The following is a 99,040-nucleotide window of genomic DNA, read 5'->3' as shown; positions in this document are numbered from 1 at the left end:
GGCTGAGACCATCTTTGGCGGCGACGTGCAGGCCGTCACTGTGATCCGCCGCGCCGCATCTGAGGCGGGCCTGACCGAATGACATTTGATGACCCTGCCGATTTCGCCGCTGCCCTGCCCGGCTACGCGCCGCTTGCGGGCCTTGATCTGGGCACCAAGACCATCGGCATCGCGGTGTCTGACGCAGGCCATATGATCGCCTCGCCGCTGGAGACGATCAAACGCACGAAGTTTCAGGCCGATGCCGCCCGCCTGTTGGAGATCATGACACATCGTCAGATCGGCGGGCTGGTTTTGGGCCTGCCGCGTAACATGGATGGCTCCGAAGGGCCGCGCGCCCAAGCGACCCGCGCTTTTGCCCGCAACCTGACCCGCCTGACTGAGGTGCCGATCACCTTCTGGGACGAACGGCTGTCGACAGTTGCCGCCGAGCGCACACTGTTGCAGGCGGATACGTCCCGAAAACGTCGCGCCGAGGTCATCGACCACGTGGCAGCTGGTGTAATCCTGCAAGGACTGCTGGACCGCTTGCGCAACCTGAAAGGCGCCTGACATGACCAAGCCTGAAAACACGGACGCCATCTGGACGCGGGCAGAAATCGAAAGCCCCTGCATCAAAATCTGCGTGATCCATCCCGAAACACGTCTGTGCACCGGCTGTCTGCGGTCCATCGACGAAATCGGCGCATGGTCCCGCCTGACACCAGAAGCCCGCAAAGCCGTGATGGACGACCTGCCCGCCCGTGCGCCCTTGCTGCAAAAAAGGCGCGGCGGCCGAGCGGCCCGATTGAAACGGTAGCACGTGGTGCACTGTCGGGTTTTGAGTTTTTCTAGCCAGATGAAACAGGGACTCTGCGCGCGCCACGTGCGATGGGTCTCAAACGTTGCCCAATCGCGGCGCGTTAACCTTAACGGGCCAGACAGCGACCGAAAGGGTCCACTCCGACCGCGTCAGACGGGGGCCGGAGCCAATCTCCATCGATTGACGCGACCCCACGACGGGCCGGAGCTTCACCTGGCACATGGAGTCGCGCTCCCGCTATCCATGCACCATCATCTTCGCCGATTAACCTTAACAGCGCGTTAAAGATGCAGCGCCCTTGCTTCATCTGGCCCAAAAAACTCCCCCCGGAGGGCCGGTCTGCCTCACACCCAGTCGTGTGACTGGGAACACTCAGGCCGGAAATAGGCGACCATGCGCCCGTCATCCGGCATCGTAACTTGGGGATCGTGGGGGGCAATGCCGTGCACCAGATGGCGATGCAGCACCATGACCTGACCCGGGGACGCGATCACAGGCACCGGCGTTATAGTGTCAAAGACCGCGCGTCGCGCGGCGACATAGGCGTCTGTCACGTCTATCCCGCACGGATCGCGGTCCCCGATCACGGTCCGCAAAGCCGCGCCGATGACATGATGACTGCCCGGCCAGACCATCAGCGGGCAGGCCTCAGTGTCATTCAGCGGCATGCCTAGGATAAAGGCGTGAAGTTCGCGGACAATGCGCCGCCCGTTTTCCGCATGCAGCCCGTCCACATGCCCCGAACAGCGCCGCAGCCGGAACCTGTGGGACGCCTCGGTATCGACCTCATCCTTGCGTGGATAACCGGCGTAGGTCACGGACAGTTGCGCCCGGTGCCACTGGGTCACCTGTGGTACCGCCCCGCGCCACGCCCCTGCCAGCGGGGCACCGTGGATTGATCCATCGCCTTTGGTCGGCAGCGCATCAACACCCACAAACCACGTACCACCATGCCGCAGCCATTTTGCCTGCAAATCCGGGTCGCCTATGGCCGTCAGTCCCGCCCGATAGGCCGCCTGAACCCACCGCGCAACATCAGGGTCCTCGGGGAACACGGCAAAGCCGTCGCGGTCCATATCACCGATCACGCAGCGGCCCTGTCCATTGCGGCCAGCGCATCCTCAACCACGGACCAACCTGCCCCGTCACGGTGCGCGTGTTCCGACAGATGCCTGCGCCATTGCCGTGCCCCCGGACGCCCCGCAAACAGCCCCAACATGTGTTTCGTCACATGGGCAAGCTTTCCGCCACCCCGGCTGTCATCGGCCAAATGCGTCTCAATATAGGGCCGCATCTGCAAGACCACGTCGACCGGATCGGGGCCCGCCGTTTCGCCGAAGATCACCTCATCGGCGCGCTGCAAAATATCGGTCGGGCTGTGATAGGCCGCGCGCCCGATCATGACGCCGTCGACGCCGGCCTCCAGCAGATCACGGGCGTGCTCCAACGACGCAATCCCACCATTGATGGAGATATGGAGGTTCGGAAACAGCTGTTTCATCTCGAACACCAGATCATAATCCAATGGCGGAATGTCGCGGTTTTCCTTGGGGCTGAGCCCCTGCAACCACGCCTTGCGCGCATGGATTATCACGCGGTTCACGCCTGCGGCCACAATCTGCGACAAAAATTCGGGCAGGACTTCGGCGGGGTCCTGATCATCCACGCCAATCCGGCATTTCACTGTGACTTCAGCAGGTTGGGCTGCAATCATCGCCCGACAACACAGGGCCACGAGTGCTGGATCCTTCATCAAAACCGCACCAAAAGCACCCGATTGCACGCGATCGGACGGACACCCGCAATTCAGGTTGATTTCGGGGTAGCCCTCTTCTGCACCCATGGCCGCAGCCTCGGCCAGTTCAATCGGATCGGACCCGCCAAGCTGCAACGCCACGGGCTGTTCTGCCGGATCAAACCGCAACAGATGCCGCGGCTGCCCGCGCACCAAGGCGGGGGCCGTGACCATTTCAGTATAGAGCAGCGTCCGCTTGCTCAGCAGGCGGTGCAAATACCGGCAATGGCGGTCCGTCCAATCCATCATAGGGGCGACGGACAGGCGGGCGGCCTGAGTAACACTTGATTTTATTATATTTTCTTCTCTTTTTGTCAATTTCAGCACCGCCTGATTTCAGCCTATTTGCCCTTATTTACGCCCATTTTGACATACAGTATGACTCAGAGTCATACATTTACCCACGGAGTCATACCAAGTTGGCCACCTATAGAGAGAGAACTTTGAAAAGCGGTAAGCCAAGCTTTACCGCGCAGATCAAACGAAAGAATCCCGACTTCTTTGATAGCAAGAGTGGCTTTACCACAATGAAAGCTGCGGAGAAATGGGCAGCAAAGCGCGAGCGTGAAATAGACGCTCAGGTCGATGCAGGAACGAAGCCAACCAAGCGCAGCACACAGCGACGAACTCTAGGAGACGCAATCGATAGATACATTGCCGAAGATCGAACTGGGATGGGTAAGACCAAAAAGCAAGTCCTCACCACGATCCGTAAGGAATACGACATTTCGGAAATGCGGTTCGAAGAAATAACGAGCGCTCACATTTCAGATTTTGCGAACCAATTGTGGGAGCGCCCCAACGTTACGTCGGCGGCAACCGTCAACAACTATCTACAACACCTGTCCGGCGTATTTTCAGTTGCCCGCCCCTTATGGGGCTTTTCGGTCGATGAGATGGCAATGAAAGACGCTATGAAAGCACTGGGTAAGCTTGGCGTCAGGGCAAAAGCCAAAGAAAGAGACAGACGTCCAACGCTCGCAGAAATGAACCGGATCATGGCTCATTTTCACAAGTCTAGCACACATGACCCAAGGGCTGTTCCAATGCACGTCATAACGGCCTTTGCTTTGTTCAGCACCCGCCGTCAGGCGGAAATTTGTCGGATTACGTGGTCAGATTACGAGCCCGAAGATAACGCCAACGAAACCCGCGTCATGGTTCGCGACATGAAACACCCCGGCGACAAGCAAGGGAACGATACGTGGTGCACCCTGCCCGACCCTTGCCGCGAAATGATAACGGCACTGCCAAAACCTGACAGGAAACAGAAATTCATATTCCCATATCATTCAGATACGATCAGTCGCCGCTTTACCGACGCCTGCAAGTTCTTGGAGATAGATGACTTGCACTTTCATGACTTACGCCATGAGGGAACTTCACGGCTGTTTGAAATGAATTGGAATGTTGATCGCGTTGCCGATGTTACTGGTCATAGGTCATGGGAGTCACTCAAGCGGTATCGACACTACAAGAAAAGCGGCGACAAATACAAAGGATGGAAGTGGATCAACGCCGTAACGTAGTCCCGTTGGGTCTAGCGGTCGTCCGTAGCCATTTCTGGACTGCTAACAGCAGTTTGATTTGCGTTCTGACGCGCGTGAGCGCGGATGATAGCTTTCTCGACCCGCGAGCGCATTGTCTGCTTGAAGTTCCGCGCTTGAGGCAGAATGCGATCACCTTTCACACCGAAGGTCTGTACGCTGCGCTTCAAGTAACTATAGAACGTCCAACTTTTGTAGTCGTCAGTTAGGTCGCCTTTTTTAACACGGCTGAAACGCTGGCTGAACAATGAATAGTTGAAATTGCCAATCAGCGACGCCGCTGATGCGCCCGGATTATCTAAGACGTGCCGCGTTCCATCGCGTTTGGCAGCATTGGTTACCTTGCGATACAGCCGCGACATGGTGCTGTCACGCACGTAGACCTTACGTCCGTCATAACGAAAGCCTAGATATTCGAGACCGTTTTTGCCCTGTGGCCCAGTAACATGTTCAAACTTTAACCGTTCACCGTCACGTTCGAAGCGTACAACGCAGGTCTTAGACTCTTTTATTACCAACGCATCCCCGTGGTTTTTGATCTCTTCCATGGCAAAGGCCGTGGCGGCGGTCGCTTCGTTCTTTCCGCCGGGAACAATCAACAGGATGTCGTCAGAATAGCGCATGTAGACACCACCACGCTGACGCGCGTAGGCGTTCATTTTTACATCGAAGTCCATCAAGTAGAAGTTGGCGATCAGGTCAGAAATTGGTGCACCTTGTGGTACCCCATGAGGCAATTCGTTACGCTGGACTAGGTTGGAGAATGCTGGATCATCACCACAAATCTTGTTCCTGAAGTCTTCATTTGAACAGATTTGCTTATCCATTTCGCGGTAAGGTCGTGTGTAGCCTTCAACAATGAAGTTTCCGCGTTGAACCGGGCCAAGATATCCAAGGCGTCGGTAAACTGCCTTCTGATCAACGAAGCGGTAATGCGTGATATTTTTGAAGACTGCGTAGTGGTCGGGCGGCAGTTCATCTACGCCCAAAAGGTCGCGCCAGATACGCTTGATACGTTGGTGACAGAGGCTTTCGAAGTAACCCTTGATATCCAACGCCACGGCTACGCAATCGCCTATCCGGTCTACCTGATCAAAGGCGTCTTTGGCGAAGTCGATATTACACTTACCGCCGTTTGATCCCGGCTTGGGAATTTGACGGTATGCAATCGGACAATCGGCGATGCCCATTTCGGATAGGCGTTGTTCATAAAGAACAGCAAGCTTGCGTCGATAGTGAGCAAAAATGTAGGCAAGGCGATTGAATGTGCGTTCAAGATGTCACGGATTGCGACCACGCGGCATTTTGCAAACTCGCAAGGCACAAGCTTGCCTTCGTCGTCTTTGTACCCATCGGAAATGGCGTCAACGCTCCAACTGCGGAACACCGTACCATCCCGGCCCTTGTGGTGTTCAATAATCAATGCGTCCAGCAATTCATGTTCTGGATTGTCGATTTCGACTGACGATTTAAGCTTTTCGCGGTTTTGCATGAAGCCATGAATTCCCGCTGCACCCAGAATGCCGCCGATGACCTTGGCATGGCTCTCAAATCCACCCAATGCTTGGCCCTTCCATGCTGGGCACTCTTTCGCAATCCAGTTTTGAACAAGAACCAAGAGAGCGTGCATATACATGCCAGCGTTAGCGGGCACATAGCTATCAAGATTGTATTCGAATGATGATGTCGGACGCTCGCCGGGGTTTTCCATCTTGGGATCAAGGTCAATCATAAGAGTCCGCTCGACAAGCTGGCGGCTCAGTTGCGTCCGGTTATCCGTTGTCAGCCAAACTTGATTGACTGTAACGGTCACCATCGCGGTTTGCCCCAAACGCCGTCCGGTAAACTTGGGATACCCGATTACGCCGATGCGATGCCACGTGTTCTTTCGTTTGAGCCCAAAGTGTGAATTGCCAGGCACATGCGACCTGAAACTTCAGGACATTCTGTGCTATCCCGTCCCCAAACGTTCGATCAAACCCAAGACTTTGACATCAGGGCTAACATAGGCTCAAAAGGTTGCCCATCTCGGTCGCCATATCCGTCGGGCTTTTCGTCGCAACGGCCTATTTGCACCTGCTGTCGCTACGCTTCTGCTCCGGCCGCATGTCATACATACCGATGCGGCCACATACGCGCGTGCTTTCCATTGTGAGCCTTCTGTTTGTCACGCATCTGTTGCAGATCGGGCTCTTCGTGGGCGGCTTCTGGATTGCGGAGGCTTTGTTGCAGATCGGTGGCTTCGAAGGGGCCGCTATGGCACGTCCGCTAGACTACCTTTACTTTTCCGCCGTCATCTACACTTCGCTCGGGATCGGGAACATCGTCCCGACCGGGCATCTGCGGTTTCTCGTCGGGGTCGAGGCGCTGAACGGGCTCTTGCTGATTGCCTGGTCGGCGTCGTTCCTGTTTGCGACAATGAACCGTCTGTGGGACTGGCAACCATGCGTGGAACCGGAAGACTAGCAGTGCAATTCAGGCATAGGTGGCCCGCCCGGCAAACGACCGGCGACAGGGGCCGCTGACGGGCGTTCCGGCAACCATCTGCCCGAGGCAGTTCACCTGAACCACGGGTGAAAGCACCCGCCGCACTATTCGGCTGCCGTTGCCCTCGCTCCGCCACCCAAGGACTTTCGCCACGTCACCGTGGACGCTGCAATCTGCAAGCCGAGAACAACGGCGACAAGCACAACGAAGGGCCATTGCGCCCAGTTCGGCTCGGGCGTTTGCCGGTGGTAATCCAGAAAGTGGATAAACAGGAAATAGGCGGTATGTGCGACGCTCAACCACCAAAGCACATACGTCCCCCGCTGCACGTATTTCCAGATACTATTCCCCATCAGGCGCAGGCTGAGGTCATTCGAGGTCAGCCCCAAAACGAGGCCGTAGATCAATCCCAGCAGACCCAGAACATTCGCCAGCGCAAAGCCATGATTGACCATGACATAGCGTTGCAGCCCGGGGTGGAACTCGAACCCGAACAAGCGCATCAGATCCAGTTCGACCCAGCCAAACAGGATGATCGTGGCATGGATGAATGCCAGAACAACCGCGTATATCCCGAGTTCCCGACGGTAGGGCAAGACGCGCGCCGCGCTGCGCCAGAGCCGCGACAGAGGCCCAAGCATCATCGCCATGGCAATCAGGACAAGTGACACGTCTCCGATGGCCCGGTTCCAGCGATGCATCGGGGACCATTCGGCGCGGCTGTACAGAAACAGCGCAGTTGCAAGCACCGCAAAGATCACAACAAGAACATGCCGGACCCACCAGGCGTTTCGCGCAATTGACATCATCAGTTCAGATCCTCTGTCATTCGTTCCCGGATGCGGGCATCACTCTGTGGCTGCTGCTGCGATCCACGCACGCAAATACAGTCTTTCAAAGCCGAAGACTATCAGGATTGAGGTTAAGGAAAAAATAACAATCGCGGGATCGCTTTGCAGCTTCAGGGCGGTGAATGCGACCAGAACAATTGCATCAAATCCGAGTGCTGCAAGAATGACGGCCCCCGAGGCACCGATCTCTGCCCTGCGATAACGCCAGACGCCCCAATGCACGGCCATATCCATCGTCAGATAGAAGAACGCACCCAGAGACGCGATACGGCTCAGATCGAAAAACACGGCAAGAAAGGATGCGATGACCACCGTATAGACCAGCGTATGCCGCTGGATCGAACCGGACATGCCGAAATGGCTGTGCGGGATCATCTTCATATCCGTCAGCATCGCCAGCATCCGCGAGACGGCAAACACACTTGCCAGCACGGCCGAAGCCGTCGCCACCACGGCCAAGAGGACCGTCAGCAGAAAACCCACCTGCCCCAATGCCGGTTCCGCCGCCTCGGCCAGCGAATAATCCTTGGCGGCGATGATCTGATCGATGGTCAGGCTGGAGCCCACACCGAAGGCCACAAGCAGATAGACAACGACACACAGCGCAATCGAAATGATGATTGCGCGGCCCACATTGCGATTGGGATCAGTGACCTCGGCCCCGCTGTTGGTGATCGTCGTGAACCCCTTGAACGCAAGAATGGCAAGCGCGACCGAGGCGACAAAACCCATCGCGCCAAAGTCGCCAGCATCTTGCGTCGCGGCGGCAAAGCCGAACCCGCTCGACCACAGGGCCGCAATCCCGAAAAGCGCGATACCCCCGATCTTGATCGCGGCCATGATCATCGAGAACAGCCCGATGGACCGGTTGCCCGCGATGTTTACGAGGAAGGCAAACAGGATCACCCCGACCGCCAGGATGGGCACCAGAGGCCCGCCCTCAATGTCGAAGGGACGCAAGAGATAGGTGGCAAATGTCCGCGCAACAAGGCTTTCGGCAATCACCATACTAAGCGCCATCAGCAGCGCCGCCCCCGCCGCAATGCCGCCGGGCCCGTAACATTTTTGCAGGATCATCCCGATGCCCCCTGCCGAGGGCCAGGCATTGGACATCTTGATGTAGCTGTAGGAACTGAACCCGGTGACGATCGCACCGATGATGAAGGCAATGGGAAAGAGCGGCCCGGCCAGTTCGGCAATCTGCCCTGTCAGGGCAAAGATCCCTGCCCCGATCATCACGCCCGTGCCCATGGCAACCGCGCCGCCCAACGTAATGGAGTTCTTCTTGTAGCTGTCGCCGCCGTGGGCGTGCGCGTGATTCATGATTTGCCCCGTCTTTCCCGTTTCTCGATTTGGCCTTTGCCAAGCGTTTGTGTGTATGGCCGCTCCGCCTGCCAAGTGGCGACTCAGACCGCTCAGCGCCTGCTCCAGATCGAGGCGAGGACATTGATCGGCGGCGACGATGGATGGAGAACCGGTTCACCTCTCACGAGGCGTTCAGCAACCGGTTCCCGTCGTGTCGCTTCGGTATGCTCATGGCCTGTCGACGCCACGCGCGAACACAATGACACCCAACGGCTTCACAAACCCGAGCAACTTTGGTGCTCAGGACTTGTCGTTGCCTGATCCACCGCCACCGTGACCACCGTGCCCGCCATGCATGAAGAAATGCATCCCGACGCAAAGCAGCAACGGAAGCCAGAGGAGCAAGTTCGATGCAAAAACAAGCTCTCTGTACTCATAGCCAAGGAGCAGAGTGCCCAGAGACAGCGCCGCAATAAGATAGATGCCGGCACGCGATTTCCAGAAGGGCACTGCAGGCGTCGGCTCCTGTTCAGGTTTGCCGTGATGTTCGTGTGTTTCCATTTCTAAATTTCTCCAGGGATTGATTGAGATTTCTCTAGTCCGATTTCCAAGCCCCCATTCCGGAATTGGTTTTTCCGGCACCGATTGGACCCGTGTCCGATTGGCAAGATGATTTCTGTATCTCAGAGCATGGCGGACAATCGACTTAGTGCTTCAGGCGCTGCCGCAACAGGCGCCACCGCTGTCTTTAGGTGTTTCAGACGGCTTGGCAGCGGCGGCGGATTGATGATCTGCCTGTTGCGCCGGACGGGCCGAACCGCTGCAACAACAACCTGATTTTGCACGTGTGGTCGCTTGCTGAGCCAAGGTACCTATTTCGTCTTTCATGAGTGCCTCCATTTCCAAGGTTCACAGGATAGACGCTCTGCGGCGTCGATCATTACACCGAAAGTCGCGGTTTTTCGGCCTCCACGCTTACCGTCGTAGGGAATAGAGACGACACCGATCAACTTGACGTGCTTCACCATCGCAGTTCTGCGTCATTTCCGCTTTATAGGTTGCAATCACGCGCCGATCGTCAGCATCAGGTCGTTGGCCAGCGTGTAGCGCGGTATGTCGAGGTTGCGCGGCGCGGGCCCCTTCCGGATCCGGCCGGACGTGTCATAGTGCGAGCCGTGGCACGGGCAGAACCAACCGCCGAATTCTCCAAGAGAGTCTCCCGATCCCTGACCAACGGGAACGCATCCAAGATGCGTGCAGATCCCAATGACAACAAGCCATTCACCCGCCTCATCCGCTGTCCGGTTTTGGTCGAGCGCCGGCAAGTCCCGGGTCTGGTTCGGATTTTCTTTGGCGCTATCCGTCTGATCGATCAACGCATCGAGAGGTGTCTCCCGAGCCATATTGATGGCTTCCTGAGCCCGACGCCAGACAAAAACCGGTTTGCCCTGCCAACTGACGGTTATCCGTTGACCTCGCTGCATGCCAGACAGATCCACGCGTATTGTTGATAGGCTGAGGACGTCGGCCGAGGGGTTCATCGAGTTGATCAGCGGCCAAACGGCAGCACCGGTGGCCACGACGCCCGCTCCGGCTGTTGCGAAGTACAGAAAATCGCGCCTGCTTTCGGGGTTGCTGGAAACTTGCTCGGTTGCGTGCTTGTCAGTGTTTGTCATTTCGATACTTTCGCGGTGTTTAAGTTAAGATGATCAACGTGCCCGCTTTAGCGGACGAGGATTAGGCGGAACTGGCGGTGGTGAAATCAGTTACCAATAGAGCCGCGTCTCTCCTTTCGACCCAAGCGGCCTTTGGTCTTTCAGCTTTCAGGTCGCCCAGATTGGCCAGGAATACGGTCTGCTCCGTTGGAGCCTCCCAAGGCCGCCGTACGAAAAATTCGGACGTGACCACTACGCGGTCCTTTCAGCAAAGAAGTTGAACAACGGGCCGAATATCAGCGCGACGAACCCGCCGTAAATCAGGGTTTCAGCGACGCCAAGAACGTAACCTCCAAGGCTGATGCCATCGACCCATGGCAGCAGCGGGTTCCAGAGGCGGGTCATGCTCTGACCCGGGAAAACCAAGTCGAAGACGACGCAGATCGTGTAGGTGATCGCGAAGAAAATACCCAGACTCCGTCCCAGGGCCTGGATTGGAATGCGCAGTGCGGGGTGTTTCGCTAGAGATGGTCATGGCAGAGCCTCCTTTTTTCACGCAGTGCGATGACTGGCGCTTACTGAGAAAGACGCTCAGTGGTCTGAGGCATTACACGTGGTCAGCTGGTTGGCCGCGGCAAATCAATGCGCAGAGGCATCAGTCGTTTGGGTGGATTCGGGGCGATCCATATTGGTCATGGCAACGCCGAGGAGCGTTACAAGAATGCCCAGACCCGTCAGAAGCCCGATGGATTCTCCGAAAAAGGCCACGCCCATGGCGAGCCCGAAGCCAGGTACGAGAAACGCAAAGGCGTTGGCGCGGCTGAGCTCGGTTGTTCGAAGAATCTCACTCCACAACCAATAGGCAAGCGAAGTCCCAAAGAGACTGATCGTAAACAGAATCAGAAGAAACTGAGGTGAGAACGTGATGGACATCGGATCTTCGTACAGAAACGCCCCCACCGTTAGGGGAACCGCCCCAGCCGGACCCGATGTCCAGCACTTTCTGCCCCGGCAGCACACGCAGCTTAGCCGCGATGTGGCGCATCTTGTGGACCTGCGCGTCGTCCAGACTGTCCTCCGGGGTCTCGAAATAGGCGCAGGAATACTGCCGTTTGGCATCGAGAAAGAGGTCATAGAGGTCGTCGCCCAGATCGTAGTGATGGGCGACATTCCGGCGCGAGCGTGGAACGGGATTGTGCATGGCAAAGCGCCTGAACATCATCCGCAGCCGGTCGCGCAAACGCCACAGCCTTGGGACCTCAGCGTTCTGGTAATTCTCAAGACACAGGGAGATCAGGCCGTAGAGATCACCCTTTTCGACCGTCAGACCAGCATCCATCCACGCTTCACCCAGAGCGAGGTCCGGCTTGAAGGCGATCCGGCGCAGGGTGGGCCAATCATGGATCGTGATCGCAATCGCGGGCTGCCCCGTACCGTAGTGCCTGACTTCGCCGTCTGGCCCCTGAACTGCGAGTGAGCCCGTCCGGATCAGTCTGCGCAGGGCAGCGTCCAGAAGCCACAGCGCGGCCGGTGCGCGCCGACCCGGCCCTGAGGCAGGAATGAGTGTGTCGTTCATCATGGCGTCCCCCGAATTTGGTTGGTCTGCCCATTGGGCCCTGATCGCCGTGTCTTGGACACCCGTTCTCCCGTTTCTCGGCGCGGTGCCAATGCGCGCATAGCGATGCAGGCCGTCTGAGTGGTCATTGGTGGTCTGGAGACCCGCACGGGCTTGGACTGTGCGGGCTGGTGAGGTCACCGCGTCGTTGCGCAGTCTTCAGGCGGCACACCGTGCCACGCCTTCACCGCCCGCGCCTGCCCTTCGAAGCGTCCACCGGGATGCGCACCAGAGCCGCCTCGACGGCCCGACGATCACTCTGTGCGTCGATCAATCTGCTTGCCAGCAGCGCCGACGCGAGGGCACCAACGAGAAAGAGAAGTCCGATCATGTCTCAATTCCTTCTTAATAAACGCAAATTCATTTGGTTCACAGGAAAAGACGCTCACGTCGTGCATTCATTACATGCCTGCGCCGCCTGCCCGAGCCGAAGCGTTCAAGGATGTTGGCCCTCGTCCCCTTCCCCGCGCCTCTGCCCCGCGTCTGGCAACCGTGTGGTCAGAACCGACCCCACGAGGGCACTGGCCATTTGGCGGCGGAACAGAAAAAGCACAGTTCTGGCGTCGCCCGTGCTGAGGCCGACCGCATCCGCTGCGGACCGCAGAGTCCGCCCTTCCACGTCAACCTTGAGAAACAGTTCCCCGGACAGTCTGCCGACATCGTCCTGAACCCTGCTGCGGCATTCGCAAAAGACGTCGAATATCAGGTCTGCGATCACCTGCGCGTCTGCCGGTTGCGTTGTCATGCGATCTTCCCAAAGCGGCTGTGTTGGGAAGACGCGGTTCAGAGCACACTATTACACATCCACGTCACGAGACGGTATCTTTGTCGCCGCAATCGGTGTCTTCAACCGGATGCGCGCAGCCGGCAGGTGGACAGGCGCAATCGTCAAAACCGTGACGGCAGCACGGCCCACAATGGGCCATCAATGCGTCACCCAGAGCGGCGCGGGCACGATGCAGACGAACATTCAGCGTGCCCGGCTTCAGTCCGAGGTCCGCCGCCACCGTCGCGCGATCATCGTCGTCGATGTCGATGCGGCGGATCAGTTCGGCATCACTCGGACGCAATTCGGTGACCAACCCTTTGACGCATTTGCAGATCACATCCATGTCTTCGACAGGGTCATCCGCGACAGCGGCAGACTGCGCCTCGAGCGCGACCGCATCCTTCAGTCGCCTGGACCGGCCCGACTTCCGGTAATGATCATTAAGGGTGGACCGCAACACCGCATAGAGCCAGGCATCCATGCGATCCGCGTCGCGCAGTTGATCCTTCCGCGCCAGAACGCGGATGCAAAACTCCTGCAGCACGTCTTCCGCATCGGCCCGGTTTCCCAGCCGTTTGACCAAGAAACCCAGAAAGGCATGTCTGTTCGTCGACAATGTTGCTTCCAGGCCGGGCTGGTCCGAATTGCTATCGTTTCGGATGTCTGCTTTTGTTTCCGACATGGTTGCACGCCGCCCTTGCATAGAAGTTCCGATCCAACCCGGCAGGCCAATTCATTAGACATGTCGCCATCGGTAAATGCTTCGAACCTATCCATTCCAAGACGAATTTCCAATGGCAGAGTTTTTGAAATCAGCCATCCATTGCGCCGTTGAATTTTATCCGCATGGTTGCTGAAGATAAAAGCGCAGTATTTTTCACAGTCTCGACGTCTCGCGTAACGTCCTCAGCTTAGAGAATAAATTCTTGTAATCGATTTTCTTTTTGGACGTCTTTGACTTAACGTAGTCAAAATAGGCGGCGCGCACCTGTTTGCGGCACCGCGACCGAACGCGAAAAATCGGCCAAGCGAGAAAGGAGCCAATGCGGAGATGAGTGAACTGACGCAATACGCCATTCTGCTCGGCCTGACGCTTGGCACGGTCGGGCTGGTCCTGAGCCTCTATGCCCTTGCCCGTGCGATCGGGCGGGCCCGTGCCGAACCCGCCAAGGACGTGCCCGCAACTGCCGGCACGCTGGCCCGCGATCCGGTCTGGGTCCGATACCACGCCAAGTATTACGGCTATGCGCTGTTGTTTCTGGCCTTCGATATGGAGATGGCGTTCATGTACCCCTGGGCGGTCGTTTACCGCGAAGAGGGGCTGGTCGCCTTGCTCGACATGGGCGTTTTCCTCGCGATCCTGTTTCTCGGCCTGCTCTATGGATGGAGCCAGGGCGCGCTGAGGCGGCAATGATGGATTTGTCCGGGGCACGTCAGGGTCTGTTGCGCGGTTTCCGCGGGTTGGTCGCCGGGGCCATGGCGCGGGACTTGCGCGCGTTCGTTGTTCCCGGTGAGGATATCGCAAATGCCCGTGGTCTCGATCTGGACGCCGCAGGGCTGATCCGCGCGGTGACGCCACGCCATGCGGGCGTGTTGCTGATCGCAGGGCCCTTGCCCACTCCGCTGGCCGATGCGGCAAGCGTCGTGTGGGCCCAGATGCCGCGGCCCCGGTGCATTCTGGCGCTTGGTGAGGTCGATCTTGGCCCTCTGCCCACTGCCGACGTGACGGCGGAGATGTCGCAGGCCGGCCTGATCTCCGGACTGGAGGATCTGCGCAAACTGCTCCGCAACGGGGCTTTTGCACCAGACATCGCGGAGTTTGATGCGCCTGCCCTGTCGGAGCGGATCGAATACACCTGCCCCATGCACCCCGAGGTCGTTTCGGACGCGCCGGGCAAATGCCCGAAATGCGGGATGTTCCTTGTGGAACGCCGCGTTTCCGGCGCGGCGTCGCACGACCATGAGGGCCATGAGGGCCATGAGGGCCATGAGGGCCATGAGGGCCATGAGGGCCATGAGGGCCATGAGGGCCATGAGGGCCATGAGGGCCATGAGGGCCATGAAAAATCGTCCGCGGGTTCCACGCAAGCAGAAAAGGCCCATCATCACGCGGATGCTGTGACAAGCGCCGAGGCGTCCACTTCCTATGTTTGCCCGATGCACCCAGAGGTCACCTCCGACGCGCCCGGTTCCTGCCCTAAATGCGGTATGGACCTGGTCCCTCAGACCGAGGCCGGAGAGCCCGCGCACCACGGCCATCACGACCACGGCCATCACGCCGAACCGGCGGCGCAACCGTCAGGCCCCTACACTTGCCCGATGCACCCGGAGGTGACCTCCGAGACACCGGGATCCTGCCCGAAATGCGGCATGGACCTCGTACCGCAAGCCGAGGCCGGGAAGCATGGGCATGGTGGACATGGCGGTCACAAGCACCACGAGGACACGCCAGCGCAAGCGAGCCAAGGAGAGCACGCCGCGCATGGCGCACACGGCCAGCAGGATGCGCATGGCGCGCATCATGGCCACGCAGGCCACGGCGCAGCGCCCGACATCCCGGGGATCGAGCCACATTTCATGTCCATGGTCGAGCTGACCGAAGGCAAACCGGTCAGCCCCGACGGGTTGGTGATGGAATGGATAGACGCGCCCTTTGGCCCATTCTTCCCAGGTTTGCCAGGCGGTCTGCATATGGTTCTGACCCTCGACGGAGACAGCGTTTCGGGCGCCGAGATCAGAGGGATGGAGGCGGCAGCGCTGCCATCAGGCGTTGCTCTCGAAGACTTTGCTGCAAGTCTTTCAGACGCGGTGCCCCTGTCACCTGTGGCGATGCGCGAACTGGCCTGCCGCGCTGCCGAAGCTGCAACAGGGCAGACCGCGCCGAAAGACGTGCTGACGGCGCGCGCCGCGGCGGTTGAACGTGAAAGGATCGCAAGCCACCTCAACTGGCTTGCCGGATTGGCTCGACAAGCGGGCCTTACACCGCTGGGGCGCCGGGCGGCGGCCATGGAACACCGCGTCCGGACGGCTAAAGCGGATGAGGTGGCAGAGCAAGCAACCTCAATAACGAGCCTTCTGCACGGTGCACTCAACCGATCACTTATGGGACCAAAACTGACCAGGATCGGGACGCTTCTGGGGGCATCGGAAGGTCCCGTCGCACGTTCGGCGGACCATGCGTCCGATGCCAGACACGGCGACGCGGTCTATTCCGGACTGGGGTTCGAGACAGTCATGCAAGCCGAAGGCGACGCCATGGCGCGGCTCCGCCAACGCTGTGCTGAGGTCGCGCAGAGCCTTGATCTGATTGCCAAGGCGGGCGCGATCTCGGTGCCGGAAATGCCGCGTGCAACGGGCGATGGTCACGGCATGGCGACGGTTGAAACACCGCGCGGACCTGCGACACTGCACCTGACCTTGAAGGGCGGCATGGTCTACTCGGCCCATCTGACCACACCGTTTGAGGCGCTCGCCGCGCATGTGCCTGACCTTGTCGCGCAACTGGAACTGGCCGATGCACTGACCGCAATCGCCTCGCTTGATCTCGATCCCTGGAGCGCGACCCAATGAGCGTCGCGGTGATTATCCTCGCCCTTGCGCTCGGCTGCTACGCCGTGGCCGTCCTTGAAGGCTGGGCCATCCATGGACGCCTCAGCTTGACACGCCCGGCGACCTCGGCGCTGGCGCTGCTGGGCCGCGAACAGATCCTGCCGCGCACGTCTGACAGGCTGTTTTTCGAGGCTGGCCCGGTCCTCCTGCTGGTCGCGGGTTTGCTGTCGGTCGCGGTGATTCCGCTGGCGCCGGGTCTGATCATCACCGATCTGGCCATCGGTGCGCTGTTCCTGAACGCCGCGCTGGCCTATGTGCTGGTTGCGCTCATCATGGCCGGCTGGGGGCCGAACGGGGCCTACGGGATGATCGGAGGCTGGCGCTTTCTGGGCCAGTTCGTCGCCTATGCCATGCTGATCGTGATGCCCATAACGGCAGTTGCAATGCGGGCCGAGTCGCTCTCCACCACGCAGATCGTCCTGTCGCAGGCGGCGCTGTGGAACGTCGCCTATCAACCCATCGGCTTTGTGCTCTTCGTGATTGCGGCGATGGGTGTCGCCTGGCTGCCGCCCATCGACCTGCCCACAGGCGGCGGTGATCTGGCAGGCGGGGTCGAAGCCGAATATACCGGCGCGCGACTGGCCGTCCTGCGGCTGGCGCGGCTTGTGATCATCGTTGCACTGGCCAGTGCGACCGTCACCTTCTATCTCGGCGGCTGGCTTGGACCGTGGCTGCCGGGCTGGGCCTGGACCGCGCTCAAGACACTTGGTGTCGCGGCCGCGATGCTGATGCTCGGACCGCGTCTGCCGCGCCTGCGCGAAGCGAAGTATCTTGAACTGAGCTGGAAGCTCGGCATCACGCTGGCGCTGGCCAATATCTTCCTTGTGGGCGTGATCGCCCTGGTGGTGCCGATATGAGCCTTGCCACCGCGCTGTTTCTCGCCTTTTTCGGCGTTGCCGCAATCTGGTTCGGGATCGTGGTCTTTCGCACCCATTCGATGGTGCGTTCGGCCATTGCGCTCCTCTTCAGTCAGACCGCCATCGGGGCGATGTTCCTTGTCATGCAGGCCGAATTTCTGGGCGTGCTCCAGATCATGATGATGGCCACCGAGATGAGCGTCATGGCGATCTTCATGGTCATGTTCATGATGGACCCCGGCGGCATGGGCAAGATGGACATGACGCATCAGAAGCGCCTGTCGCTCTGGGCGGGCGGGATTGGCTTGGTCGCAGCACTGGTGGTGATCTGGACCGCCGGATGGCAAGGCCCCGTGCCCGACGTGCCCGGGGCCGACGAACAGGCGCGCTTGTTGGGTCGCGAAATCCTCGGACGCTCGATGTTCATTTTTGAAAGCGCGGCGCTGATGATCCTGACCGCGATGATCGCCGCGACCATGGTCGCCATCGCCCCGCAAGAGGAGGACACCCCATGATCCCCGAGCTTATGATCGCGCTCAGCGTCGGTGCGGCGCTTTTCGGCGTTGGTCTCTATGGCGCGCTCAGCCAGACCAACCTTGTCATGATCATCATGGGGGTCGAGCTGATCCTTGCCGCGGCACTGCTCAATCTCGTGGCGTTCTGGCGCTATCTGCACCCCGATGTGACAGCGGCGAAGATGTTCGTGCTGATCGTCATGGCGGTGATGGCGGTCGAGATGGCTGTGGGTTTCGGCATCGCCATCGCACGGTTCCGCTCGCGCGGGTCGGTCGAGATGGAAGAAGCGCGGGAACTCAAGGGGTGATCTGGCTTGCACTGACACTCCTCGCACCTTTTGGCGCGGGCCTTGCGGCACTTGCCCTGCGGCGCGTGCCCGAGGCGATTGCGCTGACCGGTGCGGCCTTCGGTCTTGCCGGGGCGATCGCGCTGTTCGCCGGGGTGGCGGGCGGTGCGGATGTTACGGCCACCCTTCCCTTCCTGCCGGACCTGCCGATCCGGTTGGTGGGCAGCCCGCTGACGGCAACGCTGGCGCTGGTCGTCGCGACCGTCGCGGCGATGGTCCTGACCTATGCGGCGGGCTACATGTCCCATGACCCCGAGCGCCCCCGCTTTTTCGGCACCATGCTGATGTTCGTGGCCGCGATGCAGCTTCTGGTGCTGTCGGGGGACTGGATCACACTTCTGGCGGCGTGGGAGATGATTGGTTTTGCCTCCTACCTTCTGATCGGCTTCTGGCATAGGCGAAAGGGCGTTCCCGGAGCGGCCATGCGGGCCTTCCTCTATACCCGGACGGCCGATCTGGGCCTCTACCTCGCGGCCTTCCTGCTGATTGGTATCGCCGGAACCTCCGAGATTTCGGTCACGCTTTCCACCACCGGCGCCCCGGCACTGATCACAGGGCTGCTGCTCTTGTTCGCGGCGATGGGCAAGTCGGCGCAGGTGCCGATGCAGGACTGGCTGATGCGGGCCATGGCGGGGCCGACGCCGGTCTCCGCCCTCCTGCACTCGGCCACGCTGGTGGCGGCGGGGGCGATCCTGCTGATCCGGACCGCACCGATGCTGCCCGGCGGTGCGCTTCTGGCCATCGGGATTGTCGGCGGGGCGACGGCGGTGATTGCCGGGCTGATGGCACTGGCCGCAACAGACCTCAAGCGTCTGCTCGCCGCCTCGACCGCCAGCCAGTACGGGCTGATGCTTATTGCAGTGGGGGCCGGCGTGCCCGTTGCTGCGCTTTTGCATCTGATCGCCCATGCCGCGATCAAATCGGCGCTGTTCCTTGGCGCCGGCGTCTTCCAGCACGACCGCGAGAGCACCGATCTGGACACGCTTGCGGGCGCAGGTCGCACCCGGCCCGGCATCTTTGCAGGCTTTGCCGTGGCCGCGCTGGCGCTGGCCGGGCTGCCACCGCTCGCCGCCTACTATTCCAAGGACGCGATCCTCGCCGCGGCTCTCGATAGCCCCTCTGCCGCGTGGTTGCTGCCGCTGGCCCTTGCCGGGTCGGTGCTGACCGGGGCTTATATGGGCCGGGCATTGAACGTGCTGTGGTCCGGCACGCCGGAGAAGCCCCGCGATCCGGTGCCGCTTATGGCCGTCGGCATGGGCGTTCTCGTGACACTCGCCGCCACGCTCGGCTTTGCTTTCAAACCGCTGGAGGCGATGCTGGGCGCGCATCTGGCCGAGCCCGGCTGGATCATCCCGGCCATGGGGCTGGCGGTGGGTCTGGCCGGGCTGGCGCTTGGCTGGCTGCTGGCCCCCGCCCGCCTTCTGGGTCCGCTGCTTGCGCCAGCACGAAACGGCTTCCCGCTCGCAGGTGGCATGGACGCCCTCGTGGTCCGCCCGGCGCTGGCCCTGGCGCGGCTGTGCGACCGTCTGGATGCCTGGATCATCCGCCGTGTCGTGCTGGGCGGCATCGTCGCAGGTACACAAGCATTGTCACGCCGGATCCAACGCGCCGAAGACAGTCTTCTGGCGCTGGTCAACGCGGTGGGCAGGCTCAACCTGTCCCTCGGGCGGGCCAGCCTGCGTTTTGACCGCGACACCATCGATCGTGCGATCTTTGGCCTTGTCGATCGCACAATCGCCCTCGGCAGCCGTGCCCGCCGCCTGCAAAGCGGCCTTATTCACCGCGAAATGGCGCTGACCGTCGCCGGAATCGCTCTCGTCACCGGCGTACTCCTCGCCGCCCCGTTCTACTTCTGAGGATCGCGCCCATGCCCCTTCTGACCATTGCCACCTTCCTGCCCATCCTTGCCGGTCTCGCGCTCATGGCGCTGCCCGACCGGTCCACGCGAACGGCACATGCGGTGTCCATCGCCGCCACGGGGGCCGTGTTCCTGATCACACTGGCGATCTGGGCGCGCGGCATCGTGGCCGGAGACTTCGCCCAGGTCGAGGAAATCGCTTGGATCCCCGCCATCGGCGCGGCCTACCGGCTGGGCGTGGACGGATTGAGCCTGCCTCTGGTGCTGCTGACCTCGCTTCTGTTTCTTCTGTCGGCGTTGTATTCGGCGCGGATCGGAGAGCGGGCGGCCTCCTACGTGGTGCTGATGCTGATGTTGGAAACCGCCTCGCTCGGCACGTTCATGGCGCTTGACGGCCTGCTCTTCTACGTCTTCTTCGAGGTCTCGCTGGTCGGCATGTACTTCATGATCGCAGGCTGGGGCTATGAAGAGCGTCAGCGGGCCGCACTCATGTTCTTTCTCTACACGCTTCTGGGCTCGCTGCCGCTCCTGCTGGCAATCATCGGGCTTTACCTCGGATCGGGCACCTTCGACATGCGTGTCTGGGTCGAGGGCACCGCACTGGGCGGGCTTCCTGCCATGCTGGCGCTGATCGCGATGCTCGTGACCTTCGCCGTCAAGATCCCGGCCTTCCCGGTCCACACCTGGCTTCCGGCGGCGCACGTGCAAGCGCCCACGGCGGGCAGCGTGATCCTCGCCGGCGTGATGCTGAAATTCGGCACTTACGGGCTGGTGCGTTTTGCCTACCAGATGACGCCCGAGGCTTTCGCGCAGGCCGGACAGGTCATCCTCGCCTTCGGGGTGGTCAGCGCGCTTTACGGGGCCTTCGCGGCACTGGCGCAAAGCGACCTGAAGAAGATGATCGCCTACACGTCCGTTAATCACATGGGGTACGTGGTGATGGGGGTTGCCATCGCCGCACTGGCGACTGAGCCGCGCATCCGGACCATCGCTTTGGACGGCGCGACCCTGCAAATGGTCAGCCACGGGCTGGTCACGGGGGCGCTCTTCTTCCTTGTGGGCATGTTGCAGGACCGGGCGCATACCCGTGGGATCGGCGATTTCGGCGGGTTGCTGGGGCGGCTGCCGTGGCTTGGCTGGGCGTTCGTCCTGTCGGCCTTCGCCTCTCTCGGGCTGCCGGGGCTGGCGCACTTCCCGGCCGAATTCCAGATCTTCCTCGCCACGCTGAACGGCATGCCCTGGGGGTTGATCGCGATCCTCGCCATCGTGGTCACGGCGGCGCTGTATCTGCGGGCCATCGCGGGCGTCTTCCTGGGCGAGATGAACGCGAAATGGGCCGACATGCCGGATCTGGACAGGCGTGAAAAGCTGGTGATCGTCCCGCTTCTGATCCTGACCGTTCTGGTTGGTGTCGCGCCCGGCTGGCTGATCGACATGATCCACACCACCATGACGGGTCTGGCCAACTGATGGAGATGGGCCGCGATCTTGCCCTACTGGCGCCGGAGCTGACGCTGGCCGCCGCGGCGATGCTGATGATCGTCGCGGAGATGTTCCGCGCGGCGCGGCTGGTGCTGGCCATCGGTCTGGCCGGGCTTGCGGCGGCCACCCTGCTGACGCTGCCGATGCTGAGCGTCGACGCCACCGTCTTCGGCGGCACCTACCGGATCGACCTGATCTCGGGCTGGGCCAAGCTGATCCTGCTGCCCGGCACTGCGCTGTCCCTGCTGCTCGTCCGGGCCGAAATCGCCGGTCGCCCGCGCGAGGGCAGCGTTCAATCCCTCGTCGTGCTCGTGACCCTTGGTGCGCTGATGCTGTCGGGGGCTGGCGACATGATGGTGGTGGTAATCGGTGTCGTGCTGACCGGTCTGGGCTCTTTCGCGCTTGTGGCCTGGCCCCGCGACGATGCCGCCACCGAGGCGGCGATGAAATACCTCGTCTTCGGCGCGGTCACCGGATCGGTGATGATCTACGGGCTGACCTTCTGGTTCGGCGGCACCGGATCGACCCTGTTTTCGGAGCTGGGCCAGTTGCAGGGCCAGACACTTGTGACCATCGCCGGGTTGATCGCCATCATCGTCGGTCTGGGATACAAGGGATCGCTGGTGCCGTTCCATTTCTGGGCACCGGACGCTTATCAGGGGGCGCCCGTGTCGATCGCGGCCTACCTGTCCGTCATCACCAAGGCGGCCGCCTTTTTCGCCTTCGCGCAGGTCCTGCGCGACCTGCCCCGTGACGGTGGCTGGCCTCTGGCACTGGCAGTGATCGCGGCAGCGACAATGACCTATGGCTACCTCGCCGCACTGGTGCAGACCAACCTTGTGCGCCTGATCGCCTATTCCTCGGTGGCACAGTCGGGATATTTCCTGATGGGCGTCGTCTCCCTTGGGGCCAGCGGCTTTGCCGTTCCGGGAATACTGGTCTTCGCCGCCGCCTACGTGGCGATGAACCTCGGCGCCTTTGCGGTTGTCCTGCTGGCCGGGCGCGATCTGGGCGATCTCGAAGGCTTCGGGCGCACCCAACCGTGGCTCGGCGCGGCGATGGTGGTGTTCCTGCTGTCACTGACCGGCATCCCGCCGCTCTTCGGTTTCGTGGGCAAGTTCTACCTGCTCTCGGCGGCGGTCGAGGCGGGGTATCTGTGGCTTGCGATCATCGGCGTCCTGAACTCGGTGCTGGCGCTTGGGGTTTACCTGCGGCTCATCGTACCGATGTATCGAACCGCCCCAGAGGAGTGCCGATCCGGTTCAGGCGCCGGTCTGACACGCGCAACAGTCGTGGTCGCACTGCTTGCCACGCTGTTCCTCGGGCTGCTGGCCGGGATCCTGCCCGGGCCGTAGACCAGACATCGGTATGGATTTGAAGGTGACTGGGCCAGCCCGCCGGTTTGAGACGCGTTCAAGCGAAGAGCATCGGACATGCGCGCGCGCACTTTTTGCGCGCTATGATGTAGATGAGGTGCTGGGTCCCGAGACCGGCAAGCAGGCAAAAAAAATCATAAAACACGAACAGGGTATCGACCACTGCCACAATCGTCAGCGCGCATCATCGCATATGAAAACAGGTTGAAACCGCCGGAGGCGGAATGATCGGGGACAGATAGATCACCTAGATCATCCATCGCGGCATCAGGTAATCTAGGATCATCGTGCCTTCATAAGCGAGGCTTTCCTGATTGACGGTAATCTCGACCCAGTCCAGTTTGGCGGGATGCGGCACGTATAGCGCCAGACGGAACGCCAGACCCGCTGGAGCGCGAGAACGCAAGATCGCCCCCTGAACACAGATTGCACAGGGGATGCCGCAAGCGCCTGTATTCACTTATAAAATGCTACTATCCATCATGGGGGGCCACGGATAGGCGTGCGGAGGTGTGCAAAAGATGGGTTATGGGCGCCATATAGACCCGCCACCTGCCCCTGTCATCCCTTGACGGCGCGGCGCGGGGCGGCCACCACTTGGGGCATGACACATTCGTTGATTTCCCAAACCCATATCGACACCTTCCAGCGCGACGGTGTTGTCCTGATTAAGGGGCTGTTCGCGGGTCACGTGGACGCCCTGCGCGCAGGCGTTGACCGCAACATGGCCGATCCGGGACCCTATGCGGCAGAAAACCTGCATGATCACGAAAAGGGTCGCTTTTTCGACGACTACTGCAATTGGCAACGCATCCCTGAATTTCAAAAGGTCATCGCAGACAGCCCCGCGGCTGAGGTCGCAGCCGACCTCATGCGAAGCCAAACGGTGCAGCTTTTTCACGATCATGTGCTGGTCAAGGAACCGGGCACCTCAAAACCCACACCGTGGCACACTGATGGCCCCTATTACTTCGTCGAAGGGCGACAAACCGTCAGCTTTTGGTCGCCCCTTGATCCAGTGACCGACGCATCCTTGCGCTGTGTGGCGGGGTCACATCTGTGGCCAAAACCGGTGCTGCCGACGCGCTGGTTGGCGCAGACGTCATTCTATCCAGACGACGACACCTATATGCCCGTGCCGGACCCCGATGCCGAAGGCATGCGTGTGGAAGAATGGCAGATGGAGCCGGGCGATGCCGTGGCTTTTAACTACAACATCCTGCACGGCGCGCGCGGGAATGAGACAACGCAGCGCCGCCGAGCGTTTTCTTTGCGACTGATGGGCGATGATGCCCGCTACACCGAACGCCCCGGCCCTACGTCACCGCCCTTTCCGGGCCATGACATGCAGCAGGGCCAAAAACTGCGGACTGACTGGTTCCCGCAGATCTGGCCCCGCCCCTAAAATTCCGGAATTTTAGGTCCGCGCTGTCAGATCAACCGCCTGCCCCGTGGCCGCCGAGTGCTGGGCCGCAAGGCCCATGGCCACGGCCTTCGCCCCGTCCGACACCGTGACCTCAACCCCGCCCTGCCCGCGCACGACAGCGTTGAACCGCTGGTGTTGATAAAATGTCGATCCGTTGTGATCCCCAGCCTCAAGCAACGTGGGATCAACGGGGATATCCATGGTAATCGGACCTTTCGGCGCACGCGGGCTAATAATCAGCTGCGGCACGGGCGCTGGCCCCAGCTTGGCAGGCCAGAACCGGCCCGGACCGGGCACCAGACATTCGATTTTGCCTTTGGGGCCTACGGCTGAAATCTCTTCTTGGTACTGGCTGCCTTCCGCGAACATGCACAATTCCAACATGGCGCGTGCGCCTGAGGCGAAGTCGATGATCACATAGCCGTTGTCCCAAATGTCCGGACGGCGGCCGTCATAGTCTTCATCCACGTGATTGAAATTCTGCCCCGCGCTGGCCATCACCCGCACGGGTTCTGACTGCAGGATCACCCGCATCAGATCGAAGAAATGGCAGCATTTTTCGACCAATGTGCCGCCGGTATTCTCGTTAAATCGGTTCCAGTCGCCGATCTTGGGCAGAAACGGGAACCGGTGTTCGCGGATGGTTAGCATTGCGATCCCGCCGGTGGCCTGTTCGGCCTGTTCAATCAGCGCGGCCACGGGCGGCATATATCGGTACTCCATGGCGACCCAGACGGGATGCGGATAGCCCTTGAACAGCGTGTCCAGTTCGGCGGCATCGGCGGGGTCCGTATAAAGCGGCTTTTCGCACAGGATCGGCATGGGCCGCTTGGCCACGATCTGGCGCAACTGGTCCATATGGATGTTGTTGGGGCTGACGATGACCACCGCATCCAGGTCCTCAAACGACAACAGATCATCCAAGGTTGCGGCCACATGGGCCGGGGCCGCAGCCCCATCCTTGCCCGCCAAAATCGCCGCACTTTTCGCGAGGTCTTCGACTGGATCATAGACGACGGACACCCGTCCCTGTGGCAGCAGGTTTATGTTCTGGATATGCTCCCGTCCCATCATACCGCAGCCGATCAGCCCGTAATTCACCATGTCTTGCGTGCCAGTTGCCATTGTCAGCTTTTCCCCAATCTTGAGACGTAGTTGATGTGGTTCGGATCGAACCATGTTCTTGAAAATTCGACGGTTTCACCCGCCTGTGACCGGCCCGTGCGTTCGATATAGCCCGCCATCTGCCCCGCTGAGAGGCCAAACCGCACATCCACCCAAGCAGGCACCGCCGCGACATTCACACGGTCCTCGGCTGAGGTGATCGTCAGCCCGAGGCTCTCGGAATAATACAGGTAAAGGGAATCCGACACCGCCCGTTCATCCACCGTGTCGGTCACCGCCCCGTCCAGCCAGATTTCTTCCATCGCGGCGGGCACATCATCCATGAACCGCAACCGGCGGAACCGGAAACCGTTGGGGCTGCGAAACCCTGCGTCGCGCGGGGCGGCCATGTGGTCAATCGACAAAACCTCCGCCGTGGGCAGGCCGCCACCGTCGCGCCGTTCGATGCGCAAAAACGAATAGACGGACGACACATCTGCCCGCGCCCGCACGTAGTTGCCGGACCCTTGCACCCGTTCCAGCAGGTCCTTGTCCACAAGGACCTCCAAGGCATGGCGCAGGGTGCCGACGGAAATCGACAATTGCTCTGCCATCTCTCGTTCAGGCGGCAGGCGTGCGCCATCGGCCAAACGGCCCGCAGCGATGTCGCGGATCAACCCTTCGGCGATTTGGACGTATTTTGGAAGCGCTCCGGTCTGTTCAGGGCGGCGCTGGCGGTCTGACATATCGCCCTCCTCCCAAAGCGCGAATAAAATTGATACAGGATTGATGCAATGAAACCGCCGTGCTACGCAAGAGGCAATACACGAACCTTGGGAGGGGAATCATGACAATCGTTCCAGTGACAAGTGCGGACCTCGCAGCCTCCGAAGTGTCATGGTTTTCCGCTTTGTGTTCAGATGATTACCAATTCCTCGGCGTGCCCGATGGTGACCTGCGGTCCTCATGGGAACACTGTCGCGACATCGTTTTGACCGCTGAAAAACAGGGATTTCGCAATGTGCTGGCTCCGTCATCCTACCAAGTCGGCCAAGACACGCTGAGCTTTGTGGCCGGCATGGCGCCGCTGACCGACCGCATCAATATACTGGCCGCAATCCGCTGCGGGGAAATGCAGCCCATCATGCTGGCGCGCACGGTGGCGACGCTGGATCACATGATGAAAGGCCGCCTGACCCTCAACATCATTTCGTCGGATTTCCCAGGCGAAGTGGCCGAAAGCGGCTTTCGCTATCAGCGGTCCCGCGAGGTGGTTGAGATCCTCAAACAGGCCTGGACCCAAGACGAAATCAACTACGAGGGTGAGGTTTACCAGTTCAAAGGTGTGCCCACCGCCCCCGCCACGCCCTACCAGACCGGCGGACCGCTGCTTTACTTCGGTGGCTATTCTCCGGCGGCGTTGGACCTGTGCGGTCAGCACTGTGACGTCTATCTGATGTGGCCCGAACCCGAAGAAAACCTTGCCCAACGGATGCGCGATGTGAACGCCGTGGCCGAAAAATACGACCGCACGCTGGATTACGGCCTGCGCGTCCACATGATCGTGCGCGACACCGAAGCCGAGGCCCGCGAATACGCCGATTACATCGTCAGCAAACTTGACGATGACTACGGCAAACTGATCCGCGACCGCGCCCATGACAGCATCAGCCTTGGCGTGGCGCATCAGGCCAAAGCCCGCGAATTGGCCGATAAATTCGGCTACGTCGAACCGGGCTTGTGGACAGGCGTAGGCCGTGCGCGGTCTGGCTGTGGCGCGGCCCTTGTGGGCTCTGCCGATCAAATCCTCAGCAAGATCGAAACCTACCGCAAAATGGGCATCCGCGCCTTCATCTTTTCGGGCTACCCCCACATCGACGAGGCCGAATATTTCGGAAAACTCGTCATGCCAGAACTTGAGACCTGTTCACTGCCCCACGCCTACGGCAGAGTACCCGCAGACACCCCCGCAACCCCCCTCGGAAACGGACCACGGACCTAATGGCCAATACAATGACCCGCGTTAATATCACATCCGACCTCTCCTTCTCGCGCATCGTTTACGGCATGTGGCGTCTGGGCGATGTGGAGGACACCAGCCCCAAAGCCGTCCAAGCCAAGATTGAGGCCTGTCTGGAACAGGGCATCACAACCATGGATCAGGCCGACATTTACGGCGGCTACATGGCCGAGGAAATCATGGGTGCGGGCCTTACCCAATCTATCCGCGACCAGATTGAGGTTGTCACTAAATGCGACATCCTCATCCCCGCAGGCCGCTACGCCGACAGCCCTGGCAAGTATTACGATACCAGCCGTGACCATATCGTAAATTCGGTCGATCATTCCTTGCGCCTGATGGGGATCGACAAAATTGACTGTCTGCTGATCCACCGCCCCGATCCGCTGATGGACCATCACGAAACCGGTGCGGCACTGGATGAGGTCGTGGCCTCTGGCAAGGTGCGCAGCGTTGGCGTGTCCAACTTCAAACTGCACGACTGGACCCTGCTGCAATCGGCGATGAAAACCCCGCTGGTCACCAACCAGATCGAAATGTCACTGGGCCACATCGACCCCTTCACCAACGGCGATCTCGCCTATCTGCAAGAACGCGGCATCCCGCCAATGGCATGGTCGCCCTTGGGCGGCGGTGCGTTGATGACCGACGACAGCGCCGTGGCCAAAGCCATGGACGCCGTTGCCGCCGATTTCGGCGTGGACCGTGCCGCCATTGCCGTGGCTTTCCTGCTGGCGCACCCCGCAGGGATCATGCCGGTCATGGGAACCAATAACCTCAGCCGGATCAAAGGGTTCTCCGACGCTCTTAAAGTAGAACTTGACCGGCCCACGTGGTTCAAACTCTATGAGGCCGCCCTCGGCCATGAGGTTCCGTAAGTGGAGGTCTTCAACCCCACAGACGACCCGCGCGCCTTTCGCGACGCTTTGGGGGCCTATGCCACCGGCGTGACGATTGTGACCGTGCCAAGTGCGGACGGACCCGTTGGCATCACCGCCAACAGCTTTGCCTCAGTGTCGCTGGAGCCGCCTTTGGTTCTGTGGTCGCCTGCGAAATCTTCAAAACGTTTCAATGACTTCTCAGGCGCTCCTCACTTCGCGATCCATGTGCTGGACGCCCACCAACAAGACATCTGCGATGCCTTTACCCGTGACAAACACGCGTTTGACGGGTTGGATTGGCACAAAGGCGACAAGGACGTGCCGCTGATCAACGGCTGTCTGGCCCGGTTCGAATGCACGCAGGACGCCGAACATGATGCAGGCGACCATACGATCATCGTCGGTCGCGTGATTGGCGCATCTGTGCGCGACGGTCTGCCCCTGATGTTCCAAGGGGGCCGGTTCGTCGCGATAAAAGGATGAAGAATGGGGCATAAGCCCCTGAAATCAGGCCGAAAGGCCCAAATAGGGAGGGCAAGCCGTTGGGAGGACGTCTTGCAATCATCGCCGTCAGCACAGCCTACGTGGCGATCCTTGCTGTCGGTGCCTTTGAAGACCGGCGAGAGGCTTTGGCCGACGCCATAGGGTTGGGAGACATGGCTTTTGTCGCCGCCCTCGCCGGACTTCTTTGGCTGGCCTGCCTGATCCGCCCCATGGCGGGCGCCCGCGCCCATGCGGCCATCAACGCGACATTGCATCCCATCGGGAAATGGATTTCGATCGGTGCGCTTATCGCCATGGTCTGCTTCATCCTGTTGCAGGTCCTGATGCGCTATGTCTTCAACGATGCCCCCAACTGGACCGAAGAAGCCGCGCGGTTCGGGATGCTCTGGCTGGTGGGCCTGATGTCCCCCATCGCCTACCGCCACGGCGGCTTCGTGGCCATCGACATGCTGGAACGCGCGCTGAATGCACGACTGGCCGCGATCCTCTCCCTCATCCTGTTCGCCATGTCCTTTGCCGTGCTGCTGGTCATGTGGGACAAGGGATTGAACAATCACGTGGACAGCCTGTCCGGGCGTGGCTGTTCCTCCACCCTGCGGTGGCCCTTTGGGATTGAGATCGGCAAATGCGGCACGAAATTCAGCAACTACTACCAATACCTCGCCCTCTGGGTCGGGATTAACCTGTTGATCCTCGTCTGCGTGGAATTGATCCTGCGTCAGATCCTCACCCTCTTGGGCCGCGATGCCGGCCTCACCCCCTTGGGGGATAACGAAGAAATCGGGAGCGCGTCATAATGCTCATTTGGTTCCTCCCCCTCTTCCTTGCGATCCTGATGATCGGCACGCCGGTGGTCTTCGCCCTGCTCTTTGCGCCCGGCTTCATGACTTGGGTCACCGGCAACGAACGCGACCTCGCGATCCTCTACCGCAACGTCTACACCGGCATCGACAGTTTCCCGCTGATGGCGCTGCCGTTCTTCATGCTGGCCGGTGAGATCATGAACCGCGGCGGGATCACCACGCGGTTGGTCGAATTTTCCCAAGCCTTCATGGGCCACCTGCGCGGTGGCTTGGCGCAGGTGAACATTCTGTCGTCGATCCTGTTTGCGGGCCTGTCAGGGTCTGCCGTGGCCGACACATCCGCACTGGGGTCCACCCTGATCCCAGCCATGGAGAAAAACGGCTACACCCGCAAATTCGCCGCCGCCATCACCGCCGCGTCATCGGTCATCGGGCCGATCATCCCGCCTTCGGGCATCATGATTATCTACGCCTATGTCATGGGCGAAAGCGTGGCGGCGCTGTTTCTTGCGGGCATCGTTCCGGGGGTGTTGGTGGGCGTGGGCCTGATGGTCATGGTGCGGCTGTTGGCCGACCGCTACGACCTGCCCAAGGCTGAACGCATCGTCACCAAAAACCAGTCGATCACCCGCGTCGAATCTGTGCTCAGCTTCATCCTGCTGCGCATCAACCTGATGGGCATCTTCTGGGCGGTGTTCCGGCTTGGGTCCTCCATCGCAGGTGTCGCGCGGCCCGAGGGGACGATGCTCTGGCTGACGCTGGCGATCCTGCTGGTCCTGTCCCATGTCTTCCTGATCTGGATGCGCGGGCAAGTGTCATCTGATTTCCGCGTGGTCTGCAAAAAGGCCGTGGCCCCGCTGCAAACGCCCATCATCATTCTGGGCGGTATCTTGATTGGCGTGATGACGCCCACCGAAGCCTCCACCATCGCCGTGGCCTATGCCCTGCTGGTCAGTGTGTTTGTCCTCAAATCCCTCACATGGGCGGATTTCTTTGATGTACTGCAACGCTCTGCCCTCGCCTCGGCCGCTGTGCTGTTGCTGGTCGGCGCTGCCGTGGCGTTCAAAACCATCGTCGCCACCTCCGGTGCGGCCACCACCATGGCGGACGTGATCCTTGGCCTCAGTGAAAACCCGCTGATCCTGCTGTTCCTCATCAACATCCTGCTGTTCATCGTCGGCATGTTTCTGGACGCAGGCCCCGCGATCATCATCCTTGGGCCAATCCTCGGCCCGATCTTTACGGACATCGGCGTGCACCCTGTGCATTTCGCCATCATCATGTCCGTGAACCTGACCGTGGGTCTGGCCACGCCGCCCATGGGCCTTGTCCTCTTCGTCGCCTCAACAGTCAGTCGCGAAAAGGTCGAAACCATCGCCAAAGCGATCCTGCCGTTTCTGGCTGTGGAAATCGTCGTGATCTTCCTGATCACCTATTTCCCCCAGATCAGCATGACCGTCCCCTATCTCGCGGACTTCCTCGGATGCCCGCCTGACATCGGCTACATGGCTTGCATTAGCCCTCAGCCACCCGCAAACTGAACTTCATAAATGGGAGGAAACCAAAAATGATGAAGTATCTCGCAACCGCCGGCATGATCGCCGCCTACACGATGACAAGCACGCCGGTCTTTGCCGACGGCCACGTCATGACACTGCGCGCGACGGCCAACTCGAATGAGAACGACGAAGACTATGACGGTCTGGTCGTGTTCAAAAACTACGTCGAAGCCGCCTCAAATGGCGCGATCGAGGTGGAATTGTTCATCGGTACACAGCTGTGTTCCACCGGTGCGGAATGCCTTGAGGGCGTGTCTGAGGGTTCCATCGACATCTACATCTCCACCTCTGGCGGTGCCGCTGGCATCTTCCCTTACGTTCAGGTCCTCGACCTGCCGTATCTGATGGCCGATGACCGTGTGGCCGAATCCGTCCTTCAGGGTGATTTCGTCCGCACCATGCGCGACATGGCGCTTGAGACATCCGACGACACGATTCGCCTGATGACGATTGGTAATACAGGTGGCTGGCGCAACTTTGCCAACACCCAGCGCACGGTTCAGACCCCAGCCGACATGGAAGGCCTGAAAATCCGCACGGTTGTGGCCGACCTGCCGCAAGAACTGGTCCGCGCCCTTGGTGCCTCCCCCACGCCGATCCCATGGCCTGAGCTGTTCACATCCTTCCAGACAGGCGTCGTGGACGGATCCAAGAACGGCATCACCGACATCATGGGCATGAAGTTCCCCGATGCGGGTCTGCAGTATGTCACGCTGGACGGCCACGCCTACATGGGTGCCCTGTGGTGGATGAACAACGAGACGTTCCTCGGTATGGACGAAGCCAACCGCCGCGTGATCGTGGACGGTTTCTACGCCCTGCAGCAGGCGACATTTGCCTCGCCCAAGCGTAAATCCATCCAAGCCTACGAAGACTTCGTCGCCGGTGGTGGTGAACTTTACGTTCCAACACCCGAAGAAAAAGCCATGTTCGCCGAAGCCGCTGCCCCCGTGCAGGACTGGTTCCGCGCGAACGTGGACGGTGGTGACGAAATCCTCGACGCGCTGATCGCCGCCGTGGATGAGGTCGAGGCCGATATGGAAGCCGCTTACGCAGCCGACCTGAACTAAGGGTCGATTGATTCAACAAAGGGGCCGCTTCGGGAAACCGGAGCGGCCTTTTTTTGAGTTCTGACATTTGAAGTTGCGTCGCGCCCGCACGGGTGCGGGCGGTCCGGGCGCTGCTAAATCTGACATATGGCTGGATTGACAACTGAGCCACTTCGGACGGTGCTTAAAGCAACAAACACATCCACAAGTAGTGTTGCAAACACCGCAACCTCCAGTCATCCTCCTGACAAGGTTGAAAGAAAAGGCTGTGAAACATGAGGTACTGGTTCTGGAAGCTGATCGCCCTTGGATTGATAGGCTCATTCGCTTACACGGCTTTCGATCTTCAACGCGGAGGATATTTCTCCCTGCCAGACTTGGCTCAAAACGAATATGGAGTCAGCTTCAGAAACGGTTTTCGGGCAATTGTGGTTGAAGACAACCCATCGAATCAAAGTGCAGCCAATCAATCAGATATTTTCAGACGTTTAACCGCAGCGCATCCGGAACGCCGATATCGTGGAATTACCATGCAGGTTCCATCTTGGCTTGAGAGTCAATGGAGCCGATGTGAAAGAGCGCCCGATGGGGCAGACCCCAACAGAGAAGCACTAGAGCAGACAATGAACGAAAGTATGCGACGCGAGTACCAGCTGGCTCGTCTTGATTATTATTGCTTTGTGTTATCCGACAATGATCGCATACTTCGAGGTGTGATTTATTCGGTGCCCAGGTCCTGACTTGGATCACCGAAACGGATACATCCAAGGCCGGTAATCGTCGATCAGCACCTGCGCGCGGGCGCGTTGTTCTGAGGTCATGCGCGGCGTCAGCTCCTCCAGTGAATCCGGCGCATCCACGTCCCCGCCAATCGCAGACAGCGCGTACCACAGATAGGCGCGCACCAGATCGGGCGCGGGCATGCCCCGCCCGATTTCATAATACCAGCCCAGCCCCGACTGCGCCCCGGGATGACCTTTCAGGGACGCACGCAGATACCACTCAAACGCGCGTTCATCGTCGCGTTCAACGCCAAGGCCAAGGGCATACATCACCCCGATCAGTTCCTCCGCATCGGCATTGCCAGACCGTGCGAGGACCTCGAACATGGCGCGGGCCTCGACGAAATCGCCCGCCTCCATCAGATCGCGCGCCTCTTCTAGGTCCGCGGCAAAAATAGGGCTTGCCATGGCCAATCCACCGGCCAAAATAGCACCATGTACAAGCCGCCCGCCAAACCTTTTCCATCCGCTGTCCATACCGCGATATCCCTTTGTTTTCTGGGGGTCAGCACCGCTGTGGCCGACCCGATAACTCTGGATGATTTCGTGGATGCGGACCCCGCGCAAGCGCGAATTGGGCAGCTTTTGTTTTATGATAAAATTCTGTCAGGCAACCGCAATATTTCCTGCGGCACCTGTCATAACCACAACCTTGCAGGTGGCGACGGGCTAAGCCTAGGGATTGGTGAAGGCGGGGTTGGCGTGGGGCCGGACCGCACCATCGGCGACATCCGCAAACGGGTGCCGCGCAACGCGCCTGCCCTGTGGAATCTGGGGCATACTTCCGTCAACGTGCTGTTTCACGATGGCCGGTTAGAGGTCTCTGACCAGTTCGGGAATGGCTTCGATTCCCCCGCAGAAGAATGGCTGCCGGAAGGACTCGACAACATCGTCGCAGCGCAGGCCCTGTTCCCGATGACCGCCCAGTTCGAAATGGCCGGAAACCCCGGTGAAAATGACATTGCGGGTGCCACCCATGACAGGATCGACGCCGCTTGGCCTATCCTTGCTGCACGTGTGCGGGCCGAACCTGAATACGTGAGGATGTTCACCGAAGCCTTTGAAACGGTTGACGATCCTTTGGACATTACCATCGTTGAAATCGGCAATGCGCTGGGGGCGTTCATCACCTCCGAATGGCGCAGTTTCGACAGCCCCTATGACGCGTGGCTGACGGGCACAGCCCTGCCAGAAGACGCCGAACGGGGCCGCGCGCTGTTCTTTGACGAAGCGCGCTGCGCGTCGTGCCATTCCGGCCCGTTATTCACCGATCAGGGGTTTTACGCGCTTGGCCTTCCCGCCTTCGGGCCGGGCCGCACGCGGACTTTTGACAAGATGCCCCGCGATGTGGGGCGCATGGGGGAAACCGACCTGTTATCAGATGCTTACCGGTTCCGCACACCGTCCCTGCGGAATGTGGCCCTGACGGCACCTTACGGGCACAACGGGGCCTACCCCACGTTGCGCGACATGATCCGCCACCATTCAAACCCTGCCGCCGCCCGTGCGGCGTGGACACCGGCCATGGCCGCATTGCCCGCGACGGACCGTTTTTTGGGTGTTGATTTCGTGATCCAGCAAGATGTGCGTGAAATGGCCCGTCAGGCGGCCGTCCTCGATATCGATCCGGTGACCCTGTCCGAGGCGGAAATCGCTGATATCGAAGCGTTCTTGCACAGCCTCACCGGCGCCACAGCGGACAGCCGCCCCTTAGGACGCCCTGACGCGGTGCCCAGCGGATTGCCGGTGGATTAGCGCAAAATCTCGCCCAGTGGTCGCCGCGCACGGGGGGGCGCGTCGCCGGTGGGCCGTCCAAAACGGATCGCCTGCACCAGCCGTCGGTCGGGCGGCAAACCGAAATGCTGGTAGACGGCCGTCTGGGTCGGTCCGTGATCGGACAATGCCGCCATGGGCCAGCCAGCAAATCCCAGCGACGCGGCCTCAAGACACAGGCGCAGATAAGCGCGGCCTGACACAACTGGATTTTCTGAAATATCGCGGTGAAACAAGGCAATAACGGGCGATCTTGATGTCATCGAACCCTCCGCCGTTAGCCCCTTGGTGAGTCGAAGGGCAGACAACACAGGCCAGAGCTTCAGCAAGACCCAAGGCACCAATCGGGCCTGCCCCGCGGACATCTGCATGGCGTGGCGGTCCATCCCATCGACCCCCGCGCGCGGGTGCCGGTCTGACAAACGCATCCAAGCGACAAGCTCGTCCCTGAAAAGCGCATCGCCCATGATCGCAAGGCTGGCCGCATCGTTTTGGGCGGCGATCCAGTGGCGTTCCGCATCGGTCAGAACCAAACGCATGTCGGGGCGGGTCCACCCATAAAGCGCGGGCGGCGTGTCCTCAAACGCCCCGCGCCATGTGAACCTGTCTTCCAGTTGGCTGTGCAGCCTGTCTTCCTCAGCCCGCTGCAGGGTCAGATGGGCCACGGCCACAAGGCCATGACCAGGTTCTGTGGCGTGACCCGTATACGCCACCCGCGCGCCAACCCCGTGGGCCGACAGGGCGAGCATCATCGCCTCCAACACCGCGCCGCAGGACAGCGCCGCGTCACGGCCCGTTGGGTCGCCAACGGTCAGGCCCACGTCCGTGTCACAGAACAAGGACAGGATGTCCCCCTCACGCGTCCAGCGCGCGGGTTGGGTGTTGTGCACCGTGGGTGCCAAGGCGGCACGGGCCACGCAAGCCTCGAATATATCGTTTGAGATCATGAATTTGCCGCCATCAATCGCGCCATCCGCTGCACGGCTGCCAGCTCCAGTTCAGCCCGTGGCGACGTGGCCAGCGCAGGCATCGACAGCGCCACAAGGGTCAGTGGGTCGTCCGCCGCCAACAGGATGTGACTGGCGTCGAACAGATCGAACAGGTGGGCGATATGATCCCCTTCGGCCCCGTCCGTGAACGGCGGATCGGCACGTCTGAGAACCGGACGGACCGCAAAAATATGACGCAGGACGTCGCTGTCCAGATCGGCCAGCTGATCGCCCTGCACCAGCACCGCGCCCTCGACCAGCGGATGGGATTGCAGCCCCCGCAGAAACCCCAGCGCATCGCGGGACCGGTCATCGGCCAGATGCCGCAACAAGGTTTGGGAGCGTTCCTCGGCCCTCAGGCTTTGTGCTTCGATGAAAAGGACCGCAACCAACACCGCCGCCAAGATCACTGCCAAGGTCAGGATCGTGGCGTCCTTGTCCATCTGCGCCATCTGGGCCGTCACCAGCCCCGACAGACCCGCCCCAAAGACGATCGCCAAAAAGGACACCAAAGGCGCACGGTGCTGCGATTGTGACCGCCCCAAGGACACGGCAAGCCAGCACAAAAACAACACCCCCAAGGGTGAGGTTTGGGCCGGAAGCCCCAGAAATATCATCAGAAAATCCGCAGCTGCCAGTGGGATCAACACAACCAAAGACAGGGCAATCCTCTCGACCGATCGGTTTTCTGCCGCACTCAGGCTGGCACGATCCCGGCGCAGAACCAACCATCCCGCAATGCCAAACCCGCTGAGCTGGAACACCATAAGCCCCGCCAGCCGCGCAGGATCAATGCTGTCGCGCCACCACAAGGACAGCACCACAAAGACAGCCGTGCCCCCCGCGACCCATAGCTTCGCCATCGGCGGCGCATGACGGCGCAGCAAACCTTCGGTCAAAATCAACACGGATATTGGAATAAGAGAGGCGCCCAACAGAATGAAAAACCTGAAGAATTGCACATCCGTCAGAATAAACAGCGCCCGCCCCGCAAAGAGAACCATCATCACCCGAAGCCCAAAGATGAACCGTCGGTTCAAAGGCGCCCAAGCATCACGGGCCGAGATCACGTGACTGACGATCATCAGCCCCGCCAAAGCCGACGCAGATAGAAACAGATTGCCAATCTCAGACGGTCCCATCAGCCCATCAACCCCGCCAAGAACCGCCGCACCAGTGGCCGCAGCACGGCCGCGATCCACGCCGGTCTGGGCCGTTCGACCCGCGCGGCATAAGGGTTGAAAAAGTAACCACGATTGTCCGTGCCATGGGGGCGGCCAAGGGCTGCGTTGATGACTTCATAACACATCAACTGGCCGGTGGTGATGACCATGGGCGCAAAAGACATCCGCGATCTTTTGCCAGACACAACGTCGCCCACGATGTCCAGATCAATGTAGTGTCTGGATGAAGAATGGATCACAACCCATTCGGATTCCTTCAAAAATGCATCAGACCGCTGGTCGTCCGTGATCTGGTCCCACTCTGTCCCGACAGTTGGATAGCCCATCCGAACCTCATGGGGCACAGCATCCGGCGTGGTCACATAAACCGACGGCAAGGGCGAAGCATAGGCATCCACCACCGCCCGACCCAAGGCCCGCGCCCGCCGGTACAAAAGCAGCGACGCGCCCAGATCATCCGTCCCGTTTACCACAATCACGGATCGCGCAATCAGATCATCCACACGATCCGTCCAGTCGGCATGATAGACTTCAATCTCAACCTCGGGGTTGATGGTGCGCGCGATCTCGGCCGTGGCCTCCGCCTTGTGGCGATCCACAGTGTCCATGAAGCAAAAGACCTGCCGGTTGAGGTTGCTGACCTCAAACGCGTCCAGATCCGCGATGATCAGCCGCCCCACGCCTGCGCGCACCAGCCCCAGAATGCAGGCCCCGCCCATGCCACCGGTGCCACAGACAAAGCCGGTTGCATCCCGCAGCGCCTCTGGTTCCTGCGGGGTGACGAAACCGATGTTTCGGGTGGTGAATGTGGCATAATCAAACATTGCGGTCCTCGCGCGCGGGCCGCAGGATTGAAAACGCACGGCGCGTGTCCAACCAATAGAGCACCGGCAGGATCAGCCGCCCAAGGGCCACGTAGATCGCCGTGCTCAGCACGCCAAAAATGGCCGTGGCCGGAACCTCCCGCGTCAGATAGCGGCGGATCGCGGGCAAATCCATGCGCCCCAGTTGCAGCACGTCATCGCCGCGGTCGTAATCCAGCTGATCGGCGCAAAAGGTATTGTAAACCTCATCACGGTGCTTGGGCGCGGCTTCCCACGTCTTTTTCAGATCATCGGACCCGCCTGTGTAGGCATTGGTGATGATAAAACGGTCCTCGTCAAACCCCGCGTCGTCCCCCACGCCAAAGACATGGCGATGCTGCGCCATGATGCCCCGCGCGATCAACACATGGGTCAGGGTACGCCGCCCCGCATCCGGCGCAGGCCAAATGTCGGAAAACATCTGGCTGACCATGCCCACGACGGCAGGCACCTGAGTGACATTGGACATCCACAGGGGCCGAAATTGATTGCGCACAAACAGCAAAAAACAGGTGAGCCCGTAAAGAACCCAAGACAACCCGCCCGACCGTTGATCGGGGTCCACCATCACCAGCCCCAGATGCAATACATCCACAGGCGCAGGCTGGGTGTCGATCGTCATCACGGCCAGCGCATTAAAGGCCACAGGCGTGCCGTCCTTGGTGCTGACCAAGGTCACGATCGTGTCGCGCATCCGGTCGCGGTCGCCTGCAAAAACACCGTAGCTCAGCGTGCCTGTATCCAGCGTTTTGGCCGCCACGGCACGCAAATCTGCCGTCAACGCGGCCAGATCCGCGTCGGACATCCACCGCCCCGGCTTCTCCATAATCCGCACCACATGACCGCGTCCATGGCGCAGGGTCACGTCCATATGGTCGCGGCGCAGGGACGTAAGAAGTGATGCGATCATGGATGGAGAGCCTGTGTCATTACCCCTACCCTATGAAGGACAAGCAGGGCGAACAAGCGGGGAAACCCTGACCTTTATGGGGCAAAACCCCTTGACCAAGACCCCGCCCAAAACTAGAACATAACAGGAACATTAATCACGGAATCGTCCATGCGCAGCGCCCTGCCCCCGCCCAAATCTGCGACCGACCTGTTGATGGAACGGGCGGAAACGGCTGGCCGCAAGGGCGAGGCCGACAGCCAGCCCACGCTGCGCGAACTCTTTGCAGACAAGGCCACCGATGCGGCGGCCTTGGGCTTTATGCTGGCGCAAATCGACATCACCAAAGGCCCCGTCTTGTGGATTTCCGATCGCATCAGCCGCAAGGAGGCCGGTGTGATCTGCATGGCAGGCCTGCCCCATGGCATCGACGTGCTGCGCGTGGATGTCTCCAAACCCGTTGATGTGCTCTGGGCGATGGAACAGGGCTTGGGCTGCCCCACCTTGGGCGCTGTCGTGGGGGAGGTCTGGGGCGATCCACCCGCACTGGATTTCACCGCCTCCAAACGGCTGGCCCTGCGGTCTGAGGCCCATGCAGTGCCCGCTTGGCTGATCCGCCGCGCAGCCCACGCCAACCTCAGTGCGGCACGCGCGCGCTGGCGCGTGGCCTCATTGGCCTCCATGCACAACCCAGATGACATCCACGCGCTGGGTCAACCGCTGTGGCAGGCCAACCTGTTCCGCTCGCGCTGGGGTACACCGGGCGATTGGGTCGCACGGGCGCAAGACGGCACACTCCACCTCGACCATCGCGTCGAAGGCCAGACAGAGGCAGGGGCACGCTATGGCTGATCCCATGCCCCCCTTCATCTGGCCCCAAAAACTCAAAATCCCGCACCTTCGGCCCGCGCGACAATGAGGGGGGAGGACAAGCTGCCCGTCCTGCCCTTTCCAACGCCGACCCGCCCCCCTGAACCCAAGGGGGCCACCCCCCAAAGGTCACAGGACACGGCCCAAATGCTGGCCCATGCTATCGCCGCGTTGCAACAGGCGATGGTCACGCCGCCCGTGGATCTTAGCGTCACGGATCTGCCGCCCCCCGATGCCCAAGTGGAGGAGGCGTTCACCCCCGTGGGCATCCCGCCAAGCACACCTCGCTGGCGGGCCAGCACGACACCGACACCCCCTTCAAACTCGAAGGTCGCCAAAAACCACAAGGACAAACGGGTGGGTGTCGCCGCAGGCGCAGTTACACCGCCGGACCCCAAAGACCCTCTGGCCCGACGCATCACCGCGCTGCATTTCCCGCGTTTTTCCATGAACCGCTGGCAGTGGCACATGGACCGCGCAGGGCAGGCCCCACCGCCCGAGGTGCCTGTGGCCCTCGCCGTCGAAGGCCCCCACGGCCCCGTCATCCATGCCACCAACCGCGCCGCTGACCAGCACGGCATCCAGATCGGCGCGCGGGTGGTGGACATGCGCGCACTGGTGCCCGATCTGCGGGTGGAATTTGCCGATGTGGGCGGCGACCAAGCCGCCTTGGGGCGGTTGATGCTGTGGGTGCGCCGCTGGTGCCCGTGGTCCACAGTCGACGGGCCTGCGGGGCTGGCCATGGACACCACCGGGTCCGACGATCTGTGGGGCGGTGAGGCGGCGATGCTGCGCGAAATCGAAGGGCGGCTGTCCACCTTGGGGCTGGACACAAACCTTGCCACCGCCCCCACCCACGGGGCCGCTTGGGCGCTGTCGCGCTGCGGTGGCGTGCGTGAGGTCTGCACGGCGCAGGATCTGGCAGCCAAAACCGCCCCCCTGCCGGTGCGCGCCCTGCGGCTGCATCCGGACACGGTGCTTTTGCTCAAACGGCTCGGCCTGAAAACCGTGGGCGCGCTGGCCGATGTGCCGCGCCTGTCACTGGCGCGCCGGTTCCAAAAGGCGGAACTGGTGCAGAATCCCCTGCTGCGGCTGGACCAACTCATGGGGCGCATGGCCGAACCCCTGCAAAGCCCAGATGACCCGCCGCAATTCAGCGTCCAATCCAGCCTGCCGGAACCTGTGATGGACCCCGAACCACATCTGCCCGACATGGCACAAGAGCTTTGCGCAGGGCTGCACGCCGCAGGCCTTGGCGCGCGGCGTATCACCCTGACCGTCTACCGCACCGACGGGGAGGTCGACCGCATCGGGGCCGCCACCTCCCAAGCCAGCCGCGATGCGGGCCACATTCTGCGCCTGTTTGAGGACAAGCTGGAACGGCTCAACCCCGGCTTCGGGTTCGATCTGATCACCTTGGAGGCCAGCGTCGTCGAACATATCGAGGTCGTGCAAACCCGCATCGAAGGCGGCAGCGACGAGGGCACGGAACTGGCCCGTCTGGTGGACCGCCTGTCAGCCAAGTTCGGCGCGGACAACATCCGCCGCCCCGCGCCCCGCGACAGCCACATCCCAGAACGCCGCGAGGGCTGGCATTGCGCCATGGCGCCTGACGCAGCACCCCTGCCCCCCCATCCGCGCCCGCGCCCTTTGCGGCTGTTGCAGCCCCCCGAAGAGATCCGCGTCCTTTATGCCGTGCCCGAAGGCCCGCCCGCGCAATTCATGTGGCGGCGTCAGACCCATAAGGTGGTGCGGTTCGAAGGCCCCGAACGCATCGCGCCCGAATGGTGGGCCGACCGTCCTGGCACGCGGTTGCGCGATTATTACCGGATCGAGGATCAGCATGGGCAACGGTACTGGCTGTTTCGCGAAGGCGTTGTGGGCGATGGCCGTGGCGGCGCGCCCCGCTGGTGTGTGCAAGGATTGTTCGCATGAGGGGGACGACCTGCGGTCGGCGCCTGCGGCGGGCGGGGGGGCGCGCCTGCGGCGCGGTCTGGCGGTGGCTGTGTCGGCGGTGTCGGAGGGGGCTCTGCCCCCCGCGCGATGCGCGTCCCCCGAGGTATTTTAGAACCAGAGAATGGGAGAGCCACGCCGGCACGTTTGTGGCGAGGCGGCAGAGATGCGCGCGGCCAGAGTCTGCGCAGCTATTGCGACGTGCTTCTTATGGGCGAGTTTGGCTTGGAATCAAGGGCGGTGCAGCCCGTGCCTGAGAATGACCATCAGCACCCGCGTCGCACCCTCCCCGAGGACGGTGTTTTCACGCCCAACGCTAAGGCGGGTTATGTCGAGTTAGGGATGTTTTCATGTTTTTCGTTTCTGCGCGGTGCGTCGGATGCGGTGGATCTTGCATCAGAGGCTTGGTCGCTGGGCTATGATTGCCTCGCGGTGGCGGATCTGAACACTTTGGCGGGCGTCGTGCGCATCTGGGGGGAGGCGCGCAAGGCAAAGCTGCGTCCGCTTGTGGGCGCGCGGATTGAACTGATCACAGGTGAGGCCTTTCTGGCCTATCCCCGCGATCGTGCCGCCTATGGGCGGTTGTCACAGCTGATTTCCAAGGGCCGGATGACCGACCGAGATGGCAACTGGCAGGCCAAGGGCGCCTGTGATCTGACACTGGGCGATCTGGCCGCCCATCAAGAGGGGATGATCCTGATTGCAGTACCCTCTGAGGATGTGCAGCTGTACGGGCGCGGGTTGGCACGGTTGTGCAAGACCTTGCCCAGCCTGCAGTATCTGGCGGCGTCCTACCTTTACCGAGGCGATGATGTGCTGCGCATCAACCGGATCGATGCGCTGGCGCGGCGCCATAGGCTGCGCCTGTTGGCCACCAATGACGTGCTGTATCACGCGCCGGATCGTCGCCCCTTGCAAGATATCATGACCTGCATCCGCGACCATTGCACCCTTACCGAGGCTGGCAGCCGGTTGGAGCCCAACGCCGAACGCCACCTCAAATCCCCCACGGAAATGGCGCGCCTGTTCCGCCAGTGGCCCCATGCCATTCAAGCCACCCGCGCCGTGGCCGATGCGATCACGTTTGATCTGGGCGAGCTGGCCTATGAATACCCCCGTGAGGTCATCCCCACAGACATGACACCCCAGGCCTATCTGGAGAAACTGACGTGGGAAGGGGCCGCCTGGCGCTATCCGGACGGCGTGGCGGAGGCGACGAAGGCCGTTTTGGCCAAGGAACTGGCGATGATCGAAAAACTTGATATCGCGCGCTATTTTCTGACCATTCACGACATCATCCACTATGCCCGCCACGTCGCACAGCCCGAAATCCTGTGTCAGGGGCGCGGGTCGGCGGCCAATTCGGCCGTCTGCTATGTGCTGGGGATCACGGCCGTAGATCCCGCCCAACATTCCTTGCTGTTTGAGAGGTTCATCAGCGAAGAACGCAAAGAGCCGCCTGATATCGACGTCGATTTCGAACATGAACGCCGCGAAGAGGTGATCCAGCATATCTATCAGAAATACGGCCGCGACCGTGCGGGGCTTTGTGCCACAGTGATCCACTACCGCCCCAGGTCCGCCATCCGTGAGGTGGGTAAGGTCATGGGCCTGTCCGAGGATGTGACCGGCGCGCTGGCCAAGACGATCTGGGGCAGCTGGGGCAAGGATGTGGACGGGGACCACGCCAAGGAGGCCGGTCTTGATATGTCCGACCCGCTGCTCAGGCGGACGATCCTGCTGGCGGGGCAACTCATCGGGATGCCGCGCCATCTGGGCCAGCATGTGGGCGGGTTTATCCTGACCGAACGGCCCCTGACGGAAACCGTGCCCATCGGCAACGGGGCCATGGCGGACCGCACGTTCATTGAATGGGACAAGGACGATATTGATGCGCTCGGCATCCTGAAGGTCGACATTCTGGCGCTGGGGATGCTGACCTGTATCCGCAAATGTTTTGATATGATATCAAAGCAGTATGGCCGTGACTTGACGCTGGCCACCACCCCGCAAGAGGACCCGCGGGTCTATGACATGCTGTGCCGCGGCGACAGCATCGGGGTCTTTCAGGTGGAAAGCCGCGCCCAGATCAACATGCTGCCGCGTCTGCGCCCGCGCCAGTTTTATGATCTGGTGATCGAGGTCGCCATCGTCCGCCCGGGCCCCATTCAGGGCGACATGGTCCACCCCTATCTGCGCCGCCGCAACGGGGAGGAACAGGTGATCTACCCCGCACCAGGCCCCCCTCATGATCCGGCTGAGCTGAAGAACATCCTTGGTCGCACCTTGGGCGTGCCGATCTTTCAGGAACAGGCCATGAAAATCGCCATTGAGGCGGCAGAATTCTCCCCTGCGGAGGCAAATGAGCTGCGCAAGGCCATGGCGACCTTCCGGTCACGCGGTACGATTGAACTGTTGCAGGAAAAAATGGTGGGCCGGATGATGCGGCGCGGCTACGACGAGGATTTCGCGCGGCGCTGTTTTGACCAGATCAAAGGCTTTGGCGAATACGGCTTTCCCGAAAGCCATGCGGCCTCTTTTGCGCAATTGGTCTATGTGTCCAGCTGGCTGAAATGCCACTATCCCGATGCCTTTTGCGCAGCTTTGCTGAATTCGCAACCCATGGGGTTTTATGCCCCCGCCCAACTGGTCCGCGATGCGAAAGACCACGGGGTTGAGGTCCGCCCGCCGGATGTGAATTACTCCCAATGGAACAGCACGCTGGAGCCGTTGACCGGATACCACCTCCCCTCTTCATCTGGCCAAGAAAACTCAAATCCCACAGATGCCACCGGGCGCTACGCCCTCAGGCTGGGCCTGCGCCAGATCACAGGCTTCCGCGAAGACGCCGCCGTCCGCCTGATTGCTGCCCGTGACGCCCCCTTCCGCGACCTCAAAGAGCTGCAAGAGCGCGCAGGGCTGACCGCCCCCCACGTGCGCCGACTGGCCGAAGCCGATGCCCTGCGGTCCATGTTTCTCGACCGCCGTCAAGCGCTCTGGGATGCCAAAGCCCTGCGTGACGCACCTGATTTGCCGCTCTTTCAAGAGGCCCGTGATGAAGGGGTCGAGGCCCCCGTGGCCCTTCCGGAAATGCCTGTCAGCGAACAGGTGGTGGCTGACTATCAGACCCTGCGGCTGAGCCTGAAAAAACACCCCATGGCGTTTTTGCGCCGGTCTTTGGCGGGGCAAGGTTACACCGATTGCGGGCAGCTCAAACACATGCGCGGTTGGCAGAAGGTGTCGATGGCAGGTCTGGTGCTGATCCGCCAACGGCCCGGATCGGCCAAGGGGGTGTGTTTCATCACCATCGAGGACGAACACGGGGTGGCCAATCTGGTGATCTGGCCCAAGGTGATGGAGGCTTACCGCAAAATCATCATGCAATCGCGCCTCATTGTCATCCATGGCTATGTGCAGCGCGATGTGGATGTGATCCATGTGGTGGCAGAACGTCTGGAGGACCGCTCCGACGCGCTTCTGGCCTTGTCGGCAGATGCCATGCCCACCGCGATGGCCCATGCGGATGAGGTCAACCGCCCCCTGCCTGCGCCATCCTCACGTCATCCTCGCGACGTGCGGATCATCCCCAAAAGCCGTGACTTCCACTGAGGGCGCCCCAAAATCTCAAGGAGATTTTGAATACAAATTCTCTCACGAGAATTTGGCCTCCGGCGGAGGTATTTAAGAACCAGAGAGATCAGGCCGTGGCGTTCACGACCCTTTGGGCGCCATCCAACGCCAGCGGGCTAAGGCCGTCACCGCCTGCATCAAGATATGCGGCCAGCTGGTCCAGCATTCGAGGTTCCCAGAATTCTTTCAGGTGATCGGCCACACGCTGCGCCTTGTCGGCGTCAGGCTGGGTTTCGAAAAACGTGGCGATCTGGTTGGCCATGCGGACCATTTTGTCAGGCGACATCGGTGGCGTCCTCGGTGTGAATGCGGTGGGGATGGGCGAAGATTTCAAAGGTGTCGGCGCGCGCAAGGGCGACGAGGGTGATATTGGCGGCCTCGGCCGTCTCGACGGCCAAAGTTGTAGGAGCCGAAACAGCGAGGATCACGGGCGCACCAGCCATTGCCGCTTTTTGCACCATTTCGATGGAGACGCGCGAGGTTAGAACAATCGCCCCCACTGTTGTATCCGCAACAGCGCCGATCAGCTTGTCCAGCGCATTGTGGCGCCCGACGTCTTCGCGAACAGTCACAAGCCCCTGATCTGGTTCGAAAAAGCCCGCGCCATGCACCGCACGGGTCCGATCATGCAAGGCTTGCCCCGCCCGAAGATCCGCCATGGCCTTCGCGATTTGAGGCGCGGTCAGCGTCAACTCAGCTGTGACCTTTGGCACAGCGCGGTCCGCCTCCTCAAGGCTGTCGATCCCGCACAGGCCACACCCCACAGGGCCCGCCATAGCCCGCCTGCGGCTGGCCAGTGCCTCGGCCTGCGCGTCCGGCAGCCACATCTGCACCTCGATGCCCTTGGGATGGGTCACGACCTCAATACTTACAACCTCACGCAGCCCTTCGGTACGGGTAAACCCGCGTCCGAAATCCTCCAGATCACTGGGGGTGGCCATCATCACCGCCTGCGTTGTGCCGTTATAGACCAGTGCCACAGGCACCTCCTCCGGCAGCGCGCGGCTGGCCTCGCGCGCGCGACCGTTGCTCACGATGTGAGCGGTGGTTGCGCGCGCGCCGTTCACTCGGCTGCCGGAAGGATGCGGCGCGATTGCTCGGCCTGTTCGGCGTAGTCTTCCTGCCATTCGGACGGCCCGTTGGACAGGGCCACCTGCACCGCTGTCACCTTATACTCAGGGCAGTTTGTAGCCCAGTCGGAGTAGTCCGTGGTAATGACATTGGCCTGTGTGTCAGGGTGGTGGAAGGTCGTATAGACCACACCGGGCGAAACCCGGTCCGTGACAGTGGCCTTCAAAGACGTCTCACCTGCGCGGCTGGCCAAACGCACGTATTGGCCATCACGAATGCCGCGCACTTCCGCGTCGTGGGGGTGGATTTCCAACAGGTCTTCTTCATGCCAGACAGTATTGTCCGTCCGCCGGGTCTGCGCGCCCACGTTGTACTGGGACAGGATGCGACCGGTGGTCAGCAGCAACGGGAAACGCGGACCAGTACGTTCGTCCGTCGCCACATATTCGGTGATGATGAACTGCCCCTTACCGCGTGCGAACCCGTCGATGTGCATGATGGGCGATCCATCGGGTTTGTCGTCGTTGCAGGGCCATTGCACGGACCCGCGAACCTCCAACATCTCATAGTTCACATTGGCAAACCCAGGCGTGGTGGCTGCGATTTCGTCCATGATCTGGGACGGATGGGTGTAGGTCCAACCGGAGCCCATGGCATTGGCCAGCATCATCGTGATTTCCCAATCCGCATAGCCGTTCTTGGGGGCCATTACCTTACGCACGCGGTTGATGCGGCGTTCGGCGTTGGTGAACGTGCCGTCCTTTTCGAGGAAGGTAGACCCAGGCAGGAAGACATGGGCGTAATTCGCGGTCTCGTTCAGGAACAGATCGTGGACGATGACACACTCCATCGCTTCCAAACCGGCCTTCACATGCTTGGTGTCAGGATCGGACTGAAGGATGTCTTCGCCCTGAATGTAGATGCCTTTAAAGGTGCCATCGACGGCGGCGTCCAACATGTTGGGGATGCGCAGGCCCGGTTCGGGATCGACCTTAGTGCCCCAGATCGCCTCGAACACCTCGCGCGTGGCATCATCAGACACATGGCGGTAGCCGGGCAATTCGTGCGGGAAGGACCCCATATCGCAAGCGCCCTGCACGTTGTTCTGCCCACGCAGCGGGTTCACGCCCACGCCGTTGCGGCCCAGATTGCCGGTCATCATCGCAAGGTTCGCGATGGCCATCACTGTGGTGGACCCTTGGGAGTGTTCCGTCACGCCCAACCCGTAATAAATCGACCCGTTGCCACCTGTGGCGAACAATTTGGCCGCCGCGCGCAGCTCCCCTGCATCCACGCCAGTCAACATGGCCGTCGCTTCAGGCGCATGGCGCGGGTCTGAGATAAACTCCGCATAATGCGCAAACTCGTCCCAATCGCAACGTTCGCGGATGAACGCCTCATCCATCAGGCCTTCGGTCACGATCACATGGGCGATCGAGGACAAGACAGCCACGTTCGTGCCCGGCAACAGCGGCAGGTGATGTTGCGCCTCGATATGGGCGCTGCGCACGATGTCCGTGCGGCGCGGGTCGATCACGATCAGCTTCGCGCCCTGACGCAGACGTTTCTTCAGTCGGGATGCAAACACCGGATGGCCATCGGTGGGGTTCGCGCCGATGATGATGACCACATCGGTTTCTTCAACGGAATCAAAGTTTTGCGTACCAGCAGAGGTGCCGAACGTCGTCTTCAACCCGTAACCTGTGGGCGAATGACAGACCCGCGCGCAGGTGTCGGTGTTGTTGTTCCCAAAGGTGCTGCGGATCATCTTTTGCACCAAATAGGTCTCTTCGTTGGTGCAGCGCGACGATGTGATCCCGCCGATGGATTTCACGCCATGCTTGGCCTGCAGATCACGCAGTTTATTGGCGGTGTAGCTGATCGCCTCCTCCCATGACACTTCGCGCCACGGGTCAGTGACCTTCTCGCGGATCATCGGGTTCAGAATGCGGTCAGAATGGTTCGCATAACCCCAAGCAAAGCGGCCCTTGACGCAGGAATGGCCACGGTTCGCCTCGCCATGCTTATACGGCACCATGCGGACCAGTTCGTCCCCGTTCAGCTCCGCCTTGAACGAACAGCCCACCCCGCAATAGGCGCAGGTGGTCACGACAGACCGTTCCGGCGTGCCCATCTCAATCACGGATTTTTCCTGCAAGGTCGCCGTCGGGCAGGCCTGCACGCAGGCCCCGCAGGACACACAATCGGACGCCATGAAATCATCGCCCGCAGCCCCGGCAGACACGCGGCTGTTGAACCCGCTGCCTTCAATGGTCAGAGCAAATGTCCCCTGCACTTCCTCACAGGCGCGCACGCAGCGGCTACAGACAATGCACTTGGCTGGATCATAGGTGAAATACGGGTTGCTGTCGTCCTTGGGAATAAACTGCGCATTGGGCGCACCCGCATCGGACCGCGCCTCAAAATGGTTCGCCAAAGACCCACCCTGCGGGGCCTCATACCGCACATCACGCAGGCCAACCATGCCGGCCATGTCCTGCAATTCACAATCGCCATTGGCCGCACAGGTCAGACAATCCAGCGGGTGATCAGAGATATAAAGCTCCATCACACCCTTGCGGATCTTCTTCACCTTGCTCGATTGCGTGGTCACAACCATGCCGTCCGCCACAGGCGTGGTACAGGACGCAGGCGTACCGCGGCGGCCTTCAATCTCGACCACACACAACCGGCAGGACCCGAAGGCCTCCAGATTGTCTGACGCACACAGCTTGGGCACCTGTATCCCCGCCTCGGCAGAGGCCCGCATCACTGACGTCCCCTCAGGCACGGTGACATCAAAGCCATCAATCGTCAGCGTCACCATCACATCGGATTTTGACGCAGGCGTACCCATGTCAATGTCGCCATTGGCCAAACGGGTCGGAAGAATAAAGTCTTTCATGTCAAAGCGCCCTTTGTCTTTGTCTCATAAATATCCTGGGGTCTGGGGTGAAACCCCAGCGGGTCGGACGGGCGAAGCCCGTTCGATCCAAACATCACTCCGCCGCCTCACGCACCATGTTGAAGTCTTCGGGAAACGCCCGCAGCGCCGACAACACCGGATAGGGTGTGAACCCACCCAACGCACACAGGCTGCCGTCCTTCATGGTCTCACAGAGGTCTTCCAACAACTCAACGGCCGCCGCATCCCCCTGCCCGATCCGGTCAATCGTCTCGACCCCGCGCACGGCACCAATGCGGCAGGGCGTGCACTTGCCACAGCTTTCAACGGCGCAGAATTCCATGGCGAACCGCGCCATGCCGCGCATGTCGGCACTGTCATCGAACACCACCAAGCCCGCATGGCCAATCAACCCGCCCTGACCGTCAAATTCTTCATAGCCAAACGGCGTGTCGAATTTCTCACGCGGCATGTAGGCGCCCAAAGGCCCGCCCACCTGCACCGCTTTCACCGGACGGCCCGTCAGCGTGCCACCTGCCACCTTGTCCACCAGATCGCCCAAGGGCATCCCGAATGCGGTCTCATAGAGCCCGCCAAATTTCACATTGCCTGCAATCTGAATGGGGATCGTGCCCTTGGACCGGCCCAACCCGAACTCCGCATAATGCTGCGCGCCTTTTTCCAAAATCACCGGCACGGTGGCCAAAGAAATCACGTTGTTTACAACAGTGGGCTTGCCCAAAAACCCCTCCAACGCGGGCAATGGCGGCTTGGCACGCACGACGCCGCGTTTGCCTTCCAGCGAATTGAGCAGCGACGTTTCCTCACCACACACGTAAGCCCCCGCGCCCACGCGGATTTCCATATCAAACGCGCGACTGGACCCCAGAACATCGGCCCCCAACACACCCGCCGCCCGCGCGATGCGCACGGCCTCTTCCATCACATCAATGGCGTCGGGGTATTCGGACCGCAGATAGACATAGCCGCGTGTCGCCTCGACGGCGAGACCCGCAATCACCATGCCTTCGATCAAGGTGAAGGGATCGCCCTCCATGATCATCCGGTCCGCAAAAGTGCCGCTGTCGCCCTCGTCCGCATTACAGACGATGTATTTCTGATCGGCCTGCGCGCCCAGTACCGTGTTCCACTTGATCCCCGTGGGGAACCCTGCCCCGCCGCGCCCGCGCAGGCCGGAGGTCGTGACTTCTTCCACCACCTCCGCCGCCGTCATGGCAATGGCGCGGCGCAGACCGGCCAACCCGCCGTGGGCTTCATAATCGCTCAATGACAGCGGGTTGATCACGCCGCAGCGCTGGAACGTCAGACGGGTCTGACCCTTCATCCAGTCCAGTTCGTCCACCAGACCGAGGCTGGCCAATTTGCCGTCCAGCAACGCCGGCACATCGGCCACATCCACCGCGCCGTAGCCCACACGGCCTGCGTCCGTTTCGACTTCAACCAACGGCTCCAGCCAGATCATGCCGCGCGTGCCGTTGCGGATAATCTCAACATCCAAGCCGCGGGTCGCAGCTTCGCTGCGGATCGTGGCGGCCACATCGTCGGCACCCAGCGCCTTGGCGGCACTGTCGAGGGGGACGTAAATCTTCATGCGCCTGCCTCCTGCAAAAGCCTGTCCAGCTTGTCGGCATCCACGCGGCCCACGACTTTGTTGTCGACCATCGCGGCCGGACCGCAGGCGCACAGGCCAAGACAATAGACAGGCTCCAACGTCACGGCCCCATTGGTCGTGGTGCCATGCCAGCCCACACCCAGCTTTTCGAACGCACGTTCTGAAATCGCGTTGCCGCCCACGGCCTGACAGGCCTCAGCGCGGCAAATCTTGACGATATGTTTGCCTGCGGGGGCATCGCGGAAGTCGTGGTAAAAGGTGATGACGCCATGCACTTCGGCGCGGGTGATGTTCAGATCATCGGCAATGATCTGCACCACATCGCCGGGGATAAAGCCAAACTCTGCCTGCACCGAATGCAGGATCGGCAGCAAAGGCCCCTCTTGGCCCTTATGGCGTGCAAGAATGTCCTGCATGGTGTGCTTGGTCTGGGTGTCGGCCATGGCGGGCGGTCCTTTGCTGTGCGTGCCGCCTTAATGGGTTTTTTCACAGGGGTAATCAATATCGTTATTTCGTGAAACGATAGACGGAATCTATCGTCCAGTCGGAATCGCCGCTGGAATATCCGACAAAGTCCGCGCGCGGTCCAAAAGTGCTGTCAGAACAGGGGTAAACGGCTCTCTATGGGGGGCCACAAGGCCCACGGTGTGGCTCGCATCCGGTCTGACCAAGGGAACCGATCCCAGATCATCGCCCGCCAGAAAAATCTCAGCCGCGCGGACAGGCAAAATCGTGGCCCAGTTGGACCGCAAAACATGGCTGACCAACACCACGACAGAGGTTGATTCGATCTGGGGTTCTACCGCGACGCCCGCCTCGGCCATGTGCTGGTTGATGATCCGGCGGTTCTGCATATCGGGCGTCAGCAGACACAGCGGGACCTCCCCCAGATCGCCCCACGCGACCGGCCCCGCCAGCAGCGGATGACCGGAGCGTGCCACCAAAACATAGCGTTCCGCATAGACGGGCACCGTGGTCACACGGCCCAACGGTTCATTGTCGAGGTACGTAAGCCCTGCGTCGATCTCCAAGTTCTCCAACATCTCCAATATCTCGGTGGAGGTTTTGGATTGCACCGAAAAGCGCACGTTGGGGTGTTTGTCGGTGAACCCTTCGGTCAGATCGGCCACCACCGTGAGCGCTGTGGGGATCACCGCCAGACGAATGTCGCCCGACAGCCCTTCGCGCGCGGCGCGCATTTCTTGCCTCAAGGACCGCGCATCCCCCACAATCCGCCGCGCCCAATCCAGTGCGCGCTGGCCTTCTGGCGTCAGCCCTTGATAGCGCGATCCGCGCCAGACCAGCATCACACCCAACTGGTCTTCAAGCTGTTTGATCGCCGCCGACAAGGTGGGCTGGGTCACCCCTTGGGCGGCAGCGGCACGGCCAAAGTGTTCCTCCCGTGCCAGCGCAATAAACATTTCCAGTTTGTCGATCATGACGGCGCCCCTAAATAGATGTTACCTATCAAACCGTGACGACACCGCAGGCGCAAGCCACCTGTCGCCGCCCAACCAATCCCGCTATAAAGACCCATGACCACGCAAACGCCCCTTGATCTGGACACGTTGATTGGCTGCCCGCAGTGCGACGCGACCTATACCTTGGCCGTGCCCAAATCCGGTGAAACCGCCCATTGCGCGCGCTGTGGATACCGTCTGATCGCGCCGCGCCGCAAGGCGGGGATGCAGATCATCATGTTGTCGGTCACCATCGCCGTTCTGGTCATCGCGGCCTCTGTCTTTCCGTTTTTGACGATTTCCGCCGCAGGGCGCAGCAATTCGGTGTCGATCCTGCAGGCCGCTTTGGTTTTTAGTGACGGCATTCTGGTGGTGCTGGCGCTGGCCACGGCGGCCTTGATCATCTTCATCCCGTTGCTGCGCGTGTTGCTGTCGCTTTATGTGCTGACGCCGCCCGCCCGCGCGCGGCGCTGTCAAAGCGTTCCGCCTGTCTGAGGCCTTGCGCCCGTGGTCAATGGCCGAAATTTTCGCCATCGGCTGTGCTGTGGCACTGGTCAAGGTCACGGACCTTGCGGACGTGGAATTCGGCCCGGCCTTCTGGATGTTCACGATCCTTGTCTTTCTCGTTGTCCTTCAGGACACATTCCTATGTAGATGGTCTGTATGGAACTCTCTGGACAAAACGCGGACATAAAAAGCGCCAAGGACCTGCACCTTGTGACCTGCCGTCGGTGCAGCCGTGTCTGGCCTTTGGACACAGAGGTCTGCGGCCGCTGTGGCCATGCCATCCAAAGCCGCGACACCACCAGCCTGCAGCGGGTCTGGGCGTTCTGGTTTGTGGGACTGCTGTGCTACATCCCCGCCAATATGTACCCGATGTTGCAGACCCGCACGCTGTTGCAGGTACAAGAGGACACGATCATCGGCGGCGCGGTGGAGTTGTTCCACTACGGCTCCCCCGGGATTGCCGCGATCATCCTGTTTGCCAGTGTGGTCATTCCGGTGGCCAAATTCATGGCGATTGCGTTTTTGGCGGTCTCGGTGAAACGCCCGTCCAGAGTATCCCCCCACCAGCGCACCGTGCTTTATGAGGTGGTGGAGTATATTGGGCGCTGGTCCATGATCGACATCTTTGTCGTTGCGATTATGGCGTCCTTGGTGCAATTGAACACGCTCGCTGCGATCAATCCGGGCAGTGCGAGCCTGTTCTTTGCCCTCTCGGTGATCTTTACCATGCTGTCCGCGCAAGCCTTTGACAGCCGCATGATCTGGGACGTTCAGGCGCGCGCCATCGACCAAGAACATGGCGACCAAAACGCCGCCGATACCAAAACCGGGGAAACCGACACATGACCGACACGCCCCCCACCCTACAGGTGAAACCAGCCCGCGGCGCATGGTATCAACGGATTTCCGCCATCTGGTTGATCCCGCTCATTGCGATCCTCGGGTCCCTCGCTGTGGCCTATCAATCCTATTCCAGCCGTGGCCCTTTGATTTCCATCACCTTTTCGGACGGGGCCGGCATTGCCAAACGCGAAACCGAACTGCGCTACCGTGATGTGACCGTGGGCGTGGTCGAAGACGTCAAATTCACCGACGACTTAAGCGGCGTGCAAGCCATGGTGCGGGTGGACACCTCGGTCGCGCCCTACATCGACAGCACCGCGACCTTCTGGATTGTGCAGCCGGAATTGACGGCACAGGGCGTCACCGGCCTCGATACGGTATTGTCGGGCGTCTACATCGAAGGATCATGGGACAACGACCGTGGCGATCTGGTCTATGCCTTCGACGGGCTTGAAGACGCGCCGCTGTTTCGCACTGGCGAAGGCGGGCTGGAAATCGTGCTGCGCACCCCGCCTGGCGGGTCCATGACCGACAACAGCCCCATCACCTTTCGCGGCATCGAAGTGGGCCGGATCGGCAAGGCGCGCATTTCCGCCGACGGCAATTTCGCGCTGGCCGAGGCGCTGATCTACGAACCCCATGATCGCCTGATTTCCAGCGCCACGCGCTTTTGGGACACGGCTGGCTTTACTTTTTCAGTGGGGCCAAACGGGGCCGAGATCGACTTTTCCTCCGTGGCCACCTTGTTGGGTGGCGGCGTGACCTTCGACACCTTCGTCTCGGGAGGTGATCCGATCAATGACGGCGCCATATACGAAGTGCATCCGGGCGAAAACGAAGCCCGCAACAGCCTCTTTACCGATGCCGAGGTTGAAACCCTGCAGGTCCGCGTGATCTTTGAACAGAACATCTCCGGTCTGGCGGTGGATGCTCCGGTTGAAATCAACGGGCTCAACATCGGTAAGGTCCAGTCCGTTCTTGGCACCATCAACCGCGAAGAATTCGGCGACAGCCGCGTGCGCCTGAACGTGCTTTTGGCCATCCAACCCGCCCGACTGGGCCTGCCCGGCGAAGTCACGCCTGAGGCCGCGCAGGAATTTCTGGCCCGCCGGATCGAAGGTGGCTTGCGCGCGCAGCTGGCCAACGCCAGCCTTTTGACGGGCGGTCTGAAGATCGTGCTGACCCAAGTGGACGACGCCAAACCCACCGAGATGCGCGTGGCCGAAAACGGACTGCCGATCATCCCCACGGTGGATGCGGAACTGGCCGATGCTGCGGCCAGCATCGAAGGGGTGTTGAACCGTGTGAACGAATTGCCCGTCGAAGAACTCCTCGACAGTGCCATCGTGTTTTTGAACAATGCCTCGGCCCTTGTGGGCAACGAAGACCTGCAACAAACGCCAGGCGAAATTCGTGCGCTGGTGGGCGATATCAGCGGTGTCGTCTCCTCGGATGAGGCGCAGACGCTGTTGGTCACGCTGAATTCTGCCGTCACACAGTTTGAACGGCTGCTGCGTGATGTGGAAACCGCGCAGCTGACCGGGCGTCTGGCCGATGCACTGACAGCGACAACCGATGCGGCAGCCGTCGTCGCCTCCTCCGCCCAAGGGGTGCCGGAGCTGATCGACCAAATCTCCGCCCTCGCCGCCAAGGCGGAAACACTGCCGCTTGAGGCGCTGACGGCTGAATTGACAGATGTGGCCGCCGCCACGGCGCAGCTACTTGAAAGTGACGGCGCGCAAGATTTGCCCGGCGTTCTGGGCGGCGCATTGGGTGAGGTAGAGGCCACATTGCGCGACTGGCGCAATGGTGGGTCGGTTGAAAACCTCAACGCAGCGCTCGTGTCCGCTCGTGAGGCCGCAGATGCGGTCACCACTTCAACCCAAGGCATTCCGGATCTGATCAGCCAAATCGAAGGCGTCGCCGCCAAGGCGCAAGACCTGCCCCTCGAAGACCTGACCGCCGAACTGACGGAGCTTGCCACAGCCACCACCGCTTTGATCGACAGCGACGCCGCCCGCGCCCTGCCCGCCGACCTGAGTGCGGCCTTGGCTGAGGTCAATGCCACCTTGGTTGAACTGCGCGAAGGCGGGGCCGTGGCCAACCTGAACGCGACGCTGAGTTCGGCCAGCGACGCCGCCGGTGCCGTGGAACAGGCCACCGCCGATCTGCCCGCATTGGCCGCCCGAATGCGTGCGGTCCTCGATCAGGCTGGCCGCACGATCGCAGGCTACGATCAAGGCGCGACCCTCAGCCGTGATGTGGAAACCACCCTGCGTGACATCCAAAACGCGGCAAACGCGCTTGAATCCCTTGCGCGAACCATAGAACGTAACCCAAGCGCACTGATCCGGGGACGATGATGACCTATAAGACTGCTCTTTTCTCATTGGCCCTGTTGGCGGGCTGCGGCGGCACTGCGGATCTGTATTCCGTGCCTACGCCTGCGGTGTCGGACAGCATCAGAATTGGTTACGCCACGGTTGAGGTCCGCGATGTGTCTCTGCCCACCTATGCCGCCGATGATGTGATCGCCGTACAAGGTCCCGGTGGCGTGCTGCTGACGGACGAAAACATCCGCTGGGCTGACAGCCCCGAACGCGCTGTGGGCTTGGAACTGAGCCGTCATCTGGCGCAACTGTCCGGTCGCCGTGTGGCCTCTGAACCTTGGCCGTTTGAGGGCTTTGCCGATGCCATTCTTGAGGTCCGTTTTGAGAGCCTGATTGCAGGCGCCGATGGCATCTACCGCGCCTCGGGCCAGTATTTTGTCAGCACCGAACGTGAGGTCCGCGACCGCTCCGGCCTGTTTGATCTGGCGGTGCCTTATGCGGTTGACGCAGGCCCCGCCGGGATTGCCGCCGCCCGTGGGCAGCTGGTCCTTGATCTGGCCGAACTGATCGCCACCGAAGGTCTACGCTAGGGCGCGAACCGTCAGGCCGGCGTTCAGCACAATAAGTTTCGCCACAGGCCGCCCGACCATCTGCGACAAATGTCCCTGCCCCATGACCGCCGCAGGCGTGGTGATGGCCATGCGCAGGGCGTCCTCCAATGGCACGCCCACCTTTTGCACCAGCCGTCGCAGCCCTTGCGCTTGGGTGATATGGGCACCGGCCAGATTGCCGTCGCTGTTGACCAGACGCCCCCCGTCAACGCGGATCGTTTGCCCATAAAGGTCAAAGCTGTCGCCGCCGCCCACGGTCGCCATGGCGTCGGACACCAGAAAGGCGCGGTCGGCCCCCGCGGCGCGCAGCGCCAGCGCGATCATGGCATCATCCACATGATGCCCGTCGCAGATGATCCCGAACCGCGCCTGACTGTTCAGCAACGCCCCCACCGCCCCCGGCGCACGGCCCTGCATCTGCGACATGGCGTTGTAGAGATGCGTGCCGCAAGTGGCCCCAGCGCGGATGGCTGCGGTCACGTCTTCCGCCCGCGCACCCGTATGCCCGATGGACACCATGGCCCCCATCTGTGCCAGCGTCGCGATCTGACCGAGGGTCGCGGCCTCTGGGGCCAGCGTGATCATCACCGGCACCCCGGCGCGGCGCAGCTTGCCCACCACATCCATCGTGCGGGCATCCAACGGGCGGATATGCTCCGCCGCATGGGTGCCGCGTTTGGCCGTGGCGATGTGCGGGCCTTCGATGTGCAATCCGATGATGCCGGTTGATCCGGCCACGGCCATCGCGGCCTCAGCCGCGCGGTCCAGCACCGCAGGCGCGTCGGTGATCACCGTGGGCATCAGCGCCACAGTGCCAAAGGCGTGGTGGGCGCGGGCCACGGCACGCAAGCCGTCCGGCGTGGGGTCAGAATTGACCATAACGCCCCCGCCGCCATTCACCTGAAGATCAACAAACCCCACCGACAGACAGCCTGAGACCACTGTGGCCTCAGGCGGGGCCTGCCCCACCTCGGCCACGTGCCCGTCTTCCAAGCGAACTCCGCAATCTGCGCGCAGGGTCTGACCATCAAAGACCTGTTCCGCCGCGATCCATCCGTCAATCATGATGCGCGCTCCATGCCGCATAGGCGGCACCACGTGCACCGCTGGTGTCGCCGCCTTGGGCGATGACCACAGGCGGCACAGTGAAATCGGCAAATTGCGCGGCTTGGGCGGCGGCCTGCACGTCCTGTGCGACGCCATCAATCAGGCTCAACCCGCCACCGAGGATGATTATGTCGGGGTCGAGCGTCACGACCAGCCCGTGCAACACCTCCCCCACCAAGGCGCACCAGACGCCCCAGACCTGCGCCATATCGTCTGCCTTGCGCGCGGCAATGTCGCGCGGGGTCACGTCGAGACCGGTGATATGGTGGGCCAGCCGCACCAGACCGGGGCCGCAGATATAGGTTTCAACGCAGCCGCGCCGTCCGCAACCGCAGTCATAGATCGGCAGATCATATGCGGCGATCAGATGGGCGGGCGCGGCCACATGGCCGATCTCTCCGCCTGTGCCGGTCGGCCCGTCCCGCAGCGCGCCACCGTGAATGACCCCACCGCTGACGCCCGTGCCCAAGATCACCGCCGCGACCGTGTCCGCCCCGCGCCCTGCGCCAAAGACGGCCTCAGACAAGGCCAGTGCGCGGCAGTCATTCAACAGCGTGACGCCACAGCCTATGGCGGCGTCCAAATCCGCGCCGAACCTGTGCCCGTTGGCCGCCAAATTCGCAGCGATCATTCGCCCCGTGGAGGGATGCACCAACCCCGCGCTGCCGATGCCCACGGGCAAAGCACCCGCCTCAGCCTTGGCCCATGCCACTTGGCCCGCGACAGCCGCCACCAGCGCAGAATAGTCATGCGGCGTGTCCATACGGGCGCGCGCGGCAACCTGCCAGTCGTTATCAAAGACCTGCGTTTCGATCTTGGTGCCGCCGATATCAATGCCAATGGCCTTCATGCGGGGCGACCTGCCGGTGTCAGACTGTCGAAGGGGATACCTGTGGCGGCTTCAAACTCTGCCTCATCCCAAAAGCCGATCAGCACGCCCTCCTCGGCGGCTTTGCTTTGCCCCGCCAGAACCTGCGGCGTGGCCGTGATGCGGCTGTGGTGACGCGTGGCCCATGCCAGCAAGGCGTCCTTCATCCGCGCGCGGGCCTCCACATGGGCAGGCGCGTCAGAGGCCCCCAAATCAACCAGTTCATCGGAGTCATCGGCCAGATCAAACAGGATCGGGCGAAAGCCTTCGCAATGGATGTATTTCCACCGGCCATCGAAAATCATCTTCGTATGGGCGCGGTCCTGCGCGACATCCAAGGCCGTGGCCATCTCGGACCAATGATAATCATGTTCCGAAATCGCGTATTTGCGCCCCAAAGGCCCCGCCCCATGCAGCACCGGCGTCAGATCGCGCCCCTCCAAGACGTGGGGCTTGGGCGCGCCGCCGACGGCGGCCAGAAACGTAGGCGCCAGATCAATCATCTCAACCAGATCATCCGCCACGCGGCCCCGTGCGGCGTCCGGCGCGCGAGGGTCGGCGATGATCAGCGGCACTTTGACGGCCATCTGGTGGTAGAAATCCTTGTCACCCATCCAGTGATCGCCCATGTAATCCCCATGATCGGAGGTCACTGCGATGATCGTTTTGTCTGTCAGCCCCGTCGCATCCATCCACGCGAAAAGCCGCCCCAGATGATCGTCGAGCTGCTTGATCAGCCCCATATAGGCGGGGATCACGGTTTCACGAACTTCATCACGGGCGAAACTTTGGCACACACGGGCGTTGAGGTAGGCGGCCATCAGGGGATGATCTGTGGCCTTCTCAGCCTCGGCCCGCACGGGCGGGATGATGTGCCGTTCGTCATACATATCGTGATAGGGGGCGGGCACGATATAGGGCCAGTGGGGTTTGATATAGCTCAGATGACAGACCCAAGGCGCGTCGCCCGCGTCTTCCATGAACGCCATAGCGCGGTTGGTCATATAGGCGGTTTCAGAATGTTCTTCAGGGATATTGGCCTGTTTGCGGGAGTTTTTCAAAAGCCAGCCGGACAGGGCCGCGCCGTCTGCATCCACGCCCGAATTGGCATAATCATGCCACGGGTTGTCGGCCTCAAACCCGTTGGCCACCAAATAATCGTCATAGGCCGACCAGCGCTGGATGGACGTGTTCGGATGCAGACCGTCGTCACGTTCAAAGGCGTCAAACCCGCATTCAGAACGCCGCACGCCGATGTCACTGTCCGGATCAATGCCCAGCCAAACCATTCCTTCCAGATCGGCGCGCATATGGGTCTTGCCCACCAGCACCGCGCGGGCACCGGCCTCACGCAGGTGATCGCCCAACGTAGGCTCGCCCACGCGCAGGGGCATCCCGTTCCATGTTGAACCATGGGACCGCACATACCGCCCCGTATAGGCCGACATCCGCGAGGGGCCGCAGACGGGCGATTGCACGTAGGCGTTGTCAAATCGCACCCCACGGGCGGCCAGCGCATCAATGTGCGGCGTGTGCAAATGCGGGTGGCCGTAACAGCTCAGGTAGTCAAACCGCAGCTGGTCGGCCATGATCCACAGCACATTCATGTCTTGCCCCATCTGCCCCTCATCCGGCTGTTTCGCGTAACTTTCACCCAAAGCGCATCCGGTGTCGACCCTTGGCCAAATGACCACAAGACCGCCCATTGCGTCGTTTTCGGCCTTTTGAAGACGCGGCGAAGGGTTTACCTAAGCCCCAGACGATCAATTGGAGGGCCAAAGCCCATGTTTCGAAGCACAGCAACCGCCATCGCAACCCTGCTGACCCTGACCACCGCAGCGCAGGCGCAGGAATTCACCTTTTCGGTGCATCACTTCCTCAGCCCGCAATCCCTGACCCATACGCAGATGATTGAACCTTGGGCTGCGTCGATTGAAGAGGCATCGGGCGGGCGCATCGCGTTTGAAATCTTCCCCTCCATGTCGCTGGGCGGCACCCCGCCAGAACTTTACAGCCAAGTTCGCGACGGCGTGGCCGATGTGATCTGGACCCTGCCGGGCTACACGCCGGGTACCTTCCCACGGACCGAAGTCTTTGAACTGCCCAGCGTCCACACGGGCGATGCGCGCGCCACGAACCTTGCGATCCAGTCGATGATGGACACGCTGGCCCCTGATTTCGAAGACATCCACCCGCTGCTTGTTCACGTCCATACCGGCAATGCGGTGCATCTGAACGGGTCCGACATCACGACCGTCGCAGATTTTGAGGGCCTGAAGGTGCGCAGCCCGTCGCGCACGGGCGCTTGGATGGTGGAAGCCTTGGGCGCGGAACCCGTGGGCATGCCTGTCCCCGCCCTGCCACAGGCGCTGGCCCGTGGCACGGTGGATGCGGGCCTTGTACCCTTTGAAATCGCCATTCCATTGGGGCTGGCGGACCTCACGACAGCATCTGTTGAACTTGACGGCGGTGCGCGCTTTGGCACGTCCACGTTCCTCTTTGCCATGAACCAAGCCAGCTACGACAGCCTGCCCGCCGATCTGCAACAGATCGTCGATGACGCCTCCGGTGAGGCGTTTGCGATCGCCATGGGCGAGGCGTGGAACGCGATTGAACCCACCGGCATCCAAAAGGCGCTGGACGCGGGCAACACCGTGACCCAGCTGGACGCCGAGGCCACCGCCTCCTTTGACGCGCCCTTCGCCGCCGTAGAAGCCCGCTGGCTTGAGGAAACGGCCGCCACCTTTGACAGCCAATCCCTGCTGGATGAGGCCCGCGCGGCCATCGCCGCAGCCACAGAATAAACGCGCCGATCCATGCGGGCCCTGTTGATCAAAGCCATCACCGGCTGGGCCCTCATGGGCGGTGCGCTGCTGCTGCTGATCGTGGCCGCATCGGCGCTGAACGCCGCAGGGTTTACCGCCAATGCGGTAGCGCGGATGTTTGGCGGCACGGTGTCCGGCCTGCCGGGGTATGAGGACGCGGTGACGCTTTTTGTGGGGGTGGCGGGCCTTGCCATGTTTCCCTACGCGCAACTGCACCGCGCCCATGCGGCGGTCGATACCTTCATGCAAAGCGCCCCCGATTGGGCGAATAGGGCGGTCTTTGTGACGTCATCTTTGCTGGTGGCCGGCGTGGCGCTGGCGATGGGGTATATGCTGACCCTCGGCACGCTTGAGGTCCGCGCCGACCGCGTGGAAACCACAGTTCTGGGCTGGCCTGTCTGGGTGTTCATGCCCTTTGCGGTGGTGTCCTGCATCCTTTGGGCCGCAGCGGCCCTTTTGGCGTTGAAGGCTGACGATGGAGCGTGAAGTCATCGGCCTTTGGGGCCTCGTCGCCCTGTTTTTATTGATCATGCTGCGCATTCCCGTGGCCTTGGCCATGTTTGTGACCGGCGTTGTGGGCACGTGGGTCCTCAGCCTGACGTCGCCGTTTATCAAATTCGGCCCCTATCTTTTGCAGTTCAAAACCGCCCTTTGGAATTCGGTGGCCAACTACGATTTGTCCGTGGTGCCATTGTTCATCCTGATGGGGTTTCTGGCCGCCGAAACCGGTCTCAGCCGGGATCTGTTTCAAGGGCTGAGTGCGGTGACACGGCGCATCCGTGGTGGCGTGGCCATGGCCACGATCCTGGCCTGCGCGGGCTTTGGGGCGGTCAGCGGGTCGTCCATCGCCACAGCCTCCACCATGAGCCGCGTGGCCCTGCCGGAACTGCGCCGCCTGAGCTATCACGAAGGCCTGTCCACGGGCGTTCTGGCCGCAGGCGGCACCTTGGGCATCCTGATCCCGCCCTCTGTGGCGCTGGTGATCTATGCCATCGTGGTTGAGGCCCCGATCATCGCCATGTTCCAAGCGGCCATTGTACCAGGCATCTTGGCGGTCGTTCTGTTCTTGCTGGTGATCCGCATCCGCGTGGCGCGCAATCCCGCACTGGCCCCGACACTGACGCCCATGACGGATGCTGAGGTGACGCAGGCATTGCGCCGCCTGATCCCCGTGGGCCTGATCTTTGGTGCGATCATTCTGGGGCTGGGGTTGGGCCTTTTCACGCCCACACCTGCCGCAGCCGTCGGTGTGTTTTTGATCCTGATCTACGGCGGCCTGCTGCACGCCATGGGCCACGACGCGGGCCTGACCCGTGGGCGATTGAAGGCGGCCTTGCTGGCCACGGCGAACACGGCGTCGATGATCTATTTCATCTTGTTTTCGGCCGATATCCTCAAAGGGTTCTTTGCGCGCACGGGCCTGCCTGCGGCCCTGTCGGAGTGGGCCGCGGCGTCGACAATGGAGCCGATGATGATCCTGCTGGCGATGCTGGTGATCCTCATCATCCTCGGCTGTTTCATGGAAAGCCTGTCGATGATCTTGGTGGTGGTGCCGTTTTTCTGGCCGGTTCTGGTGCAACTCAATGGCGGGGAGTTTGTGTCCGCCGATCGGGCGGCCTTCGGGATGACCACCGATGATCTGCGCATCTGGTTCGGGATACTGGCCCTGATCGTGGTGGAACTGGGGCTGATTACGCCGCCCGTGGGGCTGAATGTCTTTGTGATCAAATCGTTCTCCCCCGACACGACCCTTGGGACGATCTTTCGCGGGGTGGCCCCGTTCTTTGCCATCGAACTGGTGCGCGTGGCGCTGTTGTTGGCCGTGCCCGCTTTGGCGCTGACCCTGCCCCGCCTGCTTTAGGCGGCTACCCCGGCCCCACATCGCGGTTGTGCGCCAGCGGGCTTGCCCGCAAGGTGGCGGCTGGAAACTCCGGCGTCTGGCGGATCATTTGCAGCGAAAAGCCCGGCGTCTGACGTTGCAAATCGCCCAGCAATTTGCGCGCGCGGTCATGACGTTTGGCATGGACATCCAGCGCATAAAGGTGCCGCATGGGCATCCGGAACGCGGGCGCCAACCGCAGCGCACGGGCCGCGTTGCGTGTGGCGCGGTCAAAGTCACCCACCGAGATATCCGTCAGGCACGCCACCATATGCGCCCATTGCGCATAGCGGCTTTCGCCCGCAAGCTGCACCGCCGCGCGGGACAGGTTCTGCGCCATGCGCACATCGCCCTGCCGCATGGCCAGCGTGGTCAACGCCGTGCGCGCCATGACCGACGACGCATTGCGTTGTGAGGCGGAGCGGATCAAATCATCCACATCCTCAATCACCCCGCCCAAGAAGAGTTCAATCTGGCCAATCAGGGCGATCATCGACGGGTTGCGCCCGTCCCGTTCAGCCGCCTGACACGCAAAGGCCCGCGCCTCATCACGCAGGGTATCCAGATCGGTTTCGGTGCGTTCGTTGACCATTACCAGCCGCAAAAACGCAAGCCACGCCAGTGCAATCGGGTCGGACGTCTGGTCATGGACCGCCGTCAAAAGCCCGTCGGCCACGCGAAGACGGGCGGCATCAAAGGTGAACAATTCATCAATCGCCCGTTCGCGCATCCGCATGGCCGGATCGCTGCCCTCAAGTGCGCGCGCCGCCCGCAAAAGCGCCTCTGTCGCTTCGTTCCCGGCACTCAAAGCGTCGTTCAGACCCAGCCCGTTGAACAGCCGAGACGTGGTCCAAACCACAGCGCCTGCTCGGTCGGTTACACCCAACATCAGATGGGTTGTGCGGTCGTCGCGTAGGGCCGCCACGTCCAGCATCAGGTCCGCCGCCGTCCCCGGCGCGTCGATATCGACGATATCAAAGCCCCCCAGCTCCGACAGGTTTTGGGCGGCCATATGAACCACCGTGCGGCACATCTCAAATCCGTCATGACGGATGCCCACGCGGGTGGCCTGCGGGGCCTGTGGACGCGGGGCCAAGGCCTCAATCAGGTGGGCGCTATCGGTCAGGGCGGCGGGCTTGGCATCGGTGCGTTGGCGTTCCTGCGCCAGCCAGCTTTCGAATTCGGGATCGCGCACATCCAGCCCTTCGAACAGTGGCAGGCGCATGGCGTCCCCCTGCCCCAGATCAATGGCGATGACCCGTGCATCCAGCGCCACAAAGCGGCGGTCCGACACCAGCCCTTCCTTGTCGCAGCCCAGACATTTGCGCAGCTCGGACAGGGCCTGACGCAGACTGCCGTTGGCCTGTGCCTGATCGCGGTCCGACCACAGCTTCGTCTCAAGCCACCGGCGCGCACGTCTGTTGCCTTGCGACAAGGCCAGCAGCGCCAAAAGCCCGCAGGTCTTCATGTTGCGCGGCGTGATATCGGTACCATCGGCGCGCAGCAGACTGAACGGCCCACGGCAGTTCAGAACAACACGTGCCTTTTCCCCGTCTTCCATTCCGTCACCCCAACGCGAATTCTTCGTGAATTCCTTGACACCGGCGGACAGTGGCGTTGACCGCCCCGCACCGTTAAAGATTAATACCCCGCATAACCTTACGTCAATTTCTGAGAAAAAGGGAAATTATCTATCATGGCGCTTTTCTCGACTTATGGGCCTCACGGCCCGCACGGACCTCATCGGCCTCAGGGTTCTTCCGCAGAGGCCACAAACGTTGGCAATTATTCCCTGTTGCTTGCCTCGTCCGAGGCCGTGGGGCACTGGGACGGCAGAGCCGACCGCACGCCGCAAATGCCCGCGGACACCATGGGCCGGTTCAAGACCCTGCCCGATCGCCTGCGTGTACCACATTTGGCGGCGGATCTGTCCGATCTGTTTGCCGTGGGCGCCTTGGATAAGGGCGATGTGATCGTGACCATGGGGGGGGCGGCGCTTGCGACGATCTCAGAGAGGCAAGACATCGATGATGCCCAGATGGATCTGATGAAGGAAGCCGCCCACCTGCGCGCGGACCGTCTGCCAGAGATCGTGGACCAGATCGGCACGGTACTGCCCTATCTGGCGCAAACCTTGCGCTTGGGCGGCGGCCATGCGCCCATGGCGTCGCTGTTGTCGGCCGCAGTTCAGGCGGCGGCATCGAAAATATCTTATCAGGTAAAATTCCAGTTCTCGGCCCCGCGTCCGGTGCAGTTTTCGACCGGACTTCGCCCGGTCATCCAGACGCCCGGCCATTCGAGCTATCCCAGCGGCCATGCCACCGAAAGCTACGCTTTGGCGACGGTGCTCTATGGGTTGATGCACAAGACCACCTTGGATGTGTCGACCCTGTCAGGCAGCCTGCCGGACACCATCGCCATCGCGGACCGCATCGCCCGGGGACGGGAAATTGCAGGCGTGCATTTCCCCCAAGACAGCGCCGCAGGCATGGTGCTGGGCGTGGCCCTTGGCAATGCGGTCATTGCGGCCGGTCTTGGCGGCAGCACCGCCAGCTACGGCTTTGATGCGTGCCGTCTTGGCACCGATCTGGCCGATCCGCGTTGGGTGTTCGCGGGCAAAGGCGGGTCCGTCGGAAAGGACCTGCTGACGCCGCAGGCCACACCACTGGCCCAGCAGATCATCGCAGAGGCCATGGCAGAGGTGTCAGGACCCTAAGTGCCCGCACCAGATCAAATGCGCTTTGCCCTAAGGGCCCAATAACACTGCAAAGCCACCCTAGCTTCGGGTGGCTTTCTTGCTGTGCAGCACGGCACGCCCCAGCCGGTCATCCGGCACGTCGGTCCATTGCGGCGCGGCCTCACCACGGGTCAAACGGTCGGCCTCCAGCCCTGCGGCAATGGCGGCGGCGGCGCTGGTGCCACCGATCCGCGCCATCAAACCGGTCCGTGTGCCAGCGGCCAACAGCCCGCCGGACAAGAACCTGTCTTCCACAACCACCGACACGTCGGGGGCCGCATTTACCGCGAAGGTTCCCCCTTGGGACGAATAGCCCATGGGGGACGCGCCGCCAAAGGCTGCGGCGGCCACGGTTTTGATCGCGCCCCCGCTGTGCGGCGCAAGGGCGGTGTAGCTGCCCGCATCGGTCACGGTGACGGCGTCATCGGTCTGCGGGCTTTCGAAATAGGATTGCCGCCCATGGGGCGCATAGCCCGGCGGGGTTGATCCCGATTGGATTTGCGCGGTGATCTCCACGTCCTCATCACAAACGGACCGGACGACAACCGTCCACAGGCCCGCACGAAACGCCGCATCCCCCAGATCAGGCGAGGTGGGGCGCAGGGCCATGACAACCCCGTCTTCATCCCACACCAGCGATCCTGCTTCATCATAGCGGGCCGACCCGTGGCCCAGCGCCCAGCCCAGATCATCCCCATGGACCCCCTTCAGCGCAATGGTCTGGCCCATGCCCGGTGCGACCCAGTGATGGGGTGCGGCCTCGCCCGGGGCAATCAGGCCCAGTTCTACCGGACCGGTCGCGCGGATTTCCATAAAGCTCGCCGTGTGGTCTTCGGGCAGGTTGCGCCACTTGAACGCCACATCCTTTTGGGACGCAACGGTGGCTGTCGCCAATTGCCGGTCGCCATAGGCGTTGCCATAGGCAAAAAACGCAGCGACCGTGCCGCCTGTCGCGGCCTCATAGGCGGCAACCTCGCGTTCAAATTCGCGCTGAAAATGACCCGAGCCGTCTTTCGGCCCTGCCAGCATCCCAAGCGAGACATTCAAAACCAAGGGCCGCAGACCTTCGTCTGGTCCCACACCTGATCCAAGCCCGTCCCGCATCCGCCACAACATCAACCGCAGGCCCACATAGGCAAAGAACGACAGATGATCCCCCGAGGTATCGCGGATCGAAAAGGGCGGCAGTTGCACCGCCAGAATATCGCGCTGCGCGGTCTTGAATGACGGGCGGAACTGTTGACAGATCAAATCCAACATATGGGTGCCGTGGGTCACGGCCCTGTTGGTGCCACGGTAGCTGTCATGGGCATAAAGCCGAAGGTTGTCGTCGTAATAGACCTGCGTTTCGGTGGTTTGCCCCGCCCGCAGCTGTCCGATGCGCGCGTCAATGTCGTCCCCCATCAATGGATCAAGCCCCAGATCAATGCCGTTCGCATATCTGCGGGGACGGTGCATTTGCCACAGCGCATCAATGCGCGTGCGGTCTTGTCCGGGTGCACGGAATGCCGCGTTCAGATAGCCTATGCCGTCATCAATAATGCCCACCACAGGCGCATCAGTGCCCTCATCCAAGGTCATGCGCATCCCGTCAGCGGGCTCATGACTGGCGGTGCCATCAGGCGCAAAGACGACCATCGGGCCGATCCACAAAGCCTCAAGCAAAGGGGCCTGTTGGTGCCCGTCGATCAGGGTCATGGCGCCCAGAAATTTTGCCAGCACCGCATCCACATCCACATCCGCAGTGGGGCAAATAAGATAGACGATCACCCGCCCCACGAAATCAGCCTCAGCTGCGTTCAAAGGGCCACCATGATCGGACATGATCCGCATTGCGCGGTCCAGATCGGGGCTAAAGGCGTGATAACGCGGCGCTTCGGTGTTGCGGATGGCGCGGGTCCAAAGGTCATCCACTAGCGCGCAATCCGACAAGGCACGATCAGTGAGCCGCATCAGGACGGGAACAGCGACCTCCCCCCCATGGGACCCCGTTTCAACTGCAAGTGTCTGAGCAACCTTGTCATACGGTGTTCTGATGGCCTGCGGCATTGTCATTCCCCTTTGTCTTTGGATCAGACTTTCAGATAATTTGCGGCCTGTCGTGGGTTTCACGAAAGCCCATGCACGAATTCACGCAGAGTTCACGCAAGCTTCGCGCGCCCCTCACGCATCCCGTGTTCAGATCAGGGTGGGCCGCATATTTCGCGTGCCCTGTGTGTTCCAAGGATTTCATCCATGATTTTTCAAACCGGGCACGGCGCCCAACCTCATTTCAGGCCAAAGGGCGCCGCCCACCCCACCCGTCCGCAGACCGGTGGCTATGTTTACCTGTTTCCAAAGCCCTCCGGCGTTCCGCAGTCTCCCAGCGTGCGCAAGGCTTTGAAAACGCTGGCCGCGCAGATGGCCCCTCCCGCCTCTGACGCGGCCAGCGATGTGAATTGGGGGGCCTTGCACAGCTTGGGCCGGTTTCTGGGGCATGACCTGTCGTTCGCCTACACAGACAATGCCGCCTTCGATGTGGATCTGTCCGCGCCCTTTGACCCCCTCGACCGTGATCTTGTGACCGGAGCCTTGATGAATGGGCACAGCGGGCATCTGCATCTGGAATGTCTTTATGGCCGCTCGGGTCCCCAGGCCCCGTTTGAAGCGCGCCTTCAGGCCGCGCTGCGGGATCCGGACCAGCCCGCCAAGATGCGCCTCACCCAGACGCCCAGCGCAGGCGCGCCGTCCGCGTTTGATGTTTTGCGGTTGGGCGGGCTTATCGGGCGTGACATCTCAACCTATGACGTAATGACGCTGACAAACCCCGAACTGCGGCAGTTCTTCTTTCGGCGTGATCCGCTGGGTGGTGAGACCCTGAACCTTCACCGCGCGATCCTTGGCGACGGGCGCAACGGCGACATCCCTGCTTTGACACGGGTGCATCTGGCGTGGTTGCGGTTGCACAACGCGATTGTGGACACCGCCCCGGACGTGCTGCGGACAGGACCGGTGGAGGACCTGTTCGATTGGGCGCGGGACCAGACACGTGCGGTCTATCAATGGGTCATGGTCTTTGACGGGCTGGCGCAAACCTGTGACCACGCGGCTTTGGGCCATGTTCTGGCCCACCGTGCCCCTTTGTATTCGGATATGATGACACGGGTGCGGCCCGCCCTTGGGCATCTGCCGATCCCCTTGGAATTTTGCTACGGTGTGATCCGCTGTCTGGACGGATTTGCAGGTGGGCCAGCGCCAGATACCAACGCCGCCCCTGCGCGGATTGGGACCCAGCTCTCTGGGACACCGGCAGAGGAGATCGAGGCGCATTTGCGTGTGTCCCACCTGCTGAACCTGCCAACCGCCCAAGGGTGCATCGCTGAGATTGAGGCAAAGTCCGGCTTTGTCATTTCCCCTCTGGCGGAGGCTGATCTGCTTTCGGGCCCCACAGGGGCCGCCATTGCGGATACCGATCTGGTGTCCAACACGCCGCTTTGGTTCTACATCCTCAAAGAGGCGGAGGTTCTGGCCCATGGTGCCCACCTTGGCCCCCTAGGGTCGATGGTGCTGGCCGATACCGTCGTGGGGCTGTTGGTCCATGACCCCAGCAGTGTCTTGAACCGAGTGACGGAACAGGGCACGGGTTGGACGCCGGAAGACGGCCCCATTCCCGCAGGCCGACCCATCAAGACATTTCGCGACGTGTTGATAACCGAGCGAATGGCGTGATGTGGGGGGGTAATATCACTGGCGCGGCTCAGCTGTGCCGCAACGTCCATCTGCCCCGCCCTTTTCAAGGCGGGACAGATCGTGGTGGTCATTTATTGGCCCAGACGTTTCCAAGCCTGCATCGTGTTGAACACAGAACGGTTGATCCGCGTGGACCGGTTCGCGCAACCGCCGTAGTTGTGGATGCCGATCACATGACGTTTCCTGATCGCCTTGTCATAGCGCCACGTAGGGCTGCCGCTTTGGCCCGGTGCGGTGTCGAACATATAGGCCAGACGCTGGGGCTCCGTGCCGATAATGCGGCCTGCGTTGTACCACTGGGTGCCAAAGGTCTTATCCCCCGGATACCCCGAATTGTTGGCCAACAAATCCTTCAGCGACGCATCCGACAGGGCGGCAAAGCCGAACCAGCCGGTGCGCGCGCCCAGATCATCGCCCTCAGGCAGAACGATACAGGCGTAGTCATTGGCGGGCTCTGCGCGGTTCACCCAACCGGCCACAGAGTGGAACTGGGAGGAGACCGATGACCCGAACGGACGAAGGTTGCCAGACATGCCTGGGATGACCTCAATCTTGGTGGCCCAACCGCCGTTGCGGGCGGAATGGACGCAGTGTCCGGCGGTCATTACCGTGCGCGGGGAAATGAACCACCCTGTCCCGCGGGATCGTGCCCCGTTGGCCATGGTGATGATCAACTGGCAGATCATCCGCCAGGGCGGTGCCCCGTTCTGGCCTACCTGCACGCGCCCATCGTTGCCGCATACGGTTTCAGCCATGGGTGTTTCGTCGAAATGCAACGAACAGGCCAGAGGGATTTGGTCATACCCCTCAGGCAGACCGATGGGCGCTGTTTCGCCCAAGCCCCGCACCATGGGCGGGAAAAATTCGAACCCTTCCGCATATTCCAGCGACCCGCCGCCGTGGGTTTCCACATCATTGCCGTCTTCGACCAACTCGGCCCCGCCTGAGGCCTCGGGCGTCATCGCCTCAGCGTCGGAGACAAAGGCCTCCATCATTTCAATGTCCGCCGCAGCGACCGTTGGTGCGCTTTCCGGGGCGTCACCGCACCCGCAGCCGCAATTGTCCTTCTTTGTCTTCACTTTGGCCTTGGTCGTGCGGCCCTTGGTTGATTTTGTGCTTTTCGCAGCCATGATCTTCTCCTTTCAGGGATGGGTGGTGCGTCGGGCCCCAGACAACGCAAGGCCCGACACGACAGGGTTCAGATCATGCGCTTTGGGCGCGGATGCACTTGAACGCCTCAAAGGCCGCCTTGATCGCGGTGCCCCACTTCTTGGCTTTGAACGCAGCAATGGCGGCGACAATCTTGCCCACACACGCGGCGTATTTGCCCAAACGACGGGCCAGAGCGACCATTTTGGCGATGATCTTTTTGGCGCGGTTCTTGATGGCGTTGACGATGGGCTTCACGCGGTCGCGAATCCAGCTGCCAAGACCCTCTTCGCCGTTGTCGCCAAAGTTGCCATCGGCCATCTCAAGCAGGCTCAACGTGCCGCCGGTTTCCGCTTTGGGGGCCGCGAAGGGCGTGCCTTCGGCCGCCTGATCCAGTGCGGTGGTCGATGCGGTCGCACTTTCGGGCGCCATGAGGTTGGTGCCGAAATCGGCGTCAAACTGAATAAAATCCGCCTCGATGGAGGCCACTTCTTCGGCCTCTTGATCGCTGCTGTCCCCGCCCAAAACCTGATCAATCGAGACAGACGCGCCAGAGTTGCTTACCAATTCGTTTTCCATAGTGAGTTTCCTTTTCAATACGGCCAGATCGGCCAATGCGCTACGCCGTTATGCGGCGGAGGTCCGATATGAACCTCGACACCCATCAAACATATGAACCGTCAATCCCCCGCCATGGGCGCGCCATGCTTGCGTCAACGAAGCGGCATCCGGGTTGGCAGATATTTTTGCGATAGATTGACGAAAGGGACTTCCGCGATGACCCTGACTGACACCATGACAGACGACCGCATCATCCTGCGCGTGCTCAGCGGCGCGTGGCTTGAAGGGGCGGCAGATGGCCTGCGGCTGACCGCACGCAAAAAGATCGCGCTGTTGGCCTATCTGGCCATGGACCGTGCGTCCGTGCCCCGTGACCTGCTGGCCGGGCTGATCTGGGGGGACGTGTCGAACCGCAAAGCGCGCGCGTCGCTGCGGCAGGCCCTGTCGGATTTGCGCGCGGCCCACCCCGCATTGCAGCGCGCCTTGGTGATGGACCGCACGACCGTGTCGCTGATCCCCGATCAGATCGCGATTGAAACCGACATGATCCTTGAAGACGTCAGCCAAGGCCGCCTGCCGGATGCCCTGCGCACGGGCGGGGAATGCGTCAATGACATCCTTTACGGGTTTGAAACACTGGGCGACCGTTTTGGCGACTGGGTGCGTGATATGCGCAAAACCAGCGGCGACCGCATTCTGCGCGCCCTGTTTGAGGCCGCCGCGCGGGACGATCTGGCCGCGTCCACGCGCCTCGACTTTGCGGAGGCCGCCGTGATGCTGGACCCCATGGGCGAATGCACCTGCCGGTTCGCGATGCAGCTGGCGTGGGATTTGGGTGATATTGGCAAGGCCCTGCAGATCTATGCGGCCTTTTATGCCCGTATGAATGACGATCTGGATATGGACCCGTCAGTGGAGACCCAAGACCTCGCCGCGCGGATCAAGATGGAGACCGCGCCCGCACAGCCCCAAGCGGTCCAGCCCACTGAGCCCGACAGAACCCCCGCCCCCAAAGCGACCCCCGCCCCCAAAGCGATCCCCGCAGCCCAGCCCACTCCCGCACCGTGCCGCAATCACGGACGGCCCCTTCTGGCTGTTCTGCCCCTGCAGGTCACGGGCATGGATCCCTCCGACACAGGGCTTGGCGATCTATTGGTCGAAAACCTGACGCTTCGGATCACGCGCACCAAGGACATTTCAGTGGTGTCGCAAATGTCGATCCGGCCCCTGTCGGACCGCGCAGATGTGGCGCAATTGCTGCTGGACCAATTTGGCGTGCGCTATGTGGTCAGCGGCCACATCCGCCACGTGGGCAACCGCTATCAGTTGAATGTGGAGCTGTCCAAAACCGATGAAGGTCTGGTGCTTTGGGCGGACCGCTTCGAAGCCCTGGCCACCGATCTGGCCGATGCGCAAAGCGAAATTGCCGATGCTGTCGTAAACCGCATCCTGCCTAACATGCATGTGGCGGAGTTGAACGAGGCCCAGCAGATCGACCTGAGCCATCTGAGCGCCTATCAACATCTGCTGCGCGCCCAAGACGCCGCCTATGCGCTGAACCCCGCCACCTTTGATGACGCTGGCCGCGCGTTGCAGGCCGCCGTCGCGGCCTCCCCCGATTTTGCACCGGCACAGGTCGTTTTGTCCGATTGGTACAGCCTGCGCGTGGGACAAGGCTGGTCGCTCGACGTGGCCGCAGACCTTGCGGCCTCAGAAGACCACCTTGTGCGCGCGCTGAACATCGCCCCCCGCAATGGCCGCGCCTTGGCGATGCTGGGCCACAAACGCGCGGTCTACGCCCACCGCTATGCCGAAGCCGATGTGTTGTTTGATGAGGCCCTTTCCGCCTCCCCCGGGGATGCGGAAACGTTGCTGTGGACCGGACCAGCGTTGGCCTTTGCTGGCCAAACGGATGAGGCGATCACCCGTCTGGATCACGCACGTTCCCTGAATTTCGACACGCCCCTTGGGTTTCGATATGACCACTTTCTGGCCATCGCCTATTTCGCAGCCGACCGGATGGAGGACGCGATGCGCGCGGGGCTGGCGTCTGCCACGCGCAACGGGGGCTATACGTCGAACCTGCGGCTGACGGCGGCGGCAGCGACGGCCACGGGGCATGCAGACATTGCGTGCCAGATGGCCGCGCGGGTCTTGGCCGCAGAACCGGGGTTCCGTGTCGGCAGCCTGATCGCCTGCGATCCGTTCCGCACGCCCGGCAAAGGGGCGCGCTACCGTGATCTGTTGATTGCGGCAGGACTTCCGGCCTAAGCCCCCCTTCGTGTTTACACCGTCCTAACCCTGCTTCCGCAAACGGGGTTGCGGCGCGCATCGGTTTTGCATACATCGGCATACAATTGCGTTTGAGTCGGATTAGCCCCCCCTCACGCCACCCGCATATTCATCCGGACCGGAGACACCACCATGACCCTTTATGACCAATACCGCGACGAAATCGCCACCCGCGCCGATCAAGGCCTGAACCCCAAGCCCATCGACGACGGCGCGCTGACCGCAGAGATCATCGACATCATCCGCGACACGGCCCACACACACCGCGATGAGGCGCTCAATTTCTTCATCTACAACACCCTGCCCGGCACGACCTCTGCCGCCGGTGTTAAGGCGCAATTCCTCAAGAACGTTATTTTGGGTCAGGACAACGTGGCCGAAATCACGCCCGCCTTCGCGTTTGAACTGCTGAGCCACATGAAGGGCGGCCCCTCCATCGAAGTGCTGCTTGATCTGGCCTTGGGCGACGACGCGGCCATCGCGCAAGACGCAGCCGACGTTCTGAAAACCCAAGTGTTCCTATACGACGCTGACATGGCGCGCCTGAAGGACGCCTTGGACGCAGGCAATACCGTGGCCCGTGATATTCTGGAAAGCTATTCGGACGCCGAATTCTTCACCAAGCTGCCCGAAATCGACGAAGAGGTGAAAGTGGTCACCTATGTGGCCGCCGAAGGCGACATCTCCACCGATCTGTTGTCGCCCGGCAATCAGGCCCACTCCCGCGCAGACCGTGAATTGCACGGCAAATGCATGATCTCGGAAGCGGCGCAAAAGCACATCGAAGACCTGAAGCTGCAGCACCCTGACAAAAGCGTCATGCTGATTGCGGAAAAAGGCACCATGGGCGTAGGATCCTCGCGGATGTCCGGCGTGAACAACGTGGCCCTTTGGACCGGCAAGCAGGCCTCCCCCTATGTGCCGTTTGTGAACATCGCCCCTGTGGTTGCGGGCACCAACGGCATTTCGCCCATCTTCCTGACCACCGTGGACGTCACCGGCGGCATCGGTGTGAACCTGAAAAACTGGGTCCGCAAACTGGACGAAGACGGCCAGCCGATCCTGAACAACGACGGCAACCCCGTGCTGGAACAAAAGTATTCGGTTGAAACCGGCACCGTGCTGACCATCAACACCCGCGATAAAAAGCTGGTGTCTGAGGCTGGCGAAGACTTGGTCGATATGGCCCCGTCCTTCACCCCCCAGAAAATGGAATTCATGAAGGCCGGCGGGTCCTACGCCATCGTCTTCGGCAAAAAGCTCCAAACATTTGCCTGTGAGGCTTTGGGCATCCCCGTGAAATCCGCCTATGCGCCCTCCAAAGAGGTCACGATCGAAGGTCAGGGCCTGACAGCTGTTGAAAAAATCTTCAACGCCAATGCCTTGGGCGTGGCCGACGACACGACCTTGCACGCGGGATCCGATGCACGCGTCAAGGTCAACATCGTGGGATCGCAAGACACCACCGGCCTGATGACCATGCAGGAGCTTGAGGCGATGGCCGCCACGGTCGTCTCCCCGTCCGTGGATGGTGCCTATCAGTCGGGCTGTCACACTGCGTCCGTGTGGGACCTTAAGGCGCAGGCCAACACGCCCCGTCTGATGGCGTTCATGAACAAGTTCGGTCTTGTCACTGCGCGCGACCCCAAAGGCAAGTATCACGCCATGACCGACGTGATCCACAAGGTGCTGAACGACATCACCGTGGACGACTGGGCCATCATTATCGGCGGCGACAGCCACACGCGCATGTCCAAAGGCGTGGCCTTTGGTGCGGATTCCGGCACCGTTGCTTTGGCGCTGGCCACGGGCGAAGCCTCTATGCCGATCCCTGAATCAGTGAAGGTCACGTTCAAAGGCGAAATGGCCCCGCACATGGACTTCCGCGACGTGGTGCATGCCACGCAGGCACAGATGTTGGCGCAGCACGGCGAAAACGTGTTCCAAGGCCGCATCATCGAGGTCCACATCGGCACCCTGCTGGCCGATCAGGCCTTCACCTTCACCGACTGGACGGCTGAGATGAAGGCCAAAGCCTCCATCTGTATTTCCGAGGACGCGACGCTGATCGAAAGCCTTGAGATCGCCAAATCACGCATCCAGACGATGATCGACAAAGGGATGGAGCATGAAAACGGCATGCTGCAAAACCTCATCGACATTGCGGACGCGCGGATTGCCCAGATCGAAAGCGGCGAAAAGCCTGCTTTGCGTCCTGATGCGGATGCAAAATACGCCGCCGAAGTGGTCGTCGATCTGGATGCCATTGTGGAACCGATGATCGCGGACCCGGATGTCACCAACGCTGACATCTCCAAGCGCTACACCCACGACACCATCCGCCCGATTTCCTACTATGGTGCGGAAAAGAAGGTTGATCTGGGCTTTGTTGGGTCCTGCATGGTCCACAAAGGGGACGTGAAGATCGTCGCGCAAATGCTTCGGAACCTTGAAGAAAAGAACGGCAGTGTCGAATTCAAAGCACCGCTGGTTCTGGCCGCCCCAACCTACAACATCGTGGATGAACTGAAAGAAGAAGGCGATTGGGACGTGCTGCAAAAGTACTCCGGTTTCGAATTCGACGACAGCGATCCCAAGGGCAAAGCGCGGACGGAGTATGAAAACATCCTCTACCTCGAACGTCCCGGCTGTAACCTGTGCATGGGCAACCAGGAAAAGGCCGCCAAGGGCGACACGGTTCTGGCCACATCCACCCGCCTGTTCAAAGGCCGCGTGGTTGAGGATTCAGCCGACAAGGCGGGCGAAAGCCTGCTGGCCTCCACACCTGTGGTCGTCCTGTCCGCCATTCTGGGCCGCACGCCCACGTTGACGGAATACAAAGAGGCCGTGAAAGGCATCGATCTGACGAAATTCGCACCACCTGCGAAGACACCGCTGGATAAAATGGCCTCCGTCCACTTCTAGGACCGACAGACCAGAATTGTTTACCCCCCGGCTGGCCCTGCCCGCCGGGGGTTTTTTATGGGGCTGCCCGTTTGCGCGCGCGGGCAGCATAGCCCCCGACGTGCGCTGCGGCCTTGCCCTCAAGGGTCGCGCGGTAGCGGTCCCATTGGGCGGCCCCGAAGCCGTCGATCCCGCGTGTCACATCAACCGCTGCCTTGCCGACCTCACGCAAAACGGATTGCGGCACCGGCTGCAGCTGCACAAAGGGCCAGTCCGCACGAAAGGTCACGATCTGATCGGGATGGGTGAACTGCACATTGGCGAACAGCGGGCCGAACCACCAATCGGTTTCAACAATCCCTTCGACGATGCGACAGCCCACGGGTGCGGCCAAATTGCTGGGCGCGCGCACCAACGTGGACATCCCCGCCTGCGTCTGCGCAAAACACCCGGTCCAGATTTGCAACGTATCCGCCACATTCGTCCGTTTCAAAAACGGCGGCGACAGACCGCGCATCCCCTCAGGGGCCGACCGATCAAATCTGGCGGCCGCATCAGGGTATTGCACGGCTGAGGTCAGATGATACCAGCACGCGCCACCGTCGATGGACCAGAAAAATTCGAACCCGTCCCACCGGACCTTCAAATCCACCGGCAAGAACACATACCAGCCAAAAGCGCTGGCCGCACGCAAAGGTTCGCAATAGCGAAACCCGTCCGTGGGCACCGTGCCCAAGGCGGATGCATCAGCCCGTTGTGGTGCAAGCCCCCCGTCGATCACCTGAAAAAAGGTCATTGCGGGCGCGTCTCGCGTGGCCTTGGCCACACGGGCGCCCGCCACTTTCACCGACATCAGCCCCGACCGCTGTCCTTGGCAGCATCCGCCTTAGCCGCTTTGCGGGCCGCCGGCGACATGCCCCCGTTGCCCAAGGCCACGACACCGGTGTCTTTCATGGAATGAGGGGGTGTCTTGATGGAATACGTCATAAAAACCTCCTGTAAAATAATGGATTTCACTGCAAATTGGCAGACGCATCAGCCTAGGCTGACCGCCTCATTATCGCCAATGGGGGAAAACCTGACCCTAGGGAAAGCAACTTCCGTGCACCGCCCCAAGCTACCGCTTCGGTCATTGCCAATCGACGCTGACCCTCTAGGTTGAGGCGAACACACCAAAGGACCCAGCGTGGATTTCGCAGACCTCAGCAAAGCCTTCGGCGCTTTCTTCGCGATCATGAACCCCTTTGTAAACCTGCCGGTCTTTCTGGCCAGACTGCGGGGTTCACGGTGGCGCAACAACGGTCCCTGGCGCTGAAAATCACCCTGTTTTCTGCGATCATCTGCGCGGTCATCCTGCTGGCCGGACAACAGATCATCGGGTTTTTCGGCATCACGGTGGATCAGTTCCGCATCGCGGGCGGCGTGGTCTTGGCGCATATTGCGTGGTCCATGTTGAACGGGAACAGCATCACCTCCCATCACGGATCAGACGCCGAACAGGACCACATGCAAGACCTGGCGAGCCTCGCCTTCTACCCCATCACCTTCCCGATGATCCTGGGACCGGGCGCCATCGCGACCCTCATTATCTACGCGGGGCAAGCAGACACCGCTGCGGGGCTGATCGGCGTGGGCGGCGTTGTGGGTGTCATTCTGGCGCTGCTGTGCTGTTCTTCGCGTCGTTCTTTGGCAAGATCCATAGCGACACCATGCGGGTCATCATGACCCGTCTGATGGGGATGATTTTGCTGGCCATCGCCGTTGAAATGATCACAGCAGGCGTCAAAGCCGTCCTGCCCGGACTGGCATAGGAGACATCTGATGAAGATCTTTAACCCCGAAAAACACACCAAATCCGAAGACCACAAACGGCTCTATGCCTATTGCGAAGTGGCCTATACCATCATCGACTTTTCAGCGGCGGCGCTTTTTGTGATCGGCAGCGTCCTGTTTTTCAAGGAAAACACGACCTATGCGGGGACGTGGCTGTTTGTGGTGGGGTCTGTGCTTTTTGGTCTGCGCGCGACGATCAAGCTGTACCGTGAAATCGGTTATCTGCGGCTGGATGACTACGACGATGTCACCAAAGGTTAACCGCACGGTCATTATCCTCGAAAGCGGAATAATGAATTCGGATGAGCGCCGTTTTTATAATTTCAACGGATGCTAAATACGCCTCAAGACGCAATGAGGAGTATCCGGTGACCCAAGTCGCAACCGTAAATTACCACGTTCACAAACCTGAACGGCAGGCTTTCGAATTGGACGCCGGCGGGATTGAGGGCAACCTGATCTCCCCCGAATTGGCCCCGACCGAAGTGAAAGTCTTTGACGAACGCGCTGTGGGCGTCGCCACCACGTTCGAAGACGCCTCTGTGGCGTTCACAGACTTTCCGACCAAGGTCCAATCCTACGCCGACGATACCAACTGGCGGGACACCTATGACGCGGAGCTGACCAAGCTGCTGCAAGATGAATTGAACGCCAAAGAGGTCATCATCTTTGACCACACCCTGCGTGTCGATGATCCGGACGCGGTGCGCAAACCTGCGCGCAATGTTCACAGCGATTACAGCGTCGACGGCGCGCACAGACGCCTGATTGATCTGGTGGGGTCCGAGAAGGCCGCAGAATGGCGTGACGGGCACTTTGCCTTCATCAATGTCTGGCGGCCTGTGGGCGACGCGATCAACTCCGCCCCGCTGGGGTTTATACTGCCCGAAAGTGTGGCTGAGGAGGACTGGATCCTGCTTGACCTCATCTACCCCGACCGCAATGGCCAGATCATGGGTCTGGCGGCCAACCCCGATCACGAATGGGTCTATATGTCCAAAATGACGCCCGATGACGTGGTCTACTTCAACATTTTCGACAACCGCGGGCGTCCGTCCATCGCGCACAGTGCCCTTGATATGGTCGAAGACCTTAGCATTCAGACCATTCGCAAAAGCATCGAGAGCCGGACACTGGTCCGGTACTGACCAATCCCCGCCTTTTCATCCAAGGAAAATACCATGACCAAGACAGTCCTCATCACGGGTGCCACTGACGGCATCGGCCTTTTGACCGCCCGCAACCTGGCCGCCGAAGGCCACACAATTTTGCTGCATGGCCGCAGCGACGCGAAACTTGCGGCTGCGAAAAAGGAGGTTGGCGGCACGACCGAAACCTACCGCGCCGATCTGTCCAACATCGCAGAGGTCCGCGCCATGGCCGCTGACATCCGCAAAGCGCACGACCGCCTCGATATTATGATCAACAACGCAGGCGTTCTGAAGCTGCCCAAACCCATCACGGCCGACGGGCTTGATGCGCGGTTTGTGGTCAACACCATCGCGCCCTACGTGCTGACCCGCGACCTGCTGCCGATCATCCCCGCAGATGGTCGCGTCGTAAACCTGTCATCGGCCGCCCAAGCCGCCGTGGACGTGGCCGCGATGCGGGGTCAACACACCCTCGATGACATGAGCGCCTATGCCCAAAGCAAGCTGGCCATCACCATCTGGACCCGTGAATTGGCAAAAGAATTGCCGGACGGCCCTCTCTTTGTGGCTGTGAACCCCGGGTCTTTGCTGGCCTCCAAAATGGTCAAGGAAGGCTTCGGCGTGGCGGGCAATGATCTGCAAATCGGGGCGTCGATCCTGCGGATGGCCGCCCTCAGCGACACGTTCGCCGATGCCAACGGGGCGTATTTTGACAACGACAGCCGCCAGTTCGCCCAGCCCCACAGCGCGGCACTGGACGCTGGCCACTCAGCCGACGTCATGACGGCCATCGCGGATGTGGCGGTCACCCTCAGCTAACCCAAACGCGCCACCGTGCGCATTGGACGATATCACGAAAAGGAACCCTCAAAATGGCACTTCAATCTCTTGAACAAGCCCGCACCATCGACCGCCCCAGCCGCGAAGCCATGCTGCAACGCGCGCCATCCGTCCAGCAGTTCTGGGACCAGTACACAGCGCTGTTCGAACAGGCATGGGCCGAATGGGAAACAGAAACCGGCCGCTCAGATGTTCTGGGCAGCGATCTGTATGATCCCAAACTGCGCGCCGCTGTGGAACAGGCGTGGGACGATCCCACCAAAGAAGGCGCGGTCAAAGACCTGTGGAAAGAGGTTTTCCCCGGCGTCTATGAGACCCAGTTCTTCGACCCTGAAAAACTGTCCGTGCTGCGCGATTATATGGCCGCTGTGGCCGACGCGGATATCCCCGTGCGTCCCCCTTACGGGATTTCGCTGAACCGTGGTGGGGCGATGCTCGACAAACGGTCCGAAGGATATCTGGCGGCCCCCAATTTTCAGGCCTTCTACCAAAGCCTGATGGATGCCTACATGCGCCCGATTTCGCGCCTGCTGTTTCCGGACACCTTCGGCTATGACACGCAGACCTTTGGGTTTTCGATTCGGTGGCAGGCGGATGCGGACACGTCGCTGCGCGCCCACACGGATGCGTCGGCTGTGACGTTGAACCTGAACCTCAACCTGCCGGGGGAGGAATTCTCAGGCTCGGGCGTGCGGTTCTTTGACCACGCCACCCGCCGGATCGAAGAGCTGACCTTCGCACCGGGCACAGCCCTGATCCACCACGGCAGCGTGCCGCATGAATCCATGCCGATCAAAAGCGGCGAGAGGTCCAACTTTGTGCTGTGGCTTTATGGCGATCACGGTCAGGTGCCCCGTCAGGGCGGCCCCGTGGCCGACATTGATCCGCAAACGCGGTGGTCTATTCCCAATGCGAAAAGCGATCGCTTTGCCCCCTTCTAGGGGCGAACCCATCAAGGCGTCACACGTAGACCGATCCTGTAAAAAACAGGCCCGACCTCAACCGACCACAGGTGCCGCGTCCCGAAAGGGTGCGGCACCTGTCTTGATTATGTACAAATGCGGAATTGAAAACTCCGGTCTTCCGCGTTTACCCTGAGTATCAATCGCGATAACGATGACAGCCAGCCCGTATTGTGTGCTACGCTGAAAGGCAGGCCCGCCCACCGGGTGTCCAAACCACAACGTGGGGAACAGGCCCGATAGGGCTGTCGCGAGACCCTGCATCAAAGAAGGGATCCGTGATGGCCAAAGTCATCGTCTACTACGCCCACCCCGGCCAAACATTCAGCCGCGCCAACCGGTTGATGGCGAAACGGGCCGCGGCCATGAACACGGTCACATTCGTTGATCTTTATGCAGACTATCCCCGCCATGATATTGATATCGACCGCGAACAAGCGCGGCTTTTGGATCATGACGTTATCGTTTTTCAGTTTCCGATGTATTGGTATTCGACGCCCAGCATCCTCAAGGAATGGCAGGATCTGGTCTTGCAACACGGATTTGCCTACGGCCATGGCGGTGACAAACTGGCGGGCAAGACCTTGCTGTTGGCGGTGACCGCTGGTGGGGCGACGGAGGCCTATTCGACAGACGGGTATCAAAACCACCCGATCCGCGATTTTCTGGTGCCGCTGGAACAAACCGCCCGCCTGTGCGGGATGACCTTTGCGGCCCCTTACGTGCTGTTCGGCGCGCTGAAGGCCGACGAAGACACCGATCTGGAGCGCCATGTCGATGGCTATGCCCAGCTGTTACAGCAGGCCCAGACCGCGCCCGAAGGCCTTGCCGCAAAAGATCGCCAAGCGGTGATTACCGCCGACGACATTCTCACTCAGGCCGAGGGCCAATAAGATGACCGATTTTCTTCTTCTCGCGTTTGTATTTCTTGTGGCTGGCGTCATTGCTGTGCCGATTGCATCCCGTTTCGGGCTGGGGTCTGTTTTGGGATATTTGATCGCAGGTATCGTCATCAGCCCGCTGTTGACGGCCTTGGGCGTCGACGTCATTTCCATCCAGCACTTTGCAGAATTCGGCGTTGTGATGATGCTGTTTCTTGTGGGGCTGGAACTGGAACCCAAGATGCTTTGGAACATGCGGGCCAGACTTCTGGGGCTGGGCGGGTTGCAGGTCGCAGGCACCGCAGCCTTAGTGATGGCAGTGGCCCTTGCCCTTGGCCAGCCGTGGACGATCGCGCTGGCCATCGGCATGGTTCTGGCGCTGTCGTCGACGGCGATTGTGCTGCAAACGTTGAATGAAAAAGGGCTGATGAAGTCCCAAGGCGGACAATCAAGCTTTTCTGTCCTGCTGTTTCAAGACATCGCCGTCATTCCGATGCTGGCCTTCATCCCGCTGCTGGCCATGCCGGAACTGATGGATATGGCCGCCACGGACACCCATGGTGCAGGTTATGGCGACACCCCCGGTGATGCGCATGGGAACGACGATGGGGATGATCAGGGCCCCACCCTTAATCTGGTGGCAGGTCTGCCCGGTTGGCAAGCGGCCCTTGTGACGATCAGCGCCATCGGCGCGGTGGTGCTTGGGGGGGCCTACCTTACCCGGCCGTTGTTCCGTTTCATCGCAATGGCAGGGCTGCGCGAATTGTTTGTGGCCGCCGCTTTGATGTTTGTCATCGGCATTGCTTTGTTGATGATCCTTGTGGGGCTGTCGCCTGCCTTGGGCACGTTTCTTGCGGGTGTTGTGCTGGCCAACAGCGAATACAAACACGAACTGGAATCCGACATCGACCCGTTCCGCGGTCTGCTGCTGGGGCTGTTCTTTATGACCGTGGGGGCTGCGATTGATTTCAATCTGCTGTTCGGGGAATTCGGCACGATCATCGGTCTGACTGTCGGTTTGATCGCACTTAAGGCCGCTGTTCTTTTGGTGCTGACCAAGATCTTTAAGATCGACGGACCGGACCGGTGGCTTTTTGGTTTGGGGCTGGCGCAAGCAGGTGAATTTGGCTTTGTGCTGCTGTCGTTCACCATTGCCTCAGACGTGATCCCGCAAAGCGTGGCGGACCGGTTGTTGCTGATCGTGGCCTTGTCCATGCTGCTGACGCCCGGCCTGTTCATCCTCTACGAAAAGGTCATCGCCCCGCGTTTTGTCGCCACCCAGTCCCAAGAAGCCGATACCGTCGACGAAGACGGAGAGGTCATCATCGCAGGCCACGGCCGTTTTGGTGGCATCGTCAATCGCATGTTGCGGGCCGCAGGGTATACGACGACGGTCCTCGACTACAGCGCCAGCCATCTGGAGACCCTGCGCAGCTTTGGCTTTCAGGTGTTCTTTGGCGACGCGACACGGCCCGACCTCATCCACGCCGCCGGTATCGACAAGGCCAGACTTCTGGTCGTGGCGATCGACGGAAAGGACCAGATCAACGCGCTTGTCCATCACGTACGCGAAAACCACCCCCACGTGCCGATCATCGCCCGCGCTGTAGATCGCACGCATGTCTATGACCTTTACGCCATGGGCGTGACGGACATCATTCGCGAAACCTTCGATTCCAGTGTGCGCACAGGCCGCACAGCCTTTGAAAGGCTGGGCATGCATCCCTTTGACGCCGAATTGGTCGCGCGCAAATTCGCAGAAGATGACCGGCATATCCTCAAGGAGATGGCGATGGTCTACGACCCCGACATCCCTACGACCGAAAACCAAGCCTATATGGACAAGGCCAAAACCCTGATGGAGGAGCGCGAGGCGCAAATCTTTGGCAAGCGCGAAGCGTTTGATTTGGACACAGACCGTGGTTGGTTCCCTCCGTCGGAACAGGACCTGCGTGCGATCGTGGCTGACCACGCCGTCAAAGACGATTGACGAACGTCGGGGTCAGCCGCCCGCACCCTGCAGAACGGAACGCGCTGAAAAGTTAGGCAGATGGGCGCCAACTGCCCCATTCGGTCGCAGATCGAAAAGGCAGGGCTGCCTTGCGCCGCGCGCGCGGTTGACCTCCCCTCGGTAGGGGCAAAAAACCCAGCCATGAACAGTGACCTGCGCATCCTTGTTGTCGAACCTGATCCTTACCGTGTCCACGGCATCATTGCGGCTTTGACAGATGCGGGGTGGTCCAATGTCAAAGCGCTGGCCCAGATTTCCGCGCTGGACCGGACCGTTAAAGAATTTGTACCCGACATCGTGTTGATCGACCTCAGCAATCCGGACCGCGACACGCTTGAACATATCTCCTTCGCCACCGAGACCTCCAAACGGGCCGTGGCACTCTTCGTGGATCAAACGGATGAGAACCTGACGCAGGCCGCGCTGAATGCCGGTGTCAGCGCCTATGTGGTCGACGGGCTGAAGATGGAGAGGATCAAATCCGTTCTTGAAACAGCCATCGCCCGTTTCAAGGTCATGCGTCAGATGCAGTCGGAACTGGATGCCGCGAAACAGGCGCTGGAGGATCGCAAGACCATCGACCGCGCCAAAGGCATCTTGATGCGCCAACGCGCCCTGTCCGAGGATGAGGCCTATACCCTGCTGCGCAAAACCGCGATGGGCCAGAACCGCAAGGTCATTGATGTGGCGCAGGCCCTCGTGACGGCGGCGGATCTGTTGTCATGACCGGAACCGTTCTGAATTGCGGCTACCTGCCGCTGGTGGATTGCGCGCCTTTGGTCATCGCCAAGGAACTGGGGTTCGCGGGCGAAGAAGGGTTGGATCTGAACCTTGTGCGGCAACCGTCGTGGTCGGCCCTGCGCGATATGCTTGCGTTGGGGCATCTGGACGCGGCCCATATGCTGTCGCCTATGCCGGTTGCGATGTCGATCGGGTTGGGTGGGCTGCCTGCGCAGGTGGATGCGCTGATGGTGCTGTCGGTCAACGGCACGGTCTTTGGCGTGTCAAACCGCGTGGCCGCGGACCTTGGCGGTGTCGCCTTTGGGGATGCCAACGGATTGCTGGCCGCACTTGCCGCGCGCGGCGCAGGCCCTTTGCGGATCGGCGTGCCCTTTCACCACTCCATGCACCGGTTGTTGATGTCCTACTGGACCTCCACTGCGCCGGAGTTTGAGGTTGAGGAAATCACCGTGCCGCCCCCGCGCATGGCCGACGCAGTGGCCGACGGGTTTGTGGACGCCTTTTGGGTGGGAGAACCATGGGGCAGCGTCGCGGTGCAACGAAATGTGGGCCAACTGATGATGTCGGGATCCGACGTCTGGGGGTTTGCCCCCGAAAAGGTTTTGGCCGCCCGCCACGAATGGGTCGACAGCAATGAAGACGCGGCCTGCAAACTGATCCGTGCGGTCTTTCGCGCAGCGGCGTGGTTGGACAAACCCGAAAACCGCACGCTGGCCATCGAAATTCTGGCGCGCAGCGAACACCTCAGCATTGCGCCCGATCTGATTGATCCCGCATTATCACGCCAGATTGTGCCCCGTCCGAACGCGGCCCCCATCGGCGTGGACCGTTTCGTGCAATTTCACAAAAACGCAGCCTCATTCCCGTGGCGCAGTCAGGCCGCTTGGATCGCCAAGCAGTTGGGCGCGGACGCGGACGCGCTGCAAAAGGCCAAGGGCTGTTTCCGGTCCGATCTCTACCGCAGAACGCTGGCCGGTGTGGGGGCCGATTTGCCCGGAGCCTCCGAAAAGGTTGAGGGCGCTTTGCACTTTGAAACCGCTGTTGCCTCAACCCGGGGGCATATGATTCTGGCACCTGATGCCTTCTTTGACAGCAGAACCTTTGATTTCGGCTAGGCGGGGCGCTTAATTTCTGAGCATTCTCTGCATTGCAGCATTTTTTCATTCGGCAATGTGGCAAATTCGTTGAAGACCCTTCGCCCTGCTGGGCATGATACCGCCAAGGGGCAACGACGCCCGACCCTGCGCACCGGTCGATGCAGACCGCGCAACTCTCAAGAGCAAAGCCGCTCGTATGGAACACGGACCTCCTCCCCCGTGCTCTCTACGTGCGGCTTTTTTTGTTTTGCCCCTCGGGGCCAGTGAAAGGAACGACCCATGAAAAGAACCCTCGCGATGCTGCTGGCGACCTCCAGCCTGTTGGCAACAACGGCTGCCGCCCAGTCTTTGGACCTTGAAAAAGAAGACCTGACACTGGGCTTCATCAAGCTGACAGATATGGCGCCTTTGGCGGTGGCCTATGAACTTGGCTATTTCGAAGACGAAGGCCTGTTTGTCACGCTTGAAGCGCAAGCAAACTGGAAGGTCCTGCTGGACGGCGTGATCAGCGGTGAATTGGACGGCGCGCACATGCTGGCCGGTCAGCCCTTAGCCGCCACAATCGGCTACGGCACCGAGGCCCACATCATCACGCCCTTTTCCATGGACCTGAACGGCAACGCCATCACGGTGTCCAACGAAATCTGGGATGAGATGAAGCCAAACGTCCCCCTGATGGACGACGGTCGCCCCCAGCACCCGATCAGCGCCAGCGCCTTGGCCCCTGTTGTTGAAGACTACCTTGATCGTGGTGAGCCGTTCAACATGGGCATGGTGTTCCCCGTGTCCACCCACAACTACGAAATCCGCTACTGGCTGGCCGCCGGTGGGCTGGAACCTGGGTACTACAGCGAACAAGACATCTCCGGCCAGATTGGCGCTGATGTGTTGTTGTCCGTGACGCCCCCGCCCCAAATGCCCGCCACGATGGAGGCCGGCACGATCTTCGGCTACGCCGTGGGGGAGCCTTGGAACCAGCAGGCGGTATTCAAGAACATCGGCGTTCCCGTGATCACCGACTACGACATGTGGAACAACAACCCTGAAAAGGTCTTCGGCATCACCGCTGAATTCGCCGAAGAATACCCCAACACCACGCTCGCCCTGACCAAAGCACTGATCCGCGCCGCGATCTGGCTGGATGAAAACGACAACGCCAACCGCGAAGAAGCAGTGCAGATGTTGTCGCGTCCCGAATACGTGGGTGCCGATGCCGAAGTCATCGCAAATTCCATGACCGGCTTCTTTGAATTCGAAAAGGGCGACGTGCGCCCTGCCCCGGACTTCAACGTCTTCTTCCGCTACAACGCGACCTACCCGTTCTATTCTGACGCCATCTGGTATCTGACGCAGATGCGCCGCTGGGGCCAGATCGGGGAAACCATGCCCGATGAGTGGTATTTTGAGACCGCAGCCGACGTTTACCGCCCCGACATTTATCTTGAGGCCGCGCGCCTGCTGGTCGACGAAGGCATGGCCAACGAGGCCGACTTCCCATGGGACAGTGACGGCTTCAAAGCGCCCACTCCGGCGGCTGATATCATCGACGCCATCCCCTTCGATGGTCGCACCCCCAACGCCTATATCGACAGCCTGCCCATCGGCCTGAAGACCGGCCAGACCGTCATTGACGGCGAAATCCAAGGCTAAACCAGACAGCCCACCGCGCAGGTGCATTGCGCGGTGGGCCCCTTCTTTCCCTTCTCAAAAGCAAACAGTTGGACCCCCGATATGACCGCGATTGACCCCGCCACACTGGACACCGAAGCCCGCCGCCAACGACGGTTTGCCCGCATCAACAAGGCCGACGCATGGTTCCGCGTGTTGGGCCTGTCATGGGTGACGCCGATCCTGAAAGCCGCCGCAGGGGACAACCCGCGCGCGCAGGTGGCGGAAATCTGGCGTCTGCTGGGTGTTCCGCTTTTGGCGATTGCCGTCTTTATCGGGCTGTGGGCCACACTGGCGCCGCGGGTCCAGACCTCCCTTGGTGCCGTGCCCGGCCCCGCCCAAGTCTGGGAACAAGTGGGGGAGCTGCGCGCCGATGCGGTGCGCGAAGGCGAACGTGAGGCTGCGTTCTATATCCGCCAAGACGAACGCAACGCCGAACACATCGCCAATGGTGAACCAGACAAGGTCCGCGACCGTGTTTATACTGGCAAACCAACCTATTACGACCAAATCTGGACCTCGATCAAAACGGTGTTCTTCGGCTTCCTGATCGCGTCCATCGTGGCGATCCCGCTGGGCATTGCCGCCGGTCTGTCCGCCACGGCCAACGCGGCGCTGAACCCCCTTATTCAGATTTTCAAACCCGTCTCCCCACTGGCGTGGTTGCCGATTGTCACGATGATCGTCTCTGCGGCGATGTCGACCAATGACGGCATGTTCTCAAAATCCTTCCTGATCTCGGCCATCACTGTGACGCTCTGTTCACTTTGGCCGACGCTGATCAACACCGCCCTTGGCGTGTCCAGCATCGACAAGGACCTCGTCAGTGTCAGCCGCGTATTGAAGATGAACACCTACACCAAGATCACGAAACTCGTGCTGCCGTCTGCCCTGCCGCTGATCTTCACCGGTCTGCGACTGAGCCTCGGCGTGGGTTGGATGGTGCTGATCGCGGCAGAAATGCTCGCCCAGAACCCCGGCCTTGGCAAATTCGTCTGGGATGAATTCCAGAACGGCTCCTCCCAATCGCTGGCCCGCATCATGGTCGCTGTGTTCACCATCGGCATCATCGGCTTCCTGCTGGACCGTGTGATGTACGCGCTGCAGTCCATGTTCACATTCTCGAACAACCGGTGATCACAATGAGTATTCTTCAATTCAAGAACGTCTCGAAAAGCTATGGTGAGACGCCGATCCTCAAAGACATCAATCTTGATGTGGCGGAGGGTGAGTTCGTCGTCCTCCTCGGGTTTTCGGGCACGGGCAAAACCACGCTGATCAACCTGATGGCGGGTTTGGAAAAACCCACCAGCGGCACTGTGACCTACCGAGGCGCACCCGTCACCGAACCAGGCCGCGAACGGGGGGTGATTTTTCAAAGCTACTCCCTGATGCCGTGGCTGACCGTGCAGGGCAACGTCGCACTTGCCGTGGACACGATGTTCCCTGACCTGTCCAAAGCCGACCGCGCGGCCAAGGTCGATCACTATGTCAACATGGTGGGCCTCAGCCACGCCGCCACCCGCCGCCCTGCTGAACTGTCCGGCGGCATGCGCCAGCGGGTCAACGTGGCCCGTGCGCTGGCGATGGACCCGGAAATGCTGCTGCTGGATGAACCTTTGTCCGCGCTCGACGCGCTCACCCGCGCGAACCTCGCGGATGAGATTGAGGCGATTTGGGACGCCGACAAAAAGACCTGCGTGCTGATCACCAACGACGTGGACGAGGCCATTATCCTCGCTGACCGCATTATCGCGTTGAACCCAGACGGCACCTTGGGGGACGAATTTTCCGTCGATATCCCCCGCCCTCGCGACCGTATCGCGATGAACAACGACGAGACCTTCAAGGCCCTGCGCGCCGAGGTCACGAACTACCTCATGGACGTGGGCATCGCCGCCAAGGTCGAAGAAACGCGGCTGTTGCCCAATGTCACGCCGATCCACGGTGTGCCAGCGGCAGTGGCCAAGGCGCAAGAGGGCGGGATCGAGGAAAAGTTCCTCAACTTCTCCCAACTCGACAAGGTGTATCCAACGCCCAAAGGCCCGCTGACGGTTGTCGAAAACTTCGATCTGAAAATCAACAAGGGTGAGTTTATCTCCCTCATCGGGCATTCAGGCTGCGGCAAATCCACGGTGCTGACGATGGCTGCGGGGTTGAACCCGATCAGCAAGGGCGCGATCCGGCTGGATGGCTGGAACGTTGAAGGCGCGGACCCCGAACGCGCTGTGGTGTTTCAATCGCCGAACCTGTTCCCGTGGCTGACGGCCAAGGAAAACGTCTCCATCGGGGTGGACAAAGTCTATCCCCGCGCGTCTCAGGCCGAACGTCAGGACGTGGTCGAATACTACCTTGAACGGGTGGGCCTTGCCGACAGCATGGACAAGGGCGCCGCCGATCTGTCCAACGGCATGAAACAACGCGTCGGCATCGCGCGGGCCTTTGCGCTTTCCCCGAAACTGTTGCTGCTGGATGAACCCTTCGGGATGCTCGACAGTCTAACCCGCTGGGAATTGCAAGAAGTGCTGATGGAAGTCTGGTCGCGCACCAAAGTCACCGCCATCTGCGTCACCCACGACGTCGACGAAGCCATCCTTCTGGCCGACCGCGTGGTGATGATGACCAACGGCCCGCAAGCCACCATCGGCAAAATCACCGATGTGAACCTGCCGCGTCCGCGCACGCGCAAGGCGCTTCTGGAACACCCCGATTACTACAACTACCGCCAAGAGGTGCTTGATTTCCTTGAGGAATATGAGCACGGCAGCACCCCCAAGCCCCCCAAAGCCATCGCAGCGGAGTAAGACATGACAAAAAAGTTAATCGTCATCGGCGCTGGCATGGCCACGGGCCGCATGCTGGAAACGCTGGTTGAGGCAGCGGCGGATTACGACATCACCCTCATCAACGGCGAGCCGCGCGGCAACTATAACCGCATCATGCTGTCGCCTGTGTTGTCGGGTGAAAAGACCTACGCCGAAATCGTGACCCACGATGATGCGTGGTACGCGGACAACGCCATCACCACACGGTTTGGCTGTTTGGTCCAAGCGGTCGACCGCGCGGCGAAGACTGTCACCCTGACCACGGGTGAAGTTCTGGCCTACGATAAGCTTGTCTTCGGCACGGGGTCCAATCCTTTCATGATCCCCCTGCCCGGTCACGATCTGGACGGCGTCATCGCCTACCGCGATCTGGAAGATACCGAACAGATGATGGGCCTGGGGCCGGATCACAAATGCGTCGTCATTGGCGGCGGTCTGTTGGGGCTTGAGGCGGCGGCTGGGATGGCAGCACGGGGCGTGGACGTCACCGTGGTGCACATCATGGGCCACCTGATGGAACGGCAGTTGGATGAGGCTGCCGGCTATCTGCTGCGCAAGGCACTGGTAGACAAAGGCATCACCGTCAAATGCTCCGCCAACTCCAAGGAGATCCTCGGTGAGGACGGCCACGTTCGCGCCCTACTCCTCGATGACGGGACCGAACTGCCCTGCGATCTGTTGGTGATGGCCGTGGGCATCCGGCCCAGTGTGAAACTGGCGCAGGACGCTGGCCTTGCCGTGGGCCGTGGCATTCATGTGGATGACCAGATGCTGACGTCCGATGCCGATGTGCTGGCCGTGGGCGAATGTGTGGAACATGACGGCGCGATCTTTGGGCTGGTGGCGCCGCTCTATGACCAAGCGAAGGTGGCGGCAAAAACCCTCATGGGGGAGGCCGACGCCTTCGTGCAAAAGGAGTTGTCGACCAAGCTGAAGGTCACGGGATGTGATCTGTTCAGCGCGGGCGATTTTGCCGATGGTGAACGACGCGAAGATATCGTCTTCCGCGACCCTGCGCGCGGCGTGTATCGGCGGTTGGTCCTGCAAAACAACGTGGTCATCGGGGCCGTGATGTACGGCGACACCGCCGACAGCAATTGGTTTTTTGGCCTGATCCGCGACAAGACCGACATCGCTGAGATGCGCGAAACGCTGATCTTTGGACCCGCCTATCAAGGGGGGACCCCCCTGGACCCTTTAGCAGCTGTTGCAGCCTTACCGCGTGACGCGGAGATCTGTGGCTGCAACGGTATCTGCAAAGGTCAAATCGAAGACGCCATCGCGGCGGGCGCCTCTGATCTGGGCGCGATCAAAGCCACGACCAAGGCGTCCGCGTCCTGCGGGACCTGTACGGGGTTGGTGGAACAGGTGTTGGCGGTGACCTTGGGAGATGAGTTTGTCATTCCCGCTGCCGCCTCCATGTGTGGCTGCACCGACATGACCCACGAAGACGTACGGCGCATGATCAAGTCCCAGCGGCTGACGTCGATGCCGGCTGTCTGGCAGGAATGCGGTTGGAAAACGCCCGACGGCTGCCATAGCTGCCGCCCTGCCCTGAATTTCTATCTGCTCGCCGATTGGCCGCTTGAGTATCAAGACGATCCGCAGTCGCGCTTCATCAACGAACGCAAACACGCCAACATCCAGAAGGACGGCACCTATTCGGTTGTGCCGCGCATGTGGGGCGGGATCACAACGCCCAAAGAACTGCGCGCCATTGCCGATGCAGCCGACAAATACATGGTGCCGACCGTCAAGGTCACAGGTGGCCAACGGATCGACCTGCTGGGCGTAAAGGGTGAGGATTTGCCTGCCATTTGGAAAGACCTGAACGATGCGGGCATGGTCTCTGGCTACGCCTATTCCAAAGGGCTGCGCACGGTGAAAACCTGTGTGGGCACCGATCATTGCCGCTTTGGCACGCAGGATTCCACCGGCCTAGGGATCAAGCTGGAACAGACGCTGCACGGCGCGTGGACGCCGCATAAGTTGAAGCTCGCCGTGTCCGGTTGTCCGCGCAATTGCGCGGAGGCCACGTGTAAGGACATCGGCGTGGTGTGTGTGGATTCCGGTTATCAAATCAGCATCGGCGGGGCCGCTGGTATGGACGTCAAAGAAACCGAACTGCTGTGCCAAGTGCCCACAGAAGACGACGCCATTCTGGTCATCAAGGCGGTGACGCAGCTCTATCGTGAGAACGCTAAGTATCTGGATCGCATCTATAAATGGATGGCGAAGGTCGGCCTTGAGTGGATCAAAGAACGGGTGGAGGCAGACCGCGACGCCCTCGTTGAACGCTTTGAACTCAGCCAAACCATCTACCGCCACGACCCATGGGCCGAGCATGTTCAAAAACAGGCGGAGCGGTATCAGCCCCTCGCCAACCTGATCTTGGAGGCCGCCGAATGACCGACTGGATCGACATTGCCGCCCTAGACGACGTGCCAGCCCGTGGCGCGCGGATGATCAAGACAGCGCTTGGCTGTGTGGCCGTCTTTCGCACCGCCGACGATCAGGTCTTTGCGCTGGACAACGCCTGTCCGCACAAGGCTGGCCCCTTGGCCGAAGGCATTGTGCACGGCACGTCCGTCACCTGCCCCCTGCACAACTGGGTCATTTCGCTGGAAACCGGCGAGGCCCAAGGCGCAGACGAAGGCTGCGTTGCGACCTATCCCGCGCGGGTGGAGGCTGGGCGCATCCTGCTGGATCGCTCGTTCTTGCAAGCCCGGTCAACATCTGGGGCCGCTGCATGACCCTCACCCGCACCACATGTCCCTACTGCGGCGTGGGCTGCGGGGTTTTGGCGGGCGCTGACGGCACAATCAAAGGCGACCCTGAACACCCTGCCAACTTCGGACGGCTGTGTTCCAAGGGCGCGGCCTTGGGCGAAACAATCGATCTGGACGGCCGCCTGCTGCACCCGATGATCCACGGCAAGCGCGCCGATTGGGACACGGCCCTCGACCTCGTGGCCGCTAAATTCAGCGCCGCAATTGCCGAACATGGCCCCGAAAGCGTGGCCTTCTACGCCTCTGGGCAATTGCTGACCGAAGATTACTACGTCGCCAACAAGCTGATGAAAGGCTTCATCGGGGCGGCAAATATCGACACCAATTCACGTCTGTGCATGGCGTCCAGCGTGGCAGGCCACAAACGCGCATTCGGTACGGACACCGTGCCCGGCACCTACGAGGACCTAGAACAGGCGGACCTGATCGTATTGGTGGGATCGAACCTCGCCTGGTGTCATCCGGTGCTCTATCAACGCATTGCGGCGGCGAAAGAGGCGCGCCCGAACATGCGCATCGTCAACATCGACCCGCGCCGCACAGCCACGTCCGATCTGGCTGATGTGCACCTGTCCATCGCGCCTGATGGGGATGTGGCGTTGTTCAACGGGTTGCTGGCGCATCTGGCAAAGGCAGGGCGGATCGACGCGGCCTTTACGTCCGCCCATGTAAACGGAGTGGCCGACGCAATCCAATCGGCGCAGGCCTCAAACCTCAACGACACAGGCCTGACGGAGCGTGAGCTTGCCACCTTTTTCCAACTTTGGGCGGGCACCGACAAGGTCGTTACTGTCTATTCCCAAGGGGTGAACCAGTCCCAATCGGGCACTGACAAAGTGAACGCGATCCTCAATTGTCACCTCGCCACGGGCCGCATAGGCAAACCGGGTGCGGGGCCGTTTTCTGTCACCGGACAGCCCAACGCCATGGGCGGACGAGAGGTCGGGGGGCTGGCCAATATGCTGGCCAACCACCTTGAAATCGACAACCCAGACCACCGCGCCGCTGTGCAATCCTTCTGGAACAGCCCAACGATTTGCACAAGCGCGGGTTTTAAAGCGGTTGACCTATTTCAGGCCTGCGCGGACGGCAAAATCAAGGCGCTTTGGGTGATGTCGACGAACCCTGCCGTGTCCATGCCCGATGCCGATGGCGTGGCGGCTGCGATTGCCAATGTGCCCTTCGTGGTGACCTCAGACATGATCGAGGCGACCGACACCAACGATTTGGCCGATGTGCTTTTGCCTGCTGCGGGGTGGGGTGAAAAAGACGGCACCGTCACCAATTCTGAACGTCGCATTTCGCGGCAGCGGTCCTTTTTGTCCCCCGCCGGTGAGGCCCGACCTGATTGGCGGATCATCAGCGATGTGGCCACGCGGATGGGGTTTGGCAACGCCTTTCCCTACGAAAAACCCGCCGACGTCTTCGCGGAATACGTGGCACTGGACAAAGCCCTGTCGCCCGTCCCCCGCGATCTGGACCTCAGCATTTTTGCCGATGCGGATTACGTCAACCTGATCCCCACGCAATGGCCCCGCAACGGGCAGCGCTTCTTTGCGGACGGACGGTTTTATCACCCCGATGGCAAAGCGCGGATGATCCCTGTGGCGGCACCCGCCCTGTCTCGCCCACGTTTTGCGCTGAACACGGGCCGAAACCGCGACCAGTGGCACACGATGACGCGCACGGGAAAATCGCCGCGACTGGGCGCGCATTTGGCGGAACCCTATGTCGAACTTCACCCCGCTGACGCGGCACAGCTGGGCGCGGGTCCGGGGGCGTTGATCGACGTCCAAAGTCTCTATGGCGGCGCGCTTCTGCGGGCGCTGATCACCGACCGTGCGGCGCAAGGCCAGCTCTTCGCGCCCATGCATTGGACCCGCCAACGCACCAGACGCGGGATGATCAACAGCCTGACGGCCCCCGTCGTTGACCCCGTTTCGGGCCAACCTGCCCTGAAATCCGGCCCCGTCACGGCGCAGGTCTATCCCGCCACGTGGTACGGGTTTCTGGCCAGCCGCCGCAAACCTGACGTGCACGCCCCCTACACAGCTATCGCGCGCACCGCGACCGGCTGGCAAGCGGAACTCGCCGGGCAGGACATCCCAACTGACTGGCAGGCCGAGGCCCTGCGCCTCAGCGGTCTGTCAGATGCCGAGGTGTCGATCCAGACCGATCCGGCTAGCGCCACCACCCGCGTGGCGATGGTGCAGGACGGCGTGATTGTGGCCCTGCTGTTTGTGGCGCCCCACCCCGTCGTGGTCGCCCGCAGTGCCGTCAACGACACCATCGGCACCACAGCGTCACCCCTGATAGCCTTGGCCGGTCGACACGCCGCCGATCTGCCCGACCCAGGGGCCACGGTCTGTGCCTGTTTCAACGTGGGCCGCAACACATTGCTTGCGGCGATCTCTGGTGGGGCGGGCACCGTCGCGGCCTTGGGGGATGCGACCTGTGCGGGGACGAATTGCGGGTCGTGCAAACCCGAACTCAAGGCGCTGATCGCCGACGGGTCCATCGCCATGGCCGCCGAATGACCCTCGCCCCGTTTGTCCGCATTGTTGCCCGTGGCGCCGGACGGGCCCGACCGTTGACACAAGACGAAGCACAAGAGGCTATGACGCTGATCCTGTCGGGGGAGGCCGCCCCCGAAGCCATTGGCGCGCTGTTGATGGTGCTGCGTCTGCGCGGTGAAACGCCCGAAGAAATCGCAGGCTTTACGGCCGCTTTGCGGGCGCATGTCACGGGCCGCCTGCCCGACGCGGACCTTGACTGGCCGTCCTATGCCGCAGGCCGCAGCCGAGGAGCGCCTCTGTTTTTGCTGGCTGCGCGATTGGTGGCGCAGGCGGGCTACCGCGTGTCCGTGCACGGCTGGAATTCGCACCAAACTGCATCGGCGTCCCTGCGTGATGTCATCGATCTGGCAGGTCCGGGGGTGATTTATACGCCGCTGGAGACCCTCAGCCCTGCGGCGTTCAAACTCCTCAATCTGCGCGACACCTTTGGCCTGCGGTCCTGCATCAACACGGTGCTGCGTATGTGGAACCCGGCCCAAGCCCCCGTCAGCGTGCAAGGCGTGTTCCACCCGTCCTACCGAGGCCTGCAGGCCCAAGCGGCGGACCTGCTGGGCCAGCGCGACCTAGCGATCATCAAGGGCGGTGGTGGCGAATTTGAACGCCACCCGTCCAAAGATATCGCCGTTTTCGGCCTGCGCCGCGGCGTCCATATTGAGGCCTGCGCGGACGCGCTTGTCCACCACACCCGCCGCCTGCATGAGGCCGGCGCACACGTTGATCTGCACGCCCTGTGGCACGGCGCGGTTCAAGATGACTTCGCCACGGCAACGGTAACAGGCACCGCCGCGCTGGCGCTTTGGGCGCTGGACGCCGCGCCCACCCTGCCCGACGCTGAAACACTGGCCCGCGCCCTTTGGGATGCGCGCCACCAAACAGAAAGCCTGTCCGCATGAAAACCTTTCCGATGTTCCTCCAGATGGCGGGCCGCCGCGTTGTGATCGTGGGCGGCGGCGAACAGGCCGCCCAGAAGGCGCGCCTGATCCTCAAGACGCAAGCCCGGATCGATGTTCTGGCAACGGACCTTGACCCCGAATTGTCGGACCTGGCCGCAGCAGGCCGTGTGACCCACCGCGCGGGGCCGATCACACCGCAGGACTTCGCCGATACGGCCTTGGTCTTTGTGGCAACGGGCTGTCCAGGGATGGATATGGCGCTCCATGCCTTGGCCAAAGCGGCGGGTGCGACCGTGAATGTGGTCGACCAACCCGCCCTGTGCGATGCCATCACGCCGTCCATCGTGGACCGTGACCCCGTGGTGGTGGCCATCGGCACCGAAGGCACGGCACCAGTGCTGGCCCGCCAGATCAAAACCAAACTCGAAGAAAGCCTTGAGCCGCGTTTGGGCGATCTTGCGGCCCTTGCCGGACGGATGCGATCGGCCGCCGCGGCCCGTCTGTCCCCACGCGCGCGACGCGATCTGTGGCGCTGGGTGTTCAACGACACGCCCCGCAGCCTTTTCGCAGGCGGTCAGGAACGCGATGCTGCAAAACGGATCAAATCGGCCATCGACACAGGCACCTTTGGCGATCTTGACGGCGAAGGCGGCAGTGTCAGCCTTGTCGGGGCAGGCCCTGGCGCCAAAGATCTGATCACTCTGCGCGGTGTCCAGCGCCTGCAAGAGGCTGACGTGATCTATTACGACCGTCTTCTTGACCCTGAAATTCTGGAACTGGCCCGCCGTGACGCAGAACGCATTTACGTGGGCAAAGCACCGGGCTGTCATTCTTGGCCGCAAGAAAAGATTACCCAAACGCTGGTTTCCGCCGCCAAACGCGGCCAGCGCGTCGTGCGCCTGAAATGCGGCGATCCGGGTATCTTTGGGCGCAGCACGGAAGAGACAGACGCTCTGAAGGCCGCAGGCATCCCGTTTGAAATCGTCCCCGGTGTCACGGCGGCCTGTGCGGCGGCCGCGAGCGCGGGGCAAAGCCTCACGGATCGTGGCCGGGTCGATACCCTCGTGCTGACGACGGGGCACCGCACGGACGGCTATGCCGTCCCCGATCCGATCAACACGATCCAACCCGGCACCTGCGTGGCGCTTTATATGGCCGTCGGCGCGGCGCCCCAAATCGTCAAACGGCTGCGGGATGACCACCCTTGCGTCCCGTTCACCGTGCAAATCGCCGCAAAAGCGCAACGCAAAGGTCAGGTCCTGCTGGAATGCGCGCTGGACGATCTGCCCGCCACCCTGACGCGACACGACATCACCGGCGAAACGATCCTCCTCGTGCGCTGGCCCCACGATCTTGAAGCGGCCCAAACACCCGAACCGACACTGGAGGCCGTGTCGCAAACGCGTCCAGAACGATTCCAAAACACGGTGGCCCAGCGCAGGCCGCATCTGTCACATTGATCTTTGATGAAGTGGTGCCCCCACACGGAGGGGAACACCTGTCGCACGGCGTTGCATGGTGATGCACTTTCCCTTTACGTTGAAGGGAACCAAAGCGCTCTACTGACGCATAGCGTCGCTTGTGGGAGCTACGAAACGCACCCTGATCTGGGGGACTACCTGGGGGACTGGCATGGCGTTGACTGCAATCGGGATCAAGAATGCGCCGGACGGCAAGCATCGGGACGGCAATGGTCTGATGCTGATAAAGCGTGGCAGCTCGGGGAAATGGGTTTACCGTTATTCGATATACGGCAGGCGTCCGGAGATGGGTTTGGGCTCGTGGCCAGACGTGACCTTGTCGGATGCGCGGAAGGCCCGCGACGTCTGGGCCGCCGAGCTCCGACAGGGGCGCGACCCGATTTCAGTGAGGCAAAGCCAGAAGGAAGCCGCAAGCGCTGCAGCAAATCAAGCCGATCCCACGTTCGCGGAACTCGTGACATTGGTGTTCGAGGCGCGGAAAGCCACCCTGCGAGGGGATGGCACCCGTGGCCGGTGGCGAAGCCCTCTCGATCGTCACATCATCCCCAGCATGGGCCGCAAGCCAATCTCCAAGATAACCGTCAGGGACGTGCAAGACGCGCTCTCCCCGATCTGGCGTACAAAGCACCCCACAGCGATCAAGGCATATCAGCGGACGCACATCGTGTTCAGCAAGGCAAAACTGATGGGGCACGCCTGCGACCCGTTCACGGTCGAGGCCGCAAAGGAGTT

89 protein-coding genes and 1 pseudogene are annotated in these 99,040 nt (G+C 61.2%); 53 read left to right on the top strand and 37 right to left on the bottom strand.

Annotated features, from left to right (window positions below):
* Window positions 1-78 precede the first annotated feature (78 nt).
* Entirely contained in the window at window positions 79-552 is a 474-nt protein-coding gene (gene ruvX, locus ACTG36_RS10955; RefSeq protein WP_375281896.1) for a Holliday junction resolvase RuvX, read from the top strand.
* 1 nt (window position 553) lies between these two features.
* A complete protein-coding gene (locus ACTG36_RS10950; protein WP_296421239.1) occupies window positions 554-799 on the top strand; it encodes a DUF1289 domain-containing protein in 246 nt (81 codons plus the stop codon).
* A 347-nt stretch (window positions 800-1,146) separates the two neighbouring features.
* Here the strand turns inward: ACTG36_RS10950 and ACTG36_RS10945 are convergent, their stop codons facing one another.
* Both ACTG36_RS10945 and dusA read right to left on the bottom strand, forming a co-directional pair.
* Entirely contained in the window at window positions 1,147-1,890 is a 744-nt protein-coding gene (locus ACTG36_RS10945; protein WP_375281897.1) for a hypothetical protein, read from the bottom strand.
* Window positions 1,887-2,894 carry a tRNA dihydrouridine(20/20a) synthase DusA gene (gene dusA, locus ACTG36_RS10940; protein WP_375281899.1) on the bottom strand — a complete coding sequence of 336 codons (1,008 nt, stop codon included), beginning with the start codon at window positions 2,892-2,894 and terminating at the stop codon, window positions 1,887-1,889. Before dusA ends, ACTG36_RS10945 begins: the two co-directional genes overlap by 4 nt.
* 146 nt (window positions 2,895-3,040) lie before the next feature.
* On the opposite strand from dusA, the gene ACTG36_RS10935 reads away from it, so the two are divergent.
* The gene (locus ACTG36_RS10935) at window positions 3,041-4,126 is read left to right on the top strand and encodes a tyrosine-type recombinase/integrase (protein ID WP_439142329.1); all 1,086 of its coding nucleotides are present in this window, start codon (window positions 3,041-3,043) and stop codon (window positions 4,124-4,126) included.
* A gap of 11 nt (window positions 4,127-4,137) precedes the next feature.
* Here the strand turns inward: ACTG36_RS10935 and ACTG36_RS10930 are convergent, their stop codons facing one another.
* Entirely contained in the window at window positions 4,138-5,334 is a 1,197-nt protein-coding gene (locus tag ACTG36_RS10930) for a reverse transcriptase domain-containing protein (RefSeq protein WP_439142327.1), read from the bottom strand.
* Entirely contained in the window at window positions 5,229-5,960 is a 732-nt protein-coding gene (locus ACTG36_RS10925) for a hypothetical protein (protein WP_439142325.1), read from the bottom strand. Before ACTG36_RS10925 ends, ACTG36_RS10930 begins: the two co-directional genes overlap by 106 nt.
* Before the next feature lie 335 nt (window positions 5,961-6,295).
* Here ACTG36_RS10925 and ACTG36_RS10920 point away from each other — a divergent pair, with 335 nt between their 5' ends.
* Window positions 6,296-6,610, top strand: coding sequence for an ion channel (locus ACTG36_RS10920; RefSeq protein WP_439142323.1), 315 nt, complete (start codon window positions 6,296-6,298; stop codon window positions 6,608-6,610).
* 125 nt (window positions 6,611-6,735) lie between these two features.
* Here ACTG36_RS10920 and ACTG36_RS10915 read toward each other — a convergent pair whose 3' ends face one another.
* From ACTG36_RS10915 to ACTG36_RS10870, 10 genes are all read right to left on the bottom strand, one after another.
* Entirely contained in the window at window positions 6,736-7,440 is a 705-nt protein-coding gene (locus ACTG36_RS10915; RefSeq protein ID WP_439142321.1) for a ferric reductase-like transmembrane domain-containing protein, read from the bottom strand.
* A 39-nt stretch (window positions 7,441-7,479) separates the two neighbouring features.
* Window positions 7,480-8,805 (bottom strand): APC family permease, encoded by a 1,326-nt coding sequence (locus ACTG36_RS10910; RefSeq protein ID WP_439142319.1) that lies wholly within the window; start codon window positions 8,803-8,805, stop codon window positions 7,480-7,482.
* Window positions 8,806-9,087: 282 nt separating this feature from the next.
* Window positions 9,088-9,348, bottom strand: a complete 261-nt coding sequence (locus ACTG36_RS10905; RefSeq protein WP_439142317.1) for a DUF2933 domain-containing protein — start codon at window positions 9,346-9,348, stop codon at window positions 9,088-9,090.
* Between the two features lie 503 nt (window positions 9,349-9,851).
* Window positions 9,852-10,463, bottom strand: coding sequence for a ubiquinol-cytochrome c reductase iron-sulfur subunit (gene petA / locus ACTG36_RS10900; protein WP_439142315.1), 612 nt, complete (start codon window positions 10,461-10,463; stop codon window positions 9,852-9,854).
* A 231-nt stretch (window positions 10,464-10,694) separates the two neighbouring features.
* A complete protein-coding gene (locus ACTG36_RS10895) occupies window positions 10,695-10,847 on the bottom strand; it encodes a hypothetical protein (protein WP_439142313.1) in 153 nt (50 codons plus the stop codon).
* 234 nt (window positions 10,848-11,081) lie between these two features.
* Window positions 11,082-11,375 (bottom strand): EamA family transporter, encoded by a 294-nt coding sequence (locus tag ACTG36_RS10890; protein WP_439142311.1) that lies wholly within the window; start codon window positions 11,373-11,375, stop codon window positions 11,082-11,084.
* A complete protein-coding gene (locus ACTG36_RS10885; RefSeq protein WP_439142309.1) occupies window positions 11,287-12,018 on the bottom strand; it encodes a class I SAM-dependent methyltransferase in 732 nt (243 codons plus the stop codon). Before ACTG36_RS10885 ends, ACTG36_RS10890 begins: the two co-directional genes overlap by 89 nt.
* A 223-nt stretch (window positions 12,019-12,241) precedes the next feature.
* The gene (locus tag ACTG36_RS10880) at window positions 12,242-12,388 is read right to left on the bottom strand and encodes a hypothetical protein (protein WP_439142307.1); all 147 of its coding nucleotides are present in this window, start codon (window positions 12,386-12,388) and stop codon (window positions 12,242-12,244) included.
* Window positions 12,389-12,493: 105 nt separating this feature from the next.
* Entirely contained in the window at window positions 12,494-12,802 is a 309-nt protein-coding gene (locus ACTG36_RS10875; protein ID WP_439142305.1) for a hypothetical protein, read from the bottom strand.
* 64 nt (window positions 12,803-12,866) lie between these two features.
* The gene (locus ACTG36_RS10870; protein ID WP_439142303.1) at window positions 12,867-13,442 is read right to left on the bottom strand and encodes an RNA polymerase sigma factor; all 576 of its coding nucleotides are present in this window, start codon (window positions 13,440-13,442) and stop codon (window positions 12,867-12,869) included.
* A gap of 435 nt (window positions 13,443-13,877) precedes the next feature.
* Between ACTG36_RS10870 and ACTG36_RS10865 the strand changes: the two genes are divergently transcribed.
* The 8 genes from ACTG36_RS10865 to ACTG36_RS10830 are packed head-to-tail and all read left to right on the top strand — an operon-like array spanning window position 13,878 to window position 22,849.
* Entirely contained in the window at window positions 13,878-14,240 is a 363-nt protein-coding gene (locus ACTG36_RS10865; RefSeq protein WP_017468394.1) for an NADH-quinone oxidoreductase subunit A, read from the top strand.
* Window positions 14,237-16,396 (top strand): heavy metal-binding domain-containing protein, encoded by a 2,160-nt coding sequence (locus ACTG36_RS10860; protein ID WP_439142300.1) that lies wholly within the window; start codon window positions 14,237-14,239, stop codon window positions 16,394-16,396. Before ACTG36_RS10865 ends, ACTG36_RS10860 begins: the two co-directional genes overlap by 4 nt.
* Window positions 16,393-17,292: a complex I subunit 1/NuoH family protein gene (locus ACTG36_RS10855; protein WP_439142298.1), complete on the top strand. Its 900-nt coding sequence runs from the start codon at window positions 16,393-16,395 to the stop codon at window positions 17,290-17,292. The genes ACTG36_RS10860 and ACTG36_RS10855 overlap by 4 nt, the downstream gene beginning before the upstream one ends.
* Entirely contained in the window at window positions 17,289-17,807 is a 519-nt protein-coding gene (locus tag ACTG36_RS10850; protein ID WP_078523484.1) for an NADH-quinone oxidoreductase subunit J family protein, read from the top strand. The genes ACTG36_RS10855 and ACTG36_RS10850 overlap by 4 nt, the downstream gene beginning before the upstream one ends.
* Window positions 17,804-18,115 carry an NADH-quinone oxidoreductase subunit NuoK gene (nuoK, locus tag ACTG36_RS10845; RefSeq protein ID WP_050532696.1) on the top strand — a complete coding sequence of 104 codons (312 nt, stop codon included), beginning with the start codon at window positions 17,804-17,806 and terminating at the stop codon, window positions 18,113-18,115. Before ACTG36_RS10850 ends, nuoK begins: the two co-directional genes overlap by 4 nt.
* Window positions 18,112-20,010 carry an NADH-quinone oxidoreductase subunit 5 family protein gene (locus tag ACTG36_RS10840; RefSeq protein ID WP_439142295.1) on the top strand — a complete coding sequence of 633 codons (1,899 nt, stop codon included), beginning with the start codon at window positions 18,112-18,114 and terminating at the stop codon, window positions 20,008-20,010. Before nuoK ends, ACTG36_RS10840 begins: the two co-directional genes overlap by 4 nt.
* Before the next feature lie 11 nt (window positions 20,011-20,021).
* Window positions 20,022-21,482, top strand: coding sequence for a complex I subunit 4 family protein (locus ACTG36_RS10835; protein WP_439142293.1), 1,461 nt, complete (start codon window positions 20,022-20,024; stop codon window positions 21,480-21,482).
* 5 nt (window positions 21,483-21,487) lie between these two features.
* Window positions 21,488-22,849, top strand: a complete 1,362-nt coding sequence (locus ACTG36_RS10830) for an NADH-quinone oxidoreductase subunit N (protein ID WP_439142291.1) — start codon at window positions 21,488-21,490, stop codon at window positions 22,847-22,849.
* Window positions 22,850-23,117: 268 nt separating this feature from the next.
* Here the strand turns inward: ACTG36_RS10830 and ACTG36_RS10825 are convergent, their stop codons facing one another.
* Window positions 23,118-23,276 carry a hypothetical protein gene (locus tag ACTG36_RS10825; protein ID WP_439142289.1) on the bottom strand — a complete coding sequence of 53 codons (159 nt, stop codon included), beginning with the start codon at window positions 23,274-23,276 and terminating at the stop codon, window positions 23,118-23,120.
* A gap of 198 nt (window positions 23,277-23,474) precedes the next feature.
* On the opposite strand from ACTG36_RS10825, the gene ACTG36_RS10820 reads away from it, so the two are divergent.
* Window positions 23,475-24,275: a phytanoyl-CoA dioxygenase family protein gene (locus ACTG36_RS10820; RefSeq protein WP_375282001.1), complete on the top strand. Its 801-nt coding sequence runs from the start codon at window positions 23,475-23,477 to the stop codon at window positions 24,273-24,275.
* Between the two features lie 12 nt (window positions 24,276-24,287).
* Here the strand turns inward: ACTG36_RS10820 and ACTG36_RS10815 are convergent, their stop codons facing one another.
* On the bottom strand, window positions 24,288-25,421 hold the full coding sequence (locus ACTG36_RS10815; protein ID WP_375282002.1) for a Gfo/Idh/MocA family protein: 1,134 nt from the start codon (window positions 25,419-25,421) through the stop codon (window positions 24,288-24,290).
* Between the two features lie 2 nt (window positions 25,422-25,423).
* Window positions 25,424-26,146 carry a GntR family transcriptional regulator gene (locus ACTG36_RS10810; protein ID WP_375282003.1) on the bottom strand — a complete coding sequence of 241 codons (723 nt, stop codon included), beginning with the start codon at window positions 26,144-26,146 and terminating at the stop codon, window positions 25,424-25,426.
* A gap of 101 nt (window positions 26,147-26,247) precedes the next feature.
* Between ACTG36_RS10810 and ACTG36_RS10805 the strand changes: the two genes are divergently transcribed.
* From ACTG36_RS10805 to ACTG36_RS10775, 7 genes are all read left to right on the top strand, one after another.
* On the top strand, window positions 26,248-27,402 hold the full coding sequence (locus tag ACTG36_RS10805; RefSeq protein WP_439142286.1) for an LLM class flavin-dependent oxidoreductase: 1,155 nt from the start codon (window positions 26,248-26,250) through the stop codon (window positions 27,400-27,402).
* Between the two features lie 11 nt (window positions 27,403-27,413).
* The gene (locus ACTG36_RS10800) at window positions 27,414-28,298 is read left to right on the top strand and encodes an aldo/keto reductase (protein ID WP_375282005.1); all 885 of its coding nucleotides are present in this window, start codon (window positions 27,414-27,416) and stop codon (window positions 28,296-28,298) included.
* The gene (locus ACTG36_RS10795; RefSeq protein ID WP_375282006.1) at window positions 28,299-28,784 is read left to right on the top strand and encodes a flavin reductase family protein; all 486 of its coding nucleotides are present in this window, start codon (window positions 28,299-28,301) and stop codon (window positions 28,782-28,784) included. It begins immediately after the preceding gene.
* A gap of 59 nt (window positions 28,785-28,843) precedes the next feature.
* Window positions 28,844-29,602, top strand: coding sequence for a TRAP transporter small permease (locus ACTG36_RS10790; protein WP_375282007.1), 759 nt, complete (start codon window positions 28,844-28,846; stop codon window positions 29,600-29,602).
* Entirely contained in the window at window positions 29,602-31,149 is a 1,548-nt protein-coding gene (locus tag ACTG36_RS10785) for a TRAP transporter large permease (RefSeq protein WP_375282008.1), read from the top strand. The genes ACTG36_RS10790 and ACTG36_RS10785 overlap by 1 nt, the downstream gene beginning before the upstream one ends.
* 53 nt (window positions 31,150-31,202) lie before the next feature.
* A complete protein-coding gene (locus ACTG36_RS10780) occupies window positions 31,203-32,237 on the top strand; it encodes a TRAP transporter substrate-binding protein (protein WP_375282019.1) in 1,035 nt (344 codons plus the stop codon).
* Window positions 32,238-32,491: 254 nt separating this feature from the next.
* Window positions 32,492-32,956, top strand: coding sequence for a hypothetical protein (locus ACTG36_RS10775; RefSeq protein WP_375282009.1), 465 nt, complete (start codon window positions 32,492-32,494; stop codon window positions 32,954-32,956).
* 6 nt (window positions 32,957-32,962) lie between these two features.
* On the opposite strand, the gene ACTG36_RS10770 is transcribed toward ACTG36_RS10775, so the two are convergent.
* The gene (locus ACTG36_RS10770) at window positions 32,963-33,406 is read right to left on the bottom strand and encodes a tetratricopeptide repeat protein (protein WP_375282010.1); all 444 of its coding nucleotides are present in this window, start codon (window positions 33,404-33,406) and stop codon (window positions 32,963-32,965) included.
* A gap of 108 nt (window positions 33,407-33,514) precedes the next feature.
* On the opposite strand from ACTG36_RS10770, the gene ACTG36_RS10765 reads away from it, so the two are divergent.
* Window positions 33,515-34,753: a cytochrome-c peroxidase gene (locus ACTG36_RS10765; protein ID WP_375282011.1), complete on the top strand. Its 1,239-nt coding sequence runs from the start codon at window positions 33,515-33,517 to the stop codon at window positions 34,751-34,753.
* Here the strand turns inward: ACTG36_RS10765 and ACTG36_RS10760 are convergent.
* From ACTG36_RS10760 to ACTG36_RS10745, 4 genes are read right to left on the bottom strand one after another with little or no spacing between them, the layout of a single operon-like run.
* On the bottom strand, window positions 34,750-35,718 hold the full coding sequence (locus ACTG36_RS10760) for a hypothetical protein (RefSeq protein ID WP_375282012.1): 969 nt from the start codon (window positions 35,716-35,718) through the stop codon (window positions 34,750-34,752). The genes ACTG36_RS10765 and ACTG36_RS10760 overlap by 4 nt on opposite strands.
* Window positions 35,715-36,962 carry a hypothetical protein gene (locus ACTG36_RS10755; protein WP_375282013.1) on the bottom strand — a complete coding sequence of 416 codons (1,248 nt, stop codon included), beginning with the start codon at window positions 36,960-36,962 and terminating at the stop codon, window positions 35,715-35,717. Before ACTG36_RS10755 ends, ACTG36_RS10760 begins: the two co-directional genes overlap by 4 nt.
* Window positions 36,902-37,768: a HesA/MoeB/ThiF family protein gene (locus ACTG36_RS10750; RefSeq protein WP_439142282.1), complete on the bottom strand. Its 867-nt coding sequence runs from the start codon at window positions 37,766-37,768 to the stop codon at window positions 36,902-36,904. Before ACTG36_RS10750 ends, ACTG36_RS10755 begins: the two co-directional genes overlap by 61 nt.
* On the bottom strand, window positions 37,761-38,717 hold the full coding sequence (locus tag ACTG36_RS10745) for a hypothetical protein (RefSeq protein ID WP_375282015.1): 957 nt from the start codon (window positions 38,715-38,717) through the stop codon (window positions 37,761-37,763). The genes ACTG36_RS10750 and ACTG36_RS10745 overlap by 8 nt, the downstream gene beginning before the upstream one ends.
* Before the next feature lie 150 nt (window positions 38,718-38,867).
* On the opposite strand from ACTG36_RS10745, the gene ACTG36_RS10740 reads away from it, so the two are divergent.
* The 3 genes from ACTG36_RS10740 (at window position 38,868) to ACTG36_RS10730 (ending at window position 45,128) form a co-directional block, all read left to right on the top strand.
* Window positions 38,868-39,548 carry an ImuA family protein gene (locus ACTG36_RS10740; protein ID WP_375282016.1) on the top strand — a complete coding sequence of 227 codons (681 nt, stop codon included), beginning with the start codon at window positions 38,868-38,870 and terminating at the stop codon, window positions 39,546-39,548.
* Between the two features lie 165 nt (window positions 39,549-39,713).
* Window positions 39,714-41,501, top strand: a complete 1,788-nt coding sequence (locus ACTG36_RS10735) for a Y-family DNA polymerase (protein ID WP_439142279.1) — start codon at window positions 39,714-39,716, stop codon at window positions 41,499-41,501.
* Window positions 41,502-41,768: 267 nt separating this feature from the next.
* A complete protein-coding gene (locus ACTG36_RS10730; RefSeq protein WP_375281800.1) occupies window positions 41,769-45,128 on the top strand; it encodes an error-prone DNA polymerase in 3,360 nt (1,119 codons plus the stop codon).
* Between the two features lie 88 nt (window positions 45,129-45,216).
* Here ACTG36_RS10730 and ACTG36_RS10725 read toward each other — a convergent pair whose 3' ends face one another.
* The 6 genes from ACTG36_RS10725 to ACTG36_RS10700 all read right to left on the bottom strand — a co-directional run bounded on the left by ACTG36_RS10725 (window position 45,217) and on the right by ACTG36_RS10700 (window position 52,197).
* Window positions 45,217-45,435 (bottom strand): formate dehydrogenase subunit delta, encoded by a 219-nt coding sequence (locus ACTG36_RS10725; protein ID WP_375281801.1) that lies wholly within the window; start codon window positions 45,433-45,435, stop codon window positions 45,217-45,219.
* On the bottom strand, window positions 45,425-46,183 hold the full coding sequence (gene fdhD, locus ACTG36_RS10720; protein ID WP_375281802.1) for a formate dehydrogenase accessory sulfurtransferase FdhD: 759 nt from the start codon (window positions 46,181-46,183) through the stop codon (window positions 45,425-45,427). The genes ACTG36_RS10725 and fdhD overlap by 11 nt, the downstream gene beginning before the upstream one ends.
* A 29-nt stretch (window positions 46,184-46,212) precedes the next feature.
* A complete protein-coding gene (fdhF, locus tag ACTG36_RS10715) occupies window positions 46,213-49,125 on the bottom strand; it encodes a formate dehydrogenase subunit alpha (protein ID WP_375281803.1) in 2,913 nt (970 codons plus the stop codon).
* Window positions 49,126-49,219: 94 nt separating this feature from the next.
* A complete protein-coding gene (locus tag ACTG36_RS10710; protein WP_375281804.1) occupies window positions 49,220-50,737 on the bottom strand; it encodes a formate dehydrogenase beta subunit in 1,518 nt (505 codons plus the stop codon).
* On the bottom strand, window positions 50,734-51,201 hold the full coding sequence (locus ACTG36_RS10705) for a formate dehydrogenase subunit gamma (RefSeq protein ID WP_439142276.1): 468 nt from the start codon (window positions 51,199-51,201) through the stop codon (window positions 50,734-50,736). Before ACTG36_RS10705 ends, ACTG36_RS10710 begins: the two co-directional genes overlap by 4 nt.
* Before the next feature lie 90 nt (window positions 51,202-51,291).
* Complete coding sequence (locus ACTG36_RS10700; protein ID WP_375281806.1) at window positions 51,292-52,197, bottom strand: LysR family transcriptional regulator; 906 nt, start codon at window positions 52,195-52,197, stop codon at window positions 51,292-51,294.
* Between the two features lie 96 nt (window positions 52,198-52,293).
* On the opposite strand from ACTG36_RS10700, the pseudogene ACTG36_RS10695 reads away from it, so the two are divergent.
* The 4 genes and pseudogenes from ACTG36_RS10695 to ACTG36_RS10680 all read left to right on the top strand — a co-directional run bounded on the left by ACTG36_RS10695 (window position 52,294) and on the right by ACTG36_RS10680 (window position 56,488).
* Window positions 52,294-52,912, top strand: a pseudogene (locus tag ACTG36_RS10695) (paraquat-inducible protein A).
* Window positions 52,873-53,571, top strand: coding sequence for a paraquat-inducible protein A (locus ACTG36_RS10690; RefSeq protein WP_375281808.1), 699 nt, complete (start codon window positions 52,873-52,875; stop codon window positions 53,569-53,571). The pseudogene ACTG36_RS10695 and the gene ACTG36_RS10690 overlap by 40 nt, the downstream one beginning before the upstream one ends.
* The gene (locus ACTG36_RS10685) at window positions 53,568-55,931 is read left to right on the top strand and encodes an MlaD family protein (RefSeq protein ID WP_375281809.1); all 2,364 of its coding nucleotides are present in this window, start codon (window positions 53,568-53,570) and stop codon (window positions 55,929-55,931) included. The genes ACTG36_RS10690 and ACTG36_RS10685 overlap by 4 nt, the downstream gene beginning before the upstream one ends.
* Entirely contained in the window at window positions 55,931-56,488 is a 558-nt protein-coding gene (locus tag ACTG36_RS10680) for a PqiC family protein (RefSeq protein ID WP_375281810.1), read from the top strand. The genes ACTG36_RS10685 and ACTG36_RS10680 overlap by 1 nt, the downstream gene beginning before the upstream one ends.
* On the opposite strand, the gene ACTG36_RS10675 is transcribed toward ACTG36_RS10680, so the two are convergent.
* From ACTG36_RS10675 to ACTG36_RS10665, 3 genes are read right to left on the bottom strand one after another with little or no spacing between them, the layout of a single operon-like run.
* Complete coding sequence (locus tag ACTG36_RS10675; protein WP_375281811.1) at window positions 56,480-57,574, bottom strand: N-acetylglucosamine-6-phosphate deacetylase; 1,095 nt, start codon at window positions 57,572-57,574, stop codon at window positions 56,480-56,482. The genes ACTG36_RS10680 and ACTG36_RS10675 overlap by 9 nt on opposite strands.
* Window positions 57,567-58,466, bottom strand: coding sequence for an ROK family protein (locus ACTG36_RS10670; RefSeq protein WP_375281812.1), 900 nt, complete (start codon window positions 58,464-58,466; stop codon window positions 57,567-57,569). Before ACTG36_RS10670 ends, ACTG36_RS10675 begins: the two co-directional genes overlap by 8 nt.
* Complete coding sequence (locus tag ACTG36_RS10665; protein WP_375281813.1) at window positions 58,463-60,190, bottom strand: sulfatase-like hydrolase/transferase; 1,728 nt, start codon at window positions 60,188-60,190, stop codon at window positions 58,463-58,465. The genes ACTG36_RS10670 and ACTG36_RS10665 overlap by 4 nt, the downstream gene beginning before the upstream one ends.
* 78 nt (window positions 60,191-60,268) lie before the next feature.
* On the opposite strand from ACTG36_RS10665, the gene ACTG36_RS10660 reads away from it, so the two are divergent.
* The 3 genes from ACTG36_RS10660 to ACTG36_RS10650 are packed head-to-tail and all read left to right on the top strand — an operon-like array spanning window position 60,269 to window position 63,170.
* Entirely contained in the window at window positions 60,269-61,288 is a 1,020-nt protein-coding gene (locus ACTG36_RS10660) for a TRAP transporter substrate-binding protein (protein WP_375281814.1), read from the top strand.
* A gap of 12 nt (window positions 61,289-61,300) precedes the next feature.
* Window positions 61,301-61,795: a TRAP transporter small permease gene (locus ACTG36_RS10655; protein WP_375281815.1), complete on the top strand. Its 495-nt coding sequence runs from the start codon at window positions 61,301-61,303 to the stop codon at window positions 61,793-61,795.
* Window positions 61,785-63,170, top strand: a complete 1,386-nt coding sequence (locus tag ACTG36_RS10650; RefSeq protein ID WP_375281816.1) for a TRAP transporter large permease — start codon at window positions 61,785-61,787, stop codon at window positions 63,168-63,170. The genes ACTG36_RS10655 and ACTG36_RS10650 overlap by 11 nt, the downstream gene beginning before the upstream one ends.
* A gap of 4 nt (window positions 63,171-63,174) precedes the next feature.
* On the opposite strand, the gene ACTG36_RS10645 is transcribed toward ACTG36_RS10650, so the two are convergent.
* On the bottom strand, window positions 63,175-64,749 hold the full coding sequence (locus tag ACTG36_RS10645; protein WP_375281817.1) for an AfsR/SARP family transcriptional regulator: 1,575 nt from the start codon (window positions 64,747-64,749) through the stop codon (window positions 63,175-63,177).
* Window positions 64,750-65,043: 294 nt separating this feature from the next.
* Between ACTG36_RS10645 and ACTG36_RS10640 the strand changes: the two genes are divergently transcribed.
* On the top strand, window positions 65,044-65,904 hold the full coding sequence (locus ACTG36_RS10640) for a phosphatase PAP2 family protein (protein ID WP_375281818.1): 861 nt from the start codon (window positions 65,044-65,046) through the stop codon (window positions 65,902-65,904).
* A gap of 60 nt (window positions 65,905-65,964) precedes the next feature.
* Here the strand turns inward: ACTG36_RS10640 and ACTG36_RS10635 are convergent, their stop codons facing one another.
* Entirely contained in the window at window positions 65,965-67,974 is a 2,010-nt protein-coding gene (locus ACTG36_RS10635; RefSeq protein ID WP_439142269.1) for a hypothetical protein, read from the bottom strand.
* A 186-nt stretch (window positions 67,975-68,160) separates the two neighbouring features.
* Here ACTG36_RS10635 and ACTG36_RS10630 point away from each other — a divergent pair, with 186 nt between their 5' ends.
* Window positions 68,161-69,633 (top strand): hypothetical protein, encoded by a 1,473-nt coding sequence (locus ACTG36_RS10630; protein WP_375282268.1) that lies wholly within the window; start codon window positions 68,161-68,163, stop codon window positions 69,631-69,633.
* Window positions 69,634-69,725: 92 nt separating this feature from the next.
* Here the strand turns inward: ACTG36_RS10630 and ACTG36_RS10625 are convergent, their stop codons facing one another.
* Both ACTG36_RS10625 and ACTG36_RS10620 read right to left on the bottom strand, forming a co-directional pair.
* Window positions 69,726-70,784, bottom strand: coding sequence for a trypsin-like serine peptidase (locus ACTG36_RS10625; protein ID WP_375282267.1), 1,059 nt, complete (start codon window positions 70,782-70,784; stop codon window positions 69,726-69,728).
* Between the two features lie 73 nt (window positions 70,785-70,857).
* Window positions 70,858-71,382, bottom strand: coding sequence for a hypothetical protein (locus tag ACTG36_RS10620; protein WP_375282266.1), 525 nt, complete (start codon window positions 71,380-71,382; stop codon window positions 70,858-70,860).
* Between the two features lie 198 nt (window positions 71,383-71,580).
* Between ACTG36_RS10620 and ACTG36_RS10615 the strand changes: the two genes are divergently transcribed.
* Together ACTG36_RS10615 and ACTG36_RS10610 are read left to right on the top strand one after the other, a co-directional pair.
* Window positions 71,581-73,635, top strand: coding sequence for a BTAD domain-containing putative transcriptional regulator (locus ACTG36_RS10615; protein ID WP_439142267.1), 2,055 nt, complete (start codon window positions 71,581-71,583; stop codon window positions 73,633-73,635).
* Between the two features lie 153 nt (window positions 73,636-73,788).
* On the top strand, window positions 73,789-76,581 hold the full coding sequence (locus ACTG36_RS10610) for a bifunctional aconitate hydratase 2/2-methylisocitrate dehydratase (protein WP_375282106.1): 2,793 nt from the start codon (window positions 73,789-73,791) through the stop codon (window positions 76,579-76,581).
* Between the two features lie 55 nt (window positions 76,582-76,636).
* Here the strand turns inward: ACTG36_RS10610 and ACTG36_RS10605 are convergent, their stop codons facing one another.
* Window positions 76,637-77,413: a DUF6065 family protein gene (locus ACTG36_RS10605; protein ID WP_375282105.1), complete on the bottom strand. Its 777-nt coding sequence runs from the start codon at window positions 77,411-77,413 to the stop codon at window positions 76,637-76,639.
* A complete protein-coding gene (locus ACTG36_RS10600; protein ID WP_375282104.1) occupies window positions 77,413-77,547 on the bottom strand; it encodes a hypothetical protein in 135 nt (44 codons plus the stop codon). Before ACTG36_RS10600 ends, ACTG36_RS10605 begins: the two co-directional genes overlap by 1 nt.
* A gap of 300 nt (window positions 77,548-77,847) precedes the next feature.
* Here ACTG36_RS10600 and ACTG36_RS10595 point away from each other — a divergent pair, with 300 nt between their 5' ends.
* From ACTG36_RS10595 to ACTG36_RS10510, 18 genes are all read left to right on the top strand, one after another.
* The gene (locus ACTG36_RS10595) at window positions 77,848-78,285 is read left to right on the top strand and encodes a MarC family protein (protein ID WP_375282103.1); all 438 of its coding nucleotides are present in this window, start codon (window positions 77,848-77,850) and stop codon (window positions 78,283-78,285) included.
* Between the two features lie 96 nt (window positions 78,286-78,381).
* Window positions 78,382-78,654 carry a YrhK family protein gene (locus ACTG36_RS10590; RefSeq protein WP_375282102.1) on the top strand — a complete coding sequence of 91 codons (273 nt, stop codon included), beginning with the start codon at window positions 78,382-78,384 and terminating at the stop codon, window positions 78,652-78,654.
* Between the two features lie 41 nt (window positions 78,655-78,695).
* Window positions 78,696-79,541, top strand: a complete 846-nt coding sequence (locus ACTG36_RS10585) for a CmcJ/NvfI family oxidoreductase (RefSeq protein WP_375282101.1) — start codon at window positions 78,696-78,698, stop codon at window positions 79,539-79,541.
* A gap of 33 nt (window positions 79,542-79,574) precedes the next feature.
* The gene (locus ACTG36_RS10580) at window positions 79,575-80,363 is read left to right on the top strand and encodes an SDR family NAD(P)-dependent oxidoreductase (protein WP_375282100.1); all 789 of its coding nucleotides are present in this window, start codon (window positions 79,575-79,577) and stop codon (window positions 80,361-80,363) included.
* Between the two features lie 53 nt (window positions 80,364-80,416).
* A complete protein-coding gene (locus tag ACTG36_RS10575) occupies window positions 80,417-81,325 on the top strand; it encodes a 2OG-Fe(II) oxygenase (RefSeq protein ID WP_375282099.1) in 909 nt (302 codons plus the stop codon).
* 302 nt (window positions 81,326-81,627) lie between these two features.
* Entirely contained in the window at window positions 81,628-82,239 is a 612-nt protein-coding gene (locus tag ACTG36_RS10570; RefSeq protein ID WP_375282098.1) for an NAD(P)H-dependent oxidoreductase, read from the top strand.
* A gap of 1 nt (window position 82,240) precedes the next feature.
* Window positions 82,241-84,217, top strand: coding sequence for a cation:proton antiporter domain-containing protein (locus tag ACTG36_RS10565; protein ID WP_375282097.1), 1,977 nt, complete (start codon window positions 82,241-82,243; stop codon window positions 84,215-84,217).
* A gap of 162 nt (window positions 84,218-84,379) precedes the next feature.
* The gene (locus ACTG36_RS10560; RefSeq protein WP_439142262.1) at window positions 84,380-84,964 is read left to right on the top strand and encodes an ANTAR domain-containing response regulator; all 585 of its coding nucleotides are present in this window, start codon (window positions 84,380-84,382) and stop codon (window positions 84,962-84,964) included.
* Window positions 84,961-86,094: an ABC transporter substrate-binding protein gene (locus tag ACTG36_RS10555; protein ID WP_439142260.1), complete on the top strand. Its 1,134-nt coding sequence runs from the start codon at window positions 84,961-84,963 to the stop codon at window positions 86,092-86,094. The genes ACTG36_RS10560 and ACTG36_RS10555 overlap by 4 nt, the downstream gene beginning before the upstream one ends.
* 261 nt (window positions 86,095-86,355) lie before the next feature.
* Window positions 86,356-87,726, top strand: a complete 1,371-nt coding sequence (locus ACTG36_RS10550; RefSeq protein WP_375282173.1) for a CmpA/NrtA family ABC transporter substrate-binding protein — start codon at window positions 86,356-86,358, stop codon at window positions 87,724-87,726.
* Between the two features lie 81 nt (window positions 87,727-87,807).
* Entirely contained in the window at window positions 87,808-88,881 is a 1,074-nt protein-coding gene (locus ACTG36_RS10545) for an ABC transporter permease (protein WP_375282172.1), read from the top strand.
* Window positions 88,882-88,886: 5 nt separating this feature from the next.
* Window positions 88,887-90,548 carry an ABC transporter ATP-binding protein gene (locus tag ACTG36_RS10540; protein WP_439142257.1) on the top strand — a complete coding sequence of 554 codons (1,662 nt, stop codon included), beginning with the start codon at window positions 88,887-88,889 and terminating at the stop codon, window positions 90,546-90,548.
* A gap of 3 nt (window positions 90,549-90,551) precedes the next feature.
* The gene (nirB, locus tag ACTG36_RS10535) at window positions 90,552-92,978 is read left to right on the top strand and encodes a nitrite reductase large subunit NirB (RefSeq protein WP_375282170.1); all 2,427 of its coding nucleotides are present in this window, start codon (window positions 90,552-90,554) and stop codon (window positions 92,976-92,978) included.
* Window positions 92,975-93,322, top strand: a complete 348-nt coding sequence (gene nirD / locus ACTG36_RS10530) for a nitrite reductase small subunit NirD (protein WP_375282169.1) — start codon at window positions 92,975-92,977, stop codon at window positions 93,320-93,322. The genes nirB and nirD overlap by 4 nt, the downstream gene beginning before the upstream one ends.
* Window positions 93,319-95,895, top strand: a complete 2,577-nt coding sequence (locus ACTG36_RS10525; protein WP_439142254.1) for a nitrate reductase — start codon at window positions 93,319-93,321, stop codon at window positions 95,893-95,895. The genes nirD and ACTG36_RS10525 overlap by 4 nt, the downstream gene beginning before the upstream one ends.
* The gene (locus ACTG36_RS10520) at window positions 95,892-96,827 is read left to right on the top strand and encodes a glycosyl transferase family protein (RefSeq protein ID WP_375282333.1); all 936 of its coding nucleotides are present in this window, start codon (window positions 95,892-95,894) and stop codon (window positions 96,825-96,827) included. Before ACTG36_RS10525 ends, ACTG36_RS10520 begins: the two co-directional genes overlap by 4 nt.
* On the top strand, window positions 96,824-98,287 hold the full coding sequence (cysG, locus tag ACTG36_RS10515) for a siroheme synthase CysG (protein WP_439142252.1): 1,464 nt from the start codon (window positions 96,824-96,826) through the stop codon (window positions 98,285-98,287). The genes ACTG36_RS10520 and cysG overlap by 4 nt, the downstream gene beginning before the upstream one ends.
* Window positions 98,288-98,459: 172 nt before the next feature.
* A partial coding sequence (locus tag ACTG36_RS10510; RefSeq protein WP_439142250.1) for a tyrosine-type recombinase/integrase occupies window positions 98,460-99,040 on the top strand: 581 nt, incomplete at its 3' end.

The organism is Pseudooctadecabacter sp. (assembly GCF_965657175.1).
Classification (GTDB): domain Bacteria; phylum Pseudomonadota; class Alphaproteobacteria; order Rhodobacterales; family Rhodobacteraceae; genus Octadecabacter.
The sequence above is the reverse complement of the archived record's forward strand: the minus strand, read 5'-3'. Positions and strand labels throughout refer to the sequence as shown.

Bases quoted from the DNA above. Each gene is read 5' to 3' on its own strand.
- ruvX (WP_375281896.1), top strand. From the start codon at position 79: ATGACATTTGATGACCCTGCCGATTTCGCCGCTGCCCTGCCCGGCTAC.
- ACTG36_RS10950 (WP_296421239.1), top strand. From the start codon at position 554: ATGACCAAGCCTGAAAACACGGACGCCATCTGGACGCGGGCAGAAATC.
- ACTG36_RS10930 (WP_439142327.1), bottom strand. From the start codon at position 5,334: ATGGGCATCGCCGATTGTCCGATTGCATACCGTCAAATTCCCAAGCCG.
- ACTG36_RS10925 (WP_439142325.1), bottom strand. From the start codon at position 5,960: ATGGTGACCGTTACAGTCAATCAAGTTTGGCTGACAACGGATAACCGG.
- ACTG36_RS10915 (WP_439142321.1), bottom strand. From the start codon at position 7,440: ATGATGTCAATTGCGCGAAACGCCTGGTGGGTCCGGCATGTTCTTGTT.
- ACTG36_RS10910 (WP_439142319.1), bottom strand. From the start codon at position 8,805: ATGAATCACGCGCACGCCCACGGCGGCGACAGCTACAAGAAGAACTCC.
- ACTG36_RS10905 (WP_439142317.1), bottom strand. From the start codon at position 9,348: ATGGAAACACACGAACATCACGGCAAACCTGAACAGGAGCCGACGCCT.
- petA (WP_439142315.1), bottom strand. From the start codon at position 10,463: ATGACAAACACTGACAAGCACGCAACCGAGCAAGTTTCCAGCAACCCC.
- ACTG36_RS10895 (WP_439142313.1), bottom strand. From the start codon at position 10,847: ATGACCCGCCTCTGGAACCCGCTGCTGCCATGGGTCGATGGCATCAGC.
- ACTG36_RS10890 (WP_439142311.1), bottom strand. From the start codon at position 11,375: ATGTCCATCACGTTCTCACCTCAGTTTCTTCTGATTCTGTTTACGATC.
- ACTG36_RS10885 (WP_439142309.1), bottom strand. From the start codon at position 12,018: ATGAACGACACACTCATTCCTGCCTCAGGGCCGGGTCGGCGCGCACCG.
- ACTG36_RS10880 (WP_439142307.1), bottom strand. From the start codon at position 12,388: ATGATCGGACTTCTCTTTCTCGTTGGTGCCCTCGCGTCGGCGCTGCTG.
- ACTG36_RS10875 (WP_439142305.1), bottom strand. From the start codon at position 12,802: ATGACAACGCAACCGGCAGACGCGCAGGTGATCGCAGACCTGATATTC.
- ACTG36_RS10865 (WP_017468394.1), top strand. From the start codon at position 13,878: ATGAGTGAACTGACGCAATACGCCATTCTGCTCGGCCTGACGCTTGGC.
- ACTG36_RS10860 (WP_439142300.1), top strand. From the start codon at position 14,237: ATGATGGATTTGTCCGGGGCACGTCAGGGTCTGTTGCGCGGTTTCCGC.
- ACTG36_RS10855 (WP_439142298.1), top strand. From the start codon at position 16,393: ATGAGCGTCGCGGTGATTATCCTCGCCCTTGCGCTCGGCTGCTACGCC.
- ACTG36_RS10850 (WP_078523484.1), top strand. From the start codon at position 17,289: ATGAGCCTTGCCACCGCGCTGTTTCTCGCCTTTTTCGGCGTTGCCGCA.
- nuoK (WP_050532696.1), top strand. From the start codon at position 17,804: ATGATCCCCGAGCTTATGATCGCGCTCAGCGTCGGTGCGGCGCTTTTC.
- ACTG36_RS10835 (WP_439142293.1), top strand. From the start codon at position 20,022: ATGCCCCTTCTGACCATTGCCACCTTCCTGCCCATCCTTGCCGGTCTC.
- ACTG36_RS10830 (WP_439142291.1), top strand. From the start codon at position 21,488: ATGGGCCGCGATCTTGCCCTACTGGCGCCGGAGCTGACGCTGGCCGCC.
- ACTG36_RS10820 (WP_375282001.1), top strand. From the start codon at position 23,475: ATGACACATTCGTTGATTTCCCAAACCCATATCGACACCTTCCAGCGC.
- ACTG36_RS10815 (WP_375282002.1), bottom strand. From the start codon at position 25,421: ATGGCAACTGGCACGCAAGACATGGTGAATTACGGGCTGATCGGCTGC.
- ACTG36_RS10810 (WP_375282003.1), bottom strand. From the start codon at position 26,146: ATGTCAGACCGCCAGCGCCGCCCTGAACAGACCGGAGCGCTTCCAAAA.
- ACTG36_RS10805 (WP_439142286.1), top strand. From the start codon at position 26,248: ATGACAATCGTTCCAGTGACAAGTGCGGACCTCGCAGCCTCCGAAGTG.
- ACTG36_RS10800 (WP_375282005.1), top strand. From the start codon at position 27,414: ATGACCCGCGTTAATATCACATCCGACCTCTCCTTCTCGCGCATCGTT.
- ACTG36_RS10785 (WP_375282008.1), top strand. From the start codon at position 29,602: ATGCTCATTTGGTTCCTCCCCCTCTTCCTTGCGATCCTGATGATCGGC.
- ACTG36_RS10780 (WP_375282019.1), top strand. From the start codon at position 31,203: ATGATCGCCGCCTACACGATGACAAGCACGCCGGTCTTTGCCGACGGC.
- ACTG36_RS10775 (WP_375282009.1), top strand. From the start codon at position 32,492: ATGAGGTACTGGTTCTGGAAGCTGATCGCCCTTGGATTGATAGGCTCA.
- ACTG36_RS10770 (WP_375282010.1), bottom strand. From the start codon at position 33,406: ATGGCAAGCCCTATTTTTGCCGCGGACCTAGAAGAGGCGCGCGATCTG.
- ACTG36_RS10760 (WP_375282012.1), bottom strand. From the start codon at position 35,718: ATGATCTCAAACGATATATTCGAGGCTTGCGTGGCCCGTGCCGCCTTG.
- ACTG36_RS10750 (WP_439142282.1), bottom strand. From the start codon at position 37,768: ATGTTTGATTATGCCACATTCACCACCCGAAACATCGGTTTCGTCACC.
- ACTG36_RS10745 (WP_375282015.1), bottom strand. From the start codon at position 38,717: ATGATCGCATCACTTCTTACGTCCCTGCGCCGCGACCATATGGACGTG.
- ACTG36_RS10740 (WP_375282016.1), top strand. From the start codon at position 38,868: ATGCGCAGCGCCCTGCCCCCGCCCAAATCTGCGACCGACCTGTTGATG.
- ACTG36_RS10735 (WP_439142279.1), top strand. From the start codon at position 39,714: ATGCTGGCCCATGCTATCGCCGCGTTGCAACAGGCGATGGTCACGCCG.
- ACTG36_RS10725 (WP_375281801.1), bottom strand. From the start codon at position 45,435: ATGTCGCCTGACAAAATGGTCCGCATGGCCAACCAGATCGCCACGTTT.
- fdhF (WP_375281803.1), bottom strand. From the start codon at position 49,125: ATGAAAGACTTTATTCTTCCGACCCGTTTGGCCAATGGCGACATTGAC.
- ACTG36_RS10710 (WP_375281804.1), bottom strand. From the start codon at position 50,737: ATGAAGATTTACGTCCCCCTCGACAGTGCCGCCAAGGCGCTGGGTGCC.
- ACTG36_RS10705 (WP_439142276.1), bottom strand. From the start codon at position 51,201: ATGGCCGACACCCAGACCAAGCACACCATGCAGGACATTCTTGCACGC.
- ACTG36_RS10700 (WP_375281806.1), bottom strand. From the start codon at position 52,197: ATGATCGACAAACTGGAAATGTTTATTGCGCTGGCACGGGAGGAACAC.
- ACTG36_RS10690 (WP_375281808.1), top strand. From the start codon at position 52,873: ATGGTCTGTATGGAACTCTCTGGACAAAACGCGGACATAAAAAGCGCC.
- ACTG36_RS10685 (WP_375281809.1), top strand. From the start codon at position 53,568: ATGACCGACACGCCCCCCACCCTACAGGTGAAACCAGCCCGCGGCGCA.
- ACTG36_RS10680 (WP_375281810.1), top strand. From the start codon at position 55,931: ATGACCTATAAGACTGCTCTTTTCTCATTGGCCCTGTTGGCGGGCTGC.
- ACTG36_RS10675 (WP_375281811.1), bottom strand. From the start codon at position 57,574: ATGATTGACGGATGGATCGCGGCGGAACAGGTCTTTGATGGTCAGACC.
- ACTG36_RS10670 (WP_375281812.1), bottom strand. From the start codon at position 58,466: ATGAAGGCCATTGGCATTGATATCGGCGGCACCAAGATCGAAACGCAG.
- ACTG36_RS10665 (WP_375281813.1), bottom strand. From the start codon at position 60,190: ATGGGCGGTCTTGTGGTCATTTGGCCAAGGGTCGACACCGGATGCGCT.
- ACTG36_RS10660 (WP_375281814.1), top strand. From the start codon at position 60,269: ATGTTTCGAAGCACAGCAACCGCCATCGCAACCCTGCTGACCCTGACC.
- ACTG36_RS10655 (WP_375281815.1), top strand. From the start codon at position 61,301: ATGCGGGCCCTGTTGATCAAAGCCATCACCGGCTGGGCCCTCATGGGC.
- ACTG36_RS10650 (WP_375281816.1), top strand. From the start codon at position 61,785: ATGGAGCGTGAAGTCATCGGCCTTTGGGGCCTCGTCGCCCTGTTTTTA.
- ACTG36_RS10645 (WP_375281817.1), bottom strand. From the start codon at position 64,749: ATGGAAGACGGGGAAAAGGCACGTGTTGTTCTGAACTGCCGTGGGCCG.
- ACTG36_RS10640 (WP_375281818.1), top strand. From the start codon at position 65,044: ATGCCCGCGGACACCATGGGCCGGTTCAAGACCCTGCCCGATCGCCTG.
- ACTG36_RS10635 (WP_439142269.1), bottom strand. From the start codon at position 67,974: ATGCCGCAGGCCATCAGAACACCGTATGACAAGGTTGCTCAGACACTT.
- ACTG36_RS10630 (WP_375282268.1), top strand. From the start codon at position 68,161: ATGATTTTTCAAACCGGGCACGGCGCCCAACCTCATTTCAGGCCAAAG.
- ACTG36_RS10625 (WP_375282267.1), bottom strand. From the start codon at position 70,784: ATGGCTGCGAAAAGCACAAAATCAACCAAGGGCCGCACGACCAAGGCC.
- ACTG36_RS10620 (WP_375282266.1), bottom strand. From the start codon at position 71,382: ATGGAAAACGAATTGGTAAGCAACTCTGGCGCGTCTGTCTCGATTGAT.
- ACTG36_RS10615 (WP_439142267.1), top strand. From the start codon at position 71,581: ATGACCCTGACTGACACCATGACAGACGACCGCATCATCCTGCGCGTG.
- ACTG36_RS10610 (WP_375282106.1), top strand. From the start codon at position 73,789: ATGACCCTTTATGACCAATACCGCGACGAAATCGCCACCCGCGCCGAT.
- ACTG36_RS10605 (WP_375282105.1), bottom strand. From the start codon at position 77,413: ATGTCGGTGAAAGTGGCGGGCGCCCGTGTGGCCAAGGCCACGCGAGAC.
- ACTG36_RS10600 (WP_375282104.1), bottom strand. From the start codon at position 77,547: ATGACGTATTCCATCAAGACACCCCCTCATTCCATGAAAGACACCGGT.
- ACTG36_RS10590 (WP_375282102.1), top strand. From the start codon at position 78,382: ATGAAGATCTTTAACCCCGAAAAACACACCAAATCCGAAGACCACAAA.
- ACTG36_RS10585 (WP_375282101.1), top strand. From the start codon at position 78,696: ATGAGCGCCGTTTTTATAATTTCAACGGATGCTAAATACGCCTCAAGA.
- ACTG36_RS10580 (WP_375282100.1), top strand. From the start codon at position 79,575: ATGACCAAGACAGTCCTCATCACGGGTGCCACTGACGGCATCGGCCTT.
- ACTG36_RS10575 (WP_375282099.1), top strand. From the start codon at position 80,417: ATGGCACTTCAATCTCTTGAACAAGCCCGCACCATCGACCGCCCCAGC.
- ACTG36_RS10570 (WP_375282098.1), top strand. From the start codon at position 81,628: ATGGCCAAAGTCATCGTCTACTACGCCCACCCCGGCCAAACATTCAGC.
- ACTG36_RS10565 (WP_375282097.1), top strand. From the start codon at position 82,241: ATGACCGATTTTCTTCTTCTCGCGTTTGTATTTCTTGTGGCTGGCGTC.
- ACTG36_RS10560 (WP_439142262.1), top strand. From the start codon at position 84,380: ATGAACAGTGACCTGCGCATCCTTGTTGTCGAACCTGATCCTTACCGT.
- ACTG36_RS10555 (WP_439142260.1), top strand. From the start codon at position 84,961: ATGACCGGAACCGTTCTGAATTGCGGCTACCTGCCGCTGGTGGATTGC.
- ACTG36_RS10550 (WP_375282173.1), top strand. From the start codon at position 86,356: ATGAAAAGAACCCTCGCGATGCTGCTGGCGACCTCCAGCCTGTTGGCA.
- ACTG36_RS10545 (WP_375282172.1), top strand. From the start codon at position 87,808: ATGACCGCGATTGACCCCGCCACACTGGACACCGAAGCCCGCCGCCAA.
- ACTG36_RS10540 (WP_439142257.1), top strand. From the start codon at position 88,887: ATGAGTATTCTTCAATTCAAGAACGTCTCGAAAAGCTATGGTGAGACG.
- nirB (WP_375282170.1), top strand. From the start codon at position 90,552: ATGACAAAAAAGTTAATCGTCATCGGCGCTGGCATGGCCACGGGCCGC.
- nirD (WP_375282169.1), top strand. From the start codon at position 92,975: ATGACCGACTGGATCGACATTGCCGCCCTAGACGACGTGCCAGCCCGT.
- ACTG36_RS10525 (WP_439142254.1), top strand. From the start codon at position 93,319: ATGACCCTCACCCGCACCACATGTCCCTACTGCGGCGTGGGCTGCGGG.
- ACTG36_RS10520 (WP_375282333.1), top strand. From the start codon at position 95,892: ATGACCCTCGCCCCGTTTGTCCGCATTGTTGCCCGTGGCGCCGGACGG.
- cysG (WP_439142252.1), top strand. From the start codon at position 96,824: ATGAAAACCTTTCCGATGTTCCTCCAGATGGCGGGCCGCCGCGTTGTG.